Source organism: Burkholderia sp. SRS-W-2-2016 (assembly GCF_001931485.1).
Lineage (GTDB): Bacteria > Pseudomonadota > Gammaproteobacteria > Burkholderiales > Burkholderiaceae > Paraburkholderia.
Genome location: NZ_MSDV01000018.1, coordinates 114,958 through 199,716, shown reverse-complemented (window position 1 = coordinate 199,716; position 84,759 = coordinate 114,958). Strand labels below are relative to the sequence as shown.

68 protein-coding genes and 1 riboswitch (1 of these 69 only partly in view) are annotated in these 84,759 nt (G+C 66.6%); of the genes, 24 read left to right on the top strand and 44 right to left on the bottom strand.

What is annotated here, in order from left to right:
- Together BTH42_RS06460 and BTH42_RS36425 are read right to left on the bottom strand one after the other, a co-directional pair.
- A partial coding sequence (locus BTH42_RS06460) for a type VI secretion system Vgr family protein (RefSeq protein WP_143751985.1) occupies positions 1-1,091 on the bottom strand: 1,091 nt, incomplete at its 3' end.
- A 164-nt stretch (positions 1,092-1,255) separates the two neighbouring features.
- Entirely contained in the window at positions 1,256-1,474 is a 219-nt protein-coding gene (locus BTH42_RS36425) for an Arm DNA-binding domain-containing protein (protein WP_075297001.1), read from the bottom strand.
- A 214-nt stretch (positions 1,475-1,688) separates the two neighbouring features.
- Between BTH42_RS36425 and BTH42_RS06450 the strand changes: the two genes are divergently transcribed.
- Positions 1,689-4,250, top strand: a complete 2,562-nt coding sequence (locus BTH42_RS06450; RefSeq protein WP_075297049.1) for an FUSC family protein — start codon at positions 1,689-1,691, stop codon at positions 4,248-4,250.
- Positions 4,251-4,278: 28 nt separating this feature from the next.
- Here BTH42_RS06450 and BTH42_RS06445 read toward each other — a convergent pair whose 3' ends face one another.
- Together BTH42_RS06445 and BTH42_RS06440 are read right to left on the bottom strand one after the other, a co-directional pair.
- A complete protein-coding gene (locus BTH42_RS06445; RefSeq protein ID WP_075296999.1) occupies positions 4,279-4,488 on the bottom strand; it encodes a hypothetical protein in 210 nt (69 codons plus the stop codon).
- A 241-nt stretch (positions 4,489-4,729) separates the two neighbouring features.
- Entirely contained in the window at positions 4,730-5,203 is a 474-nt protein-coding gene (locus BTH42_RS06440; RefSeq protein ID WP_075296997.1) for an Lrp/AsnC family transcriptional regulator, read from the bottom strand.
- A 188-nt stretch (positions 5,204-5,391) separates the two neighbouring features.
- Here BTH42_RS06440 and BTH42_RS06435 point away from each other — a divergent pair, with 188 nt between their 5' ends.
- Complete coding sequence (locus BTH42_RS06435) at positions 5,392-5,997, top strand: cysteine dioxygenase (RefSeq protein WP_372237247.1); 606 nt, start codon at positions 5,392-5,394, stop codon at positions 5,995-5,997.
- Positions 5,998-6,017: 20 nt separating this feature from the next.
- Here the strand turns inward: BTH42_RS06435 and BTH42_RS06430 are convergent, their stop codons facing one another.
- From BTH42_RS06430 to BTH42_RS06415, 4 genes are all read right to left on the bottom strand, one after another.
- Positions 6,018-8,894: a mechanosensitive ion channel family protein gene (locus BTH42_RS06430; RefSeq protein WP_075296993.1), complete on the bottom strand. Its 2,877-nt coding sequence runs from the start codon at positions 8,892-8,894 to the stop codon at positions 6,018-6,020.
- A 118-nt stretch (positions 8,895-9,012) separates the two neighbouring features.
- Positions 9,013-9,660: an NAD(P)-dependent oxidoreductase gene (locus tag BTH42_RS06425; RefSeq protein ID WP_075296991.1), complete on the bottom strand. Its 648-nt coding sequence runs from the start codon at positions 9,658-9,660 to the stop codon at positions 9,013-9,015.
- Positions 9,661-9,769: 109 nt separating this feature from the next.
- Positions 9,770-10,219: an Rrf2 family transcriptional regulator gene (locus BTH42_RS06420; RefSeq protein ID WP_075296989.1), complete on the bottom strand. Its 450-nt coding sequence runs from the start codon at positions 10,217-10,219 to the stop codon at positions 9,770-9,772.
- 93 nt (positions 10,220-10,312) lie between these two features.
- On the bottom strand, positions 10,313-10,789 hold the full coding sequence (locus BTH42_RS06415) for a hypothetical protein (protein ID WP_178392127.1): 477 nt from the start codon (positions 10,787-10,789) through the stop codon (positions 10,313-10,315).
- A 287-nt stretch (positions 10,790-11,076) separates the two neighbouring features.
- On the opposite strand from BTH42_RS06415, the gene BTH42_RS06410 reads away from it, so the two are divergent.
- Complete coding sequence (locus BTH42_RS06410; protein ID WP_075296987.1) at positions 11,077-11,658, top strand: DJ-1/PfpI family protein; 582 nt, start codon at positions 11,077-11,079, stop codon at positions 11,656-11,658.
- Between the two features lie 170 nt (positions 11,659-11,828).
- Positions 11,829-12,155 (top strand): hypothetical protein, encoded by a 327-nt coding sequence (locus tag BTH42_RS06405; protein ID WP_075296974.1) that lies wholly within the window; start codon positions 11,829-11,831, stop codon positions 12,153-12,155.
- A 7-nt stretch (positions 12,156-12,162) separates the two neighbouring features.
- On the opposite strand, the gene BTH42_RS06400 is transcribed toward BTH42_RS06405, so the two are convergent.
- On the bottom strand, positions 12,163-14,043 hold the full coding sequence (locus BTH42_RS06400) for an ATP-binding protein (protein WP_083654677.1): 1,881 nt from the start codon (positions 14,041-14,043) through the stop codon (positions 12,163-12,165).
- A gap of 450 nt (positions 14,044-14,493) precedes the next feature.
- On the opposite strand from BTH42_RS06400, the gene BTH42_RS06395 reads away from it, so the two are divergent.
- The 6 genes from BTH42_RS06395 to BTH42_RS06370 all read left to right on the top strand — a co-directional run bounded on the left by BTH42_RS06395 (position 14,494) and on the right by BTH42_RS06370 (position 25,912).
- A complete protein-coding gene (locus tag BTH42_RS06395) occupies positions 14,494-15,681 on the top strand; it encodes an ammonium transporter (RefSeq protein ID WP_075296972.1) in 1,188 nt (395 codons plus the stop codon).
- 94 nt (positions 15,682-15,775) lie between these two features.
- Positions 15,776-15,837: riboswitch (Fluoride riboswitch) on the top strand.
- A 74-nt stretch (positions 15,838-15,911) separates the two neighbouring features.
- On the top strand, positions 15,912-16,292 hold the full coding sequence (gene crcB, locus BTH42_RS06390; RefSeq protein ID WP_075296970.1) for a fluoride efflux transporter CrcB: 381 nt from the start codon (positions 15,912-15,914) through the stop codon (positions 16,290-16,292).
- 477 nt (positions 16,293-16,769) lie between these two features.
- A complete protein-coding gene (locus tag BTH42_RS06385; RefSeq protein ID WP_075296968.1) occupies positions 16,770-17,609 on the top strand; it encodes an IclR family transcriptional regulator in 840 nt (279 codons plus the stop codon).
- A gap of 423 nt (positions 17,610-18,032) precedes the next feature.
- Entirely contained in the window at positions 18,033-19,430 is a 1,398-nt protein-coding gene (locus BTH42_RS06380) for an MdtA/MuxA family multidrug efflux RND transporter periplasmic adaptor subunit (protein WP_075296966.1), read from the top strand.
- A gap of 23 nt (positions 19,431-19,453) precedes the next feature.
- Positions 19,454-22,588, top strand: a complete 3,135-nt coding sequence (locus BTH42_RS06375; protein WP_075296964.1) for an MdtB/MuxB family multidrug efflux RND transporter permease subunit — start codon at positions 19,454-19,456, stop codon at positions 22,586-22,588.
- Between the two features lie 3 nt (positions 22,589-22,591).
- Positions 22,592-25,912, top strand: a complete 3,321-nt coding sequence (locus tag BTH42_RS06370) for an efflux RND transporter permease subunit (RefSeq protein ID WP_075296962.1) — start codon at positions 22,592-22,594, stop codon at positions 25,910-25,912.
- A 20-nt stretch (positions 25,913-25,932) separates the two neighbouring features.
- Here the strand turns inward: BTH42_RS06370 and BTH42_RS06365 are convergent, their stop codons facing one another.
- From BTH42_RS06365 to BTH42_RS06355, 3 genes are all read right to left on the bottom strand, one after another.
- Positions 25,933-26,397 carry a hypothetical protein gene (locus BTH42_RS06365; RefSeq protein WP_075296960.1) on the bottom strand — a complete coding sequence of 155 codons (465 nt, stop codon included), beginning with the start codon at positions 26,395-26,397 and terminating at the stop codon, positions 25,933-25,935.
- A 178-nt stretch (positions 26,398-26,575) separates the two neighbouring features.
- Positions 26,576-27,148, bottom strand: a complete 573-nt coding sequence (locus tag BTH42_RS06360; RefSeq protein ID WP_372237244.1) for a peroxiredoxin — start codon at positions 27,146-27,148, stop codon at positions 26,576-26,578.
- Between the two features lie 223 nt (positions 27,149-27,371).
- On the bottom strand, positions 27,372-28,667 hold the full coding sequence (locus tag BTH42_RS06355; RefSeq protein WP_075296958.1) for an EAL and HDOD domain-containing protein: 1,296 nt from the start codon (positions 28,665-28,667) through the stop codon (positions 27,372-27,374).
- Positions 28,668-29,068: 401 nt separating this feature from the next.
- Between BTH42_RS06355 and BTH42_RS06350 the strand changes: the two genes are divergently transcribed.
- Both BTH42_RS06350 and BTH42_RS06345 read left to right on the top strand, forming a co-directional pair.
- Positions 29,069-30,886: a bifunctional diguanylate cyclase/phosphodiesterase gene (locus BTH42_RS06350; RefSeq protein WP_075296956.1), complete on the top strand. Its 1,818-nt coding sequence runs from the start codon at positions 29,069-29,071 to the stop codon at positions 30,884-30,886.
- A 94-nt stretch (positions 30,887-30,980) separates the two neighbouring features.
- Entirely contained in the window at positions 30,981-32,438 is a 1,458-nt protein-coding gene (locus BTH42_RS06345; RefSeq protein ID WP_075296954.1) for an HDOD domain-containing protein, read from the top strand.
- Positions 32,439-32,556: 118 nt separating this feature from the next.
- Here the strand turns inward: BTH42_RS06345 and BTH42_RS06340 are convergent, their stop codons facing one another.
- From BTH42_RS06340 to BTH42_RS06315, 6 genes are all read right to left on the bottom strand, one after another.
- Positions 32,557-33,948, bottom strand: coding sequence for an EAL and HDOD domain-containing protein (locus BTH42_RS06340; protein WP_075296952.1), 1,392 nt, complete (start codon positions 33,946-33,948; stop codon positions 32,557-32,559).
- Between the two features lie 204 nt (positions 33,949-34,152).
- Positions 34,153-35,808 carry a sulfite reductase flavoprotein subunit alpha gene (locus BTH42_RS06335; protein ID WP_075296950.1) on the bottom strand — a complete coding sequence of 552 codons (1,656 nt, stop codon included), beginning with the start codon at positions 35,806-35,808 and terminating at the stop codon, positions 34,153-34,155.
- Positions 35,805-36,953 (bottom strand): FAD:protein FMN transferase, encoded by a 1,149-nt coding sequence (locus BTH42_RS06330; protein WP_075296948.1) that lies wholly within the window; start codon positions 36,951-36,953, stop codon positions 35,805-35,807. The genes BTH42_RS06335 and BTH42_RS06330 overlap by 4 nt, the downstream gene beginning before the upstream one ends.
- 12 nt (positions 36,954-36,965) lie before the next feature.
- Positions 36,966-37,790, bottom strand: a complete 825-nt coding sequence (locus BTH42_RS06325) for a DUF4198 domain-containing protein (RefSeq protein ID WP_075296946.1) — start codon at positions 37,788-37,790, stop codon at positions 36,966-36,968.
- A gap of 97 nt (positions 37,791-37,887) precedes the next feature.
- Positions 37,888-38,412: a DUF2271 domain-containing protein gene (locus tag BTH42_RS06320; RefSeq protein ID WP_075296944.1), complete on the bottom strand. Its 525-nt coding sequence runs from the start codon at positions 38,410-38,412 to the stop codon at positions 37,888-37,890.
- 36 nt (positions 38,413-38,448) lie between these two features.
- The gene (locus BTH42_RS06315) at positions 38,449-39,102 is read right to left on the bottom strand and encodes a PepSY-associated TM helix domain-containing protein (RefSeq protein WP_075296942.1); all 654 of its coding nucleotides are present in this window, start codon (positions 39,100-39,102) and stop codon (positions 38,449-38,451) included.
- A 507-nt stretch (positions 39,103-39,609) separates the two neighbouring features.
- On the opposite strand from BTH42_RS06315, the gene BTH42_RS06310 reads away from it, so the two are divergent.
- Both BTH42_RS06310 and BTH42_RS06305 read left to right on the top strand, forming a co-directional pair.
- Complete coding sequence (locus BTH42_RS06310) at positions 39,610-41,934, top strand: catecholate siderophore receptor Fiu (protein WP_075296940.1); 2,325 nt, start codon at positions 39,610-39,612, stop codon at positions 41,932-41,934.
- 81 nt (positions 41,935-42,015) lie between these two features.
- A complete protein-coding gene (locus tag BTH42_RS06305; RefSeq protein ID WP_075296938.1) occupies positions 42,016-42,702 on the top strand; it encodes a Fe2+-dependent dioxygenase in 687 nt (228 codons plus the stop codon).
- A gap of 71 nt (positions 42,703-42,773) precedes the next feature.
- Here BTH42_RS06305 and BTH42_RS06300 read toward each other — a convergent pair whose 3' ends face one another.
- From BTH42_RS06300 to BTH42_RS06235, 14 genes are all read right to left on the bottom strand, one after another.
- Positions 42,774-43,568 carry an ABC transporter substrate-binding protein gene (locus tag BTH42_RS06300; protein WP_075296936.1) on the bottom strand — a complete coding sequence of 265 codons (795 nt, stop codon included), beginning with the start codon at positions 43,566-43,568 and terminating at the stop codon, positions 42,774-42,776.
- 160 nt (positions 43,569-43,728) lie between these two features.
- Complete coding sequence (gene astE / locus BTH42_RS06295) at positions 43,729-44,802, bottom strand: succinylglutamate desuccinylase (RefSeq protein ID WP_075296934.1); 1,074 nt, start codon at positions 44,800-44,802, stop codon at positions 43,729-43,731.
- Positions 44,786-46,126, bottom strand: coding sequence for an N-succinylarginine dihydrolase (gene astB, locus BTH42_RS06290; RefSeq protein WP_075296932.1), 1,341 nt, complete (start codon positions 46,124-46,126; stop codon positions 44,786-44,788). The genes astE and astB overlap by 17 nt, the downstream gene beginning before the upstream one ends.
- 9 nt (positions 46,127-46,135) lie before the next feature.
- Positions 46,136-47,599 carry a succinylglutamate-semialdehyde dehydrogenase gene (gene astD, locus BTH42_RS06285; RefSeq protein ID WP_075296930.1) on the bottom strand — a complete coding sequence of 488 codons (1,464 nt, stop codon included), beginning with the start codon at positions 47,597-47,599 and terminating at the stop codon, positions 46,136-46,138.
- Positions 47,600-47,601: 2 nt separating this feature from the next.
- Positions 47,602-48,639 (bottom strand): arginine N-succinyltransferase, encoded by a 1,038-nt coding sequence (gene astA / locus BTH42_RS06280; RefSeq protein ID WP_075296928.1) that lies wholly within the window; start codon positions 48,637-48,639, stop codon positions 47,602-47,604.
- Entirely contained in the window at positions 48,636-49,688 is a 1,053-nt protein-coding gene (gene aruF, locus BTH42_RS06275) for an arginine/ornithine succinyltransferase subunit alpha (protein WP_075296926.1), read from the bottom strand. The genes astA and aruF overlap by 4 nt, the downstream gene beginning before the upstream one ends.
- A 79-nt stretch (positions 49,689-49,767) precedes the next feature.
- Entirely contained in the window at positions 49,768-51,000 is a 1,233-nt protein-coding gene (locus BTH42_RS06270) for an aspartate aminotransferase family protein (RefSeq protein WP_075296924.1), read from the bottom strand.
- Between the two features lie 132 nt (positions 51,001-51,132).
- Positions 51,133-52,176 (bottom strand): GlxA family transcriptional regulator, encoded by a 1,044-nt coding sequence (locus BTH42_RS06265; RefSeq protein WP_075296922.1) that lies wholly within the window; start codon positions 52,174-52,176, stop codon positions 51,133-51,135.
- Between the two features lie 55 nt (positions 52,177-52,231).
- The gene (locus BTH42_RS06260) at positions 52,232-53,023 is read right to left on the bottom strand and encodes an ABC transporter ATP-binding protein (protein WP_075296920.1); all 792 of its coding nucleotides are present in this window, start codon (positions 53,021-53,023) and stop codon (positions 52,232-52,234) included.
- 74 nt (positions 53,024-53,097) lie between these two features.
- Complete coding sequence (locus tag BTH42_RS06255; protein ID WP_075296918.1) at positions 53,098-53,811, bottom strand: ABC transporter permease; 714 nt, start codon at positions 53,809-53,811, stop codon at positions 53,098-53,100.
- Positions 53,812-53,816: 5 nt separating this feature from the next.
- Positions 53,817-54,506 carry an ABC transporter permease gene (locus BTH42_RS06250; RefSeq protein WP_075296916.1) on the bottom strand — a complete coding sequence of 230 codons (690 nt, stop codon included), beginning with the start codon at positions 54,504-54,506 and terminating at the stop codon, positions 53,817-53,819.
- A gap of 433 nt (positions 54,507-54,939) precedes the next feature.
- Entirely contained in the window at positions 54,940-55,899 is a 960-nt protein-coding gene (locus BTH42_RS06245; RefSeq protein ID WP_075296914.1) for a patatin-like phospholipase family protein, read from the bottom strand.
- A 69-nt stretch (positions 55,900-55,968) separates the two neighbouring features.
- Positions 55,969-56,520, bottom strand: coding sequence for an outer membrane protein assembly factor BamE (gene bamE / locus BTH42_RS06240; protein WP_075296912.1), 552 nt, complete (start codon positions 56,518-56,520; stop codon positions 55,969-55,971).
- 584 nt (positions 56,521-57,104) lie between these two features.
- A complete protein-coding gene (locus BTH42_RS06235) occupies positions 57,105-58,706 on the bottom strand; it encodes a rhodanese homology domain-containing protein (protein ID WP_075296910.1) in 1,602 nt (533 codons plus the stop codon).
- 323 nt (positions 58,707-59,029) lie between these two features.
- On the opposite strand from BTH42_RS06235, the gene BTH42_RS06230 reads away from it, so the two are divergent.
- The gene (locus BTH42_RS06230) at positions 59,030-60,025 is read left to right on the top strand and encodes an LLM class flavin-dependent oxidoreductase (protein ID WP_075296908.1); all 996 of its coding nucleotides are present in this window, start codon (positions 59,030-59,032) and stop codon (positions 60,023-60,025) included.
- A 59-nt stretch (positions 60,026-60,084) separates the two neighbouring features.
- Here BTH42_RS06230 and BTH42_RS06225 read toward each other — a convergent pair whose 3' ends face one another.
- Together BTH42_RS06225 and BTH42_RS06220 are read right to left on the bottom strand one after the other, a co-directional pair.
- The gene (locus BTH42_RS06225) at positions 60,085-60,693 is read right to left on the bottom strand and encodes a hypothetical protein (RefSeq protein ID WP_075296906.1); all 609 of its coding nucleotides are present in this window, start codon (positions 60,691-60,693) and stop codon (positions 60,085-60,087) included.
- 54 nt (positions 60,694-60,747) lie between these two features.
- Positions 60,748-61,860, bottom strand: a complete 1,113-nt coding sequence (locus tag BTH42_RS06220) for an alpha/beta fold hydrolase (protein ID WP_075296904.1) — start codon at positions 61,858-61,860, stop codon at positions 60,748-60,750.
- Positions 61,861-62,496: 636 nt separating this feature from the next.
- Between BTH42_RS06220 and glgC the strand changes: the two genes are divergently transcribed.
- The 5 genes from glgC to BTH42_RS06195 all read left to right on the top strand — a co-directional run bounded on the left by glgC (position 62,497) and on the right by BTH42_RS06195 (position 68,593).
- Positions 62,497-63,756, top strand: a complete 1,260-nt coding sequence (gene glgC, locus BTH42_RS06215) for a glucose-1-phosphate adenylyltransferase (RefSeq protein ID WP_075297043.1) — start codon at positions 62,497-62,499, stop codon at positions 63,754-63,756.
- 45 nt (positions 63,757-63,801) lie between these two features.
- Complete coding sequence (glgA, locus tag BTH42_RS06210) at positions 63,802-65,262, top strand: glycogen synthase GlgA (protein ID WP_075296902.1); 1,461 nt, start codon at positions 63,802-63,804, stop codon at positions 65,260-65,262.
- A 285-nt stretch (positions 65,263-65,547) separates the two neighbouring features.
- On the top strand, positions 65,548-66,414 hold the full coding sequence (gene pdxY, locus BTH42_RS06205) for a pyridoxal kinase PdxY (protein WP_075296882.1): 867 nt from the start codon (positions 65,548-65,550) through the stop codon (positions 66,412-66,414).
- Positions 66,415-66,531: 117 nt separating this feature from the next.
- A complete protein-coding gene (locus BTH42_RS06200; protein WP_075296880.1) occupies positions 66,532-66,993 on the top strand; it encodes a hypothetical protein in 462 nt (153 codons plus the stop codon).
- A gap of 448 nt (positions 66,994-67,441) precedes the next feature.
- Complete coding sequence (locus BTH42_RS06195; protein ID WP_075296878.1) at positions 67,442-68,593, top strand: branched-chain amino acid ABC transporter substrate-binding protein; 1,152 nt, start codon at positions 67,442-67,444, stop codon at positions 68,591-68,593.
- A gap of 19 nt (positions 68,594-68,612) precedes the next feature.
- Here BTH42_RS06195 and BTH42_RS06190 read toward each other — a convergent pair whose 3' ends face one another.
- Together BTH42_RS06190 and BTH42_RS06185 are read right to left on the bottom strand one after the other, a co-directional pair.
- Complete coding sequence (locus tag BTH42_RS06190) at positions 68,613-70,475, bottom strand: DUF3857 domain-containing transglutaminase family protein (RefSeq protein WP_372237246.1); 1,863 nt, start codon at positions 70,473-70,475, stop codon at positions 68,613-68,615.
- A 116-nt stretch (positions 70,476-70,591) separates the two neighbouring features.
- The gene (locus BTH42_RS06185) at positions 70,592-71,257 is read right to left on the bottom strand and encodes a hypothetical protein (RefSeq protein ID WP_075297039.1); all 666 of its coding nucleotides are present in this window, start codon (positions 71,255-71,257) and stop codon (positions 70,592-70,594) included.
- 345 nt (positions 71,258-71,602) lie between these two features.
- Here BTH42_RS06185 and BTH42_RS35910 point away from each other — a divergent pair, with 345 nt between their 5' ends.
- Positions 71,603-71,737: a hypothetical protein gene (locus BTH42_RS35910; protein WP_256701831.1), complete on the top strand. Its 135-nt coding sequence runs from the start codon at positions 71,603-71,605 to the stop codon at positions 71,735-71,737.
- A gap of 255 nt (positions 71,738-71,992) precedes the next feature.
- Here the strand turns inward: BTH42_RS35910 and hutG are convergent, their stop codons facing one another.
- From hutG to hutH, 7 genes are all read right to left on the bottom strand, one after another.
- A complete protein-coding gene (gene hutG / locus BTH42_RS06180; protein WP_075296876.1) occupies positions 71,993-72,805 on the bottom strand; it encodes an N-formylglutamate deformylase in 813 nt (270 codons plus the stop codon).
- A 33-nt stretch (positions 72,806-72,838) separates the two neighbouring features.
- Positions 72,839-74,236: a formimidoylglutamate deiminase gene (locus BTH42_RS06175; protein ID WP_075296874.1), complete on the bottom strand. Its 1,398-nt coding sequence runs from the start codon at positions 74,234-74,236 to the stop codon at positions 72,839-72,841.
- Between the two features lie 10 nt (positions 74,237-74,246).
- A complete protein-coding gene (gene hutI, locus BTH42_RS06170; RefSeq protein ID WP_075297037.1) occupies positions 74,247-75,479 on the bottom strand; it encodes an imidazolonepropionase in 1,233 nt (410 codons plus the stop codon).
- Positions 75,480-75,548: 69 nt separating this feature from the next.
- Positions 75,549-76,196, bottom strand: coding sequence for a HutD family protein (locus BTH42_RS06165; protein WP_143751986.1), 648 nt, complete (start codon positions 76,194-76,196; stop codon positions 75,549-75,551).
- Entirely contained in the window at positions 76,196-77,884 is a 1,689-nt protein-coding gene (gene hutU, locus BTH42_RS06160; RefSeq protein WP_075296870.1) for a urocanate hydratase, read from the bottom strand. Before hutU ends, BTH42_RS06165 begins: the two co-directional genes overlap by 1 nt.
- 63 nt (positions 77,885-77,947) lie before the next feature.
- Positions 77,948-78,643 (bottom strand): histidine utilization repressor, encoded by a 696-nt coding sequence (gene hutC / locus BTH42_RS06155; RefSeq protein ID WP_075297035.1) that lies wholly within the window; start codon positions 78,641-78,643, stop codon positions 77,948-77,950.
- Positions 78,644-78,667: 24 nt separating this feature from the next.
- Positions 78,668-80,188 (bottom strand): histidine ammonia-lyase, encoded by a 1,521-nt coding sequence (hutH, locus tag BTH42_RS06150; protein ID WP_075296868.1) that lies wholly within the window; start codon positions 80,186-80,188, stop codon positions 78,668-78,670.
- A 525-nt stretch (positions 80,189-80,713) separates the two neighbouring features.
- Here hutH and BTH42_RS06145 point away from each other — a divergent pair.
- Positions 80,714-81,628 carry an NAD-dependent epimerase/dehydratase family protein gene (locus BTH42_RS06145; RefSeq protein ID WP_075296866.1) on the top strand — a complete coding sequence of 305 codons (915 nt, stop codon included), beginning with the start codon at positions 80,714-80,716 and terminating at the stop codon, positions 81,626-81,628.
- Between the two features lie 186 nt (positions 81,629-81,814).
- The gene (locus BTH42_RS06140) at positions 81,815-81,997 is read left to right on the top strand and encodes a hypothetical protein (protein WP_075296864.1); all 183 of its coding nucleotides are present in this window, start codon (positions 81,815-81,817) and stop codon (positions 81,995-81,997) included.
- A gap of 49 nt (positions 81,998-82,046) precedes the next feature.
- Here BTH42_RS06140 and BTH42_RS06135 read toward each other — a convergent pair whose 3' ends face one another.
- On the bottom strand, positions 82,047-83,429 hold the full coding sequence (locus BTH42_RS06135; RefSeq protein ID WP_075296862.1) for an NCS2 family permease: 1,383 nt from the start codon (positions 83,427-83,429) through the stop codon (positions 82,047-82,049).
- Positions 83,430-83,850: 421 nt separating this feature from the next.
- On the opposite strand from BTH42_RS06135, the gene BTH42_RS06130 reads away from it, so the two are divergent.
- Positions 83,851-84,759 carry the 5' portion of a PRC-barrel domain-containing protein gene (locus BTH42_RS06130; RefSeq protein WP_083654676.1) on the top strand. Its footprint extends 216 nt past the window's final position, so the window shows 909 of its 1,125 coding nt (coding positions 1-909); its start codon is at positions 83,851-83,853; its stop codon lies off the right edge, out of view.

Genomic DNA, 84,759 nt, shown 5'->3' with positions numbered 1-84,759 from the left:
CATTTTTCCGGCTCCAGTTCCAGACGGAAACGCCGGTCGGCGGGGATCGCCCTGAATGAGTTTGAATAGGGCTTGTCACGCGCGCCGCTGCGCGTGATGTCGATAATAACCATGCCTTTCGGCGCATCGGGCAATACCTCGTCCATCTCCAGCACGCGTGCGCACTGCAACGCGAGCACGTTGCTCTCGCCTTCAAAGACCACCTGCCGCGCAATTGCCGCTTCATGCCTGAGTTGCGCCTCCCATCCAGCGCCAGCCTGGTCGAGATGATGTGTACCGAACACATCTACCTGGCCATAGGTCGTTTCGTCCTGTGGTGCAACATTGGCTTCGTCACGCAGCCGTTCCCAGGCCGCGTCCGGGTTGTAATCGGCCACCATGAACGACTGCGGGACGATCTTCGTGTGTGTCTTCAGTGACGTGATTGCCTCGATGCCGCGAGCTTCAAGCCCTGCCGCCTCGCGGTAGGGCACGACAAGCTGCGGGTCATAGATGTAGTGGTCAATATCGTCGCCGTAGACCTTCTCGTCGCCGTACTCGGTTTCGAGGATGTAGCTGTAAATCCCAGCCTTCTCCTGGAGCATGTGGGCATAGGCCGCGTCGGTCATCCCGTACTGCATACGAAATGCGTGCTGGGGATACTGCCTGCGCAGCCGGAACAGGAATTGATGGTCGCGCAGGCCATGGGTGCGCAAACCCTCCGCCAGAATGTCGGGCGTGGTGGCGTGCTGGAAAATCCTGTTGCGTGTCACCGCTTCCAGGCGGCCAGAGTGCGACTTCAGGACAACCTCGTACTTCGTGAAATCCTGCGTGGTCTGCACCGTCGAGAAGCGCGCAATGAAGCCGGAAAACTTCCGCACGGTCCCATCGTCGGCCACGATGGAAAACACCGCGTCGCGGTTCAGAAAATCGGTGCGCGGTAATTGCTGCGGGTGGGTCAGTTCGATATGGACGACGTTGGGTTCGCCCATTTTCTCGGTCGCTGTGAACGACACGACCGAGAGTGCCGATGCGGCATCTGTGCCCGGCACGCTGAGGTAATACGCCTGCCGCCCGGGTATGGCTTGCAGCGCGCCTTGCAGGTCCGCCATGGGCAGGCCTCCTTGCTGATTATTTTTAGAGGCGCGGCCAGGTACATCAGAACTGCGTAGGTAGAGGGGGCCGCGGCGCGAGGCAAACTTTGCCTCTCAAGGCTTGTACCCCCGCGGGTTATCTCGGTTCAATCCAGAAAGGTCTGAAAATACATCATCTATTGTCAGAAAAGACCGACTCTGGTGGCCTGCCCGAGTGCACAGACTCCCCCCAAAGCCTGGACGAGTGCGATGCGCGCCTCCGCCGCGCGGTCACGGGCATCTGTCAATCCGACATCAGGCCTGCGGCCTAGTCCCAGTTCACGGCTGCGATTGTGAAGCTGATACTTCAAAACCCAGCTTGCCGAACCGGTCGGCCTCACCTGTAGATGTAGCCCCGCCATCGGGATAATATCGGGGGCTTCGGCGGCGGATCGCTGATAAGCTTCCTGATAGCTGCTACTGTCAGGCGGTTAATCGTTCGCATTGCGGTAGGCTCCAGGCCTTCAATCCAATCCCCGGTTTAACCCCCAATTTCAGGCGCGACACCTTGAGTTAGATTGAACTGATTTAGACCAAAAAATTACATCAAATCCCTTTGTATACAAGGATTTGCAGGTGCTCAAAACCGATCGTTACGACTCAAGAAATACCGCACTTTTCTATTCGGTCGAAATCAGAAAATTCTTATATAGCCAGTACTTTTATGGCGGCCTGCGCATCGCGGTCGGCGTGTCCTTACCGGTGCTCCTGTGTCTGATCGTGTTCCACAATCGCGAACTCGGCTTCACGATCGCGACCGGCGCGCTCGGCGCGTGCGTGGTCGATATGCCCGGGCCGCTGAAGTACAAGCACAACGAAATGCTGGCCTGCACGGTGATCGGTTTTCTGTCCGCGCTCGCCACCGGGCTGGCGACCGTCAATCCGGTCGCGCTATGGGCCACCGTGGTGCCGCTCACGTTCCTGCTGTCGCTGATCGTCGTGTACGGCAACCGCTGGCCGCAGATCAGCTTTGCGACGCTGTTCATGATGATCATGACGCTGGAGGATCACTTCACGCCGCTGCAGGCGCTGACCAACGCGTCGTGGATCCTGCTCGGCGGCCTCTGGTACACGTACTGGTCGACCTTCGTGAGCCGCTGGATGATGAACCGGATCGAGCAGCAGGCGCTCGCCGAAAGCGTGTTCGCGTGCGCCGATTATCTGCTCGCGCGCGCCGCGTTCTACGACCTGAGCAACGATCTCGACGAGTGCTACCGCAATCTGGTCGACAAGCAGATTGCCGCCGTGGACCGCCAGGAGGCGGCGCGCGACATCGTGCTGCGCAACCTGCCGCGACTCAGGCGCGGCAAGCTCGAGCCGCACCGCGCGATGCTCTACAACCTGTTCATCAATACCGTCGATCTGCACGAGCTGTTCGTCGGCGCGCAAACCGATTACACGCTGGTGCGCAGCACGTTCGGCGGCTCCGATCTGCTGGTGTTCTATCGCGACCTGATCCGCAAGGCGGCCGCCGATCTCGAGGAGATCGGCCTCGCGGTGCTGCAGAATCAGGCGCCGCGCAAGCGCGTGAACGTGAAGGCGGAACTGCGCGCGATCGAGTACGAGATCGAACTGATGCGCAAGAAGGAGCTGCCCACCCACAACCCGGAAGCGTATTCGGCGGTGTCGGCCAATTTCCGCCGTATCTGGAGCGCGACGCGGCTGATCGACAAGATGCACCGCAGCCTCACCAGCGAGCCGAGCGCGACCGAAACCGAACTGCGCATCGACCAGGCGTTGAGCCGCTTCGTGTCGAGCCGACGCGTGCCGTTCGGGCAGATCTTCTCGAATCTGACGATGGCCTCGCCGAGCTTTCGCCACGCGCTGCGCGTGACGATCGCGGTCGCGGTCGGCTTCTGGCTCGGCCGCCTGCTGCCGCTCACCAACGCGTACTGGATCGTGATGACCACGGTCATCATTCTGAAGCCCGGTTACTCGCTGACCAAACAGCGCAACGGCCAGCGGATTATCGGCACGCTGATCGGCTGCGCGGCGAGCATCGCGCTGATCATGTTCGTCAAGCAGCCGCATCTGCTGATGGTGGTGATGTTCGCGTCGATGGTGATGAGCTACAGCCTGCTGCTGTTCAACTACACGGCGAGCGTGGTGTTCACGTCGTCGTATGTGCTGCTGCTGTTTCATCTGCTTGCGCCGGGCAGCATGCGCATCATCGGCGAACGCGCGATCGACACGGTGGTCGGCTGCGCGATCGCGATCGCGGCGAGCCACCTGTTCCCGTACTGGGAATACCGGCTGATGGGCAAGCTGGTCAACAACGTGATCAGCGCGACCCGGCAGTATCTGGAAGCGAGCTGGTGGTGGAGCGGCAAGCCGGCCGCGGCGGTCGTCGCGACCGTCACCGAAGGCGGCGCGCGCGCGCCGGCCGCGGCGATGGCGGATGCGGGGCTCGGCTTTGGGGGGGCGGCGCTGGCGGGCGCTGGCGTGGCGACCGGCGGTACGGTGAGCGTGGGAGCCGGTTTCGGGGCGGGCACGGAGAGCGGCTCGAATCCGGCCGCGGCTACCGGTGCGAAGGCCACCGCGACCGAAGCCGCTGCAGGCAGCACCACGACCAGCAACCCGGCCGCGCGCGCCGCGAACAGCGGCACCTCGGCGGCGGCCACCGCCGCGGCGACCGCGCTCGATCGCGACTACCGTTACCGGCTCGCGCGCAAGAACGTACACGTCGCGTTCGCGAATCTCGGTCAGGCGTTCCAGCGGATGATGCTCGAACCGAAGTCCGCGCAGAAGTTCGTGCCGGAGCTCAATGGCCTGCTGGTGCGCAGCCACGTGCTCGCGTCGCAGATCGCCGCGGCCGCGCCGCTGCTACGCACGTCCGCGCAACAGCAGCAACAGGTCGAGGACATCTCGCTACAGCCGCTGCAACGCGCGCTGAGCCTCGTGCGCGACAACCTGAGCGCGGCCGAAGCCGGCACCGCGCTGCCCGCCGAACAGGGCGAGCAGATCAAGCTGATGACGCGCGAACTCGATGCGATGGTGGTCGAAACGGAGAAGTCGCCGGACTACACCGCCGACGCGGTGCACGACATGAAACTGCTCGCGCATCAATGCAAGCAGATGCTCGCGGCGTCCGCGCAGATTCGCAAGGACGCAAGCATGATCCGGCTGCCGGACGAATAGGACGCGCGGCCGCGTCGCGATGGCCCGCTTACTGCGCGGGGCCGCTCGCCGGCTTCAGCGCATTGGCCGCCGCGGCCGCCTGCGAGGTCACCGACGGCGGGGTCGCGTTCTGGCTGTCGAACTCTTCCTTTTCGCGGATCGCGTTATAGAACAGCGTGGCGATCACCAGCAGGATCGCCACCACGATAAAGACGGCGATGCCGAAGGTCGGGTTCTTCTTGCGCGGCGGTTTGTTCATTGAAGCGGGCTCGGTTCGCGAAGCAGTCGCGGGGTGTCAGGGAAGGCGGAATTCTACGCCCACTGAGCTTGCACGCGGCTTGCAGTCCAACGAACGGATCGCCTCGGGATTCGCGCGCGCGGCGATGACTTCGATCGAGCTTGCAGCAAGCGGCGCACCTGCCGGCGCGCGCACGGCAATGCGATCGCACAGCGCCCACTCAACGACTACCCAGCGACCCCGGCAGCGCCTTGCGCGCCGCTCAGGTCACCGCGAAAGAGCGCACCGGCAACGCGGTCGAATACTTGATCTGCTCCATCGCGAAACTGGAACTCACGTCGTAAAGCGGCACGCTGGTGATCAGCTGCTTGTAGATCCGGTCGTAATCGTCGATATCGGAGACCACCACGCGCAGCAGGTAATCGGTCTCGCCGCTCATCCGGTAGACCTCGACCACTTCCGGAATATCGCGCACCGCCTGGGTGAACGCGGCGGCCCACGCCTCGGTGTGCTGGTTGGTGCGCACCGCGACGAACACCGTGGTGCCGACCCCGAGCTTGCGCGCATCGCACAGCGCGACCTGCGCGCGGATCACCCCGGCCTCCTTCAGACGCTGCAGCCGCTTCCAGCAAGGCGTCTGCGACAGGTTCACGCGCTGCGCGAGTTCGGCGATCGGCATGGTCGCGTCTTCCTGCAGTAATTCGAGCAGCTTCCGATCGATGATATCCATGCCCATGCGACACCCCTTATAGGAAATTATTCTACTTTTCTAACCCGTGGGGGAATTATATGGAAACTCTTTCTCCGGTCAAACGGGTACAAATATCGATACCCAAAATAGCCGATCAGCAGCGCAGCCGCTGCACCACGACCATGAGCGACGACTTCCGCGCCCCCTCTTTCGAGCGCCTTGCCGACTATCCGATGCCGTCGCACGAGGCGGCTTTTCATGCGGCCACGTCGGCGGCCCGCGAGTTGCCGCGCCCCCCCCTCGAGCGTCTGTGCGACACGCTCGACGCAATGTTCGAGGCCTGCGCGCATTTCCCCGAGCCGTCGCATTCGCGCTTCTTCGCGCGCAGCATGCGGCTCGCGCTCGCCGAGGCGGCCGCCGATCCGGCGCTGCTCGCGCCGGCGCAACGCGAAGGCTCGGCCGACTGCTACCGGCGCCACCTGCTCGCCGCCGATCCTCACGGCCGCTACGCGATTGCCGCGCTGGTCTGGCAGCCGGGTCAGGCGAGCCCGGTGCACGCGCATCACACGTGGTGCGGCTACGCGGTGGTCGACGGCAAGTTAAACGAAACGATTTTCGAGTGGGACGAGACGCAACATTGCGCGAGCGCGCTGCGCTCGCAGGCGCGCAAGCCCGGTGCGGTGTCGTATGTGCGCAGCGGCCGCGGCGCGATTCACCGGCTCGGCAACCTGAGCGATACGGCGGCGGTGTCGCTGCATGTGTACGGCGTCGAAGCCGCGCGGATGAGCACGCATGTGAACGACGTCGTGCGGGTTACCGACGCGGCGGCGCTGGTTTGAACTGAGCGTTCGATTCGACTTCAGGTCTTTCCGCCCCCATCGCCCGCGGTTGGAATCTGCGGCGGAGTCGACGCGCTCTGTCCGGTCGGCGGCGGCGCCGGCCGCGGTTCATGCGATACGTCGCGCACCGGCGCGAGCGGCACCGGCGGCGCGGCGTGCGCCGACGGCCCGATGCCGGCCGCTTTGTGCGTCACTTCGTGCGCCGCCTCATACGTCCCCTCGGGCACGGCTTCGCGCACATGTTCGCGCTCCTGTTCCCGCGAGCGCTCCCGTGCATGCTCGTGCGTCCTTCCGTGAGCCCCTTCGCGCAGCCCCTCCGCTTCGCGCCCGTACGCGCCGTCATACCCGCGCGCCGCGGCCCGCTCCCCATCCACCGGCGCCACGAAGCCGGTCATCTCGTCGTCGCGCAACGGCTCGCCCTCGCTATCCTTCGACGACGTGTACACCCGCATCTGCGCGACCGGAATCTCGATCCCCACCTCGTCCATCTTGCGCTTCAGCTGCAGATTGAACGCCCGCGCGACGCTCCATTGCTGCAGCGGCCGCGTCTTGATCTGGCCTTTGACGACCATCCAGTTCGGATCGAAACGGTCGAGCCCCCACACCTCGATCGGCCCGAGCATCTCGCGCCGGTAGCGGAAGTCGGCCATCAGATCGGCGCCGACTTCGCGGATCAACTGCATGATCTGATCGACGTCGGTCGAGAACGCGAGACGCACTTCGAACACCGCATACGCGAAATCGCGCGACAGGTTCTTGACGATCTTGATCTGCGAGAACGGGATCGCGTGGATCGCGCCCTGGCCGTCGCGCAGCCGCACGGTGCGAATCGACAGATGCTCGACGGTGCCCGCGTGGCCGCCGTCGACGTCGATCCAGTCGCCGACCGAAATGGTGTCCTCGATGATGATGAACAGGCCCGTGATCAGATCGGTCACCAGCGACTGCGCGCCGAAGCCGATCGCCAGACCGATCACGCCGGCGCCCGCGAGCAGCGGCGTCACGTTGATGCCGAGATTCGCCGCGGTGACGATGCCGGCGATCGTCATGATCGTCACCAGCAACACGTTGCGCACCAGCGGCAGCATCGTGCGGGCCCGCATGCTCGGGCTGCGCGCCTTGTTGCGCGGACTGCCCGGATTGAGCTGCTCGGTGATCGCGGTGTCGACCAGAATCCACAGCAGCCACGCGATGAACACGGTCGCGACGATCGCCGTCACCGCATGCGCGATCCCGCGCGCGGCGACGTTCTGTTCGACCACCGCGGCCAGCGACACGCCCCACAACCGCGCGGCTAATTCAAAGAAGAACAGCCAGATGAACAGCGTCAGCAGCGTGCCGCAAAAGCGCAGCAGGCGCGTCAGATACGGCGAGCGACGGCGCGCGCGGGCGCTGCGCGGACGCGTCATGCGCAGCACGATCGCCGACAGGAAGAACGCCAGCACCAGCAGCAGCGCGGTGACGATCGAAATCTGCAGCACGTTCTCGCTCGACCCCGAACCGCCCAGCGTCGCGACCACCGACGCGGCGGCGAGCACCAGCACCGGCACGTGCCACAGCGCGGCGAGCACGTCGAACGCATCGGTCGCGGCCTGGTGGTCGTTGCGCAGTTCGTACGAGCGGTTGCGGATCAGATGCGCGACCGGGCGCCGGAACGCGAGCGCGAAATAGCCGGTCAGCACCGCGGCCGTCATGTTGGCCGCGGTCGAAATCAGCGCGGCGAGATTCGAGCCGAGCTGATGCGCGACGTCGTAGTTGACCGCCGCGTCGCCGAGCGCGCCGCATACGCCGATCACGAACAGCACGCGGCGCGCGTGATCGATCAGCAGCCGCACCGCGACGCGCCGGTGGCCCGAGCCGAACAGCGAGAACATGATCAGGCAGATCGCCGAGAACACCGCGCCCGCGACGATCGCATACGCGACCACCATGCCGAGCGTGCGGCCGAGCGCATCGGGCATCGCGCGCACGAACAGCAGCGCGGCGACGAACGCGATGATCCATGGACCGACCCGGCGCAGCGCGAAGATCAGCAGCTCGCGGGTGGTCGGATTCGGGCGCAGGCCGATCTGGATGCCGAACCGCCGGTACAGCCGCTGCTGCAAATAGATCAGCGCGCCGGCGCAGGCGCCCCAGCCGGCCAGCATCGCGAGCATCGCGAGCAGGATGCTGCCGACGCTCTCGCGGCTCTGCCCCGAGACGATCGTGTAAAGCTCGTTGCCGGCCGCGGTCAGGCGGCCGCTCCAGTAGCGCACCGGCGTGCGGCCCTGGTGCACGTCGGATTCGAACGACGCGATCCCCGACGCGATCGCGCCGAGCAGCCCCGGGCTCGGCTGCGCGGGCGCGGCCGGGCCGACCGTTTGCGCGGCGTTCTGCGAGACCTGGCGCAGTTTCTTCAGCTGGTTGACGAGCGCGGTGCGCTGCCGATCGTTGTCGAGCGTCGCGATCACGCTGTCGAGCGAACGCGCAAGTTCCGCCTGGCTCGCGGCCGACGGCGCCGACGCCGCATCGGCCGCCGATGCGCCGGAAGCCGGCGCGGCAGGCGCCGCGTTGACGGTCGCGCTATTGATCAGACTTTGCAGCGCCGGGATCATCGGCGTGGCAGGCGCAGGCGCGGGTGCGGGCGCCGGGGCGCTCGCGGCGGCCGCGCTCGCACCGGCGGCGCTGGCGATGCGCGGCGCGAGGCCGATGCACGCGAGCAGCGTCGCGCAGAACAGCGCGGCGAACCAGCCGCGCCAGCCGCTTACGGGATCGACAACGCGCGACCGCGCGCGGCGAGCGGCTGGCTCGCGGGCGATGGGGTCGGAGGAAAAATGGGGAACGGCGCGGGTCGCCGGCTGCTGCCCGCCGACGGACGGCGCAGCCTCGGACTCACGCCGCGACGGGCATGACTGCATGGCAATCCGTAAGAAAAACGGGAGACGCCAAGTGTAGCCGCAGTTTTGCCCGCCGCGCCCGCGCATGCGTAACCGAATGTTAGGGAGCTTGCGCGAACGGCGACGCTCGGTAAGACACTCAGTAAGCGACGGTCGCGATCTGCCGCACGAAGCGGCCCTGCTCCAGTTCGTCGACGAACGCGATCGCGTAGTCTTCCGCCGAAATGCGGCTGTTGCCGTCGGCATCGGCGATCAGCGTGGCCGCGCCGGTGCGGAACGTGCCGGTGCGCTCGCCCGGCGCGATCAGCGCGGCCGGCGCGAAGAAGGTCCAGTCGAGATCGGTGATGCCGCGGTAGTAATCGAACGCGTCGCGATGCGCGAGCGCGATGCCCTTGTGGGCATCCGGGAAACCGTCGGTGTCGACCAGCTGCTTGCCCGGCGCGACTTCGAGCGAACCCGCGCCGCCCACCACCACGAGACGCTTCAGGCCCGCCGCGCGCACGCCTTCCACCAGTGCGTGGGTGGCGCGCGTGAGCGTCGCGAGATCGCCTTGCGGCGGCGCATACGCGCTCGCGACCACATCGTGTCCGCGCACCGCCGCGCCGACGCTCGCGGCATCGAGCAGATCGGCGCGCGCCGCCTGCAGATTCGCGACGCCGGCCGGCACGCGCGCCGGATCGCGCACCAGCGCGGTGACCTGATGGCCGCGTCGCGCCGCTTCGGCCGCGATCCGCGAACCGACCATGCCGGTTGCGCCGAACAGTGCGATTTTCAGTTGCTTGCTCATTTCATCGTGCTCCTGACGGTTAAATATGTAACTATATCGATTACATATAAAGAGAAAAAAAGCGGGGCTTTCACCCCGTTTGCTTCGTTTGGCTACTGCGCCAGCGGCTTCATGCGCGCCGCTTGCGCTCGCGCTGCTTCTCGAGACGCACCACGTCGGCGGTCGCGTCGGCGAGCGTGCGCGCCGCCAGCGACGCTTCCAGCGCCTGCTGCGCTTCGTCGATCACGCCGCGCAGCACGCCCTGAATATTGCGCCCCACCATACAGGCCGGATTCGGCTCCTCGCGATGCAGCGCGAACAACTGCGCATCGTCGACCGCGCGATACACGTCGAGCAGGCTGATCTGCGCGGGCGAACGCGCCAGCAGCGCGCCGCCGCCCGCGCCCAGCTGCGAGGTGGTGAGGCCCGCTTCCGCGAGCATCGCCAGCAGCCGGCGAATCAGCGCGGGATTGGTGTTCACGCTGCCCGCGATCATCTCCGACGACAACGGCACCCCGCTCTGCAACGACAGCAGCGCGAGCACATGCACGGCAAACGCAAAGCGGCTACTGGTGTTCACAGCGCACCCGCCTGAGACCGACGAAGTGCAACCATCATAGTTACATTTAACGACAGCGTCAAACCGGCTGCTGCGAATCGACTGACGCGCATGTCATTTGTCCATCTGTTTCTGCGCATCGGCGGAATCGCTCGACGCGTTCGACGACGTCGACGCCGACGCCGACGCGCCCGAGTTCTGCGCCGACCATGCCTGCAGCTTGCGCCCCGCCGTTTCGAGGCCCTGGCCGGTCAGCGCCGCGGCCTTGCCGAACTGCGCGTTGGCCGCGCTCGCGGCGTTCTGCAGATTGGCCTGCGCGCTCGATGCGAGCGCCGATGGATCGATCTTGATGGACGGCGCGGAGGCCGACTGGAGGTTCTGCTGCGCGGCGGATTTGGTCGCGTCGACCTGCTGGCCGACGTAGCTCGCCGCCTGGTCGAGCTTCTGACCGGCGAGCTGGGCGGCGTCGTTGAGCTTGCCCGCGACCTGGCCGGCCGACGCATCGTTTTTCTGGCACGCGGCCAGCGCGCCGAAACCGAACACCACACACGCCACGCGGCGCAGCAACGAAGAGGAAACAGAAGAAATCATGATCAGTAGGAGCCGCGCCGGGCGGCTCACGCTAGCAAAGACGCGCCAATGATACCGCCGGCGCCGCGATCCGGGGATGGTCGGCGCGCAGTGCGGCCGCCGCCGGAGCGCGGTACGAGCGCACCCGAACGCAGCGCAACCGCGGTCGCGCTTCTGTCAAACATCATGGGGTAGACTGGTCGAGCACGTCACTGAGCTCGTCACTAAGCACGTCACTGAACACCTCAGCATCGACCCCGAGCATCTGTCAGCATCCCAACGTTGCATCGATCAACCGGAGATATACGATGGCGGCAAAGAAGATCCTGTTCCTGACCGGCGACTTCGCCGAGGATTACGAAACGATGGTGCCATTTCAGGCACTGCAGGCAGTCGGCCATATCGTCGACGCGGTGTGCCCGAACAAGAAGGCCGGCGAGCGCGTGAAGACCGCGATCCATGATTTCGAGGGCGACCAGACCTACACCGAAAAGCCCGGCCACCAGTTCACGCTGAACGCCAGCTTCGACGACGTCGATCCGCAGCAGTACGACGCGCTCGGCATCGCCGGCGGTCGCGCGCCCGAATATCTGCGGCTCAATCCGAAAGTGATCGAACTGGTGCGCCAGTTCGCCGAGGCCGGCAAGCCGATCGCCGCGATCTGCCATGCCGCGCAACTGCTCGCCGCCGCCGACGTGATTCGCGGCAAGCGTATTTCCGCTTACCCCGCCTGCGCGCCCGAAGTGAAGCTGGCCGGCGGCGAATACGCGGACATCCCGGTCGACGCCGCGATCACCGACGGCAACTTCGTCACCGCGCCCGCGTGGCCCGCGCATCCGGAATGGCTGCGGCAATTTCTCGTGCTGCTCGGCACCCGCATCGAGCATTGAACGGCATCACTGCGTCAGGCAGCGAGCGCGGGGACAGTCCCCGCGCTCGAACTCCTCCCCGGCGGCGACCGCCGCCTGCCGAAAATCCGATCCAATATTTGAGAATCGTCCGATAGTTTCTGGCTCGGCACTTCCCTATAGTCGCGGCAGCTTTAGGGAGTGCTGTTTCGATGAAACTGATCGACTGGATCGTGACTCTCGTCATCATGCTGATGGCGATCGCTTTTTTCTGTGCCCGCCGGCCGGCCGCCTGGTCGTGCCATAACCGCGCGCGACATCTGACCGGCACGCGTCTGCTATTGCAGGCCGCGTGCGCGCTGTGGGCGGCGCTGCTGATCGCCGCCAACGGGCTGTTCAGTATCGATGGTCTGCACGGCGTGCGGCCGAGCCCCGTCGCAGCGCTGGCGGGTGTCGCGCTGCTGCTGGTCTGCGGCTGCTACTGGTCGGTGCGCGGGCGCCGGCTATTGAAGCCGCGGCCCGTGTTCGCGCGTTGCTAGCGAGTCGTCATAGCGGACGCTCCGGCTCGGTCGACTGAGCGACTGACTGATCGGCCGACTGAGCGGCCGACTTGCCGACCGCGGCCACGCCCGCGCCGAACACCGTCGCCGCCACCACCGTAGGAGCCGTAGGAGCCGTAGGAGCTGCAGTGGCTGCAGTAGCCGCCCCCGCCCGCTCCCGCGCATCAAGCTGCGCCTGCGGACCGCCCCGCGCATCGCGCGACGGCTGCCCGGCGGCCGCCTCGGCAAGCGCCAGCGCGCTCGCGGCGGCCGGCGGGTTGCGCCGCGCGCCCGCCGCGGCCCACGCGCCCGCCTCGGGCAGCGACAGATAAAACGTCGTCCCCGTCCCTTCCTTCGATTCCGCCCACACGCGTCCGCCGTGCCGCTCGACCATCCGCCGCACCAGCGCGAGGCCGATCCCCTCGCCCGCGGTCGCGGTGCCGTGCAGGCGCTGGAACGCATTGAACAGCCGCGGCAGCGCGACCTCCGGAATGCCGAGGCCGTTGTCGCGCACGTAAAAGATCCGCAGCGAATGCACGCCGGGCGGCGCCGGCGTCGTGCCGATCTCGATGCGGCTCGCGCGCTTCGGATCCTGATAATTGACCGCGTTGCCGACGAGGTTCGCGAAGATCTGTTCGAGCGCGGTCGGGTCGCCCCACACCGCGGGCAAATCGCCGACCGTCACGCGCGCGCGCCGCGCGCGAATCGAGCCCTGCATCGCATCGACCACGCGTTGCACGATGTCGCGCATATCGACCCGCTGGCGCCGGTACTCGACCCGGCCGACCCGCGACAGCCGCAGCAGCGCATCGATGATGTGCGACGCGCGCAGCACCGCGGTCTGCAGATAATGCAGCGCCTCGCCGATGTCCTCGTCGACGATCCGCTCGATCCGCTGACGCGTGGTCGCCGCCAGCGACGAGCCGCGCACCGTCGCGCGCAGTTCGTCGCCGGCGCGGATCAGCTCTTTCGAAAAGCCCTGCAGGTTCACCAGCGGCGCGCGCAGATCGTGCGACACGCTATAGATGAACATTTCGTTTTCCTGAGTCTGCTGCCGCAGCGTCTCGTTGATGCGCGCGAGTTCGACCGTGCGGCGCTCCAGGTCCGCGTGAAAGCGCGCCTCGATGCGCTCCGCTTCGAGCAGCCGGCGGCTGGTCTCGTGCAAGGTCAGATCGAGCCGGGCGATTTCGTCGCGGCCCGCGCCGAGCGGCGCGAGCGGCTCGTTGCCGGCGAGCCGGCCGGCGTTGTCGGACAGCAGCGCGAGCCGGCCGCGCACGCCGCGCGTGAACAGCCACACGGCCAGCGCGACGAACAGCAGCGAGCCGAGCGCGGCGGCAACGATCAGCGTCTGCTGGCGCTCGCGCGCGGCGGCCGCCGCGTTCGAGCGCTGCGCGTCGATACGCCGTTCCTCGGCCTGAAACGCGCTCACGTGCAAACGGAAGCGGTCGAGCACGTCGGCCTGCGCAAGATCGCGAAAGCGCGCGGCGATATCGCCGCGTCGCCCCGCGTGCAGCAGGTCCTGCACCCGGTCCGACCATTGCCGGTAGGCCTGCACCGCCTGGCGCACCTCGACCACGCGCTCGACCTGGGCGGGATTGTCGGCGACCAGTTCGGCCAGTTGATCGATGCGCCGGTCGACGTCGATCCACAGCCCGACCGGCGTCGTGAAGCGCGCGTCGTTGGCGAGCACCGCGCCGCGCAGCGCGACCGACTCCGACAGCACCGGATCGAGAATCGCGGTGCTCTGGCGCAGCACGCTCTCGCTATGCAATGCCAGGCGCTCGGCCTGGGCCGTGTCGGCCTGCGCCTTCACGAGGCCGGACAGCAGCGCGAGTTCGAAGACGGCCGGGATCGCGATCAGCAACAGGCCTTTGGTGGTCAGTCTCATGCGTGCGCATTGGAGGGGTGGTCCGCCGAGCCGGCGCGGAGTCGGCACATTATGTCGGCTTTGCGCGCGAAGACAAAGCCGCGCGCAGCGAGCCACGCGGCAGCCCGAAGCGGCCCGCACGCACTGCGCCGCGGACGGGCCTCGGCGTTTTCGGCGGCGTACGCCAACGCACATCAACGTGCATCGATCCGTCAGGATTTCGAATCAAACCGTAATTAAAATCGAATAATTCGCCCTGAATTGGGTCGCCCCTGCCGGGCCCGACTGAACATGCACTGATGTTGTGCCCATCGTCGCCGTTCCGGTGCATCGCCCGCGTGCATCCTGCTGCGCCGAATCGGCACCGAATCCATCCCGGTGCCCGTTTGCACCGCGCCGACGCGGCCGGCACAAGTTTGGCCCGCTTCTTGCTCCCATAGCACACTTTTTTGGCATAAGCGGGACACATCGATGGAAAGTCTGAAAAGCGGCGCCGATACCGAGTTTCTTCTGCTCGGAGCCGCGATGGTGCTGGCGATGCACGCGGGGTTTGCGTTCCTCGAGCTCGGCACGGTGCGCAAGAAGAATCAGGTCAATGCACTCGTCAAGATTCTGGTGGACTTCGCGGTCTCGACGATCGCGTACTTCTTCATCGGCTACACGATCGCGTATGGGGTGCAGTTTTTCGGCAGCGCCGCGTCGCTCGCCGAGCACAACGGCTACGCGCTCGTGCGCTTCTTCTTCCTGCTGACCTTCGCCGCGGCGATTCCGGCGATCGTGTCGGGCGGTATCGCCGAACGCTCGAAATTCAACCCGCAGCTGTTCGCGACCTTCGTGCTGGTCGGCTTCATCTACCCGTTCTTCGAAGGGATCGCGTGGAATAACCGCTTCGGCATCCAGGGCTGGCTCACGCAGGTGTTCGGCGCGCCGTTTCACGACTTCGCCGGTTCGGTGGTGGTGCACGCGTTCGGCGGCTGGGTCGCGCTGCCGGCCGTGCTGCTGCTCGGCGCGCGCCACGGCCGCTACCATCGCGACGGCGGGATTGCCGCGCATCCGCCGTCGAACATTCCGTTTCTGGCGCTCGGCGCATGGGTGCTGACGGTCGGCTGGTTCGGCTTCAACGTGATGAGCGCGCAGACGCTCGAGAAGATCAGCGGACTCGTCGCGGTCAATTCGCTGATGGCGATGGTCGGCGGCACGCTGACCGCGTGGTTCGCGGGCCGCAACGACCCGGGCTTCACGTACAACGGCCCGCTCGCCGGGCTGGTCGCGGTATGCGCGGGCTCGGACATCATGCATCCGCTCGGTGCGCTGGTGACGGGCGGCATCGCCGGTGTGCTGTTCGTCTATATGTTCACCTGCGTGCAAAACCGCTGGCGCATCGACGACGTGCTCGGCGTGTGGCCGCTGCACGGGCTGTGCGGCGCGTGGGGCGGGCTGGCGGCCGGCATCTTCGGCACGCATGCGCTCGGCGGGCTGGGTGGCGTCGCGTTCGGCTCGCAGGTACTCGGCACGCTCGGCGGAATCGCGGTGGCGGGGCTCGGCGGGACGCTCGTGTATGGGGTGATCCGCAAGACGGCCGGACTGCGGCTCGACCAGGAAGAGGAATACAACGGCGCCGATCTGTCGATCCACAAGATTTCGGCGACCCCGGAGTAAAACAACGCGGGCGGCGCGACGCGATTGGGGCCGCCGTTGCCCCGCCCCGCGCCGCCTTGCGCCTGTCCCCAAAAGCCGCGCGCCGGTGTTAGACTGCGCGGCTGGAGATGGCATTCTCCATTAACCGCCCTTGGGGCTGATGATGCCTGCTACGCCCGGTTATGCGGACGCGGCATCGGCTCGCCCCGCATCAACCGGTTTGTCGACCTTCCGGTTTCGATTCCTCTCCCATGTATTGGTCTTTTCTCGCGGTCGCTATCGGCGGCGCACTCGGTTCGCTGTTTCGCTGGTTCCTCGGCATTCGCATGAACGGCATCTTTAGCGGGCTGCCGCTCGGCACGCTCGCCGCCAACGTGATCGCCGGCTACATCATCGGCGTGGCGGTCGCGGGCTTCGCGCGGGTGCCACAGCTCGCGCCGGAATGGCGCCTGTTCGTGATCACCGGCCTGATGGGCGGCCTGTCCACCTTCTCGACCTTCTCCGCGGAAGTCGTGCAGCGCCTGCAGGATGGCCGGCTCGGCTGGGCGGCCGGCGAAGTGGTGATTCACGTGAGCGCGTCGCTCGTGATGACGATTCTCGGAATCGCGACCGTTTCGGTGCTCGCGCGCTAACGCCCGTTAAGGCCCGTTAAGGCGCGCCAAGGCTGTCGGCCGCAGGCAAAAAAAAAGCGTCACGTTGCCGTGACGCTTTAAAAAAGTTCTAGCCATTCCGAGGGCCGTGCTAGAACCTGAGAGACGGTTTTTCGAAAGCGCTGACTCGAAGCGGCCGAAAATCCGGGGGCCGGTCAGGCGCTACCGATCAGCACGGCTTCAGTCTGGTAAATTCGACCGAACACCCAAAATGTGGGCAAAAGCGTGCGATTGACTCGGTGTTTCGAAACAAGATTCCATTTTTTATGGTTATGCTGACTAAGTCAAGCAAAATGATAAAAACGTTTCCGAGGCTCCCGGTAATTAGTTCCTATACAATGAATTTCTTAAAAATTCATTACGCCGGCGCGTCGCCGTGACGCCTGCCGGCCGGTTCCCGGCGCGGACAGCACAAGCTGACAAACAGAAAAATTCGAAATAGCGTTCCAAAAAAAGCGTATGAACCGACCTCTGCCTCCCCCCCTATCAGCGGCTGCCGTCAAGGACAACAAGGACGGCGCCGCCGATGAAGTCACCGCGCTCGCGCGCGGCCTGACCGTGCTGCGCTCGGTCGCCGCCGCCGACGCGCCGCTCAGCAATCGCGAGCTCGCCGAACTGACCGGCATTCCGAAGCCGACGGTGTCGCGCATCAGCGCAACGCTGGTCAGCGCGGGCTTTCTGCTGCGGCTGCCGGACAGCGAGCGCTTCGTGCTGACGTCTTCGGTGCTGGAACTGAGCAACGGCTTCCTGCGCAATTTCGACATTCGCGCCCGCGCGCGGCCGTACCTGATCGCACTGGCCGAACGCACCGCGCTGTCGGTGCACCTCGCGGTGCGCGACCGCTACGACATGGTCGTGATCGATACGATCCGGCCGCGTTCGGCGGTGCTCGTGTCGCGCCTCGAGATCGGCTCGCGGATGAGTCTCACCCGCACCGCGGTGGGCCGCGCGTATCTGGCCGCGCTCGCGCCGGCCGAACGCGATACGCTGCTGAGCGGCCTGCAGACCGCCGAGGGCGACGAGTGGGCCAACATCGGCAGCCGCCTCGAAAACGCGATCGCCGATACGCTCGAACGCGGCTACGCGATCGCCACCGGCGAGTGGTACGACGGTCTGAACGCGATCGCGCTCGGCTTCGTCGGGCCGTCGGGGGAACGCTACGCGGTCAACTGCGGCGGCTCGGCCGACCAGTGTCCGCGCGACTGGCTGATCGCCAACGCCGCGCCCGCGCTGCTCGAATGCATCGACAAAATCGTGCTGGAAATCGGCGGCACGCCGGGACGCCGGCTCGACCTGTAAGCGCGCATCGAACCAGTCTGCCGCCGCGGCTGCGGCGCACCTGCGCAACCCGCGGCCCGGCGTAACGCGCCGGCCGCCGCCAGCCGACAATTCGCCTACGCTCTGTAACCTTCGTAATCAACCGAAAAAAAGCTTGGCTGGACTGTTACAGAGGCCGCAACGTACGATCACGCATCCCGGTTGCGGGACCGCGCGCCACCAGCCATCAGCACCTTCGCCAACGGCGCCGCGCCGCCTCGATGATTTCGCATTGCGTTAACATCTCTGTCCCGCACGCCGGGTAGCATCGCGCCGAAACGTTGCGCGCCGCGCCCGCTGTCGAATCCGCCTGCCCCGCCACTCGCACCCCCGGTGCGCCGCTTTCTTTTTTAGCGGCGCCCGCGCGAGCGGCTCACATCACCAGCCAGCCACCAGACCGAACCGATGGACGAACAACAAAAGCACCCGGAAACTCAACGCCCCGCCACTCCGAAGCCGTCCGCGGATGGCGCGCAAGCGGGCGCGCCCGGCATGGTGAAGCGGCGTCGCGGCCGCACCATCGCGATCATCGTCGCGGTGCTGCTGGTACTCGGCGTGGTGCTGTGGCGCTGGCATCCGTGGGGCGGCCCCGGTGCCGGCGCGAGCGCGCCCGGCGCCGCCAGCGGCGCGCGCGCGGGCCGCTTCGGCCGCGGCGGTCCCGGCGGACCGGGCAACATGCCGCAACCGGTGCACGTCGCGACCGCGACCCAGGGCGAAATGCCGGTCGTGCTGACCGCGCTCGGCACCGTCACGCCGCTCGCCACCGTCACCGTGCTGCCGCAATTGAGCGGCGTGCTGCAGGACGTCTATTTCAAGGAAGGCCAGATGGTCAAGAAAGGCGACGTGCTGGCCCAGATCGACCCGCGCCCGTATGAGATTTCGCTGCGCAACGCCCAGGGCACGCTGATCCGCGACCAGGCGCTGCTGGAAACCGCGCGCCTCGACCTGAAGCGTTATCAGACGCTGCTCGAGCAGGACTCGATCGCGCGCCAGCAGGTCGACACCCAGGCGTCGCTGGTGCGCCAGTACGAGGGCACGGTGAAGTCCGACCAGGCGAACATCGATACCTTCAAGCTCGACCTGATCTATGCGCGCATCACCGCGCCGGTGTCGGGCCGCGTCGGCCTGCGCCAGGTCGATCCGGGCAACTACGTGACCTCGGGCCTCGCGAACGGTATCGCGGTGATCACGCAGTTGCAGCCGATCAGCGTGCTGTTCACGACCTCCGAAGACAACCTGCAGCAGATCATCAAGCACACCGCGAACGGCGAGCAGCTGTCGGCGACCGCGTACGACCGCAGCAACACCCACCCGCTCGAAGTCGGCTCGCTGAAGACGATGGACAACCAGATCGACACGACCACCGGCACGGTCAAGCTGCGCGCGATCTTCGAGAACAAGGACAACGGCCTGTTCCCGAATCAGTTCGTCAACACGCGCCTGCTGGTCGATACGATCAAGGACGCGGTGATCGTGCCGACCTCGGCGGTGCTCAATGGCTCGATGGGCCGCTTCGTGTACGTCGTCAAGGCGGACAACACGGTCACCGTGCGCCAGGTCAAGATCGGCCCGGTCGACGGCGAACGCTCCAGCATCCAGTCCGGCCTCGCGGTCGGCGAGCGGGTCGTGACCGACGGTTCGGACCGGCTGCGCGAAGGCGCGAAGATCACGATTCCGGCCGCGCGCGCCGCCGGAGCGTCGGGTGCTTCGGGTCCGCGCGGCGCGAGCGCGCCGGCTGGCGCATCGGCCGCCTCGGGTGCGCACGCGCATCGCGGCCGCCACGCGTCGCAGGCAGCGCAATAAAGTAAAGGCACGGCACTTACCGCATGAATCCATCCCGCGCCTTTATTCTTCGTCCCGTCGGCACCGCGCTGCTGATGGCGGCGATCATGCTGGTCGGCCTCGTCGCGCTGCGGTTTTTGCCGCTGTCGGCGCTGCCCGAAGTCGACTATCCGACCATCCAGGTGCAGACCTTCTATCCGGGCGCGAGCCCGGACGTGATGACCTCGTCGGTGACCGCGCCGCTCGAACGCCAGTTCGGGCAGATGCCGTCGCTGAACCAGATGTCGTCGCAAAGCTCGGCCGGCTCGTCGATCATCACGCTGCAGTTCAACCTCGACCTGCCGCTCGACATCGCCGAGCAGGAAGTGCAGGCCGCGATCAACGCGGCCGGCAACCTGCTGCCGTCGGACCTGCCCGCGCCGCCGATCTACGCGAAGGTCAACCCGGCCGACGCGCCGATCCTGACGCTCGCGATCACGTCGAAAACGATGCCGCTCACCGAGGTGCAGGACCTCGCGGACACGCGCCTCGCGCAGAAAATTTCGCAGGTCGCGGGCGTGGGTCTGGTGAGCCTGTCGGGCGGCCAGCGCCCGGCGATCCGGATTCAGGCGAACCCGCGCGCGCTCGCCGCGTACGGGCTGAATCTCGACGATCTGCGCACCACGATCTCGAACCTGAACGTCAATACGCCGAAGGGCAACTTCGACGGCCCGACCCGCAACTACACGATCAACTCGAACGACCAGCTGCAAAGCGCCGACGAGTACAAGAGCGCGGTGGTCGCGTACAAGAGCGGCCGTCCGGTGATGCTGACCGACGTCGCGAACATCGTGTCGGGCCCGGAGAACACCAAGCTCGGCGCGTGGGTCGACAACACCCCGGCGATCATCCTGAACGTGCAGCGCCAGCCGGGCGCGAACGTGATCCAGGTGGTCGACAGCATCAAGAAGCTGCTGCCGCAGTTGCAGCAGTCGCTGCCGGCCGCGCTCGACGTGCAGGTCGTCACCGACCGCACCACCACGATCCGCGCGTCGGTGCGCGACGTGCAGTTCGAACTGGCGATGTCGGTCGTGCTGGTCGTGCTGGTGATGTACCTGTTCCTCGCCAACGTCTACGCGACGATCATTCCGAGTTTGTCGGTGCCGCTGTCGCTGATCGGCACGCTCGCGGTGATGTATCTGTGCGGCTTTTCGCTGGACAACTTATCGCTGATGGCGTTGACGATTGCGACCGGCTTCGTCGTCGACGATGCGATCGTGATGATCGAGAACATCGCGCGCTATGTGGAAGAAGGCGAGCCGCCGCTCGAAGCCGCGCTGAAGGGCTCCAAGCAGATCGGCTTCACGATCATCTCGCTGACGGTGTCGCTGATCGCGGTGCTGATTCCGCTCTTGTTCATGGGCGACGTGGTCGGCCGCCTGTTCCATGAATTCGCGATCACGCTCGCGGTGACGATCGTGATTTCGGCGGTCGTGTCGCTGACACTCGTGCCGATGATGTGCGCGAAGCTGCTGCGCCACACGCCGCCGCATGAGAGCCACCGCTTCGAGGCGAAGGCGCACCGCTTCATCGACTGGGTGATCGCGCGCTACGCGGTCGCGCTCACGTGGGTGCTGGGGCGGCAACGCGCGACGCTGGTCGTCGCGGTGCTCACGCTGGTGCTGACCGGCCTGCTGTATGTGTTCGTGCCGAAGGGCTTCTTCCCGGTGCAGGACACCGGCGTGATCCAGGCGATCACGCAGATGCCGCAGTCGGTGTCGTTCGCGGCGATGGCCGAGCGTCAGCAGGCGCTCGCCGACCAGATCCTGAAAAATCCGGATGTGGAGAGCCTGACTTCGTTCATCGGCGTGGACGGCAGCAACATCACGCTGAACAGCGGCCGCATGCTGATCAACCTGAAGCCGCGCGACGACCGCAGCAACAACGCGAGCGCGGTGATCCGCCAGTTGCAGAAGGACGTCGCGCATATTCCGGGCGCGACGCTGTACATGCAGCCGGTGCAGGACCTGACGATCGACTCGACGGTCAGCCCGACGCAGTACCAGTTCATGCTGACCGATCCGAACATCGGCGAATTCACCACGTGGGTGCCGAAGCTGGTCGATCGCCTGAAGCAGGCGCCCGAACTCGCCGACGTCGCGACCGATCTGCAGGACAACGGCCGCTCGGTGTTCATCGAGATCGACCGCGCGACCGCCGCGCGCTTCGGCATCACGCCGGCCACGATCGACAGCGCGCTGTACGACGCGTTCGGCCAGCGCATCATCTCGACGATCTTCACGCAGTCGAACCAGTACCGCGTGATCCTCGAAGTGCAGCCGGAGATGCAGCATTACACCGAGTCGCTGAACTCGATCTACCTGCCCTCGGCGACGTCGAGCGGCGGCCAGGTGCCGCTGTCGTCGATCGCGAAGTTCATCGAGCGCCCCGCCCCGCTGCTGGTCACGCACCTGAGCCAGTTCCCGGCCACCACGGTGTCGTTCAACCTCGCGCAGGGTTCGTCGCTCGGCGCGGCGGTCAAGGCGATCGAGCAGGCGCAGAAGGACATCGGCCTGCCCGCGTCGTTCCAGACCCGCTACCAGGGCGCGGCGCTCGCGTTCCAGGCGTCGCTCGCCAACGAGCTGTTCCTGATCCTCGCGGCGATCGTCACGATGTACATCGTGCTCGGCGTGCTGTACGAGAGCTTCATCCATCCGATCACGATCCTCTCCACGTTGCCGTCGGCCGGCGTCGGCGCGCTGCTCGCGCTGCTGATCACCGGTCACGACCTCGACATCATCGGCATCATCGGCATCGTGCTGCTGATCGGTATCGTCAAGAAGAACGCGATCATGATGATCGACTTCGCGCTGTACGCGGAGCGCGAGGAAGGCAAGCCGCCGCACGAGGCGATCTATCAGGCCTGCCTGCTGCGCTTCCGGCCGATCCTGATGACCACGCTGGCCGCGCTGCTCGGCGCGCTGCCGCTGATGCTCGGCACCGGCGCGGGCTCGGAGCTGCGCCGCCCGCTCGGCATCGCGATCGCCGGCGGTCTGATCGTCAGCCAGCTGCTCACGCTGTTCACCACGCCGGTGATCTACCTCGCGTTCGATTCGCTCGGCCGCCGGCTGCGCGAGCGCTTCAACCGGGGCGATTCGTCCGGTAGCGCCACACCGCCCGCCACCGATGCGGGGAACTAAGCGATGAACCTGTCGCGTCCGTTTATTTCCCGTCCGGTCGCCACCACGCTGCTGGCGATCGGCATCGCGCTGTCGGGGGTGTTCGCGTTCACCAAACTGCCGGTCGCGCCGCTGCCGCAGGTCGACTTCCCGACCATCTCGGTGCAGGCGTCGCTGCCGGGCGGCAGCCCGGAGACCGTCGCGACCAGCGTCGCGAGTCCGCTGGAGCGGCATCTGGGCTCGATCGCCGACGTCACCGAGATGACCTCGCAAAGCTCGGTCGGCTCGACCCGCATCACGCTGCAGTTCGGCCTGAATCGCGACATCGACGGCGCCGCGCGCGACGTCCAGGCGGCGATCAACGCGGCGCGCGCCGACCTGCCCGCGAGCCTGCGCAGCAACCCGACCTACCACAAGGTCAACCCGGCCGACGCGCCGATCCTGATTCTCGCGCTCACGTCGAACACGCTGACCCCGGGCCAGCTGTACGACTCGGCGGCCACCGTGTTGCAGCAGTCGCTGTCGCAGGTGCAAGGGGTCGGCGAAGTCGACGTGAGCGGCTCGGCGAACCCGGCGGTGCGCGTCGAACTGGAACCGCATGCGCTGTCGCACTACGGGATCGGTCTCGAAGACGTGCGCGCGGCGCTCGCCGCGGCCAACGCGAACAGCCCGAAAGGCGCGATCGAGTTCGGCGAGAACCGCGTGCAGCTGTACACCAACGACCAGGCGACCAAGGCCTCGCAGTACAAGGACCTGATCATCGCGTATCGCAACGGCGCGCCGGTCAAGCTATCGGACATGGGCGAAGTGGTCGACTCGGTCGAGGATCTGCGCAATCTCGGCCTCGCGAACGGCAAGCACTCGGTGCTGGTGATCCTGTACCGGCAGCCCGGCGCGAACATCATCGAAACCGTCGACCGCGTGAAGGCGATGCTGCCGCAATTGCACGCGTCGCTGCCCGCCGACGTCGACATCCTGCCCACCTCGGACCGCTCGACCACGATCCGCGCGTCGCTGAAGGACACCCAGCACACGCTGGTGATCGCGGTCGCGCTGGTCGTGATGGTGGTGTTCCTGTTCCTGCGCAACTGGCGCGCGACGCTGATTCCGAGCGTCGCGGTGCCGATCTCGATCATCGGCACGTTCGGCGCGATGTACCTGATGGGCTTCTCGCTCGATAACCTGTCGCTGATGGCGCTGACCATCGCGACCGGCTTCGTGGTCGACGACGCGATCGTGGTGCTGGAGAACATCTCGCGGCACATCGAGGACGGCATGCCGCGCATGAAGGCCGCGTTCGTCGGCGCGCGCGAGGTCGGCTTCACGGTGCTGTCGATCAGCCTGTCGCTGGTCGCGGTGTTCCTGCCGATCCTGCTGATGGGCGGGATCGTCGGCCGGCTGTTCCGCGAGTTCGCGCTGACGCTGTCGCTGGCGATCGCGGTGTCGCTGCTGGTGTCGCTGACGCTCACACCGATGATGTGCTCGCGCCTGTTGCGCGAGAAACACGAGAAGCGCGAGGAAAACCGCTTCGGCCGCGGGCTCGAGAGCGGCTTCATGGCGCTGCAGAACGGCTACGAACGCTCGCTCGGCTGGGCGCTCGAGCATCCGCGCCTGATCGTGGCCGTGCTGCTGCTGACCATCGGGCTGAACGTCGCGCTGTACATCATCGTGCCGAAGGGCTTTTTCCCGCAGCAGGACACCGGCCGGCTGGTCGGCGGCATTCAGGCCGACCAGAGCACGTCGTTCCAGGCGATGAAGGGCAAGTTCACGCAGATGATGGAGATCGTCAGCAAGAACCCGGCGGTCGAGAGCGTGGCCGGCTTCACCGGCGGGCGCCAGACCAACTCGGGCTTCATGTTCGTGTCGCTGAAGCCGAAGAGCGAGCGCAAGCTGTCCGCCGATCAGGTGATCCAGCAACTGCGCGGGCCGCTCGGCGACGTCGCCGGCGCGCGCACGTTCCTGCAGGCGGTGCAGGACATCCGGGTGGGCGGGCGGCAATCGAACGCGCAATATCAGTTCACGCTGCTGGCCGACTCGACGCCCGATCTGTACAAGTGGGGGCCGAAACTCACCGAGGCGCTGCAGGCGCGCAAGGAGCTCACCGACGTGAACTCCGACCAGCAGCAAGGCGGCCTCGAAGCGATGGTGACGATCGACCGCGCGACCGCCGCGCGCATGAACATCAAGCCCGCGCAGATCGACAACACGCTGTACGACGCGTTCGGCCAGCGTCAGGTGTCGACGATCTACAACCCGCTGAACCAGTACCACGTGGTGATGGAAGTCGCGCCGCGCTTCTGGCAGAGCCCGGACATCCTGCACGACCTGTACATCAGTACGTCGGGCGGCACCGCGAGCGGCGCGCAGACCACCAACGCGCCGGCCGGCACGGTCACGTCGAACGCCGCGACCAGCACGACCAGCGCGGCGACCGGCGGCACCGCGGCGACCACCGCCGGCAGCGCGGCCAGCATCGCCGCCGACTCCGCGCGCAACCAGGCGATCAACTCGATCGCGGCGAGCGGCAAGTCGAGCGCGTCGTCGGGCTCGGCGGTGTCCACTTCGAAGGAAACGATGGTGCCGCTGTCCGCGATCGCGAGCTTCGGGCCGGGCACCACGCCGCTGTCGGTCAATCACCAGAGCCAGTTCGTCGCGTCGACGATCTCGTTCAACCTGCCGCCCGGCGTGTCGCTCTCAACCGCGACCCAGGCGATCTACGACACGATGGCCGAGATCGGCATGCCGGCCACCATTCACGGCAGCTTCCAGGGCACCGCGCAGGCGTTCCAGCAGTCGATGTCCGACCAGCCGATCCTGATCCTCGCGGCGCTCGCGGCGGTCTATATCGTGCTCGGGATTCTGTACGAGAGCTACATCCACCCGCTGACGATCCTGTCGACGCTGCCGTCCGCGGGCGTCGGCGCGCTGCTCGCGCTGCTGCTGTTCAAGACCGAGTTCAGCATCATCGCGCTGATCGGCGTGATCCTGCTGATCGGCATCGTGAAGAAGAACGCGATCATGATGGTGGACTTCGCGATCGACGCGTCGCGCAAGGGGCTGTCCTCGCGCGATGCGATCTATCAGGCCTGTCTGCTGCGCTTCCGGCCGATCATGATGACCACCTTCGCGGCGCTGCTCGGCGCGCTGCCGCTCGCGTTCGGCGGCGGCGAAGGCGCGGAGATGCGCGCGCCGCTCGGTATCTCGATCGTCGGCGGGCTGATCGTCAGCCAGATGCTGACGCTCTATACGACGCCGGTGGTCTACCTGTATATGGATCGCCTGCGAGTGCGCTGGGAAGCGCGCAAGGCGCGCCGCCGCGGGGAGGCGGCGACGGGTTCGGTTTGATGAAGTAAGGGCGGCGGGCGTTACAGCTTCTGCTCGATGGCCAGCGAGAAAATCCGCTGCCATTGACGCGCCTGCCGCTCGCCCGTCATCGGCACCAGCCATTCGCCGTGCCGCGGGTCTTTCACCTTCAGCGCGACGCGCGCCTGCGCATCGCGGCCCTGCGCTTCGGCACCGAGCAGATCGGCAAAGATATACGCGCCCTGCGCATCGCCGACGCGAATCTCGCACAGCCGCTTGGCCGCCGCGAGCCGCACCGAGCCCCAACTGCCCTTCAGTTCATGCGTCCAGTCGCCGTCGCGCAGATTCGGCGCGACTTCGCGGCGGCGTTGCCACCAGTACGCGAGCGCGGCGACGATCAGCGCGCCAACCACGATCGCAACGCCGACCGCCACCGCCAGACCGAACGCGGCTTCGAGACCGTAGAACGCGCGGACCGCGCCGTACACCAGCGCGATCAGCGCAAACAATGCAACCAGAATCGGCATCGCAGGGTCACCCGAAAAAAGGGCCTAGCCTAGCACGGGGGCTGCGCGAAGCCGCGTGAACCGGGCAGCGGGTGGGCGCGGGCCGGGTACGGGCCGGGTTCGGTCGGGCACGCGGCGCGCGCCGAAGTCGGCAAGCGCCGCCTGCCGCTCACTGCCCTACTGCCTGTTGCCCTGCCGCTCACTGCCCCTTATGCGCGGCCGCCCACTGCTTGACCGCGTTCAGCGTGTTCTCGACATGCTTCTCCGGCGACAGGCTCGTGTATTCGTAAATGATCTTGCCGTCCGGCGCGATCACATACGAGACCCGGTTGGCCATCCCCGCCTTCAGCGGCATACCGGCGTCGTACGCGCCGATCACCTTCGAGTCGGCATCGGCGGCGACCGGGAATTTGCTGCGGCATTCGCTGACCGAGAACTTCGTCAGCGTATCGATGTTGTCGTGCGACACGCCGATCACCGTCGCGCCGTATTTCTTGTATTCGTCGACCGCATCGGCAAACTCGTGCGCCTCGATCGTGCAGCCCTTCGTGAACGCGGCCGGATAGAAGTACAGCACGACCGGCCCTTTCTTCAATTCGTCGGCGAGCGAATAGGTGTAGGTCTTGCCGCCGAGCGACGCGTCGGCGGTGAACGCCGGCGCGGCATCGCCGGGCTTGAGCGTCGCCGACGCGAGCGGCGCATGCATCGCGAAGCCGAGCGCCATTACGGCGGCGGCCAGCGATACGGGTAACTGTTTTATCTTCAGCTGCATCTGCTCCTCCATGCGTGCGGGCACGCGTTCGATCCGTTGCATCGCCAAGAGCGTCGACCGGCATTACGCCGGGCGTCGCCGAATGGTCTATTGGATCACGGATACGCAACGCGTGTCGGCTGTCTCGGCGACCACAAGCCGATCGAAAGCATCCGCCGCGCAGCCGCACGGCAACGCAGCAGCGCAGTAGCGCAGCGGCACAGCGGCCCAGCAACGACGCCAATCAGCGATGCGACTCCGCCACATGCGCGCCGAACCACGCGGCCGCCGACAGATTCAGCTCCGACAGCACATCGGGCGTGAGCGCCGCGAAGCCCGCCGCCGCCGCGACCGGCGCCGCGTCGCCGCCCTCGCCGGCCACTTCGGCGATCAGCAGCAGCGCGCCGAGCTCGCCCTTGCGCGCGACGATCGCATCGCGGATCTGCGCGGCAAGGCCGAGCTTTTCGAGCACCGCTTCCGGCGTGCTGTCGAGCACCACGTGCACCAGTGAAAAGATCCCGGTCATGAACGCGGCATCGGCGAATTCGCCGTCGGACGGATGCAGCCAGTTCGCGGCCAGCTCCATGAAACGCGAGCGCGTCGCGGCCAGTTGCACGAGCGGATCGGCGCGCCACGGCAGGTCGCCGGTATCCGCGTACAGCAGCAGCTGCGCCCAGCGCGAGATCTGCCGGGTGCCGGTCGCGATGATCGCCTCGCGCAGCGACGCGATATTGCGGCCGAGCCCGAACGCGCTCGAATTGACCAGCCGCAGCAGCTGCACGACCACGCTCGGATTGAGCTTGAGCTCCGCCTCGAGCTCGACGATGCCGGCATCGCGCGACAGCAGCGCAAGCAGGCGCAGCAGCCCCGGGCGCAGCGAGCGGTTGCGCGGCGCGGCCAGCACCTGCGGACGCGCGAAGAAATACCCCTGGAACAGATCGAAGCCGAGTTCGTGCGCGAGCGCGAAGTCCTCGCGCGTCTCGACCTTCTCGGCGATCAGCGTCTTGCCGTGGCCGCGCAGCATCGACGCGAGCTTCGCGACCAGCGCGGGCGGCGTCTGCAGAAAGTCAATCTTGACGATATCGGCGTACGGCAGCTTCGCGAGCAGCTCGTCGGTGATCTCGCCGACGTCGTCGAGCGCGACCTGAAAGCCCGCGCCGCGCAACTCGTCGAGCCGGCGCGCGAGCGTGTCGTCGAAACGCACGGTCTCGAGAATTTCAAGCACGAAGCGCTCCGGCGGCATCAGATGAACGATGTCGCTGAACAGCAGCGTGCGGTCGATATTGACGAAGCCGCGGTGCGCGCCGAGCACGGCCGGCACGCCGATCCCGCCGATCGTGCGGGCGACCACCTGGGCGGTCGCCTGGGCGTCGTCGCTGATTTCGGCGTAGTTGTGGGCGCCCGCGCGGAACAGCAGCTCGTACGCGTTGAGCGCGCCGTCGCGGTCGAGAATCGGCTGCCGTCCCACGTACACGTACTGCGGGAAGTACGGCGCGGGCTCGCCGCGCGCGGCGGCGGCGTCGGCGTACGGATCACGCACCGCGCCGTCCTCCGCAACGGGCGATGCGGGCCGGGCGGACCGGACGGGCGGAGGCGGCGCGGTGGACCTGGCGACGGAGCATTCGGACTTGGATCATCGTTGCAAGGTTCGGAAAGGCGGCGCGGTCGCGGCTTCGCGGCCGGCGCAGCACAATGGGGTTCGCCGTATCAATGGACTTCGCCGTATTAACGGTCGCGATGCGGCGCCACTTTAGCCCAATCGCGATAACCGCGGCATCCGGCGATTCCTTACCGGATGTTTTTCTGCGCGGCAGGCTAAAGAAATTCACACGCGCGTCGTTATCCTGTTCTGATAGGGCGGCCTGCTAGCTCCCGGCCGCCCCCGCCGGGGAACCAGCAGCCCCGCCGCCAGCGGACGAACTCAGGTTGCCAGCGACAAACATGGAAGCGAACAGGATCACCGCGCCCCGCCGGGGCTCCTTGCGCACGGTCATCGACCGGCTGCGCGCGTTCGGCCGTCGCAGCGACGAGATCCGCCCGGCCGTCAGCCCGAACCGCGCGCCGCAACTGGAACAGGTGGTCGGCGCGGTCGACCTGCTCGCGCACGTCGACGATGCGCTGCGCTTCCTCTACGTGTCCGACGCGAGCCTGCGCTTCATCGGCTATCACCGCGAGTATCTGGAAACCGCGACGCTGCACGACCTCGTCGCGTCGGCCGACGCGCCGCGTCTCGACGCGCTGCTCAAGCGCGCGGCGGTGTCGGGCAACGTCGAGAAAGCGACGCTCGAACTGGTCAAGTCGCTGACCTATCCGATCACGGTCGAACTGCGGGTGGTGCGCAGCAGCCACGACGGCGTCGACGGCTATGCGATCGCCGGCTTCGACGTGTCGTCGTGGCGCGCGACCGAGGAACGGCTGACCCAGGCGCTGCATCTGGATCGCCTGACCGGCCTGCCGAATCTGCCGGGCCTCGTGCAGACGCTGCTCGACGCGCAGCACAAGGCCGACGCGCACGGCACGCCGGTCGCGCTGCTGCTGCTCGATCTCGACGACTATCAGCGGGTGAACCGCGCGCTCGGCTACGACGCCGGCGACGAGATGCTGCGCGATACGTCGCGGCGCCTGCTCAACATGACGAGCCCGAACGAAACGGTCGCGCGCATCGCCAGCGACGAGTTCGCGATCCTCGTCAAGCCGGCCGCGAACCGCACCGACGCGGCCGCGACCGCCGAGGCGCTGGCGCGCCGGCTGCTGACCGCGATCCAGCAGCCGTACGTGTTCCGCGGCCAGCAGGTGCACCTGTCGGCGAGCATCGGCATCGCGCTGTATCCGGACGTGCGGCACGCGAACGACACCGGCGGCCACGACACTCACCTGTTGCGCTGGGCCGATCACGCGCTGCTGCAGGCCAAGGCGGCCGGCGGCAACACGCTCGCGTTCTACGTGCCCGACGACGACCCCGCCGACGCCGAACGCCTGAAACTCGAGGCCGACCTCTACGACGGAGTCCGCAACGGCGAGTTCTCGCTACACTTCCAGCCGATCACGAGCAGCCGCACGCACGGCGTGGTGGGGGTCGAGGCGTTGATCCGCTGGTCGCATCCGGTGCATGGGCTCGTGCCGCCGTCGATGTTCATTCCGCTCGCGGAGTCGATCGGGCTGATCAACTTTCTCGGCAACTGGGTGTTGAAGGTCGCTTGCATGCAGCTGATTCAGTGGGACGCGAAAGGCATCCCGCTGCAGTACGTGGCGGTCAACGTGTCGCCGCAGCAGTTTCGCGACCCGCGCTTCAAGGACTCGGTGCGCGAGGCGTTGCAGCTGACCGGCATCGATCCGCGCCGGCTCGTGTTCGAAATCACCGAGAGCCTGCTGATGCACGACCCCGCGCACGCGAAGGGACTGCTCGAGGATCTGACCGCGATGGGCATCCGTTTCGCGGTCGACGATTTCGGCACCGGCTATTCGAGCCTCGCGTATCTGCAACGCTTCCCGCTCGCGAAGCTGAAGATCGACCGGAGCTTCGTCGAGAATCTGCTAACCTCGCGCAACGATCAGGCCATCGTCAGCGCGGTGGTCGGTCTCGCGCAAACGCTCGATCTCGAACTGGTGGCCGAGGGCGTCGAAACGGAAGCACAACGCGCGCTGCTCACCGAGATGGGCTGCGATCATATTCAGGGCTGGCTGGTCTGCAAGGCGCTGCCGTCCGAGGAACTCGCACAGCGCTTCCAGGCGCGCGAGCTACAGTTGCACCACGCGTAACGGGCATGCACGCACGGCGCCCACGCAGCGGAACAAGCCGGCTCACCCCCGGCGTGGCATTCACTGGAACACGTATGGTTTTGGCGGGACTCACATGGTAAAGGCGGCAGTGCTCGACCGGCTCTGGACGCGCATGAGCGAGCGCGGCGATTTCCCGATGCTGTCGCAATCGCTGCGCACCACCATGACGGCGGTGAACAACGACGACCTCGACTTCACCGGCCTCGTGCAGGTGGTGCTGTCGGACTTCGCGCTCACGCAGAAGGTGCTGCGGCTCGCGAACTCGGCGATGTACATGGCGTTCGGCGGCAACATCACGACCGTGTCGCGCGCGCTGATGGTGCTCGGCATGGATGCGGTCGGCCATCTGGTGGTCGGGCTGAAGATCGTCGATCACTTTCATCACAGCGCGCCGCGCCGCATCGACGCGAAACTGGAACTGAACCGCACGCTGCTGTCGGGCTGCGTCGCGCGCAAGCTGACCGAGCGCGGCGATCTGCGCGCCGGCGAGGAAGCGGTGGTCTGCACGCTGATGCGGCAGATCGGCAAGCTACTGGTGGTGTTCTATCTGGACGCCGAATGGGACCAGATTCGCCGCCATATCGACGGCGGCGCGCTCGAGGCCGACGCATGCGTGCTGGTGCTCGGCGTCACGTTCGACGAAATCGGCGCGGAGGCCGCGGTGCGCTGGCGCCTGCCCGACACGATCCGTCACGGGATGGGCGAGTTCGATCCGGAGGACGTCACGCAGCCGCGCCAGGTGCAGTGGCTGCGCGCGATCACCAATTACTCGACCGCGGTCGCCGACGTGCTGACCCAGCAGAACATGCCCGAATGGGAGCGCGAGGCGCGCATCGGCGAACTCGCGCAGGAATACAGCGGCGCGCTGAACACCGACCCGGACGTGCTGCTGCAGATGAGCGTCGCGCTCGCGCGCGAGGAAGGCGGCGACGGCGTGATGGCGGAAATCTCCGAGCTGCGCGCGAATGCCGACGCGATTGCGCGCGAGGCGTTGTCGCCCGAGGCGCGCATCGCGGTCGGCGTGAAGGATCTGCGCGGGCTGCCCGAAGCGAGTCCGCTCGCGCCCGCGCTCGCGATGGCCGCGGAAACCGTGCTCGCCGGCCTCGGCTTCGCGCGCGTGGTGGTGTTCGTCAAACACAGCAACGGCACCTTCAAGGCGCGTCTGGGTCTCGGGCCGAAGATCGACGCGGCGCTGCCGCGGCTCACCTTCAGCACCGCGTTCGAGCCCGACGTGTTTCATCTGGCGATCGCGAACTCGGTCGGCATCTTCATCGAGAATGCGCGCGACCCGAAGATGGTCGCGCGGCTGCCGGAATGGTTCCGCCGCTCGTTCGACGACGCCCGCGCGTTCGTGCTGCTGCCGGTGATCGACGAAACCGATCAGACTGTCGCGCTGCTCTACGGCGACTGGTCACATACCCAGGAGGCGCGGCGTATCTCGCAAAAGGAGATGAGCGTGCTCAACGAACTGGCCAGGGAGCTAGGACGTTTTTTCGGCCAGGGGCAGATGCGGGAAATGGAGATGATGTGAAGACCTGGCGCGATCGTTGATCGGCTGCTTCACTTTGTTTCGTTCCTGTGTTTGCCCGGAAAAAAATCGTTCCCCCTGGAGTCGGGTTGCCGGTTCCGCCACCGGCCCCGCCCCGGCTTCAATCCTCGATCCGTTCGAGCCCTTCCGCGCTGCGATCCGCGACGCCGGCCCATGCGCCGGCCGCGAGTCCCAGCTGCGCGAGTTCCTCCAGCGTCAACGGCTGCAACTGCTCACCCAGTTCGCCGAGCCTGTCCCACGCGCCGGTTTCGAGTGCCTCGACCGCGCTCAGCAGCAGCCCCAACCTGCCCTCGCGATGCAGGATCGCGGCCTGGATCGGCCGCGACAATGTCAGCACGTTCAGCGTCTTCTCGAGCGAGCCGCCGAACACCGCGTCGACGAATGAAAACACCCCGGTCAGGAACGCCGCGTCCGCTTCGTCGCGGCCGGCTTCCGGCATCCGCTCGATCGCCAGTTCCATGAAGCGCGCGCGGCTTGCCGCCAGTTGCAGCAGCGGATCGTCTTCGAGCGCGACCTTGCGGCCGTCCGCGTAGAGCAGCAACTGGGTCCAGCGCGCGATGCGGTCGGTGCCGGTCGCGTTGATCGCGTCGCGCAGCGTCGTCACCCGATGGCCGAGCGCGAGGCCGCTCGAATTCGCGAGCTTCATCAGATGCATGACCAGCACCGGGTTCAGCTTCAGCTCCGCTTCGAGTTGCGCGACGGTCGGATCGCCCGCCAGCAGTTGCAGCAGATTGAGCAGCGCGTGGCGCGGCGCGCTGACCCGGCGCGTCGCCGCGCTCTGCGCGCGCGCGAAGTAATAACCCTGGAAGCAGTCGAAGCCGAGCCCGTGCGCGGTCTCAAAATCGTCCTGCGCGTCGACGCGCAGCGCGAGCAGCAGCTTGCCCGCCGACTTCAGCACGCTCGCGAGCTTCGCGAGCAGCGTGCGCGGCACCCGCGTGACGTCGATCTTGATGATTTCCGCGTACGGCAGCAGTTTCGCGAAGCTGTCGGTGGGCTGGGTGACGTCGTCGAGTGCGAAGCGATAGCGGCGGCCGTGCAGATAGACGATGCGTTCGATCAGCGTGTCGTCGACTTCGAGCGACGGCGGCAGTTCGAGGATGAAGCGCTCGCGCGGCAGGCGCAGGATCGCGTCGTCGAGCAGCAGGTCGCGAGTCACGTCGACATAGGCCGGGTGACCGGTCAACGCGCTGCGTACGTCGGCTTGCACGAGAGCGCGAACGATCGCGCGCGCGATGATTTGCGCAGGCGTTGGCGCGCGGCCTGGCAGGCTGTCGGGGGTGGTGTCGGTGTCAGCTTGTGCAGCGGATTGTGCAGCGGCCGTGTCTGGCGGTTCGCTGCCGCCCGCCGGCACCTCGGGCGCGAGCACCTTCAGCTCGTAACCGCACAGCATCCCTTCACGGTTCAGGATCGGTTGCCGCGCGAAGCTGGCGACGGGCGACGCGTCGTCGGTCGCGACGCTCCCGCCCGGAGTCTCGATTGCGATGCTGGTCATGTCTGTCCCCGCTCGGCGCCGCCGGCGCCTGGCCGCTATGTTCTGTTTTTGTCGCAGCGTCGCGCGGTTTTGCGATGGCGTGAGCGTCATCGCGCGTCGACGTGCGCGACGATTTTATCGCAGCACTTCAGACACTGACATCCTTACCCAAGGAATATCTCGAAATAATTGGTGAGTTGCGGCGCGCGGGGGGCGGCGTTTGATTCAATACACATCGCGCCGGTAGCGGCCCGCTGAAATCAACTCGTCGAGACGGTGCTGGCCGACGATCGCGAGCAACGCGCGATGCACGTCCGGCGCCATCCCGTCGAGGCTGCCGCACACGTAGATCGCGGCGCCCGCGTCGAGCCATTCGCGCAGCGTGTCGGCCGCCGCGCTCAGCGCGTGCTGCACGTAACGCAGCTCGCCGCCGTCGCGCGACCACACGAGGTCGGTGCGCTCGAGTACCCGGTCGTTCTGCCACGCGGCGATTTCATCGCGATAGAAGCGGTCGTGCGCGGCGCTGCGTTCGCCGAAGATCAGCCAGTTGCGGCGCTGTCCGTCGCGCGCGCGTTGCTTCAGATGCGCGCGCAGTCCCGCGAGGCCGGTGCCGTTGCCGATCAGGATCAGCGGACGCGCGTCAGGCGGTGCATGAAACGCGCGGTTGGTGCGCACGCGCAGCGTGATCTCGTCGCCGGGCTCGGCGTGCGCGGTCAGCCAGCCGGAGGCCAGACCGAGCCGGTAGCCGTCGGCCGCGCTCGCATCGTCCGAGCGCGCCTGGCGGATCAGCAGTTCGAGCCGGCCGTCGGCGGGCAGCGACGCGATCGAATAGCTGCGCCGTGCGTGCGGCGCGAGCGTGTCGATCCAGTCTTGCGGTGACAGACCGAGGTGATCGTCTTCGCTCGGCAGTTGGCGGGTGGCCAGCGCGTGCTCGAAGCTCATCGCACTGCCCTCGCATTGCACGGGTGCCGTGCCGTCCAGCCCATGCCGCGCGAGCCAGCGCTGCACGTGATGCGCCGGCTGACGCGGCTGGATTTCGGCGATGTCGCCGGCCTGCCAGTCGAGCGCCGCGGCATCGCGCGGACTCAGGCCGAAGTGATACGCGGGCGCGCCGGCGCTGCCGGGGTTCAGCAATACGCGCTCGTCGAGCGTCCAGACGCTGTCGCTGAGCGGCATCCATGATGTATCGACGTCGCTGCCGAGCAGCGTCGACAGTTGCGTTTGCCAGCGGCGCAGCGCAAGCGCGTCGCCGTTATCGACCTCGATCGTGTCGAACAGCGGCTGCGCGCCGCGATGATTGAGCCAGCCGGCGAGGCGGTGTCCGAACGCGCAATAGTTCGCGTACGTGCGGTCGCCGAGCGCGAGCACCGCGTAGCGCAGCGTCGCGAGCTGGGTCGCGTGGCCGTCGTGCGGGTCGGGCTGCATCGCCCGCCGGACGAACGGCGCGACGTGATCGGGCGGCTCGCCTTCGCCGGTCGTGCTGACGAGGAAGAATGCGCGCGCATGTGCGAGCAGGTCGTCGCTTTTCAACAGGCCGAGCGGCGCGAGTCGCACGCGCGAGCCGGCCGCTTCGAGCACGCGGCGCGTCTGGGTCGCGAGTTGCTCGGCGCTGCCGGTCTGACTCGCGTACGCGACGAGGATCACGTCGTCGTGCTCCGGCGTATCGGCGCCGGTTGCCGGGGCCGCCTGCCCGCGCGCCCGATGCGCGGCGACGATCGCGACACACGCGCACAAATACGCCAAGCCGACGCCCGCCGCGCTGCCGGCCCGCACTGGACTGGCCCACGCGAGCAGCGCACCGGCGGCGGCGAGCAACCACGCGAGCCGCGCGGGGCTCAGCCAACGACTAAGCCGACGATTGGATTGACGCGCGCCGCTCATTCGAGCAACGCCTTGTACGCGGGACTCGCGAGTTCGCGAAATCCCGTCGACGTACGCACGATAAAGCGCGCGGCCAGCCGCTTGCGCTGCGCGAGCGCGAGGCCGGCGTCGGGGCCCAGCACGCTCAGCGCGGTCGACCATGCATCGGCCAGCATGCAGCTCGGGTGCAGCACCGTCACGCTGGCGAGCGCGTGATTCGCCGGATAGCCGGTGCGCGGATCGAGCGTATGCGCGCGACGCACGCCCGCGTCGAAGTAGTAGCGGCGATAGTCGCCGGAGGTCGCGACCGCGAGCCCGTGCAACGCGATCAGATCGATGGTGGGCGGCGGCGCTTCGGGCGCCGTGATGGTTGTGTCGTGCGCATGGTCCGCATGATCGAGCGGCGGCGTTTCGAGTTCGACCCACCACGGCAGACCATCGGGTTTGACACCGTCGCCGCGCAATTCACCGCCTATTTCAACGAGCAGATGTGCGATGCCGTGCGCGAGCAGCGCATCGCGCACCGCATCGACCGCATAGCCTTTCGCGATCGCGCACAGGTCGAGCGCGATTGCACCGGGCTGATAGAGGCGCAAGTCCGCACGCTCGATAGCGACGCGCTGCCAGCCGCAGCGAGCGCGCGCGGCTTCGATCAGTTCAACTGACGGTGAGTCGGCCGCGCGCGGCGCCGGTCCGAAACCCCACAAGTCGACCAGCGGGCCGGCGCTCGGATCGTACGCGCCGCCGCTGTCGCGCGCGACCGCGAGCGCGGCTTCGACCACGTCGAAGCAGGCCGGCGGCACGCTCACCCAGCTGCCCGCGGCCGCGCGATTGAAGCGGCTCACGTCGGAGTCGTCGCGCCAGTTGCTCATCTGCGCGATCACGTCGTCGAGCACGCGGCGAATCACGGTATCCAGCGTGGTTTCGAGCGAGTCAGCCGATGCGCCGGCGAGCGCACCGCTCTCCCGTTGCACCGCGTCGTCGGCCGGCAGCACGCAGCGCACCGACCAGCTCGTGCCCATCGTGTCGCCGCCGAACGACGCGACCCGCCCGCCGCGCACCGGCGCGAGCGCGCCGCCGTCGATACCGGCCGGCACCAGCACCCGGCGCGCCGGCAGATCTGCTTCGGCCGCGCGCGCGTCGTGCGAGCTGGAACTGTGATTCATTCGCATGTCTACTTATTGCGGCAGCACCTCGAAGGTCGCCGCATACGACGCGCGACGCTCCTTCGCCTGCTTCACCGACGTGCGATCGTCGCGCACCTGCGCGCCGAGCCAATACGCGCCCGGCGCCGGGAATTTGACCGCGAACTTGCCGCTCGCATCGGTGACGATCGTTATCTCATTGAGGTTGTCGCGATAGCGCGTGCCGCCCGGCACCACCGACACCTTCACGTTCGACGCCGGCTTGCCGTCGAGCATCAGCCGGAAGTTCGCGGGAGTGAGCGCGACCAGTTCGTTCGGATGGCTGTCGGCCACCAGTTCGAGACCGCGCCCGCTCGGTTTCAGCGCGCCGGTATCCGCCTTGCCGCGCGTGACGAAGGTTTCGACGCGCAGATCGTTTTCGGTCACCTGCAGATCCTGCGCGTCGGCGGGCACTTCCTTCGCGAACGTATCGGCATTGCCGCGCCAGCGCTTGCGCTCGTCGCCGACCTTGTACGACGCGAACAGCATGTGGTTCTGCACGCTGAAGCGGTAGGTGCCGTCCTTCGGCAACTGCGCGTCGAACACGCTGCGATAGCGGCCGGTGATCGCGTTCTGCTCCTTCACGGCCGAGCCGTCGGGCGCGGTGATCGTCAGGCCGTCCAGGCGCAGCGCCGCGTGATCGGCGGCGAACACGGTGTCGGAGATCGCGCCGTCCACCGTGACCCACGAATCGTTGCCCGACAGTTCGGTCGTCGACGGCAGCAGCCACATCCGGTCGGCGTGGGCGGCCAGCGGCAGCGCGGCGGCGAGAACGAACGCGAAGGCGTGGCGGGAAAGCCTGGCAGTGGCAAGTTTCATGATTGGATTCCGCTCGAAAAATGATCTGGAAGAAGCCCGGCCCGGGCGCGCGTCACCGCGCGGCCGGGGCCGAGGCCAGCAACTACGACGAGCCGCGTCAGGGCTTGACGTTCACCGTGACGGTGCCGAGCTCCTGCTCGCCCTTGGCCGAGGTGGTGGTCGCCGCTGCCGGCGGCCACACGAATGGCACCCGCACCACGCCGCGGCCGCCCGCTTCACGCGCGGTCTCGACCACCAGCTGATATTCGCCGGCCGGCAGCTTGCCGAGCGGCGCCTTGCCGTCGACGAACGACACCACCTGCTGACCCGGCGCGCGGGTCGCGCCGGACACGCCGTCGGCCGGCATCTGCAGATCGCGGCCGGCCTTGCGCCACCACTGACGCATGTCCTTCAGCCACTTGGTGCCTTCGTTGTTGCGCTTGTTCTGGTCGTACCAGACCGCCAGCGTGGTGACCGGCGTCTGATCGGCGCGCTCGACCCAGATCGACACATACGGCCGGTGATATTCGGCGACGTCCAGGCGCGGCAGATCGACGTTGACGGTCATTTCGGCGGCGATGGCCTGGCCCGCGAGCGGGCCGGCGGCCACCCCGGTGAGGGTAACGGCGATGAGTCGACGCATGCTAAGGATTCCTCGATGAAATGGATACGGAAGGGATCAGTGAATGAACAGGATCGCGAGCAGGAGCGGCGCGACGAGTCCGAAGCCGACCAGCGGCCAGGTGGACACGCGCCCGCGGGCGTGCATCTTGAGCAGCAACAGGCCGGTCACGCTGAAGACGATGCAGGCGGCCGCGAAGATGTCGATGAACGCGCCCCACGCGGCGCCGGCATTGCGGCCCTTGTGCAGGTCGTTCAGATAGGCGATCCAGCCGCGCGTGGTCAGTTCGTACTGGGTCTCGCCGGTCGTGAAATCGACGCTGACCCATGCGTCGCCGCCGGGGCGCGGCAGCGCGATATAGACGTCGTTGCTCGACCATTCGGCGGTGCGGCCCGCGGTATCGATTTGCAGCGTCCTGGCAAGCCATGCGGACAGTTCCGGCGGCACCGGGCCCTTGTCGCGATGCGATACGTGGCCGAGCGTGTCGCGCAGCGCCGCGGGCGCGCTCGCGCTGCGTCGCTCGACATGCGGATGCGCTTCGATCTGCGCGGCGTGATTGAGCGTGAAGCCCGTGAGCGCGAACAGCAGCATGCCGACCAGACACAGCGCCGAGCTGATCCAGTGCCACTGCCGCAGTTGCCGCAGCCAGAACGCGCGGCGGCGCTGGCCCGCGTCGAGAGTCCCCGCCTCTACCACCTTCGTTGTTCCCATCCTGACTATCGCGAATATGCCGGCGGCCTGACGCGCCGGCTCTGAAAAATGACAGCCATGAATGATAATCGTTTTCATTTGTAAGCAAAGCCCAAACCGGTTACTGAATATTTCGAGACGCGAATCGGAGGCGCTCACCGTCACGCGATCGGCGTAGGCAAACAATTTCGTAGAAACTCGCAAATGAGAATCGTTTACATTCTCGCGAAATTGTTACAAAATCCGCCCTGGCTGTCGAATGCCCGGCATGGCGCTTACAAAGCGCTCACCGCCGTGGACCGACGCCGCGGCCGGAGTCACTGCTTTCCGGCCTGATCCCCGTCCGGCGTGCGCGCCGGATTGCCAGCCACGTCCCGTTACGCGACCCCAGCCAGCACCGCTTTCGCCCCGTGTCCACCGGCACCGGCGCGGCAGCGACCTGCTCGTCCGGAAACGCGCTCTCGTCGCCCTTCCGCCCTGAAAAACTACATGCCGATGCCATCGGCAGGATTCCTTATTTCCAAAGAGATGGCCTACATTCGAAGCCGAAAAGCAACACCCCGTCGCGCCGCCGCGCTGCCGGGCACGTTCACCAGCACCGCCACCGCCACGCTGCTCGCCGGCATCACGCTCGGCGCGCCGCTGGCGGCGCTCGCGCAAAGTAATGCGGCAAGCGAAGCGACGCTGCCCGCGATCAAGGTCAACTCGACCGCCGTCGCGAACCCGTACAAACCGGAGATGCTCGATTCGCCGAAATTCACCCAGTCGGTGAAGGACTCGACGCAGAACATCACGATCGTGCCGCGCCAGGTGATGCGCGAGCAGCAAGCCACCACGCTCACCGAGGCGCTGCGCAACGTGCCCGGCGCGGGCACCTTCTACGCGGGCGAAAACGGCAGCACCAGCACCGGCGACTCGATCTATATGCGCGGCATCGATACATCGAACAGCATCTTCATCGACGGCATTCGCGACATCAACACGACCTATCGCGACATGTTCAACACCGAGCAGGTCGAGGTGATCAAGGGGCCGTCGGGATCCGATTACGGCCGCAGCGCGCCGAGCGGCTCGATCAACCTGGTGTCGAAGCAGCCGACGCTCGGCAACAGCTTCGACGCGAGCGTGAGCGGCGGCACCAACAACTACTGGCGCTCGACCGTCGACTGGAACCGCCAGCTGAACGACACCTCGGCGTTCCGCCTGAACGTGATGGGCCACAAGAACGACGTGGCCGGCCGCGACGAAGCCGACTACCAGCGCTGGGGCGTCGCGCCGTCGCTCGCGTTCGGTCTGAACTCGCCGACCACGGTCTATCTCGACTACATGCACGTCAAGCAGAACAACACGCCGGACGGCGGTGTGCCGACCATCGGTCTGCCCGGCTATTCGGCGCCGAGCAGCGCGTTCGCGGCGCTCAACACCGCGCCGAAGGTCGATACGTACAACTACTACGGCACCGCGTCGGACTTCGACAACTCGACGACCGACATGGCGACGCTGCGCATCGAGCACAAGATCGGCGCCAACACCGTGCTGCGCAACACCACGCGCTGGCAACAGGTGAAGCAGGACTACATGCTGTCGTCGTTCATGCTGGCCGCGACGAGCCTCACCGCGAGCAACCCGGCCGATCTGTCGACCTACATGATGGCGCGCTCGCCGAACCTGCGCGACAGCAACAACCGGCTGATCACGAACCAGACCAACGTGACGAGCGAGTTCAGCACCGGTCCGCTCAGGCACGACGTCAGCGCGGGCTTCGAGCTCACGCGCGAGGAACAGACGATCTACGGCCACAACACGCCGACCGCGCCGGCCGTCAACATCTACTCGCCGAACAGCAACGTGTACCTGAGCAACTACGGCCGCAACGGCGCGAACGCGACCGGCAGCACCGACACCGTCGCCGCCTACGCGTTCGATACGATCGAGGTCGGCGAGCGCTGGCAGTTCAACGGCGGGCTTCGTTGGGACGACTACCATAGCGAATACACCAGCGCGACCGCGTGCGGCGGCACCGGCCGTACCGTGGTTGCGTGTCCGGCGGGCAGCGCGGCCGGCACGCCGGTCACCACCGTCGACGCGAGCAAGTCCGGCAACCTGATCGACTGGAAGCTCGGCGCGATGTACCGCGTGACGCGCAACGGCAACGTCTACTTCAACTACGCGATCTCGCAGCAGCCGCCGGGCGGCTCGAACTTCGCGCTCGCGGCGGCCGGCAGCGGCAACAGCGCGGGCCGCGTCGACTTCGCGCCGCAGCGCGCGAAAACCGCCGAACTCGGCACCAAGTGGGAGCTGTTCGACAAGCGCCTGCTCGCGACCGCCGCCCTCTTTCGCACCGACATCAGCAATGAAGTGCAACTGCTCGACGACGGCACGTACGGCCAGATCGGCAAGAAGCGCGTGCAGGGGTTGGAGCTGAGCGCGGCCGGTCAGATCACGCCGAACTGGTCGGTGATGGCCGGCTATACGTTGCAGGATGCGCGGGTGGACGCCGGCAGCGCGGTCTCGCAGGACGGCTCGACGCTGCTCACCTACACGCCGCGCCATGCGTTTTCGATGTGGACCACTTATCAGTTGCCGTACGGCTTCACACTCGGCGGCGGCGCGCGCTACGTAAGCGGCCTGCAAAGAGGCACCGACGGCGCGGTCGGCACACCGGACCATACCGATCCGTACTGGGTCGTCGACGCGATGGCGAGCTACAAGGTGTCGCGTAACGTCAGCATCCAGCTCAACATCTACAATCTGTTCAACAAGAGCTACGTGATGTCGATCAACAAGAGCGGCTACCGGTATTTCCCGGGCGCGCCGCGCACCGCGATCGTCACCGCGAACCTGCATTTCTGATGCGTTCGTTGTAGCAATCTGGCGAGGAGTGGCGGCCAGGATGGCGCCACACCGCCTGTTCACTTCCGCCTGGCCGACACCATGATGCTGCATATTCCCGGCGTGCTGAGCGCCGCCGAAGTCCGCGCGCTGCGCGAACGTCTCGACGCGGGCGACTGGAGCGACGGCCGCGCCACCGTCGGCGCGGGCGGCGCGCAGGTCAAGCGCAATCGTCAGTTGCCCGAAGCTTCACCGCTCTCGCAACAACTCGCTCAAGCGGTGCTGCAGGCGCTGAACCGGCATCCGCTGTTCTTTTCGGCGGCGCTGCCGCTGCGCGTCTCGCCGCCGCTGTTCAACCGTTACGAGGCCGCGCTCGGCGAGCATTACGGCTTTCACGTCGACGGCGCGGTACGGGCGCACCCGCACAATCCGGGCTGGCTGCGCACCGACCTGTCCGCCACGCTGTTCCTGTGCGAGCCCGACGACTACGACGGCGGCGAGCTGACCGTGCGCGACACCTACGGCGAACACGACGTGAAGCTGCCGGCCGGCGATCTCGTGCTCTACCCGTCGACCAGCGTGCATTGCGTGACGCCGGTCACGCGCGGCGCGCGGGTCTGCTCGTTCATGTGGATTCAAAGCATGATCCGCAACGACGGCCGTCGTTCGATGCTGTTCGAACTCGACCAGGCGATTCAGGCGCTGCGCGCAAGGCACGGCGAAAGCGACGAGCTGGTCGCGCTGACGGCCCACTATCACAACCTGCTGCGCGAATGGTCGGAGATCTGAGCGCGGCGGTAAACGCACAAACGGCCGCATCGGCGGCCGTTTGTTCGAATCCAGCCTGAAGCGTCGCGCGCTTACTTCAGCACGACCTTCACGTCGAAGTACTTCGCGGCGATACGGTCGATCGTGCCGTCCGCCTTCAGTTCCTTCAGCGCGCCGTTCAGCGCATCCTTGAGCGCCGTGTCGTTCTTGCGCACGCCGTAGCCGACGCCCGCGCCGAGCAGCTTCTCGTCGCTGACGGCCGGACCGGCGAACTCGAAGCCCGCGCCCTGCGGCTTCTTCAGAAAGCCCTTCGAGCCCGCTTCGGCGTCCTGGAACGAGGCATCGAGACGGCCCGACACGAGATCCGCGTAGATCTGGTCCTGCGTCTGATACGGGACGACGTCGACGCCGGCCGGCGCCCAGCGCGCCTTCGCATAGGTTTCCTGGATCGTGCCCTGCAGCACGCCGATGTGCTTGCCCTTCAGCGCGGCCGGGGTCGGCTGCAGGCCGCTGCCCTTCTTCGCGATCATCTGGTTCGGGATCGTGTAGATCGGATCGGTGAAGTCGATCGCCTGACGACGCTGGTCGGTGATCGTCATGTCCGAGTTGATCGCGTTGAACTTGCGCGCCGCGAGTGCCGGAATCAGGCCGTCGAACGAGTTCTCGACCCACACGCATTTGGCCTTCAGCTTCGCGCAGACGGCATTGCCGACGTCGATATCGAAGCCTTGCAGCTCGCCGCTCGGCGATTTCGATTCGAACGGCGCATACGACGCCTCGACGCCGAAGCGCACTTCCTTGATCTGCGCCGCCGACGCGGTGCCCGCGCTCAGTGCCGCCGACGCGCACAGCGCGAGCGCGGCCAGGTTGGGCCAATTCATCTTCATTACGGGTGTTCCTCTACGGTATTGACTAAAACGGAGCCGGACCGGCGGCGGCGCGACGCGTGCCGCGCCCGCCGTGAAGCGGACTCGCGCGGCCGGCCGTTGGGACAGAAGAAAACCTGATGCCGGAGCCGCGACGCCCGCGATTGTACACGTTACCTGTCTAGACAAGCTTGGACAGCGTGTCGGCGGTCGTGTCGATCACCAGCAGACCGGCGCGCAGGCCCGGCTTGACCGTCGCGTTCGGAAACACGAGACGCTCTTCGTCGTGCCGCACCGTGTAGCTGTACGCGCCGTCGCGCGCGAGCACCGTGCCCTTCTCATACGGCGTGAAGTTCGGCACGTCCGGCGCGACCAGCAGTTCGAACGCGTCGCTTTGTTTGGTCAACTGATCGATCACGGTGAACACGCGCGGCAGCGTGGCGTCGCTCGGCTCCTCCACCCGCGTGCCGGCCAGCAACGCGCGCACGCCGAGGTCGGCGCCCGCGAAGCGCGTCAGATCGTTCTGCCCGAACGGGCGCACCTTGCCGAGTTCGAGCGTGCACGCATCGGCGCCGCACGCCTGCGCGGTGAAATGCGAGTACGTGTTGCCCTTGGTCGTATGCAGCAGCACCGCGCTGATGCGCGCGTCGCCGAGCCATTCGAACATCGCGCGCGAGAACGGCTTGCCGGTATGCGGCAGCAGCGCGAAACGCTCGAACGCGGATGCGCGGATCGCCGTGTGCATGTCGATGTGCCAGCGCGCGCCAGGTGCGTCGGAAGCTCCTGCGAAAAAGCGCAGCGCGGCTTCTTCCAGCGCGGCCGCGCGCGGCGCTTCGTGACTGTCGGGCAGTTGCAGATGGCGGCCGCTGAACAGCCGGTTCAGATCGTCGTCGCGATAGCGGCAGCCTTCGCGCATCGCGTCGAGGTTGCCGAGGATCACCAGCACGCGACATGCGAGCGCCGCGCGACCATAAGCGATATCCGCGACGATGCGCGACAGCAGTTCGATCGGCGCGGTTTCGTCGCCGTGCACGCCGGCCGATACCAGCACGCTGCGTACATCGGCGGACTCATGCGCGGGCGCCGGTTCGAGCAACAGCACGCCGTCGTCGAGCCACGCATAGCGCACACCGTTCGCGCAGGTGCCCTGCGTTTCATGCTCGTCCGGCCGCGAACCCGCGAGCGACCACGCGAGGAAATCGTCGAGCAACGGCGTCGGCGTCATCGGCATCGCGTGCTCAGCGCTGGAAGTCATACAGCGAGCCCAGATCGAGAATCTGCGTGAGTTCGTCGAGCGCGGTGCGCGATTCGACCAGCAGTTGCGGATCGGTCAGATCGGCCGGCGCGAGGCGGTCGCGATAATGCTTTTCGATCCATGCGTCGAGGCGGCCGAACAACGTGTCGTTGATCCACACGCCCGGCGCGACCGCCGCGCGTTCCGCGTCGTCGAGCACGACCCGCAGACGCAGACACGCGGGCCCGCCGCCGTTCTTCATGCTTTCGCGCAGATCGAACACCAGCACGTCGTCGATCGGTCCGCTGTGCGCGGTCAGCTCGTCCAGATACGCGGCCACGCGCGGATTTTCGCGGCACTCCTGCGGCACCACCAGCACCTGCTTGCCGTCCGGGCGCGTCAGCAACTGGCTGTTGAACAGATACGACGACACCGCATCGGCGACGCCGACCTGCGCGTCCGGCACCTCGATCACGTTGAAGCCCGCGTGCAGATGCCCAAGCTTCGCGCGCAGTTCGTCGTACACCGCGTTCTGCTCGACAAACGCGAGCTGATGGCAGAACAGCGTGTTGCGATTGCCGACCGCGATCACGTCGTTATGGAACACGCCCGCATCGATCACCTCGGGGTTCTGCTGCGCGAACACGGTCGCCGCGTCCTGCAGCCCGTGACGATGCGCGACCGCGCGGCTCGCCTCGAACGTCTGGCGCGCGGGAAAACGCTTCGGCTCCGGCCCGCGTCGATACTCGCTGCGGCCATACACGAAGAACTCGACACCGCGCGCGCCGTATTGCTCGCAAAAACGCGTGTGATTCGCCGCGCCTTCGTCGCCGAGCGCGGGCGTGCCGGGCAGCGCCTCGTGCACGACGAAACGATCGTGATCGCTAAACATCGCGCCGAGCGTGCGGCGCGTCGATTGATGTTCGATCGCGCGATGCAGCTTGCTGCACAGATTGGCCGGCGTGAAATGCACGCGGCCATCGTGCGTGTCGGCCGACGGGCTGACGGTCGCCGCGTTCGCGGTCCACATCGCGGACGCCGAACTCGCGGCCGCGAGCAGCTCGGGCGCCTGCTGCGCGACGCGCGCGATCACGCTCGCGTCGTCGCCGGAAAAGCCGAGCTCGCGCAACAGGCGCATCGACGGCCGCTCCTGCGGCGGCAGCACGCCCTGATGGAAACCGAGGTCGGCGAGCTGCTTCATCTTGCGCAGCCCCTGGCGCGCCGCCGCCTTCGGATTCGCGACCGATTTCTCGTTGTTCTGCGACGCGACGTTGCCGAACGACAGCCCCGCGTAGTTGTGCGTCGGGCCGACCAGGCCGTCGAAATTGGCTTCAGTGGCTTGCATCGTCGATCCTTAGAATTGGAGGCCCGGCGAGACGCTCGCGGGCATGTTCAGTTGCGCGCTCTCGACCGAGGCCATCGGGTACGCGCAGTAGTCGGCCGCGTAGAATGCGCTCGGCCGGTGATTGCCGGAGCGGCCCGGCCCGCCGAAAGGCGCGCCCGACGACGCGCCATTGGTCGGCCGGTTCCAGTTCACGATGCCCGCGCGGATGGTGCGCTGGAACTGCGTCCACAGCGCTTCGTCGTCGGCGAGCAGGCCCGCGGACAGACCGAACTCGGTGTCGTTCGCCTGTTCGAGCGCGTCGTCGAAGCTGCGGTAGCGGATGATCTGCGCGAGCGGGCCGAAATGCTCCTCGTCGGGCAGATCCTTCACAGCGGTCACATCGAGAATCGCCGGCGTGACGAAGCCGAGTTGCGGGTCGCGCTGCTCCATCTTCAGCAGCGCCTTGGCGCCGCTCGCCAGCAGACGCTCCTGCGCGGTCATCAAACGCGCGGCCGCGCGCGCCGACACCACCGCGCCCATGAACGGCTGCGGCTCGGCGTTGTATTCGCCGACGCCAATCCGCGCGCTCACTTCGGCCAGCCGCGCAAGGAAGCGCTCGCCGAACGCGTCGTCCGGCACGAAGATACGGCGCGCGCAGGTGCAGCGCTGCCCCGCCGACAAAAACGCCGATTGAATCGTGTGATGCACGGCCGCGTCGAGATCGGCGACCGGGCCGATCACGAGCGGATTGTTGCCGCCCATCTCCAGCGCCAGCACGATCTCCGGCCGGCCGCCGAACTGCTTGTGCAGCAATGTTCCGGTATCCGAACTACCGGTAAAGAACAACCCGTCGATCTGCCGATGATTCGCGAGCGCGACGCCGGTGTCCTTCTCGCCCTGCACGAGATTGAGCACGCCGGCGGGCAGTCCCGCGTCGCGCCAGATCTGCACCGTCAGCGCGGCGACGCCCGGCGCGAGTTCGGACGGTTTAAAAACCACCGCATTGCCGGCGATCAGCGCGGGCACGATATGCCCGTTCGGCAGATGACCCGGGAAGTTGTACGGCCCGAACACCGCGACCACCCCGTGCGGGCGATGCCGCAGCACCGCGGTGCCGTCGGCCATCGCCGAGCGCTTTTCGCCGGTTCGTTCGTTGTACGACTGAATCGAAATCTCGACCTTCGCGGCCATCGACGCCGCTTCGGTGCGCGCCTCCCACAGCGGCTTGCCGGTCTCGCGGCCGATCGCTTCAGCGAGCGCTTCCTTGCGCTCGGTAACCAGCGCGGCGAAGCGGCGCACTACTGCGCAACGCTCGTCGAGCGTCAATGCCGACCATGCGGCGAACGCGCGCCGCGCGCTGCGTACCGCGCGATCGACGTCGTCCGCCGACGCGCTGTTGCCTTCCCACACCACCGCGCCCGTGCCCGGGTTGCGCGATGCGAATGCGGGTCCTGTGCCGGCGGCCCATGCGCCGTCGATGAAAAGCTCGCTCATGATCATCCCTGTTTATGTTTCAACGGCAGCACCCGCAGCGGCTCGCCGGCCTTCACGCCGAGCGCGGCGGCCTCAAGCGCGCTCAGACGGAACACGCCGTTCTGTGCGACGCCGGCCACCACGCCGACGCGAAAATCGCCGAGCGACGTATTCGACACCATCGACTTCGGGCCATCCTGCGGCGCGCTGTCATCGTGCTCCGCGATCTCGACCGCGACCAGCACGCTTTCGCGCACGGTGCGCAGGTCGGCGATATGGCATTCGAGCACCGGACCGGCGTCGAAGATATCGACGTGATTCTCGTAGCGCAGCCCTTCCGCTTCGAGCATCCGGCGCGCGGGAATCGTGTCGCTATGCGTGAGGCCGACGCAGCGCTGCGCCTCTTCCGGCAGCAACTCGACGTAGACGGGGTAACGCGGCATCAGCTCGGCGAGAAACGCCTTGCGGCCATGCGAGCTCAGATAATCGGCCGCGTTGAAATCGATCTGATAGAAGTGCGAACCGACCGCGCGCCAGAACGGCGACGTGCCTTCCGCATCGAAATGGCCGCGCAGTTCCGCGCACAGCCGCTGCGGAAAACGCTCGCGGAACTGCGCGAGAAACATGAAGCGCGAACGCGACAGCAGACCGCCGACACCGCTCGTCCGATACCGCGGGCTCAGGAACAGCGAGCACACTTCCGCATAACCGGTCAGGTCGTGCGAAATGTTCAGCGCATGCATCCGGGTCCAGATGCCGAGGTCCTGGCTCGCGTGCACGACCGTGCTCACGCGATAGTTGTAGAACGGCTGCTGCAATCCGACCGAGGTTTCGATCCCGCACACGCCGGCCACGTCGCCGGTCGCGGTGTCTTCCATCACGAAGAAATAGCCGGCCTCGTGCGGCGCGGCCTGATCTTCCATCGTGCGGCGCGCGCGTTCGACCCGCGCCGCCAGCGCATCGCGATCCGGCTTGAAGGTGGTCAGCCCCGGGCCGGTTTCCTGCGCGAGCCGCATCAGCGCATCCACATCGCCTCGTTGCACTACGCGAACGACGATCATTGCGCATCTCCCGAATGTTCATCCTGCGGCCGATGCAGCGGCACGCAGCGCACCGCATCGCCGTCGCGTACGCCGAGCGCGGCGCGCGCCGCCTGCGACAGCACCGCGCCGGCTTCCTTGCCGGCCGCGAGATCGCCGAGCACGCAACGGAACTCGCCGTCGGCGCCGTTGTGCGCGATCAGCCAGGTGTCGCCTTGCGGCGCCGCGGCCTCGCGCACCACGCGCGTTTCGTTGTACTTGACGCTCGCGCTGCGATCCATCTGCGCGGTCAGCACCGGACCGGCGTCGAAGATATCGACGTAACGGTCGGTCTCGAAGCCTTCTTCCAGGTGAATCTCGTACGCGAGCAGCGCGTTCGCATCCGGCTCGCCGAGCACGCGCTGCGCCGCTTCCGGCAGCAGCGGCACGTAGACCGGATAAGTCGGCATCACTTCGGCGATGAAGGTGCGGCTGCGGCCGCCCGACTCGACTTCGATATCGGCGAAATTGCGGCCGAAGAACTTGCGCCCGAGCGCTTCCCAGAACGGCGACACGCCGTTCTCGTCGGTCACGCCGAGCAGCAGCGAAAACACTTCCGGCGTGAAGCGCTTGCGATTCGCGGCGATGTACATCATCCGCGCGCGCGAGATCAGTTGCGCGGCCGCGTCGCCGCGCAGCGACGGGTCGATGTAGTAGCCGGCGAGCCGACTCTTGCCGGTCAGCTCGTGCGACATCGTCAGCGCGTGAATCTTGCGGTTCACGTGCAGCTCGCGCGACGCATGAATCAGCGCGTCGTTGCGAAACACGTAGAACGGGTCCGCATAACCGGCCGCCGCGACGATGCTCGCGGTGCCCATCAGCTTGCCGGTCTGCGAATCTTCGAGCACGAACAGATAGAACTCCTCGCCCGGAAAATCGACTTCCGCGCGAAACGAGTCTTCCGACAACGCGACGCGCGCTTCGAGCGCGCGCCGGTCGTGCGGCAGCGAATGCAGCACCGGTTGCGCGGTGCGCGCCATCTGCTCGAGCGCATCGAGATCGGCGAGGCGGCCTGGACGTACGAAGAGCATCATCGTTCCTGTTGAATGTGACGCAGCGCGCGTTCGGTGCGCTGCTGCGGGTTCGCGTGCAGGTTGGACTGCCTCGCCATTACTTCGATGCGGCCTGCGCGGCGCCGACCAGTTCGCCGAACGCCTTCTCCAGACGCGCGAAACCTTCGGCCATGTCGTCGAGCGGCATGATCAGCGACGGCACGAAGCGCAGCACGTCCGGGCCCGCCATCAGCATGATCACGCCATGCTGGCCGGCCGCGGTGACGAAGTCTTTCGCGCGGCCCTTGAACGTGTCGTTCAGCTCGGCGCCGATCAGCAGACCCTTGCCGCGCACTTCGGTGAACAAACCAAAGCGCTCATTGAGTTTCGCCAGATGGCCCTTCAGCGCCTCGCTGCGCGAGCGCACGCCTTCGAGCAGCTTCGGATCGCTAACCAGTTCGACCACCTTTTCCGCGATCGCCGAGCCGAGCGGATTGCCGCCGTAGGTAGTGCCGTGCACGCCGACCTTGAAGTGCGCGGCCAGCTCGTTGGTGGTCAGCATCGCGCCGATCGGGAAGCCGTTGCCGAGCGCCTTCGCGGTGGTCAGGATGTCCGGCGTCACGCCGGTGTCTTGATACGCGTAGAAATAACCGCTGCGGCCGACGCCGGTTTGCACTTCGTCGAAAATCAGCAGCGCGTTGTGCTGGTCGCAGGCTTCGCGCAGCGCCGTCAGAAACGCCGGATCGGCCGGAATCACGCCGCCCTCGCCCTGGATCGGCTCGACGATCACCGCGCAGGTCTGCGCGCCGATCGCTTTCTTCGCCGCTTCGATATCGTTGTACGGCAGATGCGTGATGCCGGCCGGCACCGGGCCGAAGCCTTCCGAGTACTTCGGCTGGCCGCCGACGCTGACGGTGAACAACGTGCGGCCGTGGAACGACTGCGTGAAGGAAATGATTTCGGCCTTGTCCGCGCCGAAACGGTCGAACGCGACGCGGCGCGCGAGCTTCAGCGCGGCTTCGTTCGCTTCGGCGCCCGAGTTCGCGAAGAACGCGCGGTCGGCGAACGTGAGGTCTTCGAGGCGCTTCGCGAGCCGCAGCACCGGCTCGTTGGTGTAGCCATTGCCGATGTGCCACAGCTTGCCGCCCTGCTCGTGCAGCACCTTCAGCAGTTCCGGATGCGCATGACCGAGCGCGGTGACGGCGATGCCGCCGGCGAAGTCGATATAGTCGCGGCCTTGCGTGTCCCACACGCGCGAGCCGAGACCGCGATCCGGTACGAAGGCGGCCGGCGCAAACACCGGCACCATGACTTCGTCGAAGGTCTGGCGTGTCACAGTCAGGTCGTTCATGGCAAATCCTCGTTTCGGGTAACAGGTAATACCGCTAGTGTAGGAAACCGCGCGCGTTCCGTCTTGCGCATACGCGACGCTTTCTATGGGGTTCCGCGCGACGCGGCGGGGCCAAGCCGCGGCGACCCGCCGTCAGTCCGTTTCCGGCCGCTCGATCAGCGCGGCCGGACGCGGCTCGCTCGCGCCGCCGTGCGCGCCGGTCTGGCGCTCGATCCAGTTGCGGCGGTCCTCGCGCGGCGTCACGCCGAAGCGCTCGCGGTACGCATTCGAAAAGTGCGCGGCCGACGCAAACCCGCACGCGAGGCTGATCTGCACGACCGATTTGCTGGTGCGCTGCAACTGCGTGCGCGCTTTCGAGAGCCGCAGGCCCAGATAGTATTTGGACGGCATCGAGCCGAGATACTGGCGAAACAGCCGTTCGAGCTGGCGCCGCGACACGCCGACGAGACCGGCGATTTCATCGCTGGTCAGCGGGTCTTCGATATTCGCTTCCATCAGCAAAAGCGCGTCGTTCAGGCGCGGATGGCGCTCGCCCGGCGCGGTCACGAACGGAATGCGCTGACGCTCGTCGCCGGCGCGCAAAACGCCGACGCCGAGCGTGTCGGCGATCCGCTCCGCGAGTTCGGGGCCGTGCTCGCGGCCGATCATCGCCAGCATGAAATCGACGCTCGCCTGACCGCCCGCGCAGGTCGCGCGATCACGGTCGATTTCGAAGATCTGCTGGGTGACGATCGAGCGCTCGAACTGTTCGGAGAACTGCTGATAGGTCTCCCAGTTCACGCTGACGCGATAGCCGGACAGTTGCCCCGCCATCGCGAGCCACCACACGCCGTGGTGAATCCCGCTGACGAGCGGCGTGCGCTGGCCGACCCGCGCGAGACTAGCGAGAAATAACCGATAGTCGGCGAACTGCTGGAAGCGCTCGCTGATCACGATCAGCCAGTCGCACGCGATCGCGTCGCCGAACGCGGCATCGGCCGGCCACTGCGCGCCGCCCGCGAGCGGCACCGGGCGACCGTCCCACGAGCACACCTGCACGCGGTACAGCGCGCGGCCGTCGATTTCATTGGCGAGATTGAGCGTGTCGACGAGCGGGCCGACGCCCGACATCGACACCGGCGGCAACGCGACGATCGCGACCTGGGTCGTGCGAGCCGGGCTGGACGAACGGGCCATCGCTGGAGATCGACGCGAAAGGATGGACAGGAACCGAAGCCGCGCGAGCCGCGCGTTACTTCAGGCTGCCGGACAGGAACTGTTTGAGGCGCTCGCTGCGCGGCGCGCTCAGCACCTCGGCCGGATCGCCCTCTTCCTCGGTACGCCCCTGGTGCAGGAACATCACATGGTTCGACACGTTGCGCGCAAAACCCATTTCATGCGTGACGACGATCATCGTGCGGCCTTCCTCGGCGAGCTTTTGCATCACCTTCAGCACTTCGCCGACCAGTTCCGGATCGAGCGCGGAGGTCGGTTCGTCGAACAGCATCACGTCCGGGTTCATCGCCAGCGCGCGGGCAATCGCAACGCGCTGCTGCTGGCCGCCCGACAGATGCGACGGATACTGCTTTTCGAAGCGCGGCGCGAGGCCGACCTTCTCCAGATATTCGCGCGCGCGCTCTTCGGCTTCCTTGCGCGGCACGCCGAGCACATGAATCGGCGCTTCGACGACGTTCTCCAGCACGTTCATATGCGCCCACAGATTGAAGTGCTGGAACACCATCGCGAGCTTGGTGCGGATGCGCTGCAACTGCTTGTGATCGGCGACTTCGAGATTGCCGGCGCGATCGGCCCTGGTCTTCACCGCTTCGCCGTCGACGATGATCTGCCCGGCGTTCGGCCGCTCGAGAAAATTGATGCAACGCAGGAAGGTGCTCTTGCCCGAACCGCTCGCGCCGATGATGCTGATCACGTCGCCCTTGTTCGCGTTCAGCGACACGCCCTTGAGCACTTCGTTGTCGCCGTAGCGCTTGTGGATGTCCTGAATGGCGAGCTTGCAGGCTTCGGTTTGGGTCGTATGGAGCAAGATGCTCTCCCTGTGAAGAGTCGGATCGGGGTGAAGAAGGCTCAGTGCGGGCTCACTGCGCGCTCATTGCGCATTCAATGCGTGCGTACCGCGAGATACGCGAGCCAGCGACGCTCGGCGCGCCGGAACAGCGCCACCAGCGCGAACGACACCACGAGATAAAGCAGCGCCGCGAGCCCGAACGCGTTGAACGACTGATAGGTCGCCGAGTTCGCATCGCGCGCGACCTTCAGGATGTCCGGCACGGTCGCCGTGAACGCGACCGTGGTCGCATGCAGCATCAGGATCACTTCGTTACTGTACAACGGCAACGCGCGGCGCAGCGCGGACGGTATCACAATGCGCCGGTACATCGTGAACCAGCTCATCCCATACGCGCGGGCCGCTTCCACTTCGCCGTGCGAGGTCGAACGGATCGCGCCGGCGAAGATCTCGGTGGTGTACGCGCAGGTGTTCAGCGCGAACGCGAGAATCGCGCAATTGAAGCCGCTGCGGAAAAACGCGTCGAGCAGGCTGTGCGAGCGCACGAATTCGAGGCTGTAGATGCCGGTGTAGATCAAGAGCAGTTGCACGTACAGCGGCGTGCCGCGAAACACGTAGGTGTACGCACGAACCGGCGTCGACAGCCAGCGCTTCTTCGACACGCGCGCGACCGCGAGCGGGATCGCGCACACGAAGCCGATGCCGATCGACGCGACCAGCAGCCACAACGTGACCGCGAGACCCGACAGACGCTGGCCGTCCCAGAACAGGTACGCGCGCCAGAACTGATTGAGGATATCGATCATGTCGTTCAGAGCTCCGCGTGTCGAACGCCGATCGAATAGCGGCGGTTCAGCCGGATCAGCACGAGATTGGAGAGCGTGGTGATCGCCAGATAGATCAGCGCGGCGACCGCAATGAAGAAGAACATGTTGAAGGTGCTTTTGCCGGCGTCCTGCGCGGCCTTGACGATGTCGGCCAGACCGATGATCGACACCAGCGCGGTCGCCTTCACCAGCACCTGCCAATTGTTGCCGATGCCGGGCAGCGCGAAGCGCATCATCTGCGGGAACAGGATCCGGGTGAACACGCGCGCGCCGCTCATCCCGTACGCGCTGCCCGCTTCGAGCTGACCGCGCGGCACCGCGAGGAACGCGCCGCGAAAGGTCTCGGTGAAATACGCGCCGTAGATGAAGCCGAGCGTCAGCACGCCGGCCACGAACGGATCGATGTCGATCTGTTCCATGCCGAGCAGGTCGGTCAGATCGTTGAGCCAGATCTGGATGCTGTAGAACAGCAGCAGCATCAGCACGAGGTCGGGCACCGAGCGGATCAGCGTCGTATAGCCGGTCGCGAGCGCGCGCAACGGCCGGTTCAACGACAGTTTCGCCGCCGCGCCCGCGAGGCCGAGCAGCACCGCGGCCGCCAGCGACAGCACCGACAGCTCGATGGTCTTGAGCGTGCCGGCGAGCAGCACGGGTCCGAAGCCGTATAGGAACACGCGTGTCTCCATCCAGGTTTGTTGAAATCGCGCGGCGCCCGGCGGCCTGTGGACCTGCTCGTTGCTCCGGCGTGGCGCGCAGTCTCGCAAGCGGAAATTGATTTCTCAAATACCGGGGGGTTGTTTTGCTGCGACGCAGCATGCGGCCGCGCGGGGCGGCGAAACGCCCGGAGCGCTTGGTTTGACAGGGGTTATGTGTTTGTCAGGTGGGCGCGGCGCGCGCGCGGGTGCCGCGATTTTGCAAGTTTGGGGTCGCTTTTTCGATATACGGCGAGCGTGTCGCGGCCGGTAGCTGCCCGAGCGCCCGGGGGTCATGATGGGTCACATATGAGTCATGAAGGGCCTTCGTGACTCATATGTGACTCATCGGCTGAGCCTTATTCCGGCGACGATTGGCCCGCAGGCGTCAGTTGGGATGAGCGCCGCGCCCCCCTCACTGATCCATCGCAAGCCGCGCGCGGATCGCCGGCAGCATGTGCTCGACCGCCGCGCGCCCTTCCTCGATCGCCGGCGCCGCGCGATGAAAATCGAAAATGCCCATCCCACCGAGGCGCGGCTGGATCAGGATGTCGGCGGGTTCGCCGGCGAGCCGGCTGCGCGAAATGCGCACCTGCATGATGTCGATGCTTTGCGCGATCGACGCGAGCATCGACGGTACGTGCACGCTCGGCTTCGGCGGCACCCGCACGTCGGCGGGGGCGGTGCTCGCGTCGGCCGGCGCGAGCCAGCGCGGCCACGGCTTGCCGTTGCGGCGCAGCGCGACGGGCGGCGGCGCGGCCGGATCGAGCGCCGGGGTTTCGACCACCGCGCCGCCGAAGTCGCGGCCGTTCAGGATGTCGTTGTTCAGATCGATCGCGATCACGCAGTCCGCGCGCATCCCGCGCGCGACCGACACCGGCACCGGATTGCACAGCCCGCCGTCGACGAGCCACACGCCGTTGTGCAGCACCGGCGTGAAGATCCCCGGAATTGCGATCGACGCGCGCACCGCGTCGACCGTGCTGCCGTCCTGCAGCCAGATTTCGCGGCCGGTGTCGAGCTCGGTCGCGACCGCCGCGAACGGCATGTCCAGTTGCGCGATCGAGCGGCCGGCGAATTTGTCGGCGAACAGTTGAATCACCTTGCGCCCGCCGAGCAGGCCGCCCGAGATGCGCAGATCGAGCAGCCGCACCACCGTCTGCCACGTCAGGCGCGACACCCACTCCTCGAGCCAGTCGAGGTCGCCGTTCGCATAGACCGCGCCGACCAGCGCCCCGATCGACGTGCCGCACACCACGTCGGGCCTGATGCCCGCGTCGTGCAGCGCGCGGATCGCGCCGATATGCGCCCAGCCGCGCGCGGCGCCGCCTCCCAACACCAGCCCGATCCGGCTGTATCGACGTCGACGTATCATCGCCCCACCCCGCTTTGTTGCTGTCGCGCTGCTGCGCGTTGTTGCTGCATTGTCGCTGCGCTATTGCTTCTATCGCCCTTTGATCACATCCGAGCGCGAGGTGGTGTACACCCGCTTGCCCTGATCGAAGTGCACGTTGAAGATGCCTTCCTCGGTCACGCCGCCTTCGCGCCACTTCCAGCTCCACACGGTTTCCGGCTTGAGCGGAAACACCGCGATCTCACCGGGCTTGCCGAGCAGCCGGCGCACTTCGTCTTCCGTCATGCCGCTGCGGATCTTCGCGAAGTTGGCCGCGGTCAGCACCTGGGTGATCGCCTGCAGCTTGCCGTCGCGATCGATGTCGACCATGTAGGTGTTCAGCCCCTGCGGGCCGCGCGGATACTCGAAGCGCTTCGAGCCGTCGGTGAAGGTGCGTTCGGTTTCGGGCTTGCCCATCTGCGCGCGAATCTGCGCTTCGGTGGTGAGCCCCGGCGTCATGTCCTTCAGCAGGAGCGCATCCGGTTTGACGGCGTTGAAAAAGTCTTTGAGTTTTTGCACGGCCTGATCGCTTTGTTGCTGGTCGCATCCGGCAAGCGTAAAACACGCTGCCAGCAGGGCGACACCGAGCGGTTTGAGACTCACGGCGGGTCCTGTCGGGCGGCGCGCGAAACACGCGATTCATGCGATGCCGGCGCGCCACACCGGTTTGTAGTGGGTGCTACCAGCATAACCGGGCCTCGGCGAAAGCGCGAGCGACGCGCCCCGCGCGAGTGCGATCGCGCACGCAAGTGTTGCGTGCGTGGCAAAGCGGGTGAACGGGGGAAAAGGCCAGGCGGGAAAACAAACAGGAAGGCAGACGGCGCACACAAAAAAAACCGCGCCACAAGCAAAAAAACAAGCAAAAAGGCGACGCAGTGCAATGCGTCGCCGGTTCGGTCGATACGGTCAACCGGAAAGTGACGGCGGCTCGTTCGCCACCTCGAGCGAAGCACCACGGACGACGCGCAGCGGTCTGCTCCGACGCGGCGATGAGCAACCTTGGCCACTCACCTCACGCCATCGCCGGGATGACAAACCGCTGCCGTTTATGGCCGCCCTGGTCCCTCGAAAAGCCTTCCAGATGGCGCTAATTTAAACGCATCGGCGGCTTTAGACGAGAGCGCGTTTACACCAAATCGGCAGATGATTCGCGCGCGCGGGCGGCCCGTATCGAATCGAGCGAATCGTCAGATCACCCTGAACCCATGCGTGCCGTCGCGCGCGAGTTGCGCAACGAGCCCCTGCTCCCACTCCAGATATGCGCTCATCGCCTCGCGCGCGTTGTCGGTGCCTTCATACGGCCGCTGATAGCGATCGATCCGCGGCGACGCGAAGCGCGTGCCGCCCATCTCGACCGGCAGACCCGCGTCGATCCATGCGCGGGTGCCGCCGCGCAGCACCTGCACCGGCCGGCCGCTCGCCGCCGCCAGTTCCGGCGCGACGAAGCGCGCGAGCACCGCGCCGCAGCCGGTCGCCACATAGCGCTTCGCATCGGGCAGCGTGCGCAGCGCGTCGGCGAGCTGGCTGCGGATCACGAACCACGCGCCCGGCACATGGCGCTTCAGATAGCTGGTGCTGCTCGCGAAATCGAGCACCACGGTGCCCGGCGACTGCAGCAGCGCGGCCAGTTCGGCCGGCTCGATCTCATCGACCTCGGGCGGCGTCGCCGCATAACGCGGGGGCGGCGCCGCGCCCTTCTCGGCGAAATCGGCGGGCGTCAGACCGTCGACCACGAACACTTCGAGATTCATCTGCGCGAGCCACGACGCGGTCATGTTCGCGCGCACGCCGTCGTTGTCCGCGACGATCACGCGCGCGCCGCGCACCGGCACGAACACATCGGTTTCCTGCACCAGTTGCCCGCCCGGCGCGCTGCGAAAACCGGGCACGTGGCCCGCTTCGTATTCGTCGGGCGTACGCACGTCGAAGCGGTACACGGTGCGCACTTCTTCGCCGGCCCAGCGGCGCGCTTCGTCGCGCGACGTGCGGCCGACCCGCGCGCGATCGGCGAGCGCCCGTGCGGCTTCGGCGGCGACGAGGCGCAGCGTGTCGTCGAGCGGGCCGTCGCCGCGCCGCGAACTGCCGTGCGCGAGCGGCTGACCGGCCAACGTCCAGCCCATCGTGCCGTTGCGCAGCGCGGCGACCGGGTTCGGCACGCCCGCATTGATCAGCGACTGCGCGCCGATGATGCTGCGCGTGCGTCCCGCGCAATTGACGACGATCCGCGTGGCCGGATCCGGCGCGAGCTGGCGCGCGCGCAGCACCAGTTCGGCGCCGGGCACGCTGATGCTGCCGGGGATGTTCATCGCCTGGAATTCGTCGAAGCGGCGCGCGTCGAGCACCACCGCGTCGGCTTCGTGATCGAGCAGCGCCTGCACTTCCTGTGCGGACAGCGACGGCGTATGGCGCACACTTTCGACCAGTTCGCCGAACGCCTTGCTCGGCACGTTGACGTCGCTGAACAGCTCACCGCCCGCTTCGCGCCAGCCGTGCAGCCCGCCTTCGAGCAACGCGACGTTGGTATAGCCGAGTTCGGCGAAGCGGGTGGCCGCGCGCCGCGCGAGACCTTCGCCGGCATCGAACACGACGATCGGCACGCCGAGGCGCGGCAGCCGCAGCGGCGCGTCGAGTTCGAGCCGCGACAGCGGCAGATTGGCGGCAAACAGCGGATGACTGCGCGCGTGCGGCTGTTCCTCACGCACATCGACCAGCGCGATCTCGCCGCGGTCGAGCAATGCGTGGCACACGTCCTGGAATGAGCGGGTAACAAACGCTTTGATGACATTCATGGGATCGGAGACTCCTTGACATCATGCGAGATAGCCGGCAACACGCGGGATCATCACACCGGGTCGCCGCACCGATACTTAACCGTACACTCGAATAAGGATCGGCGCACGGTCACTCACGGGATTGCTTATATGCGCGCGCCGCAAATACACAGTACGGGCGCGCAATCAGTTACGCGGGCGCAATTTCCGCGCCACGCAAGTACACGCACACGACAAACCCTTCGACCGGCGGGGACATCGCCGCGCCGCCAGCAGAAAAATGCCGGCTTTGCCACAATGCCCCATCGCGCGAAAGCGCCGCCACTCGCAATCAATCAACCATGATCCCCTTTTCGGTTCTCGACCTTTCGCCGGTCACCGCCGGCGCCACGCCGGCCGATGCGTTCAAAAACACGCTCTCACTCGCGCAGCACGCGGAAAAACTCGGCTACAAGCGCTACTGGCTCGCCGAACATCACAACATGACCGGCATCGCGAGCGCGGCGACCTCGGTCGTGATCGGCTACGTGGCCGGCGGCACGAAAACCATTCGGGTCGGCTCCGGCGGCATCATGCTGCCGAATCACGCGCCGCTCGTGATCGCCGAACAGTTCGGCACGCTCGCGTCGCTGTATCCGGGGCGGATCGATCTCGGTCTCGGCCGCGCGCCCGGCACCGATCAGACCACCGCTCGCGCGCTGCGCCGCGACCTGCAAAACAGCGCCGAGAGCTTCCCCGACGACGTCGTCGAATTGCAGCGTTATTTCGCCGAGCCGGTCGCGGGTCAGCGGATTCGCGCGGTGCCCGGCGCCGGCTTGCAGGTGCCGCTGTGGCTGCTCGGCTCGTCGCTGTACAGCGCGCAACTGGCGGCCGCGCTCGGTCTGCCGTTCGCGTTCGCTTCGCATTTCGCGCCCGATTACATGCTGACCGCGCTGCAGATGTATCGCGCGCAGTTCCGGCCGTCGGCGACGCTCGACAAGCCGTACGCGATGGTCGGCGTCAATCTGTTCGCGGCCGATACCAACGACGAGGCCACGCGGCTGTTCACATCGTTGCAGCAGCAGTTCATCAATCTGCGGCGCGGCACGCCGGGGCAGTTGCAGCCGCCGGTCGAGCGGCTCGAAGCGTCGGAGATGGAGTTGAACAATGTCGCGCGTTCGCTCGCGTGCACGGTGCTCGGCGATCGCGACACGGTTCGCGAAGGACTGCTGTCGATCATCGAGCAGACCGGCGCGAACGAGTTGATGCTGACCGCGCAGATTTACGATCACGACGCGCGGTTGCGCTCGTTCGAGATCGGCGCGCAGATTTGGGAAGAGTTGAACGGCGGGAAGTAGGACGGCCTGCGGGCGCATCCATTAAAAAAGGGCGGCTCTTGCGGGGCCACCCTTTTCTTTTATTGAATCGCGCCGCTGGAGCGCAGACGATAACGCTGCACAACCATCAGCATGCAGATGCCCAGCGACGCCACGACATTGACGATCGGATAAAACGCGACCGCGAGGCTCCAGTGCCGCAAGGCCAGCAACGCAAGCGCGTATTTGACGACACACAACGCGAAATAAGCGAGGCTCTCGCCCCACGGATCCGAGAAGGTCTTGCGGATCGTCGGAGCGAGACCCGCGAGTTCGATCAGCGTGACGAGGTAGATCGACAGGGCCGGGTCGTCGGTCGCCAGCCAGAGCGGTATCGCGGAGAGCGCCGCGCCGAGAAAGAACCAATCGGCTCGCGTGCGGCTTCGCTCGCCTCGATAGATGCTGGCAATGAAAATCAGAATGCACGTCAGCGCGATCGCCGCGGTACACCACGCGGAAGGGCCGGCGCCCGCAACGAACTGACCGGCCGCGGCGATCGTCGTGACCAGCGCCCAGATCAGCCAGGTGAACAGATGAGGACGGACAGTACGCCTGACGATCGCGAGTCCATAAGGAATGGCCGCGAGAAGCGATACGGCCGAGCCGATCGCTCCGGATATCGCGGCGAGGTCGTCAGTGATGGTGAACATGTAGTTCGGGGCACCCCTAAAGTCCGGCAGCGCGGCGGGGAGCTCCCCGCCCCCTCACCGATTCGCCGGCACCGCCGCCAACCCCTCCAGCAGCGCCTTATGAAACGCGTCCGGATCCTGCATCTGCGGCGCGTGCCCGAGCCCTGCAAACTCGACCAGCGTCGCATGCGGAATCGCCTTCGCCGCCGCGCGGCCCAGTTCCGGGTAATGCCCGAGTTTCGCGCGCACCGCCGGCGGCGCGGCATCCTTGCCGATCGCGGTCGTATCCTTCTGGCCGATCAGCAGCAGCGTCGGCATCTGCAACTGGCCGAACTCATAAACCACCGGCTGCGTATAAATCATGTCGTAAAGCAGCGCCGAATTCCACGCGACGATCTGCTTGCCCGGCCCGCGATACATCCCCGCCAGCATCTGCACCCACGGCTCATAATTCGCGCGCCACTGCCCCGCGTAATAGGTGTTCTGCTCATAACGGCGAATCCCGTCCGCGCTGGTCTTCAGTTCGCGCTGATACCACTGGTCGACCGATAGCGACGGCACGCCCTTCGCCTTCCAGTCTTCGAGACCGATCGGATTGACCAGCACCAGTTGCTGCGTCGCTTGCGGATACATCAGCGCATAGCGGACCGCCAGCATCCCGCCCGTCGAGTGGCCGACCACGGTCGCGTTATGCACGCCGAGCGATTCGAGCAGCGCGTTCGTATTGCGCGCAAGCTGCTGGAAGCTGTACTGGTAATGCTCGGGTTTGCTCGATTTGCAGAAGCCGATCTGGTCCGGCGCGATCACGCGGTAGCCGGCATCGCTGAGCCGGTGAATCGTCGCGTCCCACGTCGCCGCGCAGAAATTCTTGCCGTGCAGCAACACGACCGTGCGGCCGTTCGCGTGCGCGGGCTTCACGTCCATGTAGGCCATCTGCAGCGGCACGCCCTGCGAGGTGAACGTAAAACGCTCGACCGGCGCCGGATAGTTGAAGCCTTGCAGTTCGGGACCGTAGGCGGGACCTGAATCGTCGGTCGCGGTCGCGGCGCTCGCGGCGGCCGGACTCGCTCCGTTCACAGCGCTAACCGCGCTGGCCGGCGTGGCGGCCAGCGCCGCCGACATCGCGCTCAGCGCGGCAACAGTGCAAACAGTCGACAGGGCAAGCGGAAACAGGCGGCGAAAGCTCATCGAAATAGTCCGGGAAAAAGCGCAACAGTTGAACGTGCGAGGCTTCGGCGGCGCGATGGCCGGGCGGCCGGGCCTCCTGCCAGCAGCGCACGATTCTACGACGCTGCGCGCGGCCGCGGCGTCGAAGCCGCGCATGCGCGACGCGCTCCGGCGGCTGGCATGCATGTTGCGTCGATACGCAATGCCGCGCGCGCCGCCTCGACCTCATGCTCTATGTGCTGCGCCGCACGGATGCACGCGCGGCAACAGCCGATCGTGCGAGGAGGGCCGCATACGCGGCCCGCGCAAGAAAGATTATTTGCTTGCAGCCAATCGGTGCTAGAACTACCTGACGAACAGATGACCGACCCGCGACCGACCCGCGAAAAGCCGGCCGTGAAAAAACGGCAACGCGGCGGCAAATTTTTGCCGCGAGGCCGGGCGCAAGTCACCTGAAGTCGCGGCAGCCACGCAAAACGCGATGCGCTCCAATGCGCACTACAGGTGCAAAACTTCAGGCGCAAAGAGTCCGGCACGAAGCATCATCGGCCAGCAGGCGAGCAGATCACCCGGGGCGAAAGAACCAGACAACCCTCTGGCGCGAGACCGGAGCACAAGCTCCCATCGAACGCGCAAACGCATGGGATGGAGACGAACATGAACACTCCGGCACGGCTGAACGACTTGCAGCGCACCACCCTCGCGATCGTGCTCGCCGGCGGACGCGGCACCCGGCTCGGACCGCTGACCAACAAGCGCGTCAAACCGGCGGTGCACTTCGGCGGCAAATACCGGATCATCGATTTCGCGCTGTCCAACTGCCTGAATTCGGGCATCCGCCGCATCGCGGTGGTCACCCAGTACAAGGCTCATTCGCTGCTGCGCCATCTGCAGCGCGGCTGGAGTTTTCTGCGCGGCGAGATGGGCGAGTTCATCGATTTATGGCCTGCGCAGCAGCGCGTCGAAGGCGCGCACTGGTATCGCGGCACCGCCGACGCGGTGTTCCAGAACCTCGACATCATCCGCTCGATCCGCCCGAAGTACGTGGTCGTGCTGGCGGGCGATCACATCTACAAGATGGACTACACGCGGATGATCGCCGATCACGCGGACAGCGGCGCCGACTGCACGGTCGGCTGCATCGAGGTGCCGCGCATGGACGCGGTCGCGTTCGGCGTGATGGCGGTCGACGAAAACCGTCGCGTGACCGGCTTCGTCGAGAAACCGGCCGACCCGCCCGCGATGCCCGGCCGCCCCGACACCGCGCTCGCGAGCATGGGCATCTACGTGTTCAGCGCCGACTACCTGTACTCGCTGCTCGAAGAAAACATCGCGACGATCGACACCGATCACGACTTCGGCAAGGACATCCTGCCGCGCGTCGTGACCCAGGGCGTCGCGATCGCCCACCCGTTCAGCATGTCGTGCGTGTCGTCGGATCCGAGCGTCGAGCCGTACTGGCGCGACGTCGGCACGATCGACGCGTACTGGGCCGCGAACCTGGATCTCGCATCGACGATCCCGACGCTCGACCTGTACGACCGCAGTTGGCCGATCTGGACGTATCAGGAACAGCTGCCGCCCGCCAAATTCGTGCGCGACATGAAGGGCTTGCAGGGCTCGGGCAATAACCTGATCGTGTGCGGCGGCTGCGTGATTTCGGGCTCGCAGATCTCGCGCTCGGTGCTGTCGTCGAACGTGAAGGTCAGCTCGTTCTGTCACATCAGTGAGGCAGTCTTGTTGCCGCAGGTGACGGTCGGCGCGAGCTGCCGGCTGCAGAAGGTGGTGATCGACCGCGGCTGTACGATCCCGGAAGGCACGGTGATCGGCGAAGACCCGGCGCGCGACGCCGAGCGCTTTTATCGCACCGACGACGGCGTCGTGCTGGTCACCCAGGAGGCGCTCGCCAGACCGTAGCAACGCACCGCACCCAACCTCGTAACCCGACCGAGAACTCCGCCTATGACGATTCGCGCGCTGCACGTCGCCAGCGAGCTGTATCCCCTCCTCAAGACGGGCGGCCTCGCCGACGTCGCCGGCGCGTTGCCGTCCGCGCTGATCGAGCGCGGCGCCGACGTGCGCGTGCTGCTGCCGGGCTTTCCGGCGGTGCTCGCCGGACTGCGTGACCTGCAACCGGTCGCGCGGCTGGGGCGCCGCTTCGACACGCCCGACGTGACGCTCGAGCGCGGCACGCTGCCGGGCAACGGCCTGAACGTCTACGTGATCCGCGCGGCGTCGCTGTACGACCGCCCCGGCAACCCGTATCTGGACGACGCGCACGTGCCGTACGGCGACAACGCGCAACGTTTCGCGCTGCTCGGCTGGGTCGCCGCGCAACTCGCGCAGCAGCTGGACCCGGCGTGGTCCGCGCAGATCGTGCACGCGCACGACTGGCACGCGGGCCTCGCGCCCGCCTATCTGAAGGCCGCCGAACGCGCGCACGGCCGCGCGCCGGCGCGCAGCGTGTTCACGATCCACAACCTCGCGTACCAGGGCATTTTCCCCGCGCATCAGTTCGGCCAGCTCGGTCTGCCGGCCGATTTCTTCGACATGCACGGCGTCGAATTCTACGGACAGCTATCGTTTCTGAAAGCCGGTCTCTACTACAGCGATCGCATCACGACGGTCAGCCCGACCTACGCGCGCGAGATCCAGACGATCGCGCACGGCGGCGGCCTCGACGCGCTGCTGCGGCATCGCGCGCACGATCTGAGCGGGATCCTGAACGGCGTCGACTACACGGTGTGGAACCCCGCCAGCGACGCGCTGCTCGCGACGCATTACAGCGCGTCGCGTCTGGCCGGCAAGCTCGCGTGCAAGGAGGCGCTGCAAAAGCGCTTCGGCCTCGCGCAGAAAAGCGACGCGCTGCTGTTCGGCGTGGTCAGCCGCCTGACCGAACAGAAGGGCCTTGACCTGCTGCTCGGCGCGGTCCCCGAGATCGTCAAGCGAGGCGGCCAGCTGGTCGTGTTCGGCACCGGCGACCCGGCGCTCGAAAACGGCCTGAAGATGGTCGCGCAGGCGCATCCGGAGTCGGTCGCGGTCGAACTCGGTTTCGACGAAGCGCTTGCGCATACGATCATCGCCGGCAGCGACGTGGTCGCGGTGCCGTCGCGTTTCGAGCCGTGCGGGCTGACCCAGCTCTATGCGCTCGCGTACGGCTCGCTGCCGCTCGTGCATTGCGTCGGCGGGCTGGCCGACACGGTTAGCGACGCATCGCTGGAAAATCTCGCCGACGATTGCGCGACCGGCTTCGTGTTCGAGCGCTTCGAGCCGCAGGGGCTCGCGGCCGCGATCCGCCGCGCGTTCGCGCTGTACGGTCGGCGCACCGAATGGAAGGCCGCGCAACGGCGCGCGATGCGCCAGGACTTCGGTTGGGGCGCGTCGGCCGAACGCTATCTGGCGCTGTACCGCGAGCTTCTTTGACGGCCGGGACGCAAGCCGCGATCTGACGCATCGGCGGCGCGCGCCTTTGTCAGTTTTCGTTAAACTTCGCGCGCGCTTTGATGGTTCGGCGCAACAACAGGGGGACGGATCGCCTCGCATTCGCGAAACTCCTGTATCGTTTGTTGACCTGCCTGCGCCGCGGCGCAGGTATTTTTCCTGCGCGTCACCTGGAATACGCATGTCTGGCGCGGGCCCGAGCAGCCCGCCCAACCAGCCCCTTCCCGCTTTGCTGATCGCGCGCGATACGCCTGCGCGAGCCCTACCATGACGAAAAACGTTCTGAGCATCCAGTCCCATGTCGTATTCGGCCACGCCGGCAATAGCGCGGCCACCTTCCCGATGGCCCGGCTCGGCGTCAACGTGTGGCCCCTGAACACCGTGCAGTTCTCGAATCACACCCAGTACGGCCACTGGAGCGGCAGCGCGATCGACGCGTCGCAAATGGAGGAACTGGTCGAGGGCATCGGCGCGATCGGCATGCTGCCGCGCTGCGACGCGGTGCTGTCCGGCTATCTCGGCACGCCGGAGCAGGCCCGCGCGGTGATCGAAATCGTCAAGGCGGTGAAGGCGGTCAATCCGCGCGCGTGGTATTTCTGCGATCCGGTGATGGGCGCCGCCGGCGGCTGCACGGTCGAGCCGGGCATCCAGGAGTTTCTGGTGCGCGAAATGCCGGCCGTCGCCGATGCGATCGCGCCGAATCACACCGAATTGCAGCGCCTCGTCGGCCGCGAGATCGAGACGTTCGAGGAAGCGGTGACCGCCTGCCGCGAGGTGCTCGCGCGCGGGCCGAAACTGGTGCTGGTCAAGCATCTGCTCGATCGCAACAGCCCCGCCGACCGCTTCAACATGCTGGTCGTCACCGAGCGCGAAGCGTGGATGGGCCAGCGCCCGCTCTATCCGTTCGCGCGCCAGCCGGTCGGCGTCGGCGACCTGACCAGCGCGGTGTTCGTCGCGCGCACGCTGCTCGGCGACTCGATCCGCGCGGCGTTCGAGCACACGCTCGCGGCGGTCAACGCGGTCGTCAGGACCACCTGGAAAGCCGGGCGCTACGAGCTGGAACTGGTCGCGTCGCAAAGCGAAATCGCGCAGCCGCGCGAGTGGTTCGATGCGTGGGTCGCCGAGACCGTCTGACGCAGCCCTGCGCGCCCCGCTCGCGCACTCGTCCTATAATGCGAGCCGCGTGGACCTGGGCACTCCCCGGAGTCCACGGCATTTTTCAGGTATCGGCATTTAGCAGACGAGGCATCGATGGACGGTCATATCCGCAGCGAGCGGGAAGAATTTTTTGAGCAGTTGTGCATCAGCGTCGACGCGGACGAAGCGCACGAACAGGAAGCGATCGAGTTCTTCGAGAACCAGTTCGACCAGCCCGACTTCGATCCCGCGCAGTGGCTCGACATCGCGCTGTACTACTCGCCGGCCGTCGCGCGCGGCATCGTCGACATGGTGACCGCCGACGACAAGGCGCGCAGCAACATCGCCGAAGTGATCGCCGACAATCTCGACATCTCGTACGGCGAGGACGAGTGCCAGCAATTTGCCGAGACCATCGAGTTCGCGCTGAACAACGGCGTGCCGGTCGATCTCGACCTGGTGCTCGACGGCTGCCAGCGCGCGATCGACGATCTCGACACATGGGCCGACGACGACACCAAGGCGCCGTTGCTGCGTCTGCGCGAAGAGCTGCTGCGCCAGCAGGGCGAACGCTAAAACACCTCGGGCGACACTCGCCCCACCCGGCCGGCGCACCTCTCCCCTCGCGCCGGCTTCTTAAGCATATGCCGCAATTCGCAGTCCTCTTCGAGGCTCGCACCGCACGCGAGCGTCTCGCCGCAACGCGCGCCCCAGCTTGCACCTCATAGGCACACCTGGCCCGCCCCCGCGCGGGCGCGACGCTCTGTGCCGAAATGCTCATTGAACACGCCACGATCTGCCAAGACGGCCGCAAATTGGCTTTCTATATTCGCGTCAGATCGAACGCCGGTGTAGCCGCTTCGTACCACGAAGCGACTGCCGCGACCGTAGTCCAGCCTCGCGATGCGGCGCCCGATCCTTCGTAGCCAGCCGTGCGATCCGTGGGGCCGCCTTCCCGGCCGCCCGTGTCGTAGCAGCCTTGTTGTCTTGCGTTTCATAACAACCGTCGATGCAAGGAGAGACCATGAGTCTTCGCAACACGCGCAAACCCCTCGCCATGCTCGCAGGCGCCCTGTTCGCCGTCGCGCCTCTCGCCAGTTTCGCCGACGACCTCGTGGTCAAGATCGGTTTCGCCGCGCCGCTGACCGGCGCCAATGCCGGCTACGGCAAGGACCTCGAAAACGGCGTGCGGCTCGCGATCACCGAAGCCAACGCGCAGAAGATCAGGATCGGCGACAAGGTCGCGCGCTTCGAAATCGTCTCGCAGGACGATCAGGCCGATCCGCGCGTCGGCGTGCAGGCCGCGCAGAAGCTGGTCGACTCGGGCGTCGCGGTGGTGGTCGGCCACTTCAACTCGGGCACCACGATTCCGGCCTCGCAGGTCTACGAGCAGGCCGGCATTCCGGTGCTCGACCCGGCCGCGACCAATCCGGTCATCACCGGGCGCGGCTTCGCGAACGCGTTCATGGTGATCTCGACCGACGCGCAGAACGCCGGCAATGCCGGCGCCTACGCGGTCGACGTGACCAGGGCCAAACGCATCGTCATCATCGACGACCGCACCGCGTTCGGCCAGGGCGAGGCCGACGAGTTCGAGAAGGCGGTGAAGGCGCATGGCGGCGCGATCGTCGCGCGCGAGTACACCGACAACCACGCGGTCGATTTCTCCACGCAGATCACCAAGTTCAAAGGCGCGAATGCGGACCTGGTGTTCTTCGGCGGGCTCGACAGCCAGGCGGCCGGCTTCGCGCGGCGGATGAAACAGCTCGGTCTGAACGCACAGCTGGTCGGCGGCGGCGGCGTGATGGACGACGATTTCATCAAGCTCGCGGGCGACTCGGCCGACGGCGTGATGGCGTGGGAATACGGCCGCCCGCTGTCGCAACTGCCGGGCGGCAAGGACTTCTCCGCGAAGTTCAAGAAGCAGTTCGGCGCCGATATCCTGTCGTACGCGCCGTTCGGCTATGACGGCGCGTGGGTCGCGATCAAGGCGATGCAGCAGGCGAAGTCCGAGTCGCCGAACGTGTACCGTCCGGTGCTCAAGGCAATCGACTACGACGGCGTGACCGGCAAGATCTCGTTCGACAACACCGGCGCGTTGAAGAGCGGCGCGTCGACGTTGTATCAGGTGAAGAACGGCAAGTGGGTGCCGATCGTCACGAAGAGCGGCGTGTAAGCGCGGCGCGGCGGTGCGCTCACTGTGCGCGCACCGCCTTCACGATCAGCTGCGCATCGAGGTCGCGTTCGATCCGCACGAGGTCGTCGCGCAGCGCCGCGAATTCGTTCGCACTGCACATCTGATGGCCGAACGCGGCGCGCAGATGGCGCGTGACCTGCAAGGTCCGCGTCGCCGGATCGAATACGTAGCGCGAGCTGAACGCGAGAACCGGGTTCTCGACCGTGCTATCGGCCGGCAGATCGGTCACCCGCACGAAGCGCGGCAGGCTCAGCTCCAGCGTCTCGTCGAACTCCCCGCCGATGCAGGCCCACGGCTGCGTGCGCAGCGGCTCCGCGAGCCACGCTTCGACCTGCGAAGCCATCCCGCCAGAAAGACTCGTCAGCGCCGGCAGCGCGGTCGTGCCGTCCTTCCAGATCAGATGCGGGACGCTGCCCTGCATCGACGTCGCGAACGGTCCATGCGTGGCGGCAACGTCGTCGGTCTGCAATTGCGCGCTGCCGTGCAGGCCCGTTTGCAGCAGCCGGTTCGCGGCGATCTGCTGCGCGCGCTGGCGGGTCGCGCGGCGGAACGTGTTGCGTTCAATCTCGGCGGTGAAGCCCGCCTCCTCCACGCGGTACGCGTAGTTCGCCGCGCCGCTTTCGTCGATGCCGAGTTGCACGCGCGCGCGCCGTTCGCGCCGCTGCGTGGCCGGCGTGCGCGCGAGCACGCCGCTGTCCACCAGCAGCACCGGCCGGTCCATTACTCCGCTGGGCAGATAACCGAATTCGGTGCCGCCGGCGGTCGTATCGGCGAACTGCGCAAGCTCAGGAATCCAGATGATCGCGTGATTGATCGCGCTCGCGCCGTAGCCCGGCACCGCCGGCAGGCTGTAATACGGACCGAGGTTCAGCAGCACCGGCTCGCTGCGGATGCCGAGCGCGGCGAGCAGCGCGCCGTACAGCGCGACCTGATCCTTGCAGTCGCCGTAGCGGTTGCGCAGGATATCGGCCGCGCGGTGCGGAATCGCCGCGGTCTCGCCGAGAAACAGCGCGACGTAGCGAATGTTCAGACGCACCCAGTCGTATAGCGCGCGGGCCTGGTCGCGTGGGTCGGTCAGGCCGGCGGTCAGCGCCTGCGCGAGTTGCACGATCGATGGATCGTCCCGGCTCGGGTCGGCACTGGCCGGCCCCCGGTAGCGCGCGGCGAACGCGGCGAAGTCCGGCACCGTCGAGACCATCAGGCGGTCGCCCCAGTTCGCGTAGCCGACCGCGCCCGCTTCCTGCCGCGCATACGGGCCATGGCGGTACTCGAACTCGTAGCGGGTGCGGCCGTTCGCGCTGACGGGCGGCAACGCGACGTAGCCGCGCGCGTCCGCATAGAGCGGCACGTCGGCCGGCAGATCGAAGATCAGCCTTTGCAACTCGACCGGCTCGCGGGTCGGCTCGACCAGGTAGCCGAAAGTGCCCACCTGCAACGGCCGCGCGCGGGTCTTGCGAAACGCCAGATGCACGCGCGAACCGGTCTGCACGCCGGGAAAGATCACCGTGCGCAACACGCCGTCCTGGAAGCTCGGCGCACCGGCAGAGCGCGGCTCCTGCACGTCGCGAATCGCATCAGGGCCGACCGGATGCGCGCCGCCGTCGGGATCGAGCGTTTCGGCGGCCAGCAGTTGCACCTGCTCGATGTCCTTGTTGAACCACACATAGCGTTGCGCGATCTCGTCGACGCCGCTCGCGGTATCGGCGCGCAGCACCGTGTCGTCGTGTTCCTCGATCGAGCCGTCTTTCTGGATCACGAACAGATGCACGTCGCGCTCGATCGTCGACGGCGCGCGTTCGTCGGCGGTCGTGGTGATTTCGGCGGCGCTCGCCAACGGCGGCATCAGGACGGCATCGAACAACGCAATCGCCGCGGCGAACACCAGCGCGCCGGGAGCCTGCAACGTGCCGACAAGTTTGCCCAAGATGCACCCCGGCCCGCGCCTTATCGCGCCGACAGCCAATCGGCGCCGCGCGCTCACTCCCCTTCGCCAAGCTGGCTCAGCAACGCCTGCAGTTTCTCGACGTGCCTGAGCAGCAGATGCCGATGCTTGTCGATCTGTTCGAGCCGGCCCGCGAGATCGGCCTGCACGTGGTCGTCGAGTTCGGCGGCGGCGATCACCTCCTCGATCTTCGCGCGCATCGACGCGAGTTCGACCGGCGCATGCACGAGGTGCCGTTCGAAGCGCCGCACCTCCTGGGTTGCGACCTCGCGCGCCTTGCGAAAATGCGCTTGCCGCCGGTGCGCTTCGACATCGAGCGTTTCTTCCTCGATGCGCCGCGCCGGCCCCGGTTGCCCGAAGATCGGCTCGGGCGGCCGCAGCACGGTCTTCTTGCGTACCGGATGCGCGGTGCCGCGAAAACGCGCGAGCGGCTGCTCGTTGTCGATCGCGTCGCGCGCATTCGGCGGAATCTCGTCCGCGCTGTGCGGCACGTTCATCCAGCCGCCCGGCAAACCGGTGACCGCCTCGACCCCGCGCACGAACTCCTCGCTAAATTCGCGCTGCCCCGCCAGCATCAGCTTCAGATAACTCGCGGAGAACGTCATCATCCGCGCGAGGCGGCTCGCGGCACCGACTTCGCTGGTCAGCAGCACCAGGTTCGCGCGCCAGACCGGCAGCTGCAATTCGTCGGAATCTTCCATCGCTCGGTCGTCCATCTGATTTCCCGATGAAAAATCGATCAGCGCACCGTGCGCGTCATCGTTTTGAAAGGGTAGCCGCATCGCAGCGCATCGCGCAACGCCGACTCGCTGCTTCAATCATAGGTGTCGCTTTCATGCCGAAGTTACGCGTCTTGCGAATTGCCGCGAGCCGAATCGGCGCAATGCGCGTTAAAACAGGGCTCAGTGCGCGTCATCCGTTGTTTCGATACTGGATTTGCAGCTTGTTCATACGCTTTGGCCGTGCGCTGTGGCATGCTTACGCGCCGATGCGGCACGTACCGTGCTTCATCGTTTGCTCCACAACATCGACTTAAGGGTTTTGTAATGAAGAAGATCATTCTCGCCATCGCTGCAACCGTCGCCGCTTTCAGTGCAATCGCTCCTGCTCAGGCCTATCAGCATCATCACGAGTGCCACAAGGTGCGCGTTCATCATCACTGGGAAAAGCGCTGCCACTAATGGCGGTGATGCCATGTCCGCAGACATGGCGCACATCGAAAAGCCCCGCTTTTGCGGGGCTTTTTTTATCGCGCAGCACGCCGCCGATCGAACACGTGCACGTGGCCGCGCGCGTGCGACGCTCAAACCATTCCATAGGAACGCGTGCGCGCGCAATCGCGGACACATGCTGTTACACGTTCGCGTGGCGGTGGCGAAAAAAAAGCAGCGCGATTTATTTCGCGCTGCTTTCATTCATCTTCGCGGTGACGAAAATCAGGCCGCTGTCACGCGCTCCAACGCGGTGCTCACCAGTGCTTCGAGCAACGGCTCGACCTTCGCGGCGAGTTGCTCGTCGTACGCATACGGCATCCGCTCTTCCATGTAGGTGATCTGCGACAGTTCGAGCTGCACCGCATGCACGCCCTGGGCCGGCTGCCCGTATTGACGCGTGATGTAGCCGCCCTTGAAGCGGCCGTTGGCGACCGCCGTATAACCGCCGTGACGCTCGACCAGCGCGGCCAGTTCGTCGCCCAGACCCGGCGCCGCGCTCGCGCCGTTCGAGGTGCCGAAGTTGAAATCGGGCAGACGTCCTTCGAAAAAGCGCGGCACGTGCGAGCGGATCGAATGCGCTTCCCACAACAGCACCTTGCCGTGGCGCGCTTTGAGCGCCGCGAGTTCGCCGGCCAGCGCGTCGTGATAGGGCTTCCAGTACGCGTCGCGACGGCGCGCAACCTCGGCGTCGTCGGGCAGGTGGCCGTCGCGATAGAGCGGCTCCTTGTCGAACGTATCGGCCGGCAGCAGACCGGTGGTGTCCTGGCCCGGGTACAGGTTCGCGCCGTCGGGCGGACGGTTCAGGTCGACCACATAGCGCGCGTAGCGCGGCGTCAGGATCGACGCGCCGAGCCGCTGCGCGAAGCCATACAGGCGATCGAGATGCCAGTCGCAATCGTCGGTGCGTTGCGCGACCGGCGTCATTGTCGCGGCGATGTCGGCCGGGATCTGGGTGCCCAGATGCGGGATCGAGATCAGCAGCGGCAGGCTGCCCTGCTGTAGCGAGAAAACCGCTGAGGTGTTCGAAGCAGTCATGTCGGTCCGGAGTCGGTTGGAACGTGGTCCAGTTTATTTCAGCAGTTCGGCGAGCGCCGCGCGATAGTCCGCATAAGCGCCCTCTTCGTCGCGATGCCGGCGGTTATCGACGACCTTCACGCCGCCGGTGTAGACATCGCGAATCGGCGTATCGCCGTGCTCGCAGAATACGACGCCCGACAGCCACGCGTGCGGCGCCTGCTCGGCAATGTTCGGATGCGCGCTGTCGAGCACCAGCCAGTCCGCGCGCCGGCCCACCTGCAACGCGCCGACCGCGCGGCCGGTCGCGCGCGCGCCGCCGTCGAGCGCGGCGTCGTACAGACGGTCGGCTACATGGGTTGCGTCGGCCGAAGCCAGCACGTTGCGCTGCCGGCGCGTCAAACGCTGGCCGTATTCGAGCAGCCGCAATTCCGAGCGCCAGTCCACACCGATATGGCTATCCGAACCGACGCCGATGCGCCCGCCTGCCTCCAGATATTGCGGCGCCGGAAAAATGCCGTCGCCGAGATTCGCTTCGGTGGTCAGACACAAACCGGCCACTGCCCCGCTTTTCGCGAGCGCGACCGTTTCGTTCGCATCGACATGGGTCGCGTGCACGAGGCACCAGCGGCCATCGACGTCGAAACGATCGAGCAGCCATTGCACCGGCCGCGCGCCTTCGGTCGCGATACACGCGTCGACTTCGGCGGTCTGTTCGGCGATATGGATATGTACCGGCGCATCGGCATCAAGGCCGCCGAGCAGCGAGCGCAGCGACGCTTCCGACACCGCGCGCAGCGAATGCGGCGCAACGCCGTAGCGCAGTGCCGCATGTTCGGGCCGCGCGGCGCGCAGCGTGCCGAGCAATTCGAGCAGACTGTCCGGCGTATTGATGAAGCGGCGCTGATCGTCGCGCGGCGCCTGCGCGCCGAAGCCGCTGTACTGATACAGCACCGGCAGCATCGTGATACCGATGCCGCTCGCCGCTGCCGCATCGACCACCCGCTGCGCGAGTTCGGCCGGGTTCGCATAGCGCTGGCCGTCCTGCGCGTGATGCACGTAGTGGAACTCGCACACCGACGTATAGCCGGCCTTCAGCATTTCGATGTAGAGCCAGCGCGCGACACTCGCGAGGCCTTCCGGCGTGATGCGCGCGGCGAAGCGGTACATCAGGTCGCGCCACGACCAGAAGTTATCGGTGGCGCCTGTGCCAGATGCGGCGCGGTATTCGGTGAGCCCCGCCATCGCGCGCTGGAACGCGTGCGAATGAAGGTTAGGCATACCTGGCATCAGCGGCCCCGCCGCTTGCGGCACACCAGCGGGCGCATCGGCCTGATCCGGTTGCACCGAAGTCAGCGTGCCGGCCGCGTCCCATTCGAGCAGCACGTTACGGCGCCAGCCATCGGGCAGATACGCGTGAGCGGCGAACAGCGATTGATTGGCTTGGGTCATCTCTCAGGTTCTAGTTCGAAGCACGCGTTTCGCGCCGCGTATAAACGGTCTCGCCGCCGCGCACCACCCGCGCGCACAACGGCCGGCCGATCCAGTAAGCGAGTTCGGCCAGCGAATCGACCGACCACACCGCGAAGTCGGCCGCGCGGCCGACCTGCAACGCGCCGTGCACGTCGCTCCTGCCGAGCGCGCGCGCCGCATGCGCGGTCACCCCTTGCAGCACTTCGGGCACGGTCATGCGGAACAGCGTGCAGCCCATGTTCATCATCAGCAGCAGCGACGTTGCGGGCGAAGTGCCCGGATTGCTGTCGGTCGAGATCGCGATCGGCACCTCGTAGCGCCGCAGCAAGTCGAGCGGCGGCAACTGCGTCTCACGGATGAAGTAGTAAGCGCCCGGCAGCAGCACCGCGACGGTGCCCGCTTCCTTCATCGCGGCAACGCCCGCTTCGTCGAGAAATTCGAGGTGATCGGCGGACAGCGCATGATGGCGCGCGGCCAATGCGGTGCCGCCGCCGTTCGACAACTGCTCCGCGTGCATCTTGACCGGCAGAGCGCAACGCGCGGCCGCGTTGAACACGCGCTCGCTCTGCTCCAGCGAAAAACCGATCCGCTCGCAAAACACGTCGACCGCATCGACAAGGCCTTCATCGACGAGCGCCGGCAGCATCGTGTTGCAGACTTCGTCGATATACGCGTCGGCGCGGCCCGCGAATTCGGGCGGCAGCGCATGCGCGCCGAGGAACGTGGTGTACACGCTGACCGGATAGCGCTCGCCCAGTTGCCGCGCGACGCGCAGCATCTTGCGCTCGCTCGCGAGGTCGAGGCCGTAACCGGATTTGATTTCAATGGCGGTCACGCCTTCGGCGAGCAGCGCTTCGAGCCGCGCGGCCGCCTGCGCGAACAGCGTCGCTTCGTCGGCGGCGCGGGTCGCGCGCACCGTCGAGACGATCCCGCCGCCCTGCCGCGCGATCTCTTCATAGCTGACGCCGGCGAGACGCTGCGCGAATTCGTCCGCGCGCTGGCCGCCGTACACGAGGTGCGTATGGCAGTCGATCAGCCCCGGCGTGACCCACGCGCCATGCAGATCTTCGCGCGGCCACGCCGCGTATTGCGCGGGGAGTTCGGAGGCCGCGCCGAGCCACGCAATGCGGCCATCTTCGACCGCGAGCGCCGCGTCGGCGAGCGTGTGGCGAGGGTCGCCCTGCGGGCATAGGTTCAGGTGATGCCAGACGGTTTGCTTCATCGCTTTGCTCATTGCAGCGGGTTGCGTGTCTGTGGGTGTGGATGTGGGCGTTGCTGTTCGAGTGAGGCGTCAGCGCGTATAGCGGATGCTGATCGCGAGCACCGCGCCGTCTCCCGCGAGCGCGCAGTGCAACGTCTCCGGCGCGTCGATGCGCAGCGTGTCGCCGCCATCGAGCCGCGACGTTTGCGCTTGCTCGCCCGCGGTCAACGTGACGCTCACCGCGCCGCTCGCGCAGTACAGCAGCACCACGTCGGCATCCAGCACGCGCAGCGCGCTCGCCTGCGCTTCGGCGTGCCACACGTCCAGCTCGCCCTGCGCCACGTCGCGCCGCACCATCAGGTTGAAGTCGCGCGTCGCGCCGTCGACCAGCCGCGCATCGATGCGCGTCTCGCCCGCGAAACGCGCGAGATCGAGCGGCTGGCGCAACGCATGCGTGTGCACCACGCTCGCGCCGTCCAGTTCGTCGAGCAGCATGCCCGCGCCGGCCAGCAGCACGAGGGTCCGCTCGACGCCGTCGAAGCGCGAGAACGGCCCGGCCTGCGCGACCTCGGCGACGCTCACGCGCCACATGAAGTCGCCGGCCGCCGCGCCGCCCGCCTGGGCGGGAAACGCGGCCACTTCGCGAGTGACGCCGCCGCCGTTCTTCCACGGCGCCGCCACCAGCTCGGCGCCGCGAATCAGCGTGACGCGCGCGAGGCTGCCCGCTTGCGTCACGATCAGCGGCCCAGCATCGGCAGCTTCAGGCCGGCTTCGCGCGCGGTCTGCTGCGCGAGTTCGTAGCCGGCATCCGCGTGACGCATCACGCCGGTCGCCGGATCGTTCAGCAGCACGCGGCCCAGGCGCTCGTGCGCGGCTTGCGTGCCGTCGGCGACGATCACGACGCCCGAGTGCTGCGAGAAGCCCATGCCGACGCCGCCGCCATGATGCAGCGACACCCACGACGCGCCGCCCGCGGTGTTCAGCAGCGCGTTCAGCAGCGGCCAGTCGCTGACCGCATCCGAGCCGTCCTTCATCGCTTCGGTTTCGCGGTTCGGGCTCGCGACCGAGCCGGTGTCGAGGTGATCGCGCCCAATCACGATCGGCGCCTTCAGCTCGCCGTTCTTGACCATCTCGTTGAACGCCTGGCCGAGGCGATAGCGATCCTTCACGCCGACCCAGCAGATCCGCGCCGGCAGACCCTGGAACGCGATGCGTTCGCGCGCCATGTCGAGCCAGTTGTGCAGATGCGGATCGTCGGGAATCAGTTCCTTGACCTTCGCATCGGTCTTGTAGATGTCCTCAGGATCGCCCGACAGCGCGACCCAGCGGAACGGGCCCTTGCCTTCGCAGAACAGCGGGCGGATATACGCGGGCACGAAGCCGGGGAAATCGAACGCGTTTTCGACGCCCATTTCCAGCGCCATCTGGCGGATGTTGTTGCCGTAGTCGAGCGTCGCCGCGCCGCGTTCCTGCAGCGTCAGCATTGCCTGCACCTGCTTGGCCATCGACTGCTTGGCCGGCGTGACGATGCTGTCCGGCGCGGTCTTCATCCGCTCGCGCCAGTCTTCGACGCTCCAGCCTTGCGGCAGGTAGCCGTGAATCGGATCGTGCGCGCTGGTCTGGTCCGTCACGCAGTCCGGCGTGATGCCGCGCGTCACGCACTCGGCGAACACGTCGGCCGCATTGCCGAGCAGACCGACCGACACCGGCTTGCCGGCGCGCTTCGCTTCGTCGAGCATCGCGAGCGCTTCGTCGAGCGTCTTCGCTTTCTTATCGACGTAGCGGGTCTTCAGACGGAAGTCGATGCGGGTCTCGTCGCATTCGACCGCGATCATCGAGAAACCGGCCATCGTCGCCGCCAGCGGCTGCGCGCCGCCCATCCCGCCGAGGCCGCCGGTGAGAATCCAGCGGCCCTTCGGGTCGCCGTTGAAATGCTGGTTCGCGACCGAGAAGAAAGTCTCGTAGGTGCCCTGCACGATCCCCTGGCTGCCGATATAGATCCAGCTGCCCGCGGTCATCTGGCCGTACATCATCAGGCCCTTGCGGTCGAGTTCGTGGAAGTGTTCCCACGTCGCCCAGTGCGGCACCAGGTTCGAATTGGCCAGCAGCACGCGCGGCGCATCCGCATGGGTGCGGAACACGCCGACCGGCTTGCCCGACTGAATCAGCAGCGTTTCGTCTTCGTTCAGGTCCTTCAGCGACGTGAGAATCTGGTCGAAGCAATCCCAGTTGCGCGCGGCGCGGCCGATGCCGCCGTACACGACCAGCGCGTGCGGGTGCTCGGCTACTTCGGGGTCCAGATTATTCTGGATCATCCGGTACGCGGCTTCCGCGATCCAGGTCTTGCAGGTCTTGTCCGCGCCGCGCGGTGCGCGGATCGTGCGGGTCGGGTCAAGACGCGGATCGATGTGTTTCGGATTGTTCATGGTGTCCCTCGCGATGCTCGAAGATATTCGATAAAGATTCAGTGATGATCGGAAAAAACGAATTCAGAAATGACCTGTGAAGCGGTAGCGGGTGCCCGGGTGCCACAGATTCGCGACCGACGCGACCTGCCCTTGCGACCACGTGCGCCGGTGCAGCACCAGGCACGGCTCGCGCTCGTCCATGTCGAGCAGTTCGCGGGTGCCGGCGTCGGCGGCTAAAGCCTCGATCCGGTACTCGACCCGCTGCAGCGGCGCGACGCGCACCAGGTACTGGTTCGGCGTGGTGTTCGTGAAGTCCTGCAACGCGTAGTCGGGTGCGACCGCCGGATTGACCCAGCGTTCTTCCAGCTGCACCGGCTCGTCGTTTTCGAAATGCAGCAGCCGCGAATGAAACAACGGACTGCCAGGTTTTAACTGCATTTCCTCGCCGAGCGCTTCGTCGGCGATGCTCGCGCCGACGTTGAGCACCTTCGCCTGATAGTGATGGCCGCGCGCGACGATTTCGTCGGAGATGCTGCGGATCGCGACCAGCGTCGACTCGTACTTGGGCCGGGCCACGAAGGTGCCCGAGCCCTGCACGCGTGTGAGCACCTGCTCCGAGGTCAACTCGCGCAGCGCGCGGTTGACCGTCATGCGCGCGACGCTGAACTCGCGCGCAAGCTCGTTTTCGGAGGGCACCTGGTCGCCTTCGGCCCACTCGCCCGCATGAATGCGCGCGAGGATGAAGTCCTTGATGCCCTGATAAGCGGGTGCGTTCATCGGCGTGATCCGCGCAGTCAAAACTTACTGTTCCGACACGAACGAGAACGGGCTCAGCTTCGCGATCGAGCCGTCCTGCACGCGCTTCGTGATCGCCGCGATGTCCGGCGCGAAGTAGTGATCGAGCTCGTAGTGAGCAACTTCGCCGCGCACCAGATCCATCACCTTCTGCAGGCTCGGGCTGGTCTTGTGCGGCGCGCGCAGATCGACGCCTTGAGCTGCGGCCAGCAGTTCGATCGACAGGATGTTCGCGGTGTTCTCGGCGATATCGCCGAGCTTGCGCGCGGCGAACGTCGCCATCGACACGTGGTCTTCCTGGTTCGCCGACGTGGGCAGCGAATCGACCGAGGCCGGATGCGCGAGCGTCTTGTTTTCGGACGCGAGCGCGGCCGCGGTCACGTGCGCGATCATGAAGCCCGAGTTCACCCCGCCATCCTTGACGAGGAACGGCGGCAGGCCCGACAGCGTCGCGTCGATCAGCAGCGCGATACGACGCTCGGCGAGCGCGCCGATTTCGGATGCGGCGAGCGCGAGGTTGTCGGCCGCGAACGCGACCGGCTCGGCGTGGAAGTTGCCGCCCGACAGCACTTCGCCGGTGTCCGGGAAAATCAGCGGGTTATCCGACACCGCGTTCGCTTCGGTCAGCAGCGTTTGCGCGGCCTGGCGCATCTGGTCCAGACACGCGCCCATCACCTGCGGCTGGCAGCGCAGGCTGTACGGGTCCTGCACCTTGTCGCAATCGGCGTGCGACACGTTGATGTTCGAGCCCTGCAGCAGCGAGCGATACGCGGCCGCCGCGTCGATCTGGCCTTGATGGCCGCGCAGTTCGTGGATGCGCGCATCGAACGGCTTGACCGAACCCATCGCCGCGTCGACCGACAGCGCGCCGGCCACCAGCCCGGTGCGGTACAGGTCCTCGATCGCGAACATGTTGTAGAGCGCGAGCGCGGTGGACGCTTGCGTGCCGTTCAGCAGCGCCAGACCTTCCTTCGCCTGCAGCGTCATCGGCTTCAGGCCGACCAGCGCGAGACCTTCGGTGGCCGCGATGCGCTCGCCCTTCGCGAACACTTCGCCGACGCCGAGCAGCACCGCCGACATATGCGCGAGCGGCGCGAGGTCGCCCGATGCGCCGACCGAGCCCTTGACCGGAATCACCGGCAGGACGTCCGCGTTGAACAGCTTGATCATCGCTTCCATCACTTCGCGGCGGATGCCCGAGTGACCGCGGCCGAGGCTCGACAGCTTCAGCGCCATCAGCAGACGCACGACCGGGCGCGACATCGGCTCGCCGACGCCGACCGCGTGCGACAGCACCAGATTGCGTTGCAGCAGTTCGAGCTGGTCGCGCGGGATGTGGGTGCTGGCCAGCCGGCCGAAACCGGTGTTGATACCGTAAGCCGGCTCGCCCTTGGCGGTGATGTCGGCAACCGCCTGCGCGCACGCGTCGATCGCGGCGTGGCTGGCGGGATCGAGTTGCAGGGTGACCTGTTCGCGCGCGATCTGGCGCAGTTGCGGGAGGGTCAGGTAGCCGGGCTTGAGAATCATGGTTGTCGTCCTGTCTATACAAGTTCGAATAAGTCTAGCGGGCCGCTCTTGTATATACAACTTCTTTTTCGAGATTTACGGCCTGGGGATTTCCATTAGCGGTGCTGGAGCCGCGCGATCGGGCGCTTAATAGCTGGGCAAACGGGTCGTCTGCGGGTTATCTGGCGGCGCGTGGCCGGATCGGCTCGGGGTACGCGGATCAGAGACTTGTATATACACGTGTACCGAAATAACGACCAAGCCAACGCCGCGGCGGCGGCGCGCGGCGCGCGGTGCCTCGCGACAGCGCGATAAGACAGTTATAGGAGAACCCGCCGGCGCCGCAAAAAGCGCGGCTGGCGCGCCGAACTCCCGCGCGTACAACCGGCCCTTCCCCGCCCGCGCGTCCGATTATTGATTTCAAATCAAGATTGATTTGAAACTAGACGCCTTTTTGCGAGAAATTTTCGACGCGATACTGCATGCCTGTCGATCGCGCTCGCGGTCCCCGTTCAGGCACCCAGGATAGGCACTCAGGAGAACCTCGTGAAGATTTTCGTTACAGGCGCAAGCGGTTTCATCGGCGGCTCGATCGCCGCGCATCTCGCGCGCGCCGGCCATCAGGTGCGCGGTCTGATCCGCAAGCCCGAGCACAACGCGCAGTTGCGGCAGCTCGGCATCGAACCGGTCGTCGGCACGCTCGACGAGCGCGCGCTGCTGATCGCCGAAGCGCAAGCCGCCGATGCGGTGATCAACGCGGCGAGCAGCGACCACGAAGGCGCGGTGCGCGCGTTGATCGACGGTCTCGCCGGCTCCGGCAAGGTGTTTCTGCACACCAGCGGTTCGAGCATCGTCGGCGATGCGTCGGGCGGCGAGCGCGGCGACGCGCGCATCTATCACGAAGACGCGCTGCCCGAGCCGACCGTCGACAAGGCCGCGCGCGTCGCGCTCGACCGCCTGGTGCTCGGCGCCGCCGGCAACAACATCCGCTCGGCCGTGCTGTGCAACACGCTGATCTACGGCCACGGCGCGGTCGCCGGCAGCGCGAGCGTGCAGCTGCCGCGCCTCGTGCGGCAGGCGCAGAAGAGCGGCGTGGTGCGCCATGTCGGCAGCGGCGGCAACATCTGGTCGAACGTGCATATCGACGACGTCGCCGAGCTGTATCGCCTCGCGCTCGAAAAGACCCCGGCCGGCACGTTCTATTTCGTCGAAAGCGGTGAAGCGTTGTTCAGCGAGATGAGCGCCGCGATCGCCCGCGCGCTGAAGCTGGGCGCGCCGCAAGACTGGCCGCTCGACGACGCGAAACAGGAATGGGGCTACGAAATGGCGTCATACGGGCTCGGCTCGAACAGCCGGGTGCGCGGCGAGCGCGCGCGCAAGCTGCTCGGCTGGCAGCCGCGCCGCACGTCGGTGATCGAGTGGATCGAGCGCGACATGATGGCGGAACAGAAGACCCGCTAAACGCGTCGGGGGCTCGCGATGCAATTGCAACGCGGCCCCCAACACATTATTCAGGTGTCCTCACACGCGCCCGCCACCGTAAGCTGTGTAAGCGCAATCGTTGCGAATCCGTAAGCTCATTTCGATAGAATCGCGCCGGCCTTGAAGTGCGCTCAGACCGTCGCACATGAGCCCCGGACCCGATTGATGACCCTTGCGCTGAATTTCGACTGGCTAACCAACCTGCTGGCGATTCTGTTCGTCATAGCGTGCCTGTACGACGCGCGCTATGACGAATACGGCGTATTGACGCTCGCCGCGGCCGCGATGAGCCTGATCGTGATGGCGATGGAAATGTTTCTGAGGCCCGCGTTTGAGATGGCGTTATAGCGCGGGCCGTGCCGTCTCAAGGCATTTTCGTCAGTACCCCCAACCAGCGTCAGATCGCCCAGCCGCCGACATAAAAGCCCACCAGCACCACCGCGATCGCGACGGTGCCCACATTGAGCTTGCGATACTCGCCGCTGACCACCCGGCCGATCACCAGCGTCGCGAAGCCGAGCATGATGCCGGTCACGATATTCGCGGTCAGCACGATAAACACCGCGCACACGAGCCCCGCCATCGCGTCGACCATGTCGTCCATATGCAGCTTCGCGACGTTCGACAGCATCAGCAGACCGACGTACATCAGCGCGGGCGCGGTCGCATACGAAGGCACCAGCGCGGCGAGCGGCGAGAAGAACATCACCACGAGGAACAGCAGGCCGACCACCGCCGCCGCCATCCCGGTCTTCGCGCCGGCCGCGACGCCGACCGTCGATTCGATATAGGCGGCCGCCGGCGCGCCGCCGAGCAGCCCCGAGAAAATCGAGCTGACCGAATCGGCGGTCAGCGCGCGGCCGCCGTTGATGATGCGGCCATTGGCATCGAGCTGACCGGCCTGCCCCGCGACCGCGCGGATCGTGCCGGTCGCGTCGAACACCGCGGTCATCACCAGCGCGAGCACGCTCGGCAACACCGCCATCGACAGCGCCCCCTTCACGTCCATCGCGCCGATCAGCGACGCATGCCCCGGCGCGGACAGCGACGGCACCGCGAACACGCCGTGAAACGCGACGGCCGGATCGATCGCGAGCCCGAGCGCCGAGATCGCGACGATCACGATCAGGATCGCGCCCGGCACGCGCCGGCGCACCAGCCCGACGATCGCCGCGAGCCCCGCCACCGACATCAGCGCCGGCAACGCGGTGATATGGCCGAGCGAGACCGGCAGACCGGCGCCCGGATTCTTGACGACGAGGCCGACATCGTTCGCGGCGATCAGCAGCAGAAAGAGGCCGATGCCGATCCCGGTGCCGTGCGCGATGCCCTCCGGCAGATTGCGCAGGATCCACGAGCGCACGCCGGTCACCGAAATCGCGGTAAACACGACGCCCATCAGGAACACCGCGCCGAGCGCGACGGTCGGATGCAGGCCCTTGCCGAGCACGAGGCCGAACGCGGTGAACGCGGTCAGCGAGATCGCGCAGCCGATCGCGATCGGCAGACGCGCCCACACGCCCATCAGCAGCGAGCCGAACGCGGTGGTCAGGCACACCGCGACGAACACCGCGCTGGTGTCGAAGCCAGCCTTGCCGAACATGCCCGGCACGACGAACACGGAGTAGACCATCGCGAGGAAGGTCGTGATGCCGGCGACGATTTCCGCACGCTGCGTGCTGCCGCGCGCGGAGATATCGAAGTAGCGGTCGAGAAAGCCTTTGGAGTCGAACGACTCGGGCGCGACTTCGGAAGTCGCGAGGGCCTGGGGTTCCATCATGATGACTGCCTCCTTTATCAGCGTGCTGAAACGGCCGCAGTCGGCGCGGGCCGTCGTCAGGGTTGTCTCGTGGATTTATTGAATGGGAAACATTGGAAATGCGCTTTTCTGAGTCGCAATGTAGGTGAAGACAAATATGGGTCCAATCGCATGGATGGCATGCCGGACATGTCGCGCGACTTATATCTTTGGCGCGACGGCAAAGCGCGTCGGCTCGCCGCGCGTTTACACCTATGCGAGGAACAGCCTGCGGGACGCCCGCGCCAAGCCTGCAACCGGCCCGCGCCTTGCTCCGCGAACAGCGCCGCGGCGCGTGCGAAACCTGAGCCGGCGAGCCGTGCAGGTTAAACTCTGCCCCTACCTCATCCAATCGCGGCGGCTCCTCGCGCCCGCCCGCACCTGCTACGTGGAGCTTTTCCCGATGACTGGCGGTTTTCCGCGTCCTGTCCGGCGCCTGCCGATCGCGTCGATCGCATCGATCGCGGCGCGTCCCTCGTTCGAATCATTGGCGCTGCACGCGCTGCTGCGCTTCATGCGCGTGCTCGCGGCACTGGCCGCGCTGCTCGCGCTCGCCGCGTTGACCGGTTGCAGCAGCATGCTGTGGGGCAACCAGCAGGCCCCGATCGTCGATGCGACGGTGATGCCGGTCGAGCCGGCCAGCGCGCCGGCCGCGGCGTCCACGCCGGAGCCGGCCGAAACCGCGAGCAACGAGCCGGAGCAGCCGAAGAAGCCGAAAAAACCGGTCGTCAAACCGCGCCGGGTCGAACCGCCGCCGCCCGTCGCCGCGCCGGCGCCGCCCCCCCCGCCGCCCGCGCCGCGCCAGCTGATCCTGCTGCGCGCGATCGATCGCAACGCCGCTCATACGCTGCTCGACAGCCAGGTGCAGAAGCCCGACGGCAAGCCGGTCGGCCGCGCGGTCGACATGATCGCCGACGCGGCCGGCAAGCCGCTCGAGATGGTCGTCAATCTGCAGGGCTTTCTCGGCGTCGGCGACCGCAAGGTGAACTTCCCGTGGAGCGCGTTCCGCTTCACGCCGAGCGTGAAGGAAGCGCCGATCACGCTGAACGCGGGCGCCACGCCGGCCGCCGCGAACAAGTCGAACGCGCCGCAGTTGCCGATGCTCGATGCGACGGTCGAGCGCGCGAACGGCGCGAAGGTCGGCCGGGTGGTCGACGTGCTGATCGACGGCAACGCGCAGCCGCAGGCGGTCGTGCTCGACGTCAGCGGGATGGTCAGCACCGAGCGGCGCACGATCGCCGCGAACTGGTCCGCGTTGCGCTTCGTCACGCGCGACAAGGAACTGCATCCGCTGCTCGAACTGAGCGACGCG

What these genes read in the sequence shown, in the direction of transcription:
- BTH42_RS06350 (WP_075296956.1), top strand. Translation starts at nt 29,069, where the DNA reads ATGGAAGCGAACAGGATCACCGCGCCCCGCCGGGGCTCCTTGCGCACG.
- hutI (WP_075297037.1), bottom strand. Translation starts at nt 75,479, where the DNA reads ATGAAGCAAACCGTCTGGCATCACCTGAACCTATGCCCGCAGGGCGAC.
- astB (WP_075296932.1), bottom strand. Translation starts at nt 46,126, where the DNA reads ATGCAAGCCACTGAAGCCAATTTCGACGGCCTGGTCGGCCCGACGCAC.
- hutG (WP_075296876.1), bottom strand. Translation starts at nt 72,805, where the DNA reads ATGACTGCTTCGAACACCTCAGCGGTTTTCTCGCTACAGCAGGGCAGC.
- pdxY (WP_075296882.1), top strand. Translation starts at nt 65,548, where the DNA reads ATGACGAAAAACGTTCTGAGCATCCAGTCCCATGTCGTATTCGGCCAC.
- crcB (WP_075296970.1), top strand. Translation starts at nt 15,912, where the DNA reads ATGTATTGGTCTTTTCTCGCGGTCGCTATCGGCGGCGCACTCGGTTCG.
- BTH42_RS06320 (WP_075296944.1), bottom strand. Translation starts at nt 38,412, where the DNA reads ATGCGTCGACTCATCGCCGTTACCCTCACCGGGGTGGCCGCCGGCCCG.
- BTH42_RS06265 (WP_075296922.1), bottom strand. Translation starts at nt 52,176, where the DNA reads ATGGCCCGTTCGTCCAGCCCGGCTCGCACGACCCAGGTCGCGATCGTC.
- BTH42_RS06310 (WP_075296940.1), top strand. Translation starts at nt 39,610, where the DNA reads ATGGCCTACATTCGAAGCCGAAAAGCAACACCCCGTCGCGCCGCCGCG.
- BTH42_RS06415 (WP_178392127.1), bottom strand. Translation starts at nt 10,789, where the DNA reads ATGATTTCTTCTGTTTCCTCTTCGTTGCTGCGCCGCGTGGCGTGTGTG.
- BTH42_RS06370 (WP_075296962.1), top strand. Translation starts at nt 22,592, where the DNA reads ATGAACCTGTCGCGTCCGTTTATTTCCCGTCCGGTCGCCACCACGCTG.
- BTH42_RS06440 (WP_075296997.1), bottom strand. Translation starts at nt 5,203, where the DNA reads ATGGGCATGGATATCATCGATCGGAAGCTGCTCGAATTACTGCAGGAA.
- astA (WP_075296928.1), bottom strand. Translation starts at nt 48,639, where the DNA reads ATGATCGTCGTTCGCGTAGTGCAACGAGGCGATGTGGATGCGCTGATG.
- BTH42_RS06330 (WP_075296948.1), bottom strand. Translation starts at nt 36,953, where the DNA reads ATGAATCACAGTTCCAGCTCGCACGACGCGCGCGCGGCCGAAGCAGAT.
- BTH42_RS06410 (WP_075296987.1), top strand. Translation starts at nt 11,077, where the DNA reads ATGGCGGCAAAGAAGATCCTGTTCCTGACCGGCGACTTCGCCGAGGAT.
- BTH42_RS06365 (WP_075296960.1), bottom strand. Translation starts at nt 26,397, where the DNA reads ATGCCGATTCTGGTTGCATTGTTTGCGCTGATCGCGCTGGTGTACGGC.
- BTH42_RS06230 (WP_075296908.1), top strand. Translation starts at nt 59,030, where the DNA reads ATGATCCCCTTTTCGGTTCTCGACCTTTCGCCGGTCACCGCCGGCGCC.
- BTH42_RS06235 (WP_075296910.1), bottom strand. Translation starts at nt 58,706, where the DNA reads ATGAATGTCATCAAAGCGTTTGTTACCCGCTCATTCCAGGACGTGTGC.
- BTH42_RS06445 (WP_075296999.1), bottom strand. Translation starts at nt 4,488, where the DNA reads ATGAACAAACCGCCGCGCAAGAAGAACCCGACCTTCGGCATCGCCGTC.
- BTH42_RS06380 (WP_075296966.1), top strand. Translation starts at nt 18,033, where the DNA reads ATGGACGAACAACAAAAGCACCCGGAAACTCAACGCCCCGCCACTCCG.
- hutH (WP_075296868.1), bottom strand. Translation starts at nt 80,188, where the DNA reads ATGATTCTCAAGCCCGGCTACCTGACCCTCCCGCAACTGCGCCAGATC.
- BTH42_RS06345 (WP_075296954.1), top strand. Translation starts at nt 30,981, where the DNA reads ATGGTAAAGGCGGCAGTGCTCGACCGGCTCTGGACGCGCATGAGCGAG.
- BTH42_RS36425 (WP_075297001.1), bottom strand. Translation starts at nt 1,474, where the DNA reads ATGGCGGGGCTACATCTACAGGTGAGGCCGACCGGTTCGGCAAGCTGG.
- BTH42_RS06135 (WP_075296862.1), bottom strand. Translation starts at nt 83,429, where the DNA reads ATGATGGAACCCCAGGCCCTCGCGACTTCCGAAGTCGCGCCCGAGTCG.
- BTH42_RS06270 (WP_075296924.1), bottom strand. Translation starts at nt 51,000, where the DNA reads ATGAACGACCTGACTGTGACACGCCAGACCTTCGACGAAGTCATGGTG.
- BTH42_RS06340 (WP_075296952.1), bottom strand. Translation starts at nt 33,948, where the DNA reads ATGACCAGCATCGCAATCGAGACTCCGGGCGGGAGCGTCGCGACCGAC.
- hutC (WP_075297035.1), bottom strand. Translation starts at nt 78,643, where the DNA reads ATGAACGCACCCGCTTATCAGGGCATCAAGGACTTCATCCTCGCGCGC.
- BTH42_RS06395 (WP_075296972.1), top strand. Translation starts at nt 14,494, where the DNA reads ATGGAAAGTCTGAAAAGCGGCGCCGATACCGAGTTTCTTCTGCTCGGA.
- BTH42_RS06325 (WP_075296946.1), bottom strand. Translation starts at nt 37,790, where the DNA reads ATGAAACTTGCCACTGCCAGGCTTTCCCGCCACGCCTTCGCGTTCGTT.
- BTH42_RS06225 (WP_075296906.1), bottom strand. Translation starts at nt 60,693, where the DNA reads ATGTTCACCATCACTGACGACCTCGCCGCGATATCCGGAGCGATCGGC.
- astE (WP_075296934.1), bottom strand. Translation starts at nt 44,802, where the DNA reads ATGACTTCCAGCGCTGAGCACGCGATGCCGATGACGCCGACGCCGTTG.
- BTH42_RS06400 (WP_083654677.1), bottom strand. Translation starts at nt 14,043, where the DNA reads ATGAGACTGACCACCAAAGGCCTGTTGCTGATCGCGATCCCGGCCGTC.
- BTH42_RS06360 (WP_372237244.1), bottom strand. Translation starts at nt 27,148, where the DNA reads ATGCAGCTGAAGATAAAACAGTTACCCGTATCGCTGGCCGCCGCCGTA.
- BTH42_RS06425 (WP_075296991.1), bottom strand. Translation starts at nt 9,660, where the DNA reads ATGAGCAAGCAACTGAAAATCGCACTGTTCGGCGCAACCGGCATGGTC.
- BTH42_RS06435 (WP_372237247.1), top strand. Translation starts at nt 5,392, where the DNA reads ATGCCGTCGCACGAGGCGGCTTTTCATGCGGCCACGTCGGCGGCCCGC.
- BTH42_RS06385 (WP_075296968.1), top strand. Translation starts at nt 16,770, where the DNA reads ATGAACCGACCTCTGCCTCCCCCCCTATCAGCGGCTGCCGTCAAGGAC.
- BTH42_RS06315 (WP_075296942.1), bottom strand. Translation starts at nt 39,102, where the DNA reads ATGGGAACAACGAAGGTGGTAGAGGCGGGGACTCTCGACGCGGGCCAG.
- BTH42_RS06220 (WP_075296904.1), bottom strand. Translation starts at nt 61,860, where the DNA reads ATGAGCTTTCGCCGCCTGTTTCCGCTTGCCCTGTCGACTGTTTGCACT.
- astD (WP_075296930.1), bottom strand. Translation starts at nt 47,599, where the DNA reads ATGAGCGAGCTTTTCATCGACGGCGCATGGGCCGCCGGCACAGGACCC.
- BTH42_RS06200 (WP_075296880.1), top strand. Translation starts at nt 66,532, where the DNA reads ATGGACGGTCATATCCGCAGCGAGCGGGAAGAATTTTTTGAGCAGTTG.
- glgC (WP_075297043.1), top strand. Translation starts at nt 62,497, where the DNA reads ATGAACACTCCGGCACGGCTGAACGACTTGCAGCGCACCACCCTCGCG.
- BTH42_RS06195 (WP_075296878.1), top strand. Translation starts at nt 67,442, where the DNA reads ATGAGTCTTCGCAACACGCGCAAACCCCTCGCCATGCTCGCAGGCGCC.
- BTH42_RS06305 (WP_075296938.1), top strand. Translation starts at nt 42,016, where the DNA reads ATGATGCTGCATATTCCCGGCGTGCTGAGCGCCGCCGAAGTCCGCGCG.
- BTH42_RS06375 (WP_075296964.1), top strand. Translation starts at nt 19,454, where the DNA reads ATGAATCCATCCCGCGCCTTTATTCTTCGTCCCGTCGGCACCGCGCTG.
- BTH42_RS06175 (WP_075296874.1), bottom strand. Translation starts at nt 74,236, where the DNA reads ATGACCCAAGCCAATCAATCGCTGTTCGCCGCTCACGCGTATCTGCCC.
- BTH42_RS06405 (WP_075296974.1), top strand. Translation starts at nt 11,829, where the DNA reads ATGAAACTGATCGACTGGATCGTGACTCTCGTCATCATGCTGATGGCG.
- BTH42_RS06430 (WP_075296993.1), bottom strand. Translation starts at nt 8,894, where the DNA reads ATGCAGTCATGCCCGTCGCGGCGTGAGTCCGAGGCTGCGCCGTCCGTC.
- glgA (WP_075296902.1), top strand. Translation starts at nt 63,802, where the DNA reads ATGACGATTCGCGCGCTGCACGTCGCCAGCGAGCTGTATCCCCTCCTC.
- BTH42_RS06300 (WP_075296936.1), bottom strand. Translation starts at nt 43,568, where the DNA reads ATGAAGATGAATTGGCCCAACCTGGCCGCGCTCGCGCTGTGCGCGTCG.
- BTH42_RS06255 (WP_075296918.1), bottom strand. Translation starts at nt 53,811, where the DNA reads ATGATCGATATCCTCAATCAGTTCTGGCGCGCGTACCTGTTCTGGGAC.
- aruF (WP_075296926.1), bottom strand. Translation starts at nt 49,688, where the DNA reads ATGCTCTTCGTACGTCCAGGCCGCCTCGCCGATCTCGATGCGCTCGAG.
- BTH42_RS35910 (WP_256701831.1), top strand. Translation starts at nt 71,603, where the DNA reads ATGAAGAAGATCATTCTCGCCATCGCTGCAACCGTCGCCGCTTTCAGT.
- BTH42_RS06140 (WP_075296864.1), top strand. Translation starts at nt 81,815, where the DNA reads ATGACCCTTGCGCTGAATTTCGACTGGCTAACCAACCTGCTGGCGATT.
- BTH42_RS06185 (WP_075297039.1), bottom strand. Translation starts at nt 71,257, where the DNA reads ATGGAAGATTCCGACGAATTGCAGCTGCCGGTCTGGCGCGCGAACCTG.
- hutU (WP_075296870.1), bottom strand. Translation starts at nt 77,884, where the DNA reads ATGAACAATCCGAAACACATCGATCCGCGTCTTGACCCGACCCGCACG.
- BTH42_RS06335 (WP_075296950.1), bottom strand. Translation starts at nt 35,808, where the DNA reads ATGAGCGGCGCGCGTCAATCCAATCGTCGGCTTAGTCGTTGGCTGAGC.
- BTH42_RS06245 (WP_075296914.1), bottom strand. Translation starts at nt 55,899, where the DNA reads ATGATACGTCGACGTCGATACAGCCGGATCGGGCTGGTGTTGGGAGGC.